This window comes from Okeania sp. KiyG1, assembly GCF_014132355.1.
Classification (GTDB): domain Bacteria; phylum Cyanobacteriota; class Cyanobacteriia; order Cyanobacteriales; family Microcoleaceae; genus Okeania.
The window spans coordinates 1-91395 of record NZ_BLZO01000075.1 but is presented as its reverse complement, the minus strand read 5'-3'; the positions used below and the strand labels follow the sequence as shown (position 1 = coordinate 91395).

The 91395-nt window shown below is 37.7% G+C and carries 52 protein-coding genes and 6 pseudogenes; 28 read left to right on the top strand and 30 right to left on the bottom strand.

Going from position 1 to position 91395, the window contains the following annotated elements:
• The 3 genes and pseudogenes from SAGCYANO_RS16455 to SAGCYANO_RS16445 all read right to left on the bottom strand — a co-directional run.
• On the bottom strand, window positions 1–254 hold a 254-nt coding region (locus SAGCYANO_RS16455; protein ID WP_202221068.1), incomplete at its 3' end, for a hypothetical protein.
• Between the two features lie 141 nt (window positions 255–395).
• The gene (locus SAGCYANO_RS16450; RefSeq protein WP_255502575.1) at window positions 396–5342 is read right to left on the bottom strand and encodes an AAA family ATPase; all 4947 of its coding nucleotides are present in this window, start codon (window positions 5340–5342) and stop codon (window positions 396–398) included.
• Window positions 5343–5590: 248 nt separating this feature from the next.
• Window positions 5591–6557: pseudogene (locus SAGCYANO_RS16445) on the bottom strand (serine/threonine protein kinase); the annotation flags it as partial.
• Window positions 6558–6606: 49 nt separating this feature from the next.
• Here SAGCYANO_RS16445 and SAGCYANO_RS47625 point away from each other — a divergent pair.
• Window positions 6607–6735, top strand: a complete 129-nt coding sequence (locus SAGCYANO_RS47625; RefSeq protein ID WP_255502574.1) for a hypothetical protein — start codon at window positions 6607–6609, stop codon at window positions 6733–6735.
• 1133 nt (window positions 6736–7868) lie between these two features.
• Here the strand turns inward: SAGCYANO_RS47625 and SAGCYANO_RS16440 are convergent.
• The 4 genes and pseudogenes from SAGCYANO_RS16440 to SAGCYANO_RS16425 form a co-directional block, all read right to left on the bottom strand.
• Window positions 7869–11015, bottom strand: a complete 3147-nt coding sequence (locus SAGCYANO_RS16440) for a CHAT domain-containing tetratricopeptide repeat protein (RefSeq protein ID WP_202221066.1) — start codon at window positions 11013–11015, stop codon at window positions 7869–7871.
• Window positions 11016–11135: 120 nt separating this feature from the next.
• Window positions 11136–11909, bottom strand: coding sequence for a DUF928 domain-containing protein (locus SAGCYANO_RS16435; protein ID WP_202221065.1), 774 nt, complete (start codon window positions 11907–11909; stop codon window positions 11136–11138).
• An 86-nt stretch (window positions 11910–11995) separates the two neighbouring features.
• Window positions 11996–14395: a CHASE2 domain-containing protein gene (locus SAGCYANO_RS16430; RefSeq protein ID WP_202221064.1), complete on the bottom strand. Its 2400-nt coding sequence runs from the start codon at window positions 14393–14395 to the stop codon at window positions 11996–11998.
• Between the two features lie 265 nt (window positions 14396–14660).
• Window positions 14661–15686 (bottom strand): annotated as a pseudogene (locus SAGCYANO_RS16425) (AAA-like domain-containing protein).
• Window positions 15687–17364: 1678 nt separating this feature from the next.
• Between SAGCYANO_RS16425 and SAGCYANO_RS16415 the strand changes: the two are divergent.
• From SAGCYANO_RS16415 to SAGCYANO_RS44825, 3 genes and pseudogenes are all read left to right on the top strand, one after another.
• Window positions 17365–18571 (top strand): annotated as a pseudogene (locus SAGCYANO_RS16415) (RNA-guided endonuclease InsQ/TnpB family protein).
• Between the two features lie 86 nt (window positions 18572–18657).
• Window positions 18658–19887: a DUF3854 domain-containing protein gene (locus tag SAGCYANO_RS44830; protein WP_237396231.1), complete on the top strand. Its 1230-nt coding sequence runs from the start codon at window positions 18658–18660 to the stop codon at window positions 19885–19887.
• Entirely contained in the window at window positions 19824–21668 is a 1845-nt protein-coding gene (locus SAGCYANO_RS44825; protein WP_237396230.1) for a plasmid replication protein, CyRepA1 family, read from the top strand. The genes SAGCYANO_RS44830 and SAGCYANO_RS44825 overlap by 64 nt, the downstream gene beginning before the upstream one ends.
• 514 nt (window positions 21669–22182) lie before the next feature.
• Here SAGCYANO_RS44825 and SAGCYANO_RS16405 read toward each other — a convergent pair.
• Window positions 22183–23925 (bottom strand): alpha/beta hydrolase, encoded by a 1743-nt coding sequence (locus SAGCYANO_RS16405; protein ID WP_202221062.1) that lies wholly within the window; start codon window positions 23923–23925, stop codon window positions 22183–22185.
• An 843-nt stretch (window positions 23926–24768) separates the two neighbouring features.
• Here SAGCYANO_RS16405 and SAGCYANO_RS44820 point away from each other — a divergent pair.
• From SAGCYANO_RS44820 to SAGCYANO_RS16385, 5 genes are all read left to right on the top strand, one after another.
• Window positions 24769–25263 carry an SDR family NAD(P)-dependent oxidoreductase gene (locus SAGCYANO_RS44820; protein ID WP_237396229.1) on the top strand — a complete coding sequence of 165 codons (495 nt, stop codon included), beginning with the start codon at window positions 24769–24771 and terminating at the stop codon, window positions 25261–25263.
• Window positions 25264–25292: 29 nt separating this feature from the next.
• Entirely contained in the window at window positions 25293–26366 is a 1074-nt protein-coding gene (locus SAGCYANO_RS16400; RefSeq protein ID WP_237396228.1) for a phytanoyl-CoA dioxygenase family protein, read from the top strand.
• A gap of 624 nt (window positions 26367–26990) precedes the next feature.
• Window positions 26991–27599: an NfeD-like protein gene (locus tag SAGCYANO_RS16395; RefSeq protein WP_202221061.1), complete on the top strand. Its 609-nt coding sequence runs from the start codon at window positions 26991–26993 to the stop codon at window positions 27597–27599.
• A 96-nt stretch (window positions 27600–27695) separates the two neighbouring features.
• Complete coding sequence (locus SAGCYANO_RS16390) at window positions 27696–28043, top strand: NfeD-like protein (RefSeq protein WP_202221060.1); 348 nt, start codon at window positions 27696–27698, stop codon at window positions 28041–28043.
• A gap of 609 nt (window positions 28044–28652) precedes the next feature.
• Window positions 28653–30020 carry a flotillin family protein gene (locus tag SAGCYANO_RS16385; RefSeq protein WP_202221059.1) on the top strand — a complete coding sequence of 456 codons (1368 nt, stop codon included), beginning with the start codon at window positions 28653–28655 and terminating at the stop codon, window positions 30018–30020.
• Window positions 30021–30197: 177 nt separating this feature from the next.
• On the opposite strand, the gene SAGCYANO_RS16380 is transcribed toward SAGCYANO_RS16385, so the two are convergent.
• The gene (locus tag SAGCYANO_RS16380) at window positions 30198–30362 is read right to left on the bottom strand and encodes a hypothetical protein (RefSeq protein WP_202221058.1); all 165 of its coding nucleotides are present in this window, start codon (window positions 30360–30362) and stop codon (window positions 30198–30200) included.
• A gap of 25 nt (window positions 30363–30387) precedes the next feature.
• Between SAGCYANO_RS16380 and SAGCYANO_RS16375 the strand changes: the two genes are divergently transcribed.
• Window positions 30388–31647 (top strand): flotillin family protein, encoded by a 1260-nt coding sequence (locus SAGCYANO_RS16375; RefSeq protein WP_202221057.1) that lies wholly within the window; start codon window positions 30388–30390, stop codon window positions 31645–31647.
• 842 nt (window positions 31648–32489) lie between these two features.
• Here the strand turns inward: SAGCYANO_RS16375 and SAGCYANO_RS16370 are convergent.
• Entirely contained in the window at window positions 32490–33962 is a 1473-nt protein-coding gene (locus SAGCYANO_RS16370) for a leucyl aminopeptidase (RefSeq protein ID WP_202221056.1), read from the bottom strand.
• A gap of 707 nt (window positions 33963–34669) precedes the next feature.
• Between SAGCYANO_RS16370 and SAGCYANO_RS16365 the strand changes: the two genes are divergently transcribed.
• The 4 genes from SAGCYANO_RS16365 (at window position 34670) to rimK (ending at window position 43539) form a co-directional block, all read left to right on the top strand.
• The gene (locus SAGCYANO_RS16365; protein WP_202221055.1) at window positions 34670–38635 is read left to right on the top strand and encodes an EAL domain-containing protein; all 3966 of its coding nucleotides are present in this window, start codon (window positions 34670–34672) and stop codon (window positions 38633–38635) included.
• A gap of 688 nt (window positions 38636–39323) precedes the next feature.
• The gene (locus SAGCYANO_RS16360; protein ID WP_202221054.1) at window positions 39324–41489 is read left to right on the top strand and encodes a transglycosylase SLT domain-containing protein; all 2166 of its coding nucleotides are present in this window, start codon (window positions 39324–39326) and stop codon (window positions 41487–41489) included.
• A gap of 678 nt (window positions 41490–42167) precedes the next feature.
• Window positions 42168–42626, top strand: coding sequence for an ATP-dependent zinc protease (locus SAGCYANO_RS16355; RefSeq protein WP_202221053.1), 459 nt, complete (start codon window positions 42168–42170; stop codon window positions 42624–42626).
• Window positions 42627–42648: 22 nt separating this feature from the next.
• On the top strand, window positions 42649–43539 hold the full coding sequence (gene rimK / locus SAGCYANO_RS16350; protein ID WP_202221052.1) for a 30S ribosomal protein S6--L-glutamate ligase: 891 nt from the start codon (window positions 42649–42651) through the stop codon (window positions 43537–43539).
• Between the two features lie 820 nt (window positions 43540–44359).
• On the opposite strand, the gene SAGCYANO_RS16345 is transcribed toward rimK, so the two are convergent.
• The 4 genes from SAGCYANO_RS16345 to SAGCYANO_RS16330 all read right to left on the bottom strand — a co-directional run bounded on the left by SAGCYANO_RS16345 (window position 44360) and on the right by SAGCYANO_RS16330 (window position 52707).
• Window positions 44360–46174, bottom strand: coding sequence for an EAL domain-containing protein (locus SAGCYANO_RS16345; protein ID WP_202221051.1), 1815 nt, complete (start codon window positions 46172–46174; stop codon window positions 44360–44362).
• A 45-nt stretch (window positions 46175–46219) separates the two neighbouring features.
• On the bottom strand, window positions 46220–49036 hold the full coding sequence (locus SAGCYANO_RS16340; protein ID WP_202221050.1) for a histidine kinase dimerization/phosphoacceptor domain -containing protein: 2817 nt from the start codon (window positions 49034–49036) through the stop codon (window positions 46220–46222).
• A gap of 438 nt (window positions 49037–49474) precedes the next feature.
• Window positions 49475–52141, bottom strand: coding sequence for a GAF domain-containing protein (locus tag SAGCYANO_RS16335; protein WP_202221049.1), 2667 nt, complete (start codon window positions 52139–52141; stop codon window positions 49475–49477).
• Between the two features lie 185 nt (window positions 52142–52326).
• A complete protein-coding gene (locus SAGCYANO_RS16330) occupies window positions 52327–52707 on the bottom strand; it encodes a hypothetical protein (protein ID WP_202221048.1) in 381 nt (126 codons plus the stop codon).
• A gap of 656 nt (window positions 52708–53363) precedes the next feature.
• Between SAGCYANO_RS16330 and SAGCYANO_RS16325 the strand changes: the two are divergent.
• A pseudogene (locus SAGCYANO_RS16325) lies at window positions 53364–54367 on the top strand (succinylglutamate desuccinylase/aspartoacylase family protein).
• 455 nt (window positions 54368–54822) lie between these two features.
• Here the strand turns inward: SAGCYANO_RS16325 and SAGCYANO_RS16315 are convergent.
• The 7 genes from SAGCYANO_RS16315 to SAGCYANO_RS16290 all read right to left on the bottom strand — a co-directional run bounded on the left by SAGCYANO_RS16315 (window position 54823) and on the right by SAGCYANO_RS16290 (window position 65951).
• On the bottom strand, window positions 54823–56001 hold the full coding sequence (locus SAGCYANO_RS16315; protein WP_202221046.1) for a DUF4347 domain-containing protein: 1179 nt from the start codon (window positions 55999–56001) through the stop codon (window positions 54823–54825).
• 74 nt (window positions 56002–56075) lie between these two features.
• Complete coding sequence (locus SAGCYANO_RS16310) at window positions 56076–57221, bottom strand: RNA-guided endonuclease TnpB family protein (RefSeq protein ID WP_202221045.1); 1146 nt, start codon at window positions 57219–57221, stop codon at window positions 56076–56078.
• Entirely contained in the window at window positions 57212–57451 is a 240-nt protein-coding gene (locus tag SAGCYANO_RS16305) for a DUF4347 domain-containing protein (RefSeq protein ID WP_202221044.1), read from the bottom strand. The genes SAGCYANO_RS16310 and SAGCYANO_RS16305 overlap by 10 nt, the downstream gene beginning before the upstream one ends.
• A 247-nt stretch (window positions 57452–57698) precedes the next feature.
• On the bottom strand, window positions 57699–57824 hold the full coding sequence (locus SAGCYANO_RS47620; protein WP_255502572.1) for a hypothetical protein: 126 nt from the start codon (window positions 57822–57824) through the stop codon (window positions 57699–57701).
• 44 nt (window positions 57825–57868) lie between these two features.
• On the bottom strand, window positions 57869–60388 hold the full coding sequence (locus SAGCYANO_RS16300) for a DUF4347 domain-containing protein (protein ID WP_202221043.1): 2520 nt from the start codon (window positions 60386–60388) through the stop codon (window positions 57869–57871).
• Window positions 60389–60476: 88 nt separating this feature from the next.
• Complete coding sequence (locus SAGCYANO_RS16295) at window positions 60477–63149, bottom strand: DUF4347 domain-containing protein (RefSeq protein ID WP_202221042.1); 2673 nt, start codon at window positions 63147–63149, stop codon at window positions 60477–60479.
• Window positions 63150–63239: 90 nt separating this feature from the next.
• Window positions 63240–65951, bottom strand: a complete 2712-nt coding sequence (locus SAGCYANO_RS16290; RefSeq protein WP_237396227.1) for a DUF4347 domain-containing protein — start codon at window positions 65949–65951, stop codon at window positions 63240–63242.
• A 376-nt stretch (window positions 65952–66327) separates the two neighbouring features.
• Between SAGCYANO_RS16290 and SAGCYANO_RS16285 the strand changes: the two genes are divergently transcribed.
• On the top strand, window positions 66328–67890 hold the full coding sequence (locus tag SAGCYANO_RS16285; RefSeq protein WP_375339950.1) for an alpha-D-glucose phosphate-specific phosphoglucomutase: 1563 nt from the start codon (window positions 66328–66330) through the stop codon (window positions 67888–67890).
• A gap of 396 nt (window positions 67891–68286) precedes the next feature.
• On the opposite strand, the gene SAGCYANO_RS16280 is transcribed toward SAGCYANO_RS16285, so the two are convergent.
• From SAGCYANO_RS16280 to SAGCYANO_RS16260, 5 genes are all read right to left on the bottom strand, one after another.
• On the bottom strand, window positions 68287–68457 hold the full coding sequence (locus SAGCYANO_RS16280; RefSeq protein WP_237395965.1) for a zinc ribbon domain-containing protein: 171 nt from the start codon (window positions 68455–68457) through the stop codon (window positions 68287–68289).
• A 58-nt stretch (window positions 68458–68515) separates the two neighbouring features.
• Window positions 68516–68677, bottom strand: a complete 162-nt coding sequence (locus SAGCYANO_RS16275; RefSeq protein ID WP_202219657.1) for a hypothetical protein — start codon at window positions 68675–68677, stop codon at window positions 68516–68518.
• A gap of 173 nt (window positions 68678–68850) precedes the next feature.
• On the bottom strand, window positions 68851–69030 hold the full coding sequence (locus tag SAGCYANO_RS16270; RefSeq protein ID WP_202221041.1) for a transposase: 180 nt from the start codon (window positions 69028–69030) through the stop codon (window positions 68851–68853).
• A 449-nt stretch (window positions 69031–69479) separates the two neighbouring features.
• Window positions 69480–69578, bottom strand: a complete 99-nt coding sequence (locus SAGCYANO_RS16265) for a helix-turn-helix domain-containing protein (RefSeq protein WP_202219659.1) — start codon at window positions 69576–69578, stop codon at window positions 69480–69482.
• 761 nt (window positions 69579–70339) lie between these two features.
• On the bottom strand, window positions 70340–71113 hold the full coding sequence (locus tag SAGCYANO_RS16260) for a hypothetical protein (RefSeq protein ID WP_202221040.1): 774 nt from the start codon (window positions 71111–71113) through the stop codon (window positions 70340–70342).
• 228 nt (window positions 71114–71341) lie between these two features.
• On the opposite strand from SAGCYANO_RS16260, the pseudogene SAGCYANO_RS16255 reads away from it, so the two are divergent.
• Together SAGCYANO_RS16255 and SAGCYANO_RS16250 are read left to right on the top strand one after the other, a co-directional pair.
• Window positions 71342–71548, top strand: a pseudogene (locus SAGCYANO_RS16255) (glycogen/starch/alpha-glucan phosphorylase); the annotation flags it as partial.
• A 16-nt stretch (window positions 71549–71564) separates the two neighbouring features.
• Window positions 71565–71879, top strand: coding sequence for a cyclic nucleotide-binding domain-containing protein (locus SAGCYANO_RS16250; RefSeq protein ID WP_202221039.1), 315 nt, complete (start codon window positions 71565–71567; stop codon window positions 71877–71879).
• On the opposite strand, the gene SAGCYANO_RS16245 is transcribed toward SAGCYANO_RS16250, so the two are convergent.
• Complete coding sequence (locus SAGCYANO_RS16245) at window positions 71850–73052, bottom strand: RNA-guided endonuclease TnpB family protein (protein ID WP_202221038.1); 1203 nt, start codon at window positions 73050–73052, stop codon at window positions 71850–71852. The genes SAGCYANO_RS16250 and SAGCYANO_RS16245 overlap by 30 nt on opposite strands.
• Window positions 73053–74105: 1053 nt before the next feature.
• Here SAGCYANO_RS16245 and SAGCYANO_RS16235 point away from each other — a divergent pair.
• A complete protein-coding gene (locus tag SAGCYANO_RS16235; protein ID WP_202221036.1) occupies window positions 74106–75275 on the top strand; it encodes a transaldolase in 1170 nt (389 codons plus the stop codon).
• 493 nt (window positions 75276–75768) lie between these two features.
• Window positions 75769–76083, top strand: coding sequence for a type II toxin-antitoxin system HigA family antitoxin (locus tag SAGCYANO_RS16230; protein WP_237396226.1), 315 nt, complete (start codon window positions 75769–75771; stop codon window positions 76081–76083).
• A 145-nt stretch (window positions 76084–76228) separates the two neighbouring features.
• On the opposite strand, the gene SAGCYANO_RS16225 is transcribed toward SAGCYANO_RS16230, so the two are convergent.
• Window positions 76229–77674, bottom strand: coding sequence for an NF041680 family putative transposase (locus SAGCYANO_RS16225; RefSeq protein WP_202218496.1), 1446 nt, complete (start codon window positions 77672–77674; stop codon window positions 76229–76231).
• Window positions 77675–77750: 76 nt separating this feature from the next.
• Here SAGCYANO_RS16225 and SAGCYANO_RS16220 point away from each other — a divergent pair, with 76 nt between their 5' ends.
• Together SAGCYANO_RS16220 and SAGCYANO_RS47615 are read left to right on the top strand one after the other, a co-directional pair.
• Window positions 77751–78008 carry a hypothetical protein gene (locus SAGCYANO_RS16220; protein ID WP_202218497.1) on the top strand — a complete coding sequence of 86 codons (258 nt, stop codon included), beginning with the start codon at window positions 77751–77753 and terminating at the stop codon, window positions 78006–78008.
• Between the two features lie 41 nt (window positions 78009–78049).
• A complete protein-coding gene (locus SAGCYANO_RS47615) occupies window positions 78050–78178 on the top strand; it encodes a hypothetical protein (RefSeq protein WP_255502437.1) in 129 nt (42 codons plus the stop codon).
• A gap of 767 nt (window positions 78179–78945) precedes the next feature.
• Here the strand turns inward: SAGCYANO_RS47615 and SAGCYANO_RS16215 are convergent.
• Together SAGCYANO_RS16215 and malQ are read right to left on the bottom strand one after the other, a co-directional pair.
• Window positions 78946–80502, bottom strand: a complete 1557-nt coding sequence (locus tag SAGCYANO_RS16215; RefSeq protein WP_202221034.1) for a trypsin-like serine protease — start codon at window positions 80500–80502, stop codon at window positions 78946–78948.
• Between the two features lie 1454 nt (window positions 80503–81956).
• Window positions 81957–83462: a 4-alpha-glucanotransferase gene (malQ, locus tag SAGCYANO_RS16210; RefSeq protein WP_202221033.1), complete on the bottom strand. Its 1506-nt coding sequence runs from the start codon at window positions 83460–83462 to the stop codon at window positions 81957–81959.
• Between the two features lie 1124 nt (window positions 83463–84586).
• On the opposite strand from malQ, the gene SAGCYANO_RS16205 reads away from it, so the two are divergent.
• The 6 genes and pseudogenes from SAGCYANO_RS16205 to SAGCYANO_RS16180 all read left to right on the top strand — a co-directional run bounded on the left by SAGCYANO_RS16205 (window position 84587) and on the right by SAGCYANO_RS16180 (window position 90924).
• Window positions 84587–85225 (top strand): histidine phosphatase family protein, encoded by a 639-nt coding sequence (locus tag SAGCYANO_RS16205; RefSeq protein ID WP_202221032.1) that lies wholly within the window; start codon window positions 84587–84589, stop codon window positions 85223–85225.
• 1028 nt (window positions 85226–86253) lie between these two features.
• Window positions 86254–87423, top strand: coding sequence for an acetate kinase (locus tag SAGCYANO_RS16200; RefSeq protein ID WP_375339949.1), 1170 nt, complete (start codon window positions 86254–86256; stop codon window positions 87421–87423).
• A 534-nt stretch (window positions 87424–87957) separates the two neighbouring features.
• Window positions 87958–88695 (top strand): HEAT repeat domain-containing protein, encoded by a 738-nt coding sequence (locus SAGCYANO_RS16195; protein WP_202221031.1) that lies wholly within the window; start codon window positions 87958–87960, stop codon window positions 88693–88695.
• Window positions 88696–88851: 156 nt separating this feature from the next.
• Window positions 88852–89975 (top strand): annotated as a pseudogene (locus SAGCYANO_RS50395) (AMP-binding protein); the annotation flags it as partial.
• A complete protein-coding gene (locus SAGCYANO_RS50390; RefSeq protein ID WP_375339951.1) occupies window positions 89958–90467 on the top strand; it encodes a hypothetical protein in 510 nt (169 codons plus the stop codon). The pseudogene SAGCYANO_RS50395 and the gene SAGCYANO_RS50390, both read left to right, overlap by 18 nt.
• Window positions 90468–90558: 91 nt before the next feature.
• Window positions 90559–90924, top strand: coding sequence for a four helix bundle protein (locus tag SAGCYANO_RS16180; protein ID WP_202221069.1), 366 nt, complete (start codon window positions 90559–90561; stop codon window positions 90922–90924).
• Window positions 90925–91395 lie beyond the last annotated feature (471 nt).

Sequence of the window (91395 nt, the reverse complement as noted above, 5' to 3'; positions counted from 1 at the left end):
GAATAAAGGCTGAGGGGTGGTGCCACAGCAAAATTGTATAAGAGCTGGAAATGGCTGCAGCGATCGTGCCCCAAGTTAACCCGTACAGTCTGACGACCAGCATGGTGAAAATACTGCCAAATAACCAGTCTATATGGAGAATTATGGGAATTTTGAAGTAATTCCCCAGATACCCTGCCAACAGCAAGCAGAGCAAAACAATTGTCGTTCTCAACCGATGTTGCGACTGATTTTTGTTTCTTTGTGAGTTCCATGATTCTGCAATATTTCCCGCCATTTTTTCCTTAATTAGTGTTAAAATTTAGTATTAAAATAGATTCAGTTATAGTTATTCTTTCATGTTTTTATATTGTATAATTTAAAATAAAGACTTTTTATAAGTTTAAGGAAATTGTTTACTGAAGAGGAAGGATGATTGTAAATTCTGTTCCTTCTCCAGGAGTTGATGTAACATAAAGATTTCCTCCATGTTTTTGTTCAATAATTTGACTGGCGATCGCCAGTCCTAAACCCGTCCCTTTTCCCACATCTTTAGTTGTAAATAAGTGGTCAAAAATCTTGGCTTTAACTTCTTCATTCATCCCCGGACCATTATCAGCAATAGAAATTTTTACCCTTTGATTTTCCACTGAAGTTGTAATTATAATTTGGTTATTATTCAGCTCAATTTCTGCAAGATTCAGACCTGCATTTGATTCATCTAACGCATCAATAGCATTGGCAAGAATATTCATAAATACCTGATTTAATTGACCAGGAAAACAATCAATTTTTGGTAATTTTCCATAATTTGTAATTACTTCAATAGCAGGACGTTTTTCATTTGCTTTGAGGCGATGCTTGAGAATTAACAGAGTACTATCAATGCCTTCATGAATATTAAAAGGTACTTTATAATCTTTATCTGCACGAGAAAAAGTACGCAGAGAAGTGCTAATATTTTTTAATCTGTCGCAGGCTATAGTCATCGAATCAATTATTTTAGGTAAGTCTTCTAAAATATAATCTAAATCAATTTCTTCTGCATGGTCTATAATTTCATCACTCTTGTTGGTCAGACTTTCTTGATATAGTTGTAAATGTTCAATAATATCTGCAATAGTAGGTTTAGCTTGTTGGAGACTCGCAGAAATAAAACCTAAAGGATTATTCATTTCATGACCGACTCCTGACACTAAATTACCCAGTGCCGACATTTTTTCACTCTGGATAATTTGTAATTGAGCTTGTTTTAATTCCTCTAATGCTGTTTCTAATTCTTGAGATTTTTTAATTACTGCTGCTTTAGCTTTTTGACGTTCTCGTAATGCGGCTTGTTGTTCAGTAATATCTCGTAGAATTGTTAATCCATGCAATTTTCCTTTATACATAAAAGGTACTGCTTTGATTTCAACATCAAAAAAACTACCATCTTTACGTTTAGCAATTGCCTGAGTATAAAATTTCTGGCCTGCTCTTAAAGCTGTTAAATATTCACTGAACAGATAAATATAATCTGGGTGTATAAAATCTGCTGGTTTTGCCTGCAACCATTCCTCTTGATTATAACCATGCATCTGATAAATAGTTGGATTAGCTGCCACTGACTTTCCTGTTTCTAAATCGCAAATTGATAACCCATCATTAACACTTTCAAAAATACTGCGATATTCTTCTTCTTTTTGAGCAATTTCTCTAGTTTTTTCTTGCTGTTGAGCGTAGAGTTGAGCATTTTTTAAAGATATGGCTGTTTGAGCAGAAAGTAAGTTAATTACTTGCAAACGTTCAGATGTAAATACTCCTGGAGTTAAGTCATTTTCTAAGTATAAAATACCTAGTAATTTTCCATAATTAATAATAGGAGTACAAAGCACGCTCTGGGGTTGATATTCGAGCATATATTCTCCTATTAAACCGGGAATATTTGTTTGACAATTATTGATGAGAACTGTTTGTTCAGTGTTCTTAACGTAATGAATAATTTTGATGGGAATATCTGGAGAATTATGTAATAATTGTGGCACAAGAGTTGTTTGTATTTCCTGTTGAGAAACTAAAGTAATTGCTTTGACTTGCCAAGCATTATCTTGAGGCAGCATTAGCACAACTTTTTTGGCACCAGAGTTTTCGAGGATAATACGAGTCAGACTGGCAATGAGTTGCTCTAACTCCAGAGAAGAAGAAATAGCTTGAGCAGCTTTCAATACAGAAGTAAAATCTAGAGCATCCGAAATATTAGTGCTGCTAGTGCTATCGTTATTAGTAGATGATAATATCCTACCCAAAGCAATAGTTTCTCTTGGGTTGAGCTGAAGGCGTTGTTGTTGCAGAATGGGTTGGAGTAATTGGGGGTAACGTTTTTCTAGGTGATCGGTTTTGGCTTTTGCTCCCCACCGAGCATAACAATAATATGCCTCTTGCATGTATGCTTGGGCTACTTTTTCTTTACCCCAGTTAAGATAAAACTTAGCAGCTAGCTCGTTAGCAAGTGCTTCTTCTTGAATGTATTCGTTTTCTTTGGCTCCAGAAATAGCCTTGTCGTATAGCTCTATTGCTTCTAGTGTTTCTCCCTTAACTCGGCAAATTTCTGCTGCCACTAAATCGACCTTATGTTGGTGGTTCATGGGAGCATAGTTTGCCCATTGTTGTTGCAGTTGGATTTGGTTCTGTTCGACTTTCTCAAATAATGCCTCTGCTACTTCCTCCGAGTCAGAACTTAAAATGGCTAGCACCGTCAAAGAATCATAGAAATAAAACATTGGTTCGCCAAAAGTTCCAACGCCACCCATAAAATAACGCCTGACTTCAACACCATAGTTTTGAGCAGATTGAATTTCCTCAAATAGATAACCAAGCATCAGCTTATATAGATAGAAGTAATATAATGCCAGGAGGTCATTAGCTTCAATTAGATAGGGTAGAAGTTCTGCTTCTTGCAATACTTCTCCAGACAAAATACCCGGATGTTCCACCGTTTGTCGCAAATTTAAAATCGACTGCCAAAAGATTCGACAATAATTGGCTGTTGTTAATTGTTTCAATTGTACTAACCCATTGCAATAGGCACTAATTTCTTGTGCCAAGGGGATCAAGGGCTGACCGCACTCAAAGGCATTCATACAGTAAGTATATGCAGTACGTCCTGCGAAATCTATGTTTCCAACTTCTAAGGCATCGGTATAGCCTTCTTGCAATAGCTTTAGAGTCTGTTTAAGGTGATATTGACGATGCAGACTAAAGAGTGTGACTGGCACAAATACCTCTGATTTGACAGCACGATCGTTAAGTTTAGAGGCAACTTTGAGTGCTAATAAACCAAACTTTACTCCCGTATCCACATCCCGCACGAGATTACAAACAATAATGCTATAGCAGGCGTAAGCGAATCCCGAAGCAGGGGGATTTCCATATTGAATGCATAGCTTGACCGATAAAGCTACTACCAAGGGAAATAAGGAAGAACCTATCATGTAAGCAGCGGGTATGATACTGTTCGCAATCTGCACAATGGCAAATTTTTCCTCATCCGTCATCGGAGGTAAGTTAACTAAGTCTTCTATTTCCCGTTCTCCTATCAGTTGTCTTATTTCTGCAATTGCCTGTTGAATATCATTTTCTGTAGCGGGTTCAGGAAAAGTTACTCCTAACTGTTGCAGGAGTTGTTTAGCGATCGCAATTACTTCTGCGAGCTTATTTTGAGAGAAGTTTGAAAAAATTCGGGTGCGGTAGACATTAATCTGTTCTAATAAAGTATGTGCCTCGGCGATCGCTGTTTCTACATACTTTTCCATTGCTTCAAAGTCACCGCATAGCATTGCCAATTCTGCTGCCAAGTCATAGAATGATAGAGTCATTTCATATTGGCGCTGCCAACCATTTTCTCCTAGCAAAGATAATCCAGTATTGGCATATTCTCGACCTGCTTGATAAGCTGTTGCACTTCTGGCTTTGCGACAAGCGATCGAATTCAGTTTTGCCAACTCATCCTTTTCTGTTTGTTGAGTAATTAAAGCTACTCCATGATTTAATTGATTTACTATCTCAAAAATTCGTTCTGCTTTTTGGCTCTCGGATGTTTTCTTTAGTAACTGTTGACCAATTTGATAATGAGTTGTTTTCTTTTCTTCTTCAGGTATCAGAAAATAAGCTGCTTGTTGGACTCGGTCGTGCAGAAATTTATATCTAACTGTCTGGGAATTTGTTTGAGTAAATGTTTGATTTTCTTGTCCTATATAAAATTTATAAATATTACCAGTGGGCAAAATTAAACCTTCTTGTAAAGCTTTCCACAAATAAGTTGCAGTTTCTATTTCTGATTGTTCTGAAACAATTGCTAAAGTTGCTAAATCAAACTGATTGCCAATACAAGCTGCTAACTGTAATATATGTTGAGTTGATTGTGGCAATTTTTGTAACTGCAACGCCATAAATTCTACAACATCATCTGTAACTGCTTGCTGAGTCACTTGAGTAATGTCACATTCCCAACAGCCTAATTGAAAATCAAATTTAATCAGTTCTTCTTGATGCAATGCTTTGAGAAATTGCGTAGCAAAAAATGGATTTCCTTTAGTCTTTTGAAACACTAATTGAGACAGTGGTAGAGCTAATTTTTCTGTACATTTAAGTGTGTCAGCTACTAACTTATTTACTTCTATTTGATTCAGTGCTGCTAAAGTAATTGTGTTGATTGTTGAGCCGATTTTTTCGATTTCATTCAAAGTCAATATTAACGGATGTGCTGGATTAACTTCGTTATCCCGATATGCTCCGATTAAAAACAGATACTTTGTATCGGCTATTAATAACTCAATTAATTTTAACGATGCCTGGTCTGCCCATTGTAAATCATCTAAAAATATTACTAATGGATGTTCGGAACTGGTAAAAACTTTAGTAAATTTTGGGAATAATAAATTAAATCTATTTTGAGCTGCTGTTCCTGATAATTCTGGTACTGCTGGTTGTTCGCCAATAATTTTTTCTAATTCGGGAATAACTTCAATAATTACCTGTCCGTTTTCTCCCACTGCTGATAATATTTTATTTTTCCATTGTTGAATTTGAGCCTCGGTTTCTGTTAATAATTGCCCGATTAAATATCGGAATGCTTGTACGAATGCACTGAAGGGAATATTTCGTTGAAATTGGTCAAATTTGCCTTTAATAAAATAACCCCGTTGCTTCACAATTGGTTTATGAACTTCGTTAACAACCGCTGTTTTACCTATGCCGGAAAAACCAGCTACTAACATCATTTCTGCTCTTCCTTCAGTAGAATTAGCTCCCCCCTTACTAAGAGGGGTATGGGGGGGATCGCCTGTGGAATTATCTCCCCCCTTACTAAGGGGGTATGGGGGGATCGCCTGTGGAATTATCTCCCCCTTACTAAGAGGGGTATGGGGGGGATCGCCTGTAGAATTAGCTCCCCCCTTACTAAGGGGGTATGGGGGGATCGCCTGTAGAATTATCTCCCCTTACTAAGAGGGGTATGGGGGGGATCGCCTGTGGAATTATCTCCCCCCTTACTAAGAGGGGTATGGGGGGGATCGCCTGTGGAATTATCTCCCCCCTTACTAAGAGGGGTATGGGGGGGATCGCCTGGGGAATTACTAACTCTTTCAAATGCTTGAAGCAGGGTCTCTATTTCAGCTTCTCGTCCATAGAGTTTGTCAGGAATAATAAAGCGATCGCTCACATCCCGTCGGCCAATTTCAAAGTTTTTTATCTGACCTGTTTGTTGAAGTTGAGTTAAACAATTTTCTAAATCATATTTCAACCCCAATGTACTTTGATAGCGGTCTTCGGCATTTTTGGCCATTAACTTTTCCACAATTTCTGATAATACAGATGGAATTTCTGAATTAATTTCATTTACTAATGGCGGTGTTTTGGCAATATGACAATGTACTAATTCCATAGGGTCTTTAGATTGAAAAGGTAATTTTCCTGTTAATAATTCATAAAAAGTTACTCCCAAAGAATAAAAGTCTGTACGATAGTCAATACCTCGATTCATTCGGCCTGTTTGTTCTGGGGAAATATAAGCAAGTGTTCCTTCTAATACATGAGGATTGATTAACGTTTGAGTCTCTTTTGGCAGTAAAGATGCAATACTAAAGTCAATTAATTTAATTTCTTTGGTGTGGGGATTAATTAAAATATTACTCGGTTTAATATCTTTATGAATAATCCTTTCGCGATACAGAATTTCTAAGGCATTACACAGAGTAATTCCTACTTCTAAAAACTCCATTAAAGATAGTTTTTTTTCTTTTTACAACCCATTCTTGAAGAGAAATACCGCCAAAATCTTCCATGACCAAAGCATAACCATTTTGATAAATTTCTAGACTATAAGTTTGGATAATTAGAGGCGAGTCGAGATTTTTAGTAATAGTATATTGATTACGAAATTGTACCAGTTCATTAAAATTAGGGTAAGGATTTTTCAGCAGTTTGATTGCTACAGGTAATTGGTCACTCTGGCCATACCCTCGATAAACTAAAGTTTTAGAACCATTGTAAAGTTCTTGGCTGATGTGATATGATCGAAGATTGACTATATTGCTAACCATACTGCTAAATCCTACTGATGTCTAAATTTATTGTTTAAAAATTTTTAAATTGGTTTACTACATCATAGCAAAAGCGATCGCAGCCAATATTTTCCCTAGCAATAGTTTTGTCATCTTGCCTATTCCAAATATTAATGATTTTTGGAATCTGCTGTATAGCAGTCGCCACTATAGTTAGGACATCGGGTAATTATGATGATTTATGACGCGAGCAAGATGCTCGCACTAATTGTCCTAACCGCCTTGACGGTTGCTATATAACTATTCAACCGTACATAACATTAACAGGACTTACGCAAAGGCACTACATAAAGGATATTCCTCAGTTACGAAGTGCGCTAACACACCCTACCAATAGCATTCATGCGTAAGTCCTAATTAATTCCAGGATTTAGGCACATACGCTATTTATAGAGTGCAATAACTATTGTCCAATAGTAGTAAACACTATATATAGCGATATAGCGATATAGCGTAAATTATAAATTCTCAATTCTAAATTCCCTAGTGCTAATTAATTCCAGGATTTAGGCACATACGCTATTTATAGAGTGCAATAACTATTGGACAATAGTAGTGAACACTATATATAGCGATATAGCGATATAGCGTAAATTCTAAATTCTCAATTCTAAATTCCCTAGTGCTAATTAATTCCAGGACTTAGGCACATACGCTATTTATAGAGTGCAATAACTATTGGACAATAGTAGTAAACACTATATATAGCGATATAGCGATATAGCGTAAATTCTAAATTCTCAATTCTAAATTCCCTAGTGCTAATTAATTCCAGGATTTAGGCACATACGCTATTTATAGAGTGCAATAACTATTGTCCAATAGTAGTGAACACTATATATAGCGATATAGCGATATAGCGTAAATTATAAATTCTCAATTCTAAATTCCCTAGTGCTAATTAATTCCAGGACTTAGGCACATACGCTATTGATAGAGTGCAATAACTATTGTCCAATAGTAGTGGACACTATATATAGCGATATAGCGATATAGCGTAAATTCTAAATTCTCAATTCTAAATTCCCTAGTGCTAATTAATTCCAGGACTTAGGCACATACGCTATTGATAGAGTGCAATAACTATTGTCCAATAGTAGTGGACACTATATATAGCGATATAGCGATATAGCGTAAATTCTAAATTCTCAATTCTAAATTCCCTAGTGCTAATTAATTCCAGGACTTAGGCACATACGCTATTGATAGAGTGCAATAACTATTGTCCAATAGTAGTAAACACTATATATAGCGATATAGCGATATAGCGTAAATTATAAATTCTCAATTCTAAATTCCCATCCCCTCCCAATCTCCCGAAGGCATAAATGATGCCCAATAATAAGGATGTTGGGCGATCGCATCTACCAACATCCCTAACTGCACCTGTCGTAACGCCTCCGATCGCCCCTCCTGATTATTCAACACCCGCTCATAATACTTAGTCATCAACTCTTGCGTACCAAAATCATCTACTTTCCATAAACTAATTACCTGACTTTCACTACCAGCAAGACCTAAAGCTCGACGCAACCCATATACTCCTTCTCCTACTTTCACTTCTCCTATTCCTGTCTCACAAGCAGACAATACTACTAATTTAGTACCTGCTAAGTTCAAATTTGCCATTTCCAAGGCAGTCATTATCCCATCTTCTGTAGCACTTTGCCGAATATTTGCACCTGCTAAAGCAATACCCGAACGCAGTAGTGGGTTTTCTACTGGTGCATATAGCAGTCCTTGAATACCCAAATCAGACTCAAGTATAAAATCATCTCTACTCGAATCTAAAGGAGGGGGAGTTTCCACATCTTCGAGAAAGAAAGCATGGGTAGCAATATGCAGTATTTCTGGAGACTTTGCTTGTTTGATGGCGTTTTTCGTAGCTTCTAATCCCATTAATAGCTTTACGTTTAACATTGCTGCAATAGCTTTTCCTTCTGCTTCGGTTTTAGATAAGAAGCCGAACTTCAGGTTGTCTATATCCACAGAGGGTTGGTTGCTGCTGCGGTTATTCTCGGTGGCAAGTGGCTCTGAGATTGGTTTACCTGGTTCATCGTAGATGGGAGCTGCAACTATCATAGGTGGTTGTTTACTGGGGAAGTCTAGGTCAAGACGGATCAGGTCTCGTCCGCTGGTGAGGTAGGTGATGGTATAGTTTTCCACTAGGTATTGGTTGTTTTCATCTACCAGAGCAGCAAAGGGAATGAGGTTGAGTTGGGAGTCTGGGGAGAGGAGGATGTGTTTGGCGTTGCCGAGTTTTTGGCGGATGGGTTCCATGACTAATTTATCTAAGGTGCGGGCGGTTTGTTTAGTTTTGGCAATTGCTTTTTCCATTAGTTCTTGATCTAATCTTAATCTTTGTAGTTTCTTTTTGTCTAATGAGGTAAAGATTTCGCGAAATTCGGTGATGGCTTTGTGGACGGGTTCTGCTGCTCCCAGGTCTACCCATTGGGGTGCGCCTGTGGAATGGAGAATGTAGGCTGCGTAGTGGGGTTTTCCCCATCTTTCCGCTGGTTTAGCTTTAGCATCGTGAGGTTTGTACTGCATTATTTCTACCAATGCTGCATCAGTAGGAATTAATTTTTGTACCGCTTCAATCGTTACTGGTTGAGAAATTTTTCTAAATTCTACACTAGCAAGAGAAAGGTCTGCTTCTAATTTTTCTCGTTTACGTTTGAGGGTATCTAATAGTTGACGGTATTGTTCGAGCGGGGGGCGGTTTTCAGATTTACTGTAATACAGATTTGCTAGTTGAGTGCAAGTGCTAATGAAGTCGTCCAGGAACTTTTCGTTTTCTGGGGTGAGGTTGTCGCGGATGGCTTGGAGGGAGTCAGCGATAAAGTCTAGAATCCGACCTTTGCGCCGGAGGATGGTGGTGAGGGAGAGGTTAGCTGCTTCAAGGTTATTGGGTACGTCTTGGAGGTGTAGGGATATGGTGATGTAAGTTGTAGCTGAGAGCTTTCTCACGGCTGCTTGTTTTTGGCTTTCCGAACCTGTGGCGAGTAAGGAAGTGAGGGTGGTTTCTTGTACTTCCATTCCTTGAGCGAGATATTCGATAGCACTGGTTATGTTCCCTTGAGCAAGATACAATGATGACTCGTTGCTAAAGCTCGTAGCAACGTCTGGATAGTTAGTTCCTAATGCTTTCTCTAATATTGCCCTTGACCTTTGGAATAGGGGTAAAGCCTCTGTGTACTTCCCTTGGTCACGGTACATTACTGACAGGTTGTTGAGGCTGGCAGCAACCCGTGGATGGTCAAGTCCTAATGCCTTTTCATAGATTGCCAGAGACCTTTGAAATAAAGGTAAAGCTTCTGTATAGTTCCCTTGAAGCTGGTACAGTTCTGCTTGGTTGCTGAGGCTGGCGGCAACGTTTGGATGGTTAGGTCCTAATGCTTTTTCATAGATTGCCAGAGACCTTTGGAATAGGGGTAAGGCTTCCGTGTACTTCCCTTGAGCATAGTACAGTGCTACCTGATTGTTGAGGCTGGAAGCAATGTTGGGATGCTCAGGTCCTAATACCTTCTCTAGTATTTCCAGAGACCTTTGAAATAGGGGTAAAGCTTCCGTGTACTTCCCTTGGACTTGGTAGAATAATGCAAAGTTATTGAGGCTTTCGGCAACCAAAGGATGGCCGATTACTAGCGCTTTCTCTCTGATTGCCAGAGACCTTTTGTATAGAGGTAAAGCTTCTGTGTACTTCCCTTGGAGACGGTAAACTTCTGCCTGGTTGTTGAGACTGGTGGCGACGGCTGGAACGTTAGCTCCTAGTGCTTTCTCAAATATTACCAGAGACCTTTTGTATAGAGGTAAAGCTTCTGCGTAGTTCCCTTGGAGACGGTAAACTTCTGCCTGGTTGTTGAGAATGGTAGCGACGGCTGGAACGTTAGCTCCTAGTGCTTTCTCAAATATTGCCAAAGACTTTTGGAATAAGGTTAAAGCTTCTGTGTAGTTCCCTTGAAGTTGGTACAGTTCTGCCTGGTTGCTGAGGCTTTTGGCAACAAAGGGATGGTCGATTCCTAATGTTTTCTCAAATATTTCCCTTGACCTTTGGTATAGAGATAAAGCTTTTTTGTAATTCCCTTGATAATGGTGTTGCATACCTAGTTCATTAATAACATACATGGCAGCAACAGAATTTTCAGAAACACCTACATTTTCTACAATGATCAAGGCACGTTCTAATGGAGGGATAGCTTCATTATACTTCCCCTGTGTCGATGACTGCTTTGCCTGAATAAAAAGTAGAACAAATCGTGCTCCTTCCTGTGTTTCCCCAGACTGAAGAAAAAGTAGAACAAATCGCACTGCTTCCTTTACTTCCCTATACTTTCGAGCTACCACAGCAGGTTTAATTTTTCTCGCTACTAGAGTAACCACCCCCACCAATAGAAAAACACCAACAATAACAACGACAAAATACTGACTTTTCATAATTTTCCTCCTGAAAAATACTTTTATTTTATGTCAAATACGCTTAATTCGGTATAAAAAATGTTTTGTGTTCAATCCTTATCTAGGAGCGAATGGCCATTCGCCCCCTATAACATCTAATTACGCCAATGCTACTGTACTACCGCCAACATCATAACAATCTTGAATCTGCTCTGAAGTCAAATCATAGTCCTCGAAACGGATACGATCTTGCTGTAGCAAACTATTCCATCTAGACGCGATCGCTACATCATCAGGATGACTCCGACGTAAGTTTCCTAACTCCGTAATAGTCTCGTGCCACAAACCATTTTCCGCATAAATATCTATCTTTTCCATCACAGTTGTAGCCGAATTTAACCGACTGGTCAAACTATCGTTAGCTGTCACGCGTTTAACCACTCCATCAACCAACAAATCTTCTGCTCCATCTCCATAGTCAAGAACAAATGCCCAATGATATTCTCTTCCTACCTCTAAAGGCGGTGCAGAAGGTAACTTCACACTAATTATTCCCCGTTCAGACTCAATATTAAACTTAGTCTGATAAATCTTGTGCTTAGTAGCTTCATCCATCAAAGTGAAATTAATAGACTTGCTATCATCAGGAATACACAACCAGAAAGTCGGATTACTCACCAAAGTATATCCGAAGTTAGTTTGAGGAACGAGAGCTAAAAGAGGCTTTTCTATTGGAGGGCAAGAATCGTCGCCTCGATTCCCTGCATCTCCTCTATCCCCTGGTCTACTTTCTTCTGGAATTTTAAATTCGCTATTGTCTGAAGAGCTGTTTTCAGCTTTACTCATTAATTTGTCATCTTGAGTCACCCCTACCAATAACCCCAAGGCATAAACAGTAGAAGTAATTACTTGAATAACTTGTTTATATTTCATAAATTTCCTTCCTGAAAAAAACTTTTTGTAAGTAATAGCATTATAATAAAGTTATGGCGTAAACCTGAATTATTAAGCCCTTATTTTTAATCCCCCCAACCCCCCTTTGGAAAGGGTGGGTCTAACTGATAACTGATAACTAAAGTGGTACTATTCACAATCAATACCAAAATAGATGGCATCAAAGGAACCACAAAACCTTGAGTCAGAACAAACAAACTAACCGAGTACAAAACAATAATATTTCCTCCTACAAATAAGGACAAAGAAAAACCTCGAAAAAAATGCCTACTTGCCACACAACTCAAAACAGACCAAGCCAAAATCCATAACCATTCTACCCACCAACTCCAAAAAGTAATTAAAGGTCTGCCATCCAAAACTGCACTAATAATTTGACTAACCTGATGTGCGTGTAAAATAACTCCAGACATTTGCTTTTGATTAGGAGGCTGAATCTGACTATAAAAAGTATAAAACTTGTCACCAGCAGCAGGGTCTGTAATCCCAATCAGGACAATTTTATCCTTAACTAAATAATCATTAATTTCCCCATTCAAAACATCATAAATAGTAATTGTTTGAGCAACTTTATTATCTACCTTATCTGAATTTCTATAATTAAGTAAAATCTGAAACCCTCCATCATCAAAATTTTGGTAGATACCTTGGTTTCTATAATTAAGTGAAATTTGAAACCCGCCATCATCAAAATTTTGATAAATACCTTCTCCTTTCCTCAGTCTCTTTAAAGTAACATCACCAATTCTAACATTTCCTTCGGGAGTATTTTCAGGTTTAATCCCTTTAATTGCCAAAAAATCTAAAGCCACCCTAGCACTTAATGAATAACCTGTTTGACAAGGGTCTTTCTCTTCCGTACCCATAAACATTAAATGGCGACGGACAATTTTAAATTGACCATTATCAAGAGCTAAATCAGTAAAACCTAAACGTTCTTTTGGCACACCTTCAGGAGGTATCGTACCAGGTTTATTAGGGCGATATTCACTGGTACTACAAACAGCAATTATTTTCTGATTATTTGCCAAAAGAGTTAATAACCTTTGATAATTAGCTTCAGATTCTAAAGGTTTCTCCCGCCATAAATCTAAACCAATAATTGCAGGTTGAAAAGCATCTATTTTAGTTATTACTTCAGCCAAAATTTCATCCTTTAAAACATTACCAATACCAAATTTGTTAATATCTGCTTGTGTAGCTTCAACAATTAAAATATTAGGGTCTGGCTTTTCTGGAAGTCGCGATCGCATTAATAAATCGAACTGATTTAACTCCAATGGTTGGAGCCAACCTAAAGCTCTAATACCAATTACTCCGACCCATACTAAACTAGCAATAGCTAAACTCATACTCAACCTTCTAGGTTTAGGCAAATCCAGATTATTGTCTAAATTTACCAACTGCTCCTCAACCCAATTTTGATTAAAAATTCTCTGATAAATCTTATTAAAAACAACTAATTTATCTTGTTTTTTCAGAACTATACCTGACAACTTTAGAGACATCTGTAGTTGACTATGATTAAACTTAACTTTTCCCCGCTTGAGAATTGTTTGATATAACCTCAGTAATTCAACATCACTAAGTAAATAATTTCGTATATATTTTAAATGAAGAGGATTATCTTTATCCTCCCAAGAAGTCAAAATATTTTCTTGTACTAACTTATCAATATTTGGTCGAGGACTATCTGCATAATCAACAATAATTTGACAAAGTTTCTGAGTTAAAAAAGGTTGACCTCCAGTCCAATCAAAAACCTTTTGTAAAACAATATCCGGCTTTTCTACTACTTCTTCTAATCCCTGAGTTAATCTTTTCTTTGCTTCTGCAAAACTTAATGCAGTTAACTCAATTCCACAGCCAATATTAAAAGGAGTACGTTTTATATCTCGAATTAAATCCCCTGGAGTAATTGCACCAAAAAAACTGAAAATCAGTCGATGATAATCAGAATTTTTCTCAGTCCGGCGATTATAACAATATCGAATAAAACTCAAAAAATCATCTTTAAAATCACATTTTCCTAGGGTATCAATTTCCTCAATAAAAATATATATTTTCTGATTTTGAAAATTCCTAAATAAAATTTCTTCAATAAACAGAACCAAATGTTGGATATTTGTCAAGTTTTTATAACTATCCATCCAGTCTTGAAAATTGATCCTATTAATTAGACTAAACCCGCGAAATAATTCCCTTAAAAATCCTTCATGCCAAGATTTTTCTAGTAAAGAACAATTACCCAACATAATCATATCAATTGTTGCACATTTACAACCTTTGGAGCGTAATTTAGCTATCATTTTTGCCCGTAAACTAGACTTACCCATTTGACGAGCATTAAATACATAACAATATTCTCCTGCTAGGAGTTTTTCATATAATTCTGCATCTTGTTTTCTCTCTACATAAGTTGGATCGTTAGCTAATAAACCCCCACCACCTGATTTATAACTCATAATTTTTTACCTATAAAATGGATAAGTAAGGAATAGTTACACCTAAAAATGTAGAAACTCAACAAAAATTTATTGATGTTGAGTTTCACTATTTCTGCTACTTAACTAGAACTAAGGGACTAGCAAAAAAATAGACTAACATTTAATTGTATAGAGTAGAGATTGCTTCGGCTAACTTGACTCTTTCCTATGGAAGTTGAATCTAATATCGTCGCCTCGCAATGACAGCTACGGGAATTTTTCCCCATAAATAATTGGTACTTTATTAACCTGCAAATCCCAAACGCTCCTGAAAATATTGCCGATATAACTGACAACGAGGTTGAGCATAATCACCTTTCATTGTAATTAACCCCATACCTTCTAACTGACATACCTCTCGATTTTTATCAGGTAAACGTAGTGGAGAATTAGCTTTTAATATTTCCTGAAAAACTGCTTTAATCTTTGCCCTCTTTTCTATAGTTTCCAAATGTCTACTGAAATGGTCTCGATAAATTCCACTGTCAGTAGGAGCCTCTTTTAATAAATTTTCAATTGTCAATTCTTCCTGAGACATTTTATATAAAGCTAATCTAATCAAATAAGGATGTCCTCCCACAATAGACATTAAATCAGTGACTATTTTCGGGTCAAGTTGATGTCTAAGTGTCAATAGAGTTACTTCTTCTTCCGTAAACTCCTTTAATTCTATCTGTTTGCCCACATTAAAAGGAGATTGATAAATATCTAATGTGCCATGATATTCTGTGGAATAAGCAATTACCATCCTGAGATTTTCCCAAATTTCTAAGGTCTTGCTTTCTTCATACCAACTTCTTAACATCCCACAAAAATCTTCAGTTATTTCTGGATATTTATAAAGCTCATCTACTTCATCTAGGAGTAAAACCACCTCTTTTCCTAAAAAAAATAACAACGCCTCAAATTCCTGAGTACAAGATATTTTAGCATTATTATCATCCCATAGTAGTCCCTCTGGAACATCAGTAAACTGACTCTTTATATTCTTATTAAATGCCTTGAGAAAATCATTAATACTTACTAATATTTTCGGGATTCAATCAGAGTTATCAAATCTGAGATATATCGGAATATAATTACTGTGATTTGCTTTGTCTTGTATCCTTTTAATCAAAGAAGTTTTACCCATTTGATTTGGCGCTTTTATTCTGACTAAAGAACTTGGTTTTTCTATTTCTTCGTAACATTCAGACTCAACAGAACAACGTTTAATTCGATGACGTTCTATATAAAAAGGGGAATCTAGTTTTTCCGGTCCATCAGGCATGAAAACTTGGTGACAACCATAATATTTCAGTAACTCTTGATCGACCATATTAGGTTGAAATTTGCCAAATATATTTACTAAATATTCTTTCCAATCCAAACTAGATTCTGAATAGTTAAATTTCTTAGCGATCGCCCTTAACTTTTTGCTTATATTACCTTGGTCGTAATTTGTTAAGTTGGCAATTTTTGTCTGTGTCATATTTTTATCGGATAAGTACCACTTCAGTATTTCTTTTTCCTTTTTTGACAAATTACGATAAATGTAGTCAAATTGTCCTTTGTTCATAGATATATACTTTTTATTCAAGTTTAATTTCCCAGGGAATTTTTCAACAATTAATAATTAATTATTACCTCAGTAGCTGATACATTTTTATATCAACAGGACTTACGCAAATTCACCTTAAAAACGCCATATAGTGCTTCTCTAATTTATGAAATTTTAGATCCCCCCTAACCCCCCTTAGTAAGGGGGGAACTGCTTAAAAAGGGGGCAGGTTTCAAAGTCCCTCTTTTTAAAGGGTATTTAGGAGGATCGTAAATGTACCTCATTTTTATGAGAAATTTTATATGTAGGGGCGAATGGCATTCGCCCTCTTGATATTAGACTTTTTAAGTATAAATTTTCTGATATTGAATATAAAAATACTTCTGAATAATTAGCAAAATATGCAGAAACTTGCATAAAAAATTCTATTTTTGTTCTGAATATGCAAAAAATACATACTGACTATACTGGAGCATTTTTGTAAGGTATTTCAAGATAAAATATGCTATTAAATTTATATTTATAAATATCAAATATACCCTGGTTAAATTGTAGTTGTAAGTAAACAAGGTTGACATAACAACTATTTTAATCCAGATGAAAAAAACTTCCAAAATAACCCTATTATTCAGTATTTGTATCTTAGGTTCTACGTCTTCTTTATATGAAATATTAGGAGGATACCTTTTTGAAAAAATTGCTGATTGTGTAGTGTTTAATGAATGTCCCCAACCAAGAAATATTGAACCTAAACCCGTCATATTATGTCCGGATAATGAGCGATAAAAAAACCTTCTCCTCTTCCTTCTTCTTTCTTCTTTCTTCCCTCCTGACTCCTAAGTAATTAAAATTAGGCGTTGATGAAAAGAGGTATGATACCAATTTAAAAAAGAATATTACGAATAGTAAGAGGAATAACAAAGACAAATGCAGGATATACCCTTTGACAAAAAGGATGATTTATGACTTTTAAATCGTATTTAAACCATTCATTCTGACTCCTGAGGACTGACTCCTGAGGACTGACTCCTGACTCCTAATAAATATCCTAGCTATTTGTAGCAAACATTTATCAATTTGGTATGATATCTTGTCCGGATAAGAGGGCAAACAAAAAAACTTTCTCCCTCTACTACTCTTTCTTCTTCTTTCTTTCCTCCTGACTCTTGAGGACTGACTCCTGACTCCTAAATAATTAAGATTAATATCATACAAAAATCCAACAACTTCAGAAAATTTTATCTCAACGTTGGTTGAAGACCCGCGCTCTCCCGTTGGCGGAGCCTAGCGGCAGCTATTAGGGGAGCGGAGGGATGAATGCGAGCGCATTCCGGAGGAAAAACCAATCAATGTTGCGGTTTCACACAGAGTCTGTTAAAATGTAAACATAAAAATAAGCAAACAGTAAATGGTTGAGAAAGCTTACAAGTTTAGGTTTTATCCTACTCCAGAACAGGAAAACCTGTTGCGGAGAACATTGGGTTGTGTGCGCCTAATCTACAATAAGGCTTTAGCTGCGAGAACTCAAGCTTGGTATGAAAACAAAGAGCGAGTAGGCTACAAGGAAACTTCAGCTATGCTTACTTTATGGAAAAAACAGGAAGATTTAGATTTCCTCACTGAAGTAAGCAGTGTACCATTACAGCAAGGCTTGAGACATCTACAGACAGCTTTTACTAATTTTTTTAGTGGACGGACTAAATATCCCAACTTTAAGAAAAAGCGTCATGGTGGTAGTGCTGAATTTACAAAGTCAGCATTTAAGTGGAAAGATGGTCAAGTTTATCTAGCTAAATGTGCTGAACCGTTACCGATTAGATGGAGTAGACAACTACCACCAGATTGTGTACCAACAACAATAACAGTGAAACTTGATCCCAGTAGTAGATGGTCTGTGTCTTTGAGAGTCAATGATACCAGAGATTTAAAACTTAAACCAGTCGAGAAACAAATAGGTATTGACTTAGGAATTACCAGTTTAGTTACTACCAGTGACGGAGAAAAAATTGCTAACCCAAAGAATATAAACAAATTACACAAAAAATTGAGATTGGCGGGGAAGTCTCTGAAAAGAAAAACTAAGGGTTCTAATAATTATCAAAAGGCTAGGTTGAAAGTCGCTCTAATACACGCAAAAATTAAAGATTCAAGGCTTGACTATACCCATAAGCTGACCACTCAATTAATCAGAGAAAATCAAACTGTTGTAGTTGAGGACTTGGCAGTCAAAAACATGGTCAAGAATCATAAATTAGCTAGAGCAATAAGTGATGCCAACTGGGGAGAGCTAGTCAGACAGTTGGAATACAAGGCTGAATGGTATGGACGGGAATTAATCAAGATTGATAGATACTTTCCCAGTTCTAAGCGTTGTTCTAATTGTGGTCATGTAGTTGAGAAATTACCTCTAAATATTAGAGAGTGGGATTGCCCAGAATGTGCAGCTCACCATGATCGAGATATTAACGCTAGTATAAACATTTTGGCTGCGGGAGGAGCAGTGTCAGTCTGTGGAGCGCGCTTTTAGACCCGAAGAGAGTAAATCTCGGAAGGCGGGTGCTAAGAAACAGAAAGTCTCTAACAGTGATGCTAGGGAATCCCTCGCTGTCTCGTAGAGCAGCGTCGGGAGGATGTCAAATGTATATAGTGTGCTTTTCCCATATAATAAAAATCATTCACTATATATAGAGTGCATTATTAAATGAACCTTAAGGCCGAACCACCAATTAATTATTTCCGAGAATGGACTAATAGCTGTGTCGATGACCAACTAATACACCTTAATGTTATCCCTTTAGAAGGACAGCGGCCTTATGAATTTTTGTTTTATTCTGATGCTATTCCTAGACGAAATGATGGCCGAGTAACTAGCCAAATATTAAAGCGATACCAACACGTTGAAGAAGGTGGATGGTGGTGTTCGGGAATTGATTTACTGACAGGAGAAGAGGACCTTTGGGGTTGTTTTAAACCTAGTCAACCACGTCAAAGTTATGACCAAAAAAAGTTAATTAAATACGAACATCCCCCGAAAACTCCTACCAGTTTATTTGCCCTAAAAATACCCCTACATTTGTGGCATCAAATTGCTAGTCGTTATCAAATAGAAATTCTGCCAGAAGATATTGATAATAATCAACCAGACTTTGGTTTTTGGCAGTGGTTTATCGCCCATCCTCAAATACCTTTATGTATTACTGAAGGTGCAAAAAAAACTGGTGCTTTATTAACAGGTGGTTATGTAGCGATCGCCTTACCAGGAATTTTTGGTGGATATCGAGTTATTAGGGATGAATATGGCAACCGTATTGGTAAATCGAATTTAATTCCTCAGTTAGAAAAGCTAGCAAATAATCATCGAGAAATTTATATTGCATTTGACCAAGATACTAAACCTAAGACTATTAAAAATGTTAATGCTGCTATTAGACAAACTGGATATTTACTTACAAGAAAAGGATGTAATGTTAAAGTTATTTCCTGGAATCCAGAATTGGGTAAGGGAGTTGATGATTTAATTGCAAATCATGGGCAAGGTGTGTTTGATGAAGCTTATAAAAACGCATTACCTTTAGAGCTTTGGAAGGCTAAATCATTTAGCAAACTTACATATCCTGTAAATCTTAGAGTTAATAGTCGTTATCTTTCCGAACAACATATTTTAGGTTCTATCAGCAGTAATAATTTACAAAAATTAGATAATCTTGACCTAGCTTATAGCACTGATTTTCCGGCAAAATTGGTAGGAATTAAATCTGCTAAGGGCACTGGAAAAACTAAGTTATTAGAGAAAATTGTCAGTGAAGCTGTAGCTCGCAATCAAAAGGTTTTAGTTATTGGTCATCGGGTGCAGTTAGTACAAGAGTTATGTCAACGTTTCGGACTAAAATATATTACAGAAGTAGACAAAAATCCGATAATAAATTATTAGGTATTGGTTTATGTATTGATTCCCTACATCCTAATTCTCAGGCTAGTTTTAATCCAGAAAGTTGGTCGGATGGAGTTGTAATTATTGATGAAATAGAACAGGTAATCTGGCATGGTTTAAATTCTAATACTTGTCGGCAAAACCGAGTAGAAATTCTCAGGTCTTTCAAAACATTAATGCAAAATGTTTTAGGAGGTGTCGGTCAGGTATTTATAGCTGATGCTGACTTAAGCGATATTTCAATAGATTATCTACAAGCTTTAGCAGGAGTCAAATTAGAACCTTTTATTATTCAAAATGATTGGCTACCAGGAGAAAAAGAAGCTTGGCAAGTTTTTAATTATCCAGAAACTACTCCCAAAAGATTAATTGCAGATTTACACAAACATATCCGTGAAGGTGGCAAACCAATGGTGTGTTTATCAGCACAAAAAATTACCAGTAAATGGGGAACTCGTGCTTTAGAAGCTTATCTAAAAAAACAGTTTCCTGACTTAAAAATCCTCAGAATAGATTCAGAATCTTTAGCTGAACCTAATCATCCTGCTTATGGTTGTATTAAATCATTAAATCAGGTATTGCCAAAATATGATATTGTCTTAGCTTCTCCTTCTATTGAAACAGGAATTAGTATTGATATTCAAGGTCATTTTACTTCAGTTTGGGCTATTGCTCAAGGAGTACAAGGAGCAACTTCTGTTTGTCAATCTTTAGGTAGAGTTCGTGAGAATATTCCGAGATATTTATGGGTAGCAAATTCTGGTTTTAATCAAGTTGGTAATGGTTCGACTTCTATTACTTCTTTGCTCAATTCCGAACAACGTCTGACTCAACTCAATATTAGACTATTACAACAATCAGATTTTGATGGTTTGGACGATTTAGAAACAGGTTTTCAAGCAGAATCTTTTTTGTGTTGGGCAAAACTAGCCGTTCGTTTCAATGCAGGAATGAATCAATATCGAGAGTCTATTTTAGAAGCTTTACGATTAGAAGGACATCATATTATCGAAGCTTCCCCGGAAGTTTTAGCTAATAATTTAGAAGCCAAAAAATCATCAGAAACACTTACAGAAATTAATGATTTACAGGAAGCGATCGCTACTGTAATTAAGCAAAATTATCAGACAGAATGTGAAGCGATCGCTACTGCCAGAAATATTAGTTTGACCGAGTATCAAAAACTAAAAAAGCGATTATCCAAAACCAGCAAACAACAACGGGAACAACGAAAATTTGAATTAATGTTGCGCTACAGTATCCCCATAACTTCTGAGTTGGTAGAAAAAGATGATGCTGGATGGTATCAACAGTTGCAACTACATTATTTTATGACCGTAGGACGACAATACTTAGTAGCACGAGATGCTGAAATAGCGAAAACAATTTTAGAGTTAGGCAAGGGAAATATTTTCATACCTGATTTTAACGATCGCTTACTGGGTGCAACCATTGGGGTAATGGAATTATTGAAAATACCGCTATTGTTGAAAGATAAGCAACGAGAGTTGAAAAATATAGATGAAGATTTGCAATTGTTGGCCAACACTGCTTTAGCAAACCGAACAGCAATTAAAACTATAGTCGGGATAGGGTTGGCGGTAAATTCTAGTCCTATTACAATAGTGCGACGTTTTTTGGATAAAATTGGTTATAGTTTGGAGTGTTTGCGGACAGAGAGTCATCAGAAAAAGCGATTGCGAATTTATCGTATTGTTAATCCTGACGATGGCAGGTTTGAGGTATTTCAGCAGTGGTTAAGTGCTAGTCATACTAAATAGGGTTTGCGCTTCACTAGTCTTATGGGTAAGGGTAGGAGACAACCCACCCCTAACCCCTCCCAGGAGGGGAAGACAGGAGATAGGAGACAGGAGGAACGGGGAATTATAGAGGAGGTAGGAGGAAGAATAATCGGCGTTGCTGAATTGAAGTCTGAATGTGCGATTGTTTGGTTATGCTCAAGCCCCCGCGCATCCCCCGTTCAACAAAAAGCGCAGCAACATCTGGCTTCCCCCTTTTCAAGGGGGACGGGAGGGGGATCAAGGGGGACTTTTAGAGTTTTATTCCCCCCAATTTTGGGGGGCTAGGGGGGCTTGCATCCTATTAATAAATTTCGGAAAAATTAATTTTATCTTTTCCCCTTCTTCCTTCTTTCTTGTTTCTTAGATAACCAGGACTTACGCAAATTCTTAGATCAAACGCTATCTGCAGAGGGCGAATGCCATTCGCCCCTACTAGATATGGCGCTTGCTGCGTAAGTCCTGATAACTAAACTTTTCTTCCATCTTCCATCTGCTATATTTCCTCTTCTTTTAATGGAGACTCTAAATTTTGAAACCAGGAAGACCTAACAGTAACCACAATAATTCCTATGGGCAAAAATAAAAATAACCCCAGCATCTGTAATGCCAATATTCCCTTACTCATTACCAGCACCAATAAACCGTCGCTCACTCGCTGATACAATACCCCTAAAAAAACCAACAATAATAACCCTAATAAACCAATTTGTTTCTGGGAAATATTACTCACTCCAGTGAAAACAAACGGACGACGTAACCATTTCACACTCCCCACTAAAATTTGTTCCACTATTAGCAAAGTTATCCCAGACGACATCAACTCTAGCAACACTAATAATATAAACAACCAACTAACCTGTAATTCTAAAGTATAAGTAGGAATCAAAATTAATTTAGCTGCGATGGTGTAGTTATAGAAAGCAAAAAACGGCCACTGGAGCAAAAATTGAGGTAAACTCACCAGATAATTTGGTGTAGTTAAAATTTCAGTAACTCCACATAATAATGTCGGCAATAAAAACGCCACTATCAAAAGCAAAACATATAAACAGACAACTCGCAAAACAGAAGTCAACTTGTCAGAACGACGTAAAGCATAATTACTACACAGTTGCAAAACATAACAAAAAATCAGCATATTACTCGCGCTTCTGGTCGGTGCTAGACCTCTTATTGCCATCAACCAAATAACAGTCATTTGTATTGCCAATAACCAGGTAACGCAACGTCGCCATAATAACTGTACTTTTAGCATTGCTGCTTTTTTTATCTGACGAAAATATATCTCTTCTACTAAACTTTCTCCTCTCATTTCTGTATTCTGCATTCTGATTTTTTCATCAGGTCGGAGTAATACACAAACACCAGAAGCAATACCACCTGCAAATGTTAATAACATAGAAATGATTAAACCAGGTGCAGCTAATTTTACCTCCTTAGTAGAATTAACATCTAAACTACGTTGCACCCACTCGATAACTTCCCGCATTAACTGTGGGTCATAGGTGGCGATGATATGGTCAGCAGTCCCAGAAATTATTAACAGTCGAGCAGTACCATTACTGAAACTACCGCAAATATTATTACCATTATTGACACAAACAGGATTTTTGCTACCCGTTGCTTGCTGCAACATAATTCGTAAATCTTCAGGAGGGTTAATTTGCTCATATACACCAGCGCCCAAAAATAGATTTCGAGGAGTGGTGGTAGTAGCGCTGCCACTCATACCTAAAATAATTGTCGAGCGCAATAGTTCTTCTGTTTGTCCCAACTTTAATGCTGTTGCACCACCCATAGAATGACCGAGAATACCAATACGGTCTTGGTCAAAAATTTCTGGGCGGTCGCGAATGTATGCGAGAACTGCTTTAGCATCTGCTTTGGTGTTTTTGTCTAAGTTTTCTATAGACTTTTCTCTATTTTTCAGTGAATAAGACTCGCCATAACCGCCAAAGTCAAAAGCGATCGCTGCTATTCCATGTCTTGCCAACTCTACTGCTAGAGGTGTCATCATTTCTTTGCTATTGTTGACACCATGACACAGTAATATTACGGGATGAGGTTTTGCTGTGGTGGGGGTATAGATACGACTGACTAAATTTCGTTGAGAGTCTATTTCAATATTTATAGATGTTACTTCAATGCCGATAGTAGGATTAAATATAATTGATAATATTAAGCCTGTTCCTAATAATAGTAAACTTAGTAAAAATCCATAACGATGCCTATTCATAAATATTGGCCTCAATTTCAGCTCATAAGAATTATTGTTCCCTATTTTTGTGGTTTTATAAACAATTAGTTGATGATTAAATTCAGCAAATATACTTTTTGTAGGGAAAAAAATAGTAATTCAATAATTGATAATTGATAATTGATAATTACCTCTCCCTAAAAGGAAGAGGATTGACTAAAAGGAAAAAATTTATTCTCTTGGTCGATTGGATATGGCGCAGGTTTCCTCGCCATCCCTCGACCGCTTTTTTCCCCTTGAAAGGGGAGGCTAACAAAGCTGAATTATTTAATTATTTAATTATTTAATTATTTAATTATTAATTATTCGGTAAAAACAATATGGAACATCAAAAATATTTCAAGCTATCAGTTATCTTATACCAATTCCCATGCATTATTGCTATACTTGGGCAGTACTTCAGTTGTCAACTAATCAGCACAAGCAAAAAAGTGATTTTGCTAATTTCAGCTAAGTTAATGTTAATTATTCTTCTGTTTGCTTCTCCCTGTACGGACGCCCTTATGCAACGTCCCTACCCACTCCCCTATTTCCCCTCCTGGGAGGGGTTAGGGGTGGGTCCCCTGTTCAACAAAATGTAGAAAAGTTTTTGATAAATGGTATTACTAGGGGATAATTTATGATTGACAATTTAAGCATCCAAAACTCATATTTTTATTATCAATATTTTGGGTTTAATACCCCGCCGTCTACACGGTGTAATTGTTTGGGGTTTGTAGACGCGGAGCGGCTTGTCGAAGACTATCCCCATCTACTTTTTCCTTCTTCTTCCTTCTTCCTTCTTCCTTCTTCCTTCTTCCTTCTTCAATATTTTTTTAAGTTATGAATCAAGATTTACAAAATCAAGTATGTATTGTTACGGGTGGTAATTCTGGTGTTGGTTTAATGACTGCTGTTGGTTTGGCCAAAGCTGGATGTCATGTATTTATTGCCTGTCGTTCTATTAGTAAAGCCACGAAAGCTGTAGATTATATTCGTCAAATTAGTGGCAATAAAAATGTTGAATTTTTGCCTTTAAATCTAGCTTCTTTAGATTCAGTTAGTCAATTTGTTGATTTGTTTGTTGCCAGACAACTTCCTCTAGATATTTTAATTAACAATGCCGGAATTTTTCATCAAAGAGGAACTACTCAAGAGGGATTTGAACTAATTTGGGGAACGAACTATCTAGGTCATTTTTTACTGACATATCTTTTATTAGAAAAACTCAAGAATTCTGCATTTAGTAGAATTATTATGGTAGCTTCCGATTTAGCATTAAAACCAAAAACTATTCCTTGGAATTTATTAGTAAAAAAACACCCCTCAATTTTTTAGAACTTTATTCTGTCTCTAAATTATGTTTATTGCTGTTGACAACTGAACTTGTCAGACAGTTAGAAAATACAAATGTAACCGTTAATGCCGTTCATCCAGGATTTGTACAATCCAATATTACAATTTGGCATAGTCTGAGTAAATATTTAGGTTTAGGAATTTCCCCAGAAAAAGGTGCAAATAGTGCATTATTTTGTGCCCAGTCTAGTCAATTAAAAGGTATCAGTGGTAAATTTTTTGATTCCCAAACCCAGGAAATTCCTTTGCCAAAAATAGCAACAGATATTCACCTAGCAAAACAACTTTGGGAAAGAAGTTTACTCTGGAGTGGATGCCAAAAGACAACAACTAACGACACAATTAATTATGATAACTATTCTGGAATCTCCGGTCCCTACTCTCTCAAACTAGACAGTCAAGAAATTGCTCAAATTACCAAAACAATTTTTGCAGAAATCTTACCAAAACCTCCAGGGAAATTATTATTTTTACGCCTTTTAAAATTTTTATGGAAATTGAAATTTGGTTCAGCCTTTCTATTATTAGTTCAAATTTGGAAACAAGAATTTCACATGGAAAGACATCTTGATTCCCCTGAAATTTGGAAAATATGTCAGGATGAAAAATTATTGGCAAAATTGCAAGAATACTTAGGAGAAAAATTAGTATTATGGCGTTCCGAACTCTGGGTAAATTATCCCGCAAAACAATTAATCCCCTTGTGGCACACAGACTCTTATCCAAAATTACTTTCTGGTGTAGGTAAAACAATTAATATTTATATTGCTCTGACTGAAGTCAATAAATTTAATGGCTTTGAATTTATACCAAATATTCATAAAAGTAACAATTTATCTATAAAAATGACAGACCCTTTTAGTGGCAATGATTTCCTTGAAGTTACAGAAAAATTGGCAGAAAATTCAGTACCAGTAATTCTCAAACCAGGTCAGTTTGTGATGTTTACAGATGAACTTATTCATCGTTCTGTATGTAATACGAGCGGTAAAATTAGACTATCATTAACTTTACGAGTTACTCAACCTACCGTAGAAGTTTTACCTAATTATAATCCTAATTATCAACAGTCAGTATTATTGTAGAAGAATGAAAAAGGAAGAAAAGAAGACAAAATCAGAAATAATAAATCAATCAAAAGGAAGAAGGAAGAAAGAAAAATGAAGAAGGAAATAATCAAAAAATCAGAAATAATAAATTAAAATAAACAGCAATCTAGATAGGTATTTTATAGAATTAAACCAGCTCCTTCTAAGTAAAAAATTATAATTTTATTTCTGTATAGCAAATCTTGAATTGGTTAGGATATAGAGTGATAATGAATCGAATACAGAGAAATATTTTTCCCACTTTTGTCTATACACGATATAAAAAACGCAGTTTCTCCGGAAGAGGCTAACTGATAACTGAATTTACTCCTATAAAAAATCTAACTATTTGTAGAAAACATTTATCACACTTGGTATTATACAATTGGCAATCTAAATATTCGTCCCCCATAAACTACTAACTTTGGGTATAATATCTCTATATCAAAGTTTTCTGTATCTAACAAAGAAAGTTTTCATAGTAATTAAAAATTCTACTGATGAAATAAAAAGTAGTTATCATGTCAAACACAAATTTTTTTTACAAATAGCCTGAATAGGAAACGAATTTGCCAGAATATAAATAGACCAAGAGGCTTTAAAAATTATGAAGGACAACTTATGGAATCAGCTTATGTTTTCTGTCTAATTATTGGTGGAGCATTTGTGGCACTCTCCGCCTTTGCCGGTCTAGATGGTGTAGATTTTGACCAAGACTTTGACCCAGACTTAGAAATTACAGACCAATCAAGTAGACAAGTTAATACTTCAATATATCAGCGTCGGCGAAGATTATGGCTACCATTATTCAGCCTAAAATTTTGGACTTTTGGCAGTTGTTTCTTTGGGCTAACTGGTATTTTGTTATCCTATATTTCTCCCACTCTTTCACCAACAATAATTGCCATTATTTCTATAATTGTTGGTATTTTATGTGGCACAATAATGGCATGGGTGCTATATAACTTAAAAAATCGTCAAGCTGATAGCTTGGTGCGTAGTGGCGATCTCGCAGGTCTTTCTGGAATTGTGGAGATTCCTTTTGATAAAAATAGTAGAGGAAAAATTAGATTAAATGTGAAAAATTCTGTTTTAGAATTGATGGCTTTTACTGAAGAATCTAGGGAATTTACTAGAGGAGAAAAAGCATTTATCGTGGGAATAGAAAATAATAGAGTATGGGTAGTATCAGAAGATTATCTAGATAAAACATCAGAGGATGAATCTTAATATTTTTCAGCTATCCTCGAACGCTATTTTCCAATTCCCCAATTTCAAGAAATTTTCTGCAAAACTTAAATATAGTTGCGATATGAATAGCTCGGCATGAAAAATCAACTTTTAATGTTAGCCTATATTTCAGTAGTAGTAGGAATATTTGCTGGGATGTTAATAGTACTATTGTTGTCGATTTTTCGACAAAACCAAGAAGTAATAAATAGTCTTGTTAGCCCTCAAGATTTTTTAGGTTTACCCTGCATTGTGGAAATTCCATTCGATACTCATAGTAGAGGTAAAGTTAGTCTAAATATTAAAGGATCTAACATCGGATTAATTGCCCGTACAACAGAAGAATCTAAAGAATTTACTAAGGGAGAAGAAGTATTTATTATCGGCACAGAAAATAATCAAGTGTGGGTAATTTCCAAATCATCTTTTCAACATCAGGAATAATCAGAAATGAAGAAGGCAGCTATGCTGAAGGTATCCCCCCTACCCCCCAGGGTCAATTTATTGTCACCCTTAGAAAAAGGGAGTAGGGGAGTGGGGAGTGGGGGAATGGGGGAGTGGGGGAGTGGGGGATTCATTAATTGATAATGGATAATGGATAATTGATAATTACCTCTGGTTAAAACCGCTACGGAATTGAATATCAGGAGATATTATTTCTTTTCTCTTGGTCGTAGCGCAGTTTCCCGAAGGGTGGGATGGCGATCTTCGGAGCGGCTCTGTCAAGAGCGGGTTTCCTCGCCATATCCAATCGACTAAGAGAAAATCAAGTTCAATATTTCAAGCCTCTGACTTTCCTACCGAATACTGCGTAAACAGGCACAGAGAGGTACTGAAGGGTGCAGTTCCTCCGGAGGAGGCTAACTGATAACTGATAACTGATAACTGATAACTGAAATGACGGTGGGGTATTAAACCCACCACAGAAAAGATAATGAATAACCACAAATATTTTTAGGGAAATAAACGATTTGTAGGCCAGTTAACTCCAACTTTCATACTACTACATGAAAAATACTATATTTCACAAAAATAAATGAGGAAATTTAACTAATGAAAAGTAAAATTTTAGAATCCAATCAAGCCGAATTAACCACTGTAGAAATAGCACAAGTTCCTCCTGTAATACAAAGGGAGCCAATTCAGGATTTTACAGGAAAAATTTCTACAGGTTTACCCATCGCTCTATCTATATTTGGAGTGATAGTATTAATCTGGTTTATCAACACATTCATACAAATTTGTAAACCCAATGAAATTCTAATTTTATCCGGTCGAAAACGGAAGACAAAAGAAGGAGAAACAGTGGGTTATCGTGTAATCTTCGGTGGCCGAGCAATTCCCATCCCAATTCTGGAAACAACTAAAACAATGGACCTACGCACAATGCCAGTACCTGTAGAAGTGCGGAATGCTTACTCCAAAGGCGGTACTCCACTAAATATTCAAGCGATCGCCAATATCAAAGTTTCCAATGACCCCAAAATAGTAGGCAATGCCATAGAAAGATTTCTCGACCGCGACCGCTCAGAAATTACCCGTGTAGCAAGAGAAACCCTAGAAGGAAACCTGCGGGGTGTAGTTGCCACCCTGACCCCAGAACAACTAAACGAAGACCGTCTCCAATTTGCCGAACGTATTGCCGAAGACGTGAGTCGCGACTTAGCAAAATTGGGCCTACAACTCGACATTCTGAAAATTCAAAGCGTTTCCGATGACGTAGACTACCTAAACTCAATTGGTCGCAAACAAATTGCCATGATCCGTCGAGATGCTGAAATAGCTGAGTCTAACGCCAAAGCAGAAGCAGACCAAATAGAAGCTGACTGCCAACGACAGTCAGAAATTGCCAAAACTCAGTCAGAAACATTTATCGTCCAGAAAGAAAACGAACTCCGTAAAATTCAAGCAGAATTGGAACAGCAAGCACGTTCGGAAGAAGAACGAACCAAAGCAGCAGCTAAAGAAGCAAGGGCAAGAGCAGAACAATTATTGCAAACAGTCCGCGCTGAGTTAGAGAGGTTGCGTTTAGAAGCAGATGAAGTATTGCCAGCAGAAGCACAACGACAAGCAAAAGAACTCCGTTCTAAGGGAAATGCTGCTTCTCTATCAGAAAATGCTCAAGCTGAAGCGTTAGTTAACGATATGCTTTCCCAAGTTTGGCAAGAAACTGGTAAAGATGCCGCGGAGTTGTTCTACTTACAACAAATTAGTATGATTTTACGCGAGTCTGCGAAAGTGACAGAGCAAGTTAAATTGGAAAATATCAAAGTTATCGATAGTGGAGATGGCAAGTCGATCGCTAGTTTGGTAAATGCTTATCCTGAAATCTTCCGCCAGTTCCTCAAAAATGTTAATCAAACCCTGGGCGTTGATGTGACAGGTAATTTCAGGAATGGGAGTAGAGCAGTAGGGGAGTAAGGGAGTAGGGGAGTCGGGGAGCAGGGGAGTAGAGGAGTATAGTTATAAACATATACTATATAACCAGATTCTATCACCATTTGTAGGGGCGAATGGCATTCGCCCTCCCCTGGGGAGTAGGGGAGCAGGGGAGCAGGGGAGTATAGTTATAAACATATACTATATAACCAGATTCTATCACCATTTGTAGGGGCGAATGGCATTTGCCCTCCCCATAAGTAGAGCTTTTTTCTCCCTTGTCTTCTTGTCCTCCTCTTCCTTCTTCCCTCTTCCCTCTTTCTTCTCCCTTGTCTTCTTGTCCTCCTCTTCCTTCTTCCTTCTTCCCTCTTCCTTCTTAAACAACTAAAATAACGGAGTCAAAAAAATCATGGAAATAGTATTAGCATTATTGGGAGTTTTCGGTCTTGGTACTGGTGCTGGTGTCTTTGTCATTCGCAACCTTTATTATATTTGTCAACCAAGTGAAGTCCTAATTTTTTCTGGAAGTCGTCACCATGTTGGAGACAGCGATCAAAAAGTTGGATACCGTCTCGTCAAGGGAGGTAGTAGCATTCGCGTCCCCCTGTTAGAACAAGCTTTCCGCATGGACTTGAGTAATATGATTATTGAACTCAAGGTTAATAATGCTTATTCTAAAGGTGGTATTCCTCTCACAGTCGAGAGTGTGGCAAATATCAAAATTGCTGGCGAAGAACCTACTATTCACAACGCGATCGAGCGTCTGCTAGGCAAAACTCGTCAGGAAATTGAAAAATTAGCCCAGGAAACTCTAGAAGGAAATTTGCGTGGTGTGTTAGCTTCTCTGACACCAGAACAAGTCAATGAAGACAAAATTGCTTTTGCTAAAAGCTTGCTGGAAGAAGCAGAAGACGACCTAGAAAAATTAGGTTTAGTTTTGGATACTCTCCAAATTCAGAATATTGCTGATGATGTAGGATATCTTGATTCTATTGGCCGAAAACAACAGGCTGAACTGTTGCGAGATTCTCGTATTGCAGAAGCACAAACCCAGGCAGAATCAATTGTTAAAGAAGCAGAGAACAAAAAGAATACTTCTTTCAAACAGATTGAAACGAAAATTGCTGTAGCTCGTGCAGAAGCTGAAAGACGCATTCAAGATGCTGTGACAAAACGGCAAGCAGTGGTGGCCGAAGCAGAGGCTGATATTGGGTCAGAGGTGGCGCGGACTCAAGCTGAAGTAGCAGTGCAGAATGAGCGTATTAAGCAGGTAGAACAACAGTTACAGGCAGATGTAGTTGCTCCCGCAGAAGCTGAATGTAAGCGAGCGATCGCTAGTGCTAAGGGCGATGCTGCTGCTATTGTCGAACCAGGGAAGGCACAAGCAGAGGGTATTAAGAAGTTGGCAGAATCTTGGAAAGCTGCTGGTGCAAACGCACGAGAAGTTTTTCTGTATCAGAAATTGGAAGAGTTGCTGAAGATTATGGTATCTACTGTGCCAGAAGTTGATGTGGATAATGTTACCGTAATTAATGCTCAAGGTGGGAACAATGCGACAAAAATGGCTGCCTTTCTTGAGGAGTTTAAACAAACTACTGGTATTGATGTAGCTGCTACGGTAAATAATTTAAGCGATCGGGGTATAGGGAGTAGGGGAGTAGGGAAGTAGGGAAGTAGGGGAGTAGGGGAGTGGGGGAGAATTTTTCTACCTTTTTCCTCTATTATTCTATTTCTGAATCTTTTTACTTCTGACTTCTGAGTCCAGTAGTGGACTGTTTCACCTAAAATAGTGCATTAGCTTTTTTCGTCACCCCATCTCCCCATCACCCCATCCCCCCATCATATCAAATCCGGTTGAATACTTATTATATAGTTGAGAGTGGGGGACCCACCCTAGCCCCTCCCTGGAGGGGAAGAGGGGAGTGGGGGAGTAGGGGAGATTAAATAGACATCTTCAATAATAAAAAATCTATGATCGTATTATCGTACAGAAATTATAAATTATTTCCCTGTAGGGACGTTGCATAAGGGCGTCCCTACTATGCATGAAGGAGATGTCTAATATTGAAGTAATTTAAGAAATTATAAACAGATATTATATAATCGGATTCTATGTACAACCCCACCGGATTTGATATCACCCCATTTTCTAATGCAACATTTAAGATGAAACAGTCCACTAGACTGACACAGCTTACAGCCCTTTTCAGATTGATAAACCACATCGTCATAACCAAAAACCTATAAGGGCGCAATTCGGAGCTTTGCGGAGCGCAAATGCCATTTGCTTCGCATAACTATCGTTAACGCCCCTACTGTGCTTTACTGAAATGAAAAGCGCTGTAAATGGTGCATTAGATTATTGGGGCGGGGGCGGGTTTACTCAGTCGTGGGTGACACCATTAACTTAACGCGGAACCCGCCCCTACTCACCATTTTAGGTGTTTCAGTCCACTACTAGATTAAATTTTAAATTCTAAATTCTGAATTCTGAATTCTGAATTCTGACTCCTAACTCAAAACCCAATTCACTAAAGTCCGAACGCCATAACCAGTTGCCCCAGCATTATTGTAACCATTCTCTGCATCTATCCATACAGGTCCAGCCACATCCAAATGTGCCCAAGGTGTATCTTGAACAAACTGCTTCAAAAATAAAGCAGCAGTAATAGCACCACCAGGGCGAGGTCCAGTATTTTTCATATCAGCGTGTATAGCTTTCAACCCCTCAAAATATTTCTCCTCCAAAGGCATCCGCCATAGTTTCTCACCAGCACTTTCTGCTGCTGCCGCCAGTTGCCCGGCTAAATCATCATTAGGACTCCATAAACCAGCAATATCATTACCCAACGCCACAACACAAGCACCTGTGAGAGTAGCTAAATCAACGATCGCATCTACTCCTAATTTCTCGGCAAAAACTAAAGCATCGGCCAAAGTTAAACGCCCCTCTGCATCCGTATTGTTAACCTCAATAGTTTTACCATTAGAAGCAGTGAGGAAGTCTCCAGGGTGCATGGCGTGGCCACTAACCATATTTTCAGTGACGGCGCTAATAAAGTGAACTTCCACATCTGGTTTAAGTTGAGCGATCGCCTTAACAGTACCAAAAGTTGTACCAGCTCCACCCATATCAAATTTCATCATTTCAATGCCACTACCAGAGGGTTTGAGGTTTAAGCCACCTGAGTCAAAAGTTAAGCCTTTTCCTACTATTGCTAACTTTTTACGAGGAGTACCTTCTGGTGTGTAGGTGATATGAATAAATTTTGGCGGGAGGTCAGAAGCTTTAGCAACTCCCAGGAAAGCTCCCATACCTAATTTTTCACAATCTTCTCGTTCCAAAATTTCTATAGTTAGCCCAAACTCTTTAGCCAAACCTTCAGCAGTTTCAGCCATAGTTATTGGGGTGCAGGAATTAGCAGGTGCTGCCACAAGTTCCCTGGCTAGGATCACCCCAGAACAGATTTTCCGGGCACGGGCAATGGCTTCATCAGAGCCAGCTAAACCGATTAACTCTACTTTTTCTACATCTGGCCCTTGGTCTTCCAATTGAGATTTAAAGCGATTATCTTGATGGAGGACTAACTCAACGCCTTCTGTTATGGCTGCACTTGTAGCTTCAGTATTTTCACATATTGGCAAGCTAATGCCTAAAGTTTTGCATCTCTCCTTTTTTGCCAAACGTCCGCAGGTTGCTGCTGCTTGGCGCAGAGTTTCTAATTTTAACTCTTCCGATTTACCCAGGCCCACTATAATAATTTTGCGGATGGATTTTTTGCTACCCACACGAGTTGAGGCACTGGTGTTGACTTTACCCTTAAATTCTGTTTCTTCGATTAGTTCAGATAAAGTGCCAGTCAGCTTTTCATCCAAATAGGCCATATCCCCGGTTAATATACTATCGGCATCTTCAAATAAACCAATGGCTAGGGCATCTCCGGTCCATTCTAAAATAGGTGTATTGATTGCTATAATTTCCATCTTGATTTCCTGATAATTGGTAATTGGTAAATTATCTTAATCGTTTTTAAGTTCAAACTCAGATAATTACTTTTATTTTGATGATTTTTGATTCAGTTAATATACATTAATTTTGGGAATAGATTTAGATGACCAGAAAAAATATCGCTGGAACTAGGAATTGCTGTTCAAATATTAGCTAGTTCCAGCAATATTTAAGCATTTAGCATTCAGCAGTCAGCTATCAGCTTTATAGAATTAAAAGTATGGGTAAAGCCCATCACTTAAACTTAGGGGTCTATCGAACCATATCTACAATTTCCCTCCATAGAGTTGAAAATGTAGTATAAGTCAAACAAATGCTTGCTTCATGCATTAAATAAAAAGCTGAATGCGAGCGCATTTTGTAGGAAATGCTTACTTGAATACTAATTCTTTTGAAAATAGTTATAATACCAAATTTTCAAAAATGTAGTTACATTTTAATTAGCGATTTATTCCTACAATAAAAAAATATAAATTCCATAAATTATAAAAATTAAACCTTTTTTCTTCTTTTTTATTATGTTTTTATTTCCCTATTCCCAGTTCTAGTTTCCCTGTCACCTATGTCGTGACTGTAGCAATATTTTATGGAGTTGGTATAAGTGTAACGAGCCATAAGACATTAAATTATACCAAAATATAAGGATTAGAAGTTTCAAAAAATTTACAAAAATAGTGTAGTTATGATTTGGCAATTAATACAAAACATATTTTCCCCAGAACAATTAATGCCCTATGGACAATGCTATCTTTGGAAATCAGGCTTAATTTTGCTACACGCTACCTCAAACGCATTAACAGCAATAGCTTACTACTCCATATCATTCATGTTAATGTACTTTGTCCGTCAACGAAAGGATATACCCTTTAAACGGATCTTCTGGATGTTTGGGGCTTTTATTGCTTCTTGTGGTACAGTCCATCTCCTGAAAGTTTGGACTTTGTGGCATCCCGCCTATTGGTTATTAGGAGGTCTCAAAGCAATAACAGTAATGATTTCCCTATACACAGCCCTGGAAATGTATTCTCTGATTCCCCAAGCATTAGAATTACCAAGCCCATCCAAATTAACAATAATTAACGAAACTTTAGAATCAGAAATTAAAGAACGCAAAGATATAGAAGAAGCACTACGAAAAAGTGAAAGTCAATATCGTGCCATAGTCCAAGACCAAACAGAATTGATTTGTCGTTTTTATCCAGAGGGAATTTTGAATTTTGTCAACGATGCTTACTGTCGCTATTTTGACACAACACCAGAACAGCTAATTGGGATAAGTTTTTATAAGTTTTTACCATCTTTCGAGGTTGTAAAGCTACAAAAACTATTAGATACTCTGACCCCAGAACAGCCAGCAATTATCAATGAACAAGTAATAGAAATGCCCAACGGAGAGTGGAGGTGGCACGAATGGACAAATCGAGCAATATTTGACGAAGACAATAACTTAGTAGAGTATCAAGCAGTGGGTCGAGATATTACAGCTATCCGAGAAAGCGAAAGACGCTTCCAGGCTGTTTTTAATCAAACATTTCAATTTATGGGACTTTTAAACCCAGACGGTACTATTTTAGAAGCTAATCAGACATTTTTAGATTTTACTGGTCTCAAACATGAAGAAATTGTCGGACATTTTTTTTGGCAAGTTAAATGGTGGTTAGCAGTGGATGATGAAGAACATCCTAGAAACAGAGAAACTAAACATAGACTTGCTAAAAAACAAATGAGAAAAGCGATCGCTAAAGCAGTCATAGGTGAATTTGTACGTTATGAAGTTATGGTAGTTGGTCAATATGAACAAACAATTACCATCGACTTTTCTCTCAAGCCAGTTTTTAACGAACTTGGACAGGTGATCCTATTAATTTCCGAAGGTCACGATATCACGGATAACAAACAGGTAGAAAAACAACTTTCTATTCTCAATGCTGAATTAGAAACACGAGTTACAGAGCAAACCTCCCAATTAAGACTGATTACTCAAGCTTGTAAAAATCGAATTAGACAGCAGCGAGCTGTGGCTCAAATTACTCAAAAAGCCTTATCAGGTAAAAATATTTCTCTACTGATGGATGAGATAGTACAAATAGTTGCTCAAATATTAGATGGAGAATACTGCAAGATTCTCCAACTGTTACCTGATAGCAATTCTTTACTATTACGAGCTGGTGTTGGTTGGCAAGAAGGACTTGTAGGTTTTGCGCTCGTAAGTGCTGGCAGTGAGACTCAAGCAGGTTATACCCTAAAATCATCTAAACCTGTAATTGTTCAAGACCTTCGTTTTGAAACCAGATTCAGAGCGCCAAAACTACTGCATGAACATGGAATTATTTCTGGAGTCAGCGTCATTATTCCTGGGGGTGAAAAACAAAAACCTTATGGGATACTAGCTATACATACTAAAATGAAGTGGTGGTTCACTCAGGATGATGTTTATTTTTTGCAGGCAGTAGCTAATATATTAGGTACAGCGATCGAACGACAAAAAACTCAGAATTCTCTGAGGTCTAGCGAGGAAAATTTCCGTCAAATTGCCGAAAATATCCGAGAGGTTTTTTGGATAACCACCCTTGACAAAAATGAGTCAATCTACGTCAGTCCCACTTATGAATATGTTTGGGGGCGCTCCATTACAAATTTAGACCAATGGCGAGAAACAGTTATAAATAGCATTCATCCATTAGACCGCGATAGTTTTGTTTTGGATGATGAAAAACAACGGCGTGGTGAGTTTACTGACGATGAGTATCGAATTGTACGGCCTGATGGTGAAATGCGCTGGATTTGGAGTCGTGCTTTTCCTGTACGCGATCGAACTGGAGAAATATACCGCACGGCTGGTATTTTTGAAGATATTACAGAACGCAAACAGATGGAGTTGGCTCTGTTTCAAGAAAAAGAACTAGCCGAAATTACATTAAAATCTATCGGTGATGGGGTGATTACTACTGATGACAAAGGTTATGTTGATTATCTGAATCCCATTGCTGAAAAACTTACTGGATGGGAGTTATCAGTAGCTAAAGGTTTGCCACTATCTGAGATTTTCCAAATTTTTGATGAGCAAGACCGCACACCAATGGAAAGTCCGGTAGATATAGTTTTCCGAGACGGGCAAATTGTCGAACTGGGAAATCATACTCTTTTGGTGGCTAGTGATGGTCAAGAATATGCAATAGAAGATTCTGCTGCTCCTATCAAAACAGAAGACGATCAAATCTTAGGAGCAGTGTTAGTATTTCGAGATGTGACAGACAAGCGCAAGTTGAGAAATCAAATATTTTGGCAAGCTCAACATGATTCTCTAACAGGGTTGTTAAACCGCAGAGAATTTGAGAAATATTTAGAAAATTCTTTGGAGGAAGTGAATCAAAACAATCAAGTACATACTCTTGCTTATATAGACTTAGATCGATTTAAAATTGTTAATGATACCTGTGGTCATAAAGCTGGGGATGAATTGTTGCGCCAGGTTACCACTCTATTACAATCTCAATGCCGTCAAGCAGATATTTTAGCTCGGATCGGTGGAGATGAATTTGCTTTGCTATTATTAAAGTGCGACATGGATAATGCTCAAAAAGTAGTGCAAAAGTTAATTGATAGTATTCAGGATTACAGATTTGTATGGGAGGATAAAACTTTTAATATTGGTGTTAGTATGGGTATGATTACTCTGAGTCAGGAAAATCTCAGTCAGGCAGGTGTGATCAATGATGTTAATTGGCTGCTCAGTGCTGCTGATGCTGCTTGTTATGTGGCCAAAAATAGAGGCCGAAATCGTTTTCAGGTTTACGAAACTGATGATTCAGATTTGAAGCAGCAAAAAAATACTGTACATTGGGTAACAAAAATTCATCAAGCTTGCGAACAAAATCTTTTCTGTTTGTATTATCAACCTGTTGCACCATTGGCAAATTCGCATCTGAATAATTTTTATTATGAGATACTTTTACGCTTAAGAGATGAAACAGATAACTTAATTCCGCCAATGGCCTTTCTTCCGGCAGCAGAAAGATATAATCTGATGCCAATGATTGACCGTTGGGTGATTCAAAACTTTTTTAGTTATTTGTCACAGCTCCAAGGTCAGTTGCAACCATCTTTTGAGGATCTTGATAATGAGAGATTGTTTGGGGAGTCAGATATAAGTAAAACAGATACTATTTATGCAATTAATCTTTCTGGTGAAACGGTTAATGACCAGGAATTTGTTACTTTTTTACAAGCAGAATTAGACAGGTTTAATATTTCTCCACAGATGATATGTTTTGAGATTACTGAGACAGTGGCGATCGCTAATCTATCTCAAGCAGCTAAATTAATTAAACAGCTTAAAGATTTGGGTTGTTGTTTTGCTCTAGATGACTTTGGTAGTGGAGTTTCTTCTTTTACTTATCTGAAAAATTTGCCTGTAGATTACTTAAAAATTGATGGTAGTTTTGTCAAGGATATTGTTAGCGACCCCTTAGATTATGCAATAGTTGAGGGAATGAATCGGATTGGCCATGTGATGGGTCTCAAAACGATTGCTGAGTTTGTGAGCAATCGTGATATCTTAGAGAAAATTAAGACTATAGGTGTAGACTATGGTCAAGGTTATGGAATTAGTTATCCACAACCCTTAGATTTGCCAGATGAGTCGTAGGGGAGATGGGGAGATGGGGGGATGGGGAGATGGGGAGATGGGGAGATGGGGGAGATGGGGAGATGGGGAGATGGGGAGATGGGGAGATTTAATATTGAAGTGTGGATAGAATTATAAACATATACTGTATAACCGGATTCTATATTAATATTCCCTGTTCCCTATTCCCTATTCCCTATTCCCTATAAACTTACCTTTTCATACCTTAATTCAGCAATACCAAAATTAGTAATAGATTCAGTCCGGAAATTAGTCAGAAAATGTGTAGCTCACTAAAAGACATAGGCGTGAAAATTCAAAATAAAATCAATTCTTATCCATAAATTACCAATTATTCCCCTCCTGGGAGGGGTTAGGGGTGGGTTCCCTGTTCCTTGTTCCCTGTTCCCTCTTTTGGTGGAGATGTCTAAAGAAAATAATCCCAGATATAGCAGAAGGCAGAAGGAAAAATCTGGCTTTGTCTGAATTTTAAGCTTTTGATATGTCCGCGCCCTTTGCTTCGACTGCTATATGATGACTAATATGGGCTGAGTCAAAATTTTGATGAAAGTCCATTGCTCAACTCTGAAATTAAGATTGAGAGAATTTCTGTTTTTTCCAAAACTGTAATCCAAAATACAAATTAGGAAAAATAGAATTATTGCTAGGAAAAAAAATTATACCATATCCTTTTTATCAAGATAAGTAAATGCTAAAGCAAAATATAACAAAAGTTTCTATACTGGTCGGCGTTTCTATAAGTGCTTTGTTACTAGGAGTGTTTCTACCAGAACTGACAAACCATAACAAAAGTATCTCTCAAAACCCAACCCAAAATCAGCAGCTCAACCCAGAGCTAGATGTAACAAATTTTGTGTCATATCCACCCCAGCAACGAAGGAATAAACTCGAAACTGCTATAAAGAAAGGAAAATCTCTAAATAGCAGTAGAGCACGTTATATTCTGGCCAATGATTTAATGCAACAGGGAGAGGTAGAGTCGGCGATCGCTCAACTTAAGAATTTAGACCAAGAATATACAGTTCTAGCACCCTATGTCATCTTAAAACGGGCACAAGCTTATGAATTAACTGGGGACACTGAAAAAGCACAACAAGCTTGGTCAGAATTATTAGCAACCTATCCAGAAGAACCAGTTGTAGCAGAAGCTTTGTATGTTCTAGGAAAACAAAATCCGGAATATTGGGATGAGGCGATCGCTAAATTTCCAGGTCATCCCACTACAGTGAAAATTGCTCAAGAAAGACTGAAGCAAAATCCTAATCAACCTCAGTTGTTATTGCTCATTGCTAAATATGCTTTTCATGTGCCGGAATATGGAACAGTATTGGAGCAACTCAGAACAAAATATGCCTCCCAGTTAACTCCTGAAGATTGGGAAATGATTGCTTTTGGATATTGGGAAAAGCAGGATTATTTTAAAGGTGGCCTGGCATATCAGAAAGCAACCAAGACCCCCAAAAATTTATATCGTTATGCCAGGGGTTTATGGTTAGGGAGAAAAACCAAGGAGTCCCGCGAAGCCTACAAAGCCTTAATTAATCAGTTTCCCAATGGGGGAGAAGATACAGCTTTGGGTTTGATCCGTCTGTCGAGACTGGTCGATCCAAAAGAAGCCATACCCTATCTTGACAGAGTAATTGCTAATTTTCCTAGCCATGCTGCTGAAGCTATGCTCGACAAGTCTAAGTTACTCGATCGACTGGACTCTGCTAAGTCAGCTTCACAGGTACGTCAACAGTTGTTGAGTAAGTATAAGAATTCTGAGGCGGCTGCTGAATTACGGTGGGAGTTGGCCGAAAAAGCTGCTGAGGGGGGCAATTTACAAGTAGCTTGGAAGTGGGCACAAGAGTTGACTGCGAATAATCCTGATAGTGAGTTAGCACCACAAGCAGGTTTCTGGGTAGGTAAGTGGGCACAACAACTTGGGCAAACAGAGGATGCTAAAAAGGCTTTTGAATTTATGATTTTACGTTATCCCCACTCTTATTATGCTTGGCGATCAGCGGTGATGTTGGATTGGCCTGTGGGTGATTTTACTACCATTCGTTCTCTATCTCCAAAGGTTGTACATACTAAACAGCGAGACCCATTGCCTTTTGGTTCTGACACGTTGCGAGAACTATATCAGATCGGTCAAGACCGGGATGCTTGGAAACAATGGCAGGTAGAATTTGAAGATAGGATGAGTCCAACTGTTGCTCAACAGTATACTGATGGTGTGTTAAGGATTGGTATAGGAGATAATTTAGATGGTATTTGGATGCTTACTAGCTTGAGCAGACGGGAAAAACCAGAGGAGATAGCTGAGTATAAAGCATTGAAGGAAAAGCCTACTTATTGGCAAACTTTGTATCCTTTTCCTTATTTGGAAACTGTTGTGAAATGGTCTAACAAACGAGAGTTAAATACTGTGTTGGTTACTGCTTTAATTCGTCAAGAATCTCGTTTTATGCCGAAGATAAAATCGGTAGTTGGTGCTACGGGGTTAATGCAAGTTATGCCAGAAACGGGAAAGGAGGTAGCTAAGAAAATTAATCTTGCGAATTATGATTTAGAGAATGTGAATGATAATGTAAATTTGGGTACTTATTACTTGGGTTTTACTCATAAAGAGTACAAGGATAATTCGATGTTAGCAGTGGCGAGTTATAATGCTGGACCGAATGCTGTGAGTGGTTGGTTAAAGCGGTTTGGGTTTGATGATGCTGATGCTTTTGTGGAGAAAATTCCTTATCCTGAAACTAGGGGTTATGTGGAGTCTGTCTTTGAAAATTATTGGAATTATTTGCAAATTTATAATCCTGAAGTTGCTCAGTTAATGGAGAGACATTACGCTAAACATCAGAAATAAGGAGTCAGGAGTCATGTCAAATAGGGTGGGGAGATGGGGAGATGGGGAGATGGGGAGATGGGGAGATTCTCTAGTAGTGGCGTGACACACCTAAAATATTGCAATATGTAGATGCGGGTTCCACGTTAAATTAATGGCGTTACAAATGATTAGATGAACCCGCCCCCAACCCAATAATAACGCACTTACAGCAGGTTCGGTGATTAATGTGTTCAATAATGGATAATTGATAATTGATAATTACCTCTCCCTAAAAGGAAGAGGATTAAATAAAAGGAAAATTTTTTCTCTCTTGGTCGATTGGATATGGCGCAGGTGTCCTCGCCATCCCACCCTACGGGAAGCTGCGCTACGACCGCTTGTTTCTCCTTTAAAGGAGATAATTTTTACCTTAATTATATCATGTCCGAACGCAATCGTTTGTGTAAACCCAAGGGTGAATATCTACAGGAAATTTAGATTTTTTTCTTGCGAGGGTAGCTTTCTTCCCTCTTCTTCCCTCTTCCCTCTTCCTTCTTCCTTACCTTTGCTATACAATACCGATGCTACCGGACATGATATTATTCGGTAAAATTGACAAGCCAAAAATATTTAGCTTGTTCCCTATCTTGCTCCCCATTTTTCCTACTCCCTACTCCCTACTCCCTACTCCCTACTCCCTACTCCCTAAAACTAAATATGAAACATCAAGAATTACCAATTATTGGCTGGCGGGAATGGATAGCATTACCCGAAATTGGCATTACTAAAATCAAGGCAAAAATCGATACTGGCGCTCGTACCTCTAGTTTACACGCTTTTGATATTGAGACTTTTGAAATCGATGGTAAACCAAGAGTAAAATTTAAAATTCATCCCAAACAACGAGATACGAATCAAATAGTAATTGCTGAAGCAGAATTAATAGATGAACGTCATGTTCGTAGTTCTAGTGGACAAGCAGAATTACGCCCTGTGATTCTCACAGAAGTAAATTTAATGCAAGAAAAATGGCAAGTTGAGTTAACATTAACTAATCGGGAATTAATGGGATTTAGAATGTTATTAGGGCGACAAGCTGTGCGAGGAATTTTCTTAATTGACCCAAGCAAATCCTATTTAGGTAAAAAGGCAAAAAAAATGTCAAAAATCAGGTAAATAAATTGTAGAAAACAATCAAATGAAAATCGCTATCTTATCAACTGAACCAACTCTTTATTCGACTAGAAAATTGCTAGAAGCAGGGGAAAAAAAAGGTCACGAAGTGCAAGTTATTGATTACTTGCGCTGTTATATGAATATTACTTCTATGAAGCCTCAAGTTATTTACAAAGGTGAACCTTTGGAAGGATTTGATGCTATAATTCCTCGCATTGGTGCTTCTAAAACATTTTATGGGACTGCTGTAGTTAGACAGTTTGAAATGATGGGAGTTTTTACCCCAAATCCTTCTCAAGCCATTTCTCGGTCTCGCGATAAATTACATTGTTTGCAATTATTAGCTAGAGACGGAATTGGATTACCTGTAACTGGGTTTGCTAATTCCACTAAAGATATTGATGGTTTAATTAATACTGTGGGAGGCGCTCCTTTAGTAATTAAACTATTAGAAGGCACTCAAGGAATAGGAGTAGTTTTAACAGAAACTTATCAAGCTGCTAAGTCAGTTATTGAAGCTTTTCGTGGCTTGGATGCTAATATTTTAGTTCAAGAATTTATTCAAGAAGCAGATGGTGCAGACCTGCGATGTTTTGTAGTAGGAGATAAAGTAATAGCATCTATGAAAAGACAGGGAGCTGAGGGTGAGTTTCGCTCTAACTTGCACCGGGGTGGTAAAGCAGAAAAAATTAAATTAACTCCTGAAGAACGTTCAACTGCTGTGCGTTCAGCTAAAGCAATGGGGTTGAGAGTTGCTGGAGTAGATTTGTTACGCTCTAATCATGGCCCTGTGGTGATGGAGGTGAATTCTTCTCCTGGTTTAGAAGGAATAGAAACAGCTACAGGAGTAGATGTTTCTGGCAAGATAATTGAGTTTTTAGAGAAGAATGCAGAAAAAAGGTTCAACAATTAATAATTAATAATTAATAATTAAGGAGAGGCTTTAAACCTTAATTATTCGGTAATAACAAAAATCTTGTAGCCCACATTCCCCACGTCAAGAGCGTAACATTAAAAGTAGTATACAATTTCTATTATTGGTAAATATTTATACTGTATAAATTACTTCTCAAAAGTCAAATTTTCAGTTAAATATTAAGCATAAATACTTATATCATGTTCGGATAATCAGTTATAAAAAAAACTTCTGGCCTTGAACCAATATTCTCTACTGCCTCCAGCCTTCCCCTCCTGGGAGGGGTTAGGGGTGGGTTGCCTTCTGCCTTCCTTCCTCCAAAGTGTAAGTATTCAACCGAACATGATATTACTGAATTATTGACTCCTATTGACCACTATAATTTTCTTCTTATATCAAATCCGTTTAATTCGGCACGTAAAAAATGTTTCATCTTCAACGATTACCAAATATTTCTCCATCCCCCCATCCCCCCATCTCCCCATCCCCCCATCCCCCATCCCCCATCTAATTACACCGATGCTACCGGATTTGATATTACTTTTAACTTTTAACTTTTGACTTTTAACTTTTAACTTTTGACTTATATTTTTATGCTACATTTTGTCGTGTGGAATGTAGGTTGTAGGGGCGTTTTGCTCCACAACATATAAAGCGGAGAAGCTCTCTAGGTTAGCATAAGGTCATTTGCTCTTACTGTAGTCTACCAAAATGAAAACTGCTGTAAAACTCAGACAACAGATTTTTCCTTCTTCCTTCTTCCTTCTTCCCCCTTCCTTCTTCCTTCTTCCCCCTTCCTTCTTCCTTCTTCCTCCTGCTATATAGGCAAAATTTTTCCCTGATGCACTAATTCGTAAAATGCCTGTGCAGAAATAGGAGGACTAAAAAGATAACCCTGAATCATATCACAATGGTGTTTTTGCAAGAATGCTAGTTCTTCTTCTGTTTCCACTCCTTCTGCTACAACAGTAAGCTCTAGTTGACGTGCCATCTGAATCATTGCAATCACAATAGCTCTGTTCTTAGAATGCTTGTGAATATTGGATAAAAATGAACGGTCGAGCTTCAGAGTATCAAAAGGAAATCTGTAGAGATAGCTCAAAGACGAATAACCAGTGCCAAAATCATCGATCGCTAGATTCAGTCCTAGAGTTTTGAAAGCTTCTAGCTGTTGCTGGGCTAAATCGATATCTTCCACTAAAGCACTTTCAGTCAACTCCAATTCTATAAAATTAGCACTGAGTTGGTGATTTAGTAATATTTTGGAAAACTTATGCTGTAACAGAGGTTGTCGAAGTTGATAACTTGAAATGTTAACAGCTACTTTAAAGTCTTTGAGCAGCTCATCTTCTTTCCATACTTGGAGTTGTTTGCAGGCATTTTCTAATACCCATTCCCCAATAGTTTCAATCAAACCAGTAGCTTCTGCTAGAGGAATAAATCTTGCTGGAGATATGAAACCTGACTGTGGGTGCTGCCAACGCAAGAGAGCTTCAGCACCAGAAATTTTACCTGTTTTTAGGTCTACTTTCGGTTGATAATAAAGCTGCAGTTGTTCGCGGTCGATCGCATAATGTAAATCTGTTTCTAGAGCTAACAAGTTAGTATTGTTGGTTTTACCCTGTGAGCTATGGAATTGATGACGGTTTCCTCCTTGATCTTGGGCTTTTTGCATGACTAAATGACAATCTTGTAATAAAGAAAGAAAACTGTTGCTGTCACGAGGATAGAGCGCTCCACCAAGGCTGGCTGTGAGAAAAACTTCTCGCTCTCCAATAATATAAGAATCGGCGACCGTTTTTAATACGCATTTAGCAATTTCGCTAGCTTGACCTAAATACTCAACAGGCTCCAAAATTAGGATAAACTCATTAATATCTGTACGGGCAACAACATTATTTTTTCCTACTACCTCAACAATTCGCTTGGCCACAGCTTGCAACAAATAGTCAGTTTCTTGATGATCCATGTATTGGTAGATTCGATAGAAGCGATCGATACTCAGACAAAATACTGGTATGTAGAGAGATTGGTGTAAATGAGAGCGGTCGTTCACTACTGGGTTTGATAATGTATCTACTATCTCTTCAAACATACTTTGCAAAACTTTCCTAGTGGGTAGGTTGGTCAGTGGATCATACTTGTGCAAACGCTCTAACTTTTGGTAAGCATCTTCAAGTTTACCAGTATATTCTGCTTTGGTAGCAACAACTGACTGGTGTTTTTGCAATGTCATCTCTATAGTAGTTTTTAAGTTTGCGATTTGAAAAGGTTTGATGAGATAACCATAGGGGTGTGTATGTTTTGCTCGTTCGATGGTATCATCGTCATCATAGGCTGTAGTAAAAATTACTGGAGACTGGAATTGTTGGTATATTTTTGCTGCTGCTGTAATTCCGTCAATCTCGCCTTGAAGCATGATATCCATGAGGATCACATCTGGATTTGTTTTCGCAACCTGTTGTATTACTTCTTCTCCAGAGTGAACAACTCCGACAATTTCATAGCCTAGTTTTTGTAAAACCATTTTTAGGTTTTCTGCTACAATTAACTCATCTTCAACAATCAGAATTCTAGTAGTTGCAGTGTGGTTAACTCGATCATTTTTTGCATAAGGGCTAGTGATTTTCATTGTAATATCTCCAAAGATAATATATATTATAATTTTTTTGACATTTTAAAACCTTTGTTTATACTTTAATTCTGAGAAAATCAAACTAATAGATGTGCCCTCAGAAGTATCAACAGTAATAGTTCCATTTAACTGTTTCGCCAAAATACGGACGAGTTTTAAACCCAGAGAATTAGAAGTTTCCCAATTAACTGTCGAAGGTATTCCAATACCATTATCACATACTTCCAAGACGAATTTTTCATTGATATCTTTAAACATCACGATCCGAACTTCTCCTAATCTTAGATCGGGAAAACCGTGTTTAAAAGCATTCATCAGAAGTTCATTAATCAGTAACCCGCAAGGAACAGCTGTTTCTAAATTGAGTAATATTGGTTCGACTTTAATAATAGGATTTACTCTGTTATGGTTGCTTTGACAATAAAAAAAGATATTGTTGACTAACTGCTTGATGTATTCTCCAAAATCTACCTTTCCAAAATGATTACCTTTGTAAAGCTGTTCGTGAATTAGTCCCATAGTTTGAATGCGTTTTTTAGCATCATTAAATAGGTGAAGCGAAATGTCATCAGTAATTGAGTAGGATTGCAAATCTAATAAATTAGAGATAATATTGAGGTTATTTTTAACGCGATGATGAATCTCTTTAAGTAATATTTCTTTTTCTGCTAAAGATTGCTTGATTTGCTCCTCAGCTTGTTTCCGTTCGGTGATATCTCGCACAATCATTAATACTTCCTCTTCTCCATTGCCAACGATGCGGAGTTCTTCGTAACGTACCTCACCATCTCTGAGAATTTGTCGTTCATAAACTTGTAGTTTGCCTGTGAGTATTGCTTGATTGATATAGTAAAGCTCTTGCTCTAATAAATTTATTGGTAAAGGTTCATCATTAGAGGTAAAATCTACCATATCAATATTTTCAGGAGGAATAAAATCTAAACAAGTGCCATCTCGCTGCACGCGCATAATTAAATCTGGAATTGCCTCTAACATTGCCCGGTTACGGGTTTCGCTCTGCTGAAGCGCTTTTTGTGCTAACTGATGAGCGCGCTCTGCTTCAACTCGCTCACTTGCTTCTAGTGCTAGGGCTACAAAATCTGCTAGAGTAGCAATAAAATTTTGTTCCTCTAGAGTCCAGGTACGGGGAGTACCAATATGCTCTAGACGAATGACCCCAATGACTTTTCCTCCAGAATAAATCAAAGCATCTAACATGGAAGTGATGCCAAGTGGTATCAGATATTCCTGAAGCAAATCTTTGACTCTTGGATCGGAATGTACGTTGTCAATCACCAGTACCCGATTATTTTTCCAAGCTTGGAAGTAGCTTGGATAGTCAGCAGCTAGCAATTCTATTTGTTGAGTATGTTCGTCTGTTGTAAGTCTGTAAAAATCAACACATTGAATGAGAGTGTGAGCATCATCTAGCAACCAAATACCTACTTGTTTAACTTCCAATGTTTGCGATACGACTTCATTGATTTTTTGGCAAGCTGCTAAGAAATCTCCTTGAGTTAATACCTTATTTTTAGATAACTCGATCAGAGACTGATTATGAGCAATTAACTGTCTGCGACTCCTTTGCAGTTGTTCAGTGCGTTCATCAACTTGTTTTTCTAAGCTCTGATTCATTACTACCCATGCTTCAAAAGCAGTTGTTAACTGAGCAGCCATTAGATTAAAAGCGATCGCTAGTTCGTCTAGTTCGCGAATATTTGGTAGCCAAGGAGCAAGACTTTTTAATGGCACTTTCTGGTCTAAATTTCCATACGCAACAGATAGAGATGCTTGATGAACGCTGAGAATAGGAGTAGTAAGCCAACGTGCAATCTTGATGGCTAATGGTATTGCTAGTATGAATGCTATGAAAGAAACTAGGATAATGATTTTCAGCCTGGCATAAACACCTGCCATTAAGTATGACTCCGGTGTTGCTACAACTACCACCCAGTCCAGACCTAAATTGTCTCCCCAACTTGAAACATGAACAAAATATTGCTTGCCTAGTAATTTAGTATGAAAATGTTGCTCTGACTCAATTTTCTGTAGGTTTTCAAGCTCTTGCTGCAAATATTGAGCAGTTGCTTGAGTCAGGGGATCGGGACTATTAACTGCTGCTAACCGTTTTGCTTTACCATTGACAACTTCAAAAGAAGGTAATTTTGAGGAACTGGCAACCAACATTCCTGAGCGCTCCATAATCATCACTACTTCAGATTGACTAATTTTTAACTTCTGTAGGAAATTGGAAAGATCGGAAATCCCTTGATCTACTCCCAAAACACCAAGTAATTTTTGGTTGTCGTCATAGATGGGGTAACTCGCAGAAATTGCTAAGGCATTAGTTATTCCATCGCACAGATAAATGTCGCTCCAGATAGCTTTACCTGCTTTAATTGGCTGAGTATACCAGTGTTCTGTTTTGTAATTGTAGGCATAAGTTCTGCGAACATTTCCCAGATTTCCTTCTGAGTCAACAGCATATTCATATACGATTTGAGGATGGGAGCGATTTGTAATATCAATACTTATATAATTCTTGGCTGTTATACCAGCACCCACAAATTCTCCGTCCTCATTAGCAAAGTTAATATAGCTGACATCAAATATCTGGCTTTGCTGGAGGAATAAACGCCCTGTTGTTTCTAGATCGGATAAATCCAACAAACCTAATTTCACAGCATTGTGGTTCATCTGGTTAATCAAAAGAGGTTGACGCAGATAATTTTCTAGTAAATTAGTAACATTATTGATAATTTCTTTATGGAGATTTCTTGCTAGGTTATAGCTAGTTCGATGCCCATTCCAAACTGTTACAAATATCAGTAGTAACATTACTGTTGATATTTGTAACATAAAAAATCACTAAAAACTACACAGAGAAATTTTGCCGGAAAGACTTTGGACATAATTAGAACGTTGTCGCCTCCAAAAACAAACTACCCTGATTATTAAATTATGCACGAGAATTTTTAACATGAATAAAACTTCCTGTTATCTAAAAGCAATCTCTTTAGATTCTATTTGAATTCATTAAGGCTGCTTATATAGCTTGACTCAAAGATTGTCTAATATCATGTCCGGATAAGAGCGATCTGGAAAAAACTTATCACGAGTGCTTAAACAGTAAATCTTTCTATTTTCCCCTCCACGGGAGGGGTTAGGGGTGGGTTCCCTACTCCCCTACTCCCGGTACGGACGCCGCTTATGCAACGTCCCTACCCGCTCCCTTACTATTTTAATAATAAGTATTCAACCGGACATGATATAAGCGGTCAGATCCCGTGGGGCGCGTCAGACGCAAGGGAATGTTGACCAAGAGATCGGAATTTCAATGATAAATTCTGTCCCTTCTTCTGATTCAGTGTTACATATTAGGTTTCCTCCATGATGTTTGACGACAATTTGGTAGCTAATTGACAATCCTAATCCTGTTCCCTTGCCAGGATCTTTGGTAGTAAAAAATGGGTCAAATAACTTAGACTGAATATTTGACGTAATTCCAGAACCATTGTCAACTATCCTAATGGCGACCCAATCTTCTCTTACTATTGTAGTGTTAATACTAATTTTACCCGTATATGTTTCCCCTGCCATTGCCTGCTGTTGATTTCGTTCTTCCACCGCATCAATAGCATTGCTGATAATATTCATAAATACCTGATTGAGTTCGCCAGCATAGCAGTTAATCAGAGGTAGCTGGCCATAGTCTTTGATTACCTCAATTTCTGAAGCACCTGGTTTTGCCCTCAGACGGTTCTCGAGGATAGTGAGGGTACTATCAATACTTTCATGGATATTCACTTCTTTAAATTGTGCTTCGTCTAGGCGAGAGAAAGTCCGCAAAGATTTGACGATTTGAGTAATGCGATCGGTTCCCATCCGCATTGACTTAAATAACTTATCCAAATCTTCTCGGAGAAAGTCTAAATCTAACTCCTCTAGCATTTCAGTAAGATCCTCTGGAGAGTCAGGGAAGTGTTGTTGGTAGAGTTCTATCAACTTTAACAAGTCTTGAGTATATTCGGTAGCATGAATTAAATTACCGTGAATAAAACTGACTGGATTATTAATTTCGTGAGCTACCCCTGCAACCATTTGCCCAAGACTAGACATTTTTTCACTCTGCACTATCTGAGCTTGGGTGAGTCGCAACTTCCGTAAAGTAGTTTCTAATTCATGCGTGCGTTTTTGCAGTTGTAATTCTGCTTCAACTCGCTCCCTTGCTTCTAGTGCTAAGGAAAGTAAATCTGCTAAAGCACTAGCAAAATTTTGTTCTTCTAAACTCCAGTTACGAGCAATACCGATATGCTCCAAGCACATTACTCCAATCATTTTTCCACGAAAATAGATTACCGCATCCAACATGGAAGTGATACCAAAGGGTTTTAAGTATTCTTCCAGTAGTTCTTCTATTCTTGGATCTGAGGACACATCATTACTAACTATCAGATGAGAATTTTCCCAACACTTAAAGTAATTTGGGTAATTAGTAACTTTGAGTTCCCCTCCCTGAGTATGTTCGTCTGTGGTCAAATTGTAAGAATCAACACATTCGATCCTAGTATGATTTTCATCTAGCAGCCAAATACTAACTTGTTTGACTTCCAATGTTTGAGAAACTACTTGGTTGACTATCTGGCAAGCTAGCAGGAAATCTCCTTGAGTTAATATCTTATTTTTAGAAAGCTCCACCAGTATTTTATTATGGGCAATTAACTGGCTGCGACTATGTTGTAATTCAGCAGTGAGTTTTTGGAGTGATAGAGCTGTTTGTCGAGTATCAGTGTAGAGTTTGGCTTGGTTAATGGCAATTGCAAGTTGCTCAACTATTTCCTGTAGCAGTATTACTTCTTCTTGCTGCCAATGGTGTACTTGACTACTATAACTACAACTCAACACTCCCACTACTTCAGAGGAGGTGTCTATTGTTAATCCGATAAAAGACTTACATTTTTGAACAGCTAACAATTTTTTGAGTTCTAAATCTTTTAGGGTACTAACTCGATTTATTTTGATAGTTTTCCCCTCTAAAAAGCGATCGTATAATTTGCCTACACTTTCTCTGGAATAACAATTAATGGCACTGACTAATTCAGGATTTTTAGCTTCTGTCACTATTTCCCAGAATGGCTGTACAGTTGTAGTACTATACAAGGCAAAAGTACAGCGTTCAATGTTGAGTAAAGAATGAATCTCACTCACCGCTGTTTCTAAAATAGTGTTGATATCGAGAGAGTGAAGAATTTGGCTAGCAATACGATTTTTGAGCCATTCGCGCTCTTGAGCTTCCAGGAATTTAAGCTTGGTTTTCTCTAATTCAGCATTTGCCAGTTGATTTTTTCTCCGTACTATTGTCACCACAGCAACACTTACAGCAAGCAAACCATTGAAAAACAGATACAACCAGAGGAAATTTATCCACATTCCATCTGATTTAGCGGACAATACTTCTGGAGAAATATAGGAAACTATTTTCCAACCGTAGCTATCTATGGCGTTTTTGGATAGGGTAATTTTGGGAATGTTTACTTGAGTTAAGTTTTTAGGTATATTCTGAGGATCGAAGGTGGTAAAACTAAATAATCCCTCCTTAGTTTGTATTTGTCCTGAATCTTTGAGAGATATATCTTGCCATGCTTCGGGAAACTGACGCTCAAATGTTTGTTGCCTGCGGTCGGGTAGCATGAAACCCCATTCTTTTTCTGGCTCTTCTGGGTTGATTAACCAAAATCCAGCCCTATTCAGTAGCATTGACTGGCCTAAAGTCCTATAACTTTTTTGGGTTAGTTGTTGATCTAGGTGTTCTCCCATGTAGTTGCTTACTACAATCCCTTGTAGCTGATTTTGACTATTGTATATAGGTGCAGCTAATCGTATAGATGGTTTTAATGGTCGCTCAATTTTTCCTTGTTCTTGGTTTAAGTCAAATACCGAGATGTAAATACTATCTTTTGGCATAGCGACCGCTGTTTTGAAATAATCCCTATCTGCTTTATTTTGCAGTAAGTTTTGGGGAACAAGTTCAACTTTTCCATTTTCATAATTAACTCTCAGTATTTCCTGACCTGTAGTATCAAGTAGTCGAACTTGGTCATAAATTTGCTGATATTTGGCAAATGCTATAAAATGTTCTTCTATATGCTCTAAATGTGAGTGTTGTATTTGAGAATTATCTTTTTATCAGCAAAATATTCTCCTATGTCTGGTAGTTGAGATAAACTTTGCACATCTAAAATTAAGGACACAAATAAGTTTTTTATGAGGGTTTTTTTTACTTGTAAAACTCGCTTTTCTTCTATTTTTATGGCTTGTTTTTTACTGTTCAATTCTATGTAGTAGCTGTTAGCAAGAATACCACCGATGAGAATAGACATCGGAAAAAATGTCAGTGTAAATTGTTTGGCGATCGCACGACGATTTTGCCTTAATGATAGAAATTTTAATACTCGATCTTTATATTGATTAAATTGTATTTTCTGAAAAATAACTAAGTCAAAAATATTTTTACAGCCAAAAAAACGCAAAAATAATATATATCATAGTTATAAAATCCTCTAAGTGAATTTTTATACTATAATTATATAATATCCATAATCATCTGTGTCACCTTCAATCTGTTTCAGTAATTTCAACTAAATTGCATAGCTAGTTCAACTGGGCGATCGCTACATGAAAATTTTGATATTATTTTTATATGTAAGAAAACTATGAATATAGGTAAAGTTTTTACGAAAAATAGAGATGATTTCTATAAATAAAAATTTAGCTTTTATATAAGATATTTTATTGATTAACATACTTATGATATTATAATTAAATAATAAAGTTGAGCAGGTAGAATAAATAAATATAGTAGTTTTCATATTTATGAAGTATTGTAACCAGCCATAAAAATTATATAGCGAGAAAAATAAGGAATAATCATATCATACTAAAAGGCAAATGTCAAATGAAATCATAAAAATTGTTTAATTTCTGTTCCCTATTTCCTGTATTCCTCCCAGAAACTATTTCCTATTTAATTAGACTCACCTACTTATATCTGATTACTCAAAAATTATATTTATAACAGTAAAATAGCACTTTTTTGACCAAAAAATAGCTTGGTTGAAATGGTATTTTCATCTTGAATACTTAAAAAAATTACATTTGATATTCTTAGCCATAAACTCAGTACAAAATGATCGAAATCGGTGGTTTAATTATTCCTCCAGCACAAAGACAACGCATAGAAATACCAGTAGCACGTCTACCTACTCAAACTTTAATTACTTTACCAGTTACAGTTATAAATGGTAGTCATACAGGGCCGATACTTTGGTTAAGTGCCGCTATTCATGGAGATGAAATTAATGGTGTAGAAATTATTCGTCAAGTATTACAAAAATTTCTCCATCTTTATTAAAAGGTACAATAATTGCAGTACCAATTGTTAATATATTTGGCTTCATAGAACAATCACGTTACTTACCAGACCGTCGTGACTTAAATCGTTCTTTTCCAGGTTCAAATAGAGGCTCCCTTGGCAGTCGTTTAGCTCATTTATTCATGGCAGAAATTGTTAGTAAATCTACTCATGGTATTGATTTACACACTGCTTCAGATCATCGCAAAAATTTACCACAAATTCGGGCAAACCTCCATGATAGTAGAACTTATGAATGTGCAAAAGCGTTTGCAGCACCAGTAACAATTCATTCCCAAACCAGAGATGGTTCTCTACGCCAAGCAGCGACAAAACGTGGCATTCCTGTTTTATTGTACGAAGCAGGAGAAGCATTACGCTTTGACGAAAATGCTATTAAAATAGGAGTAGAAGGAATTCTGCAGGTAATGGGAGCATTAAATATGTATCAACAAGAAACGTATATAGATCCACAACCTACTGTACAAATTTATGAGACTAAGTGGGTGAGAGCTTCTTGTAGTGGAATTTTGAGACTATATGTTAAATTAGGTCAGCAAGTAACAAAGAAGCAAGTTTTAGGTATAATTTCAGATGCTTTTGGAGAAAAAAATACTACGGTTAATGCTTCCTGTGCAGGAATAGTCATTGGTAGTTTACAAAATCCTCTGGTTAATCAAGGTGATGCGATCGTGCATATTGCTGTTTTATCTGCGATCAATCCGATAATTACAGAAAGTGGACAAGGAAGCAGAAACAAAGAGCATTCAAACTCATAATATTTAAGCTTTTTTCTCCGGCGTTGGTAAAGCGCGTGTATGATATTAATCGCGCATTACTTAGGAGTCAGGAGTCAGTAGGGGCGTTAACGATAGTTATGCGAAGCAAACGGCCGTTTGCTGGCGCAAAGCTGCCGCTAACGCCCGTACAGGAGTCAGGAGGGAAGAAAGAAGAAGAAAGAGGAATATAAGGAGAAAGTTTTTGGTCGTGTCAAGGTCACGGAGTTCTATAGGGCTCTTATCCCGACGTGATATCATACCTCAAATTACCAACGCCTTTTCTCCCAAGTTTCCCAAGTCTTCCTTGTCCTCCTGTTATATCATGTCCGGTTGAATAGTTACACTTTGGAGGAAGGAAGGCAGAAGGCAGAGGGCAGAAGGCAGAAGGGAAAGAAAGAAAGGTTTCAAGAGATAAGGTTTTTTATAACTAATTATCCGGACATGATATTAAGAGTTTATCCTCTCAGGAAGAAATCATCTTCACTAATAGATGCGGTATTCGTGAGATTAGCAAACTCACCACCACTGCCAAATTCTGCTGCTGTACCATTAGCATTGTAGAACAATTTACCGTTGTTGCTGTTATAAACAATGAATGCTTCTGAAGTTTCAGCCTCAGCATCACTGGTAACTATGGCAAATTCAGTATTGACACTAAAACCTGTTCCTGAGTCACTGGTAATTTCAGTAAACGTGCTTTTGTCTAGGAGAATAATATCTTGTCCCGGAACAAAGTCAGTAATGCTATCTACTCCGATAGTGCTATCGGTGATATTAGCTGTACCGAAAGAGTTTGAGATGCCTCCACCGTTCAAACTTGCTGAATTATCACTAATGGTGCTGTTACTGATACTGACAGTGCCAGATGAATTTAAGATGCCTCCACCAAGGGTATTACCAAAATTACCACTAATAGTGCTATCATTAATGCTAATTGTACCAGAGTTGTAGATTCCTCCACCATCGCTACCAGCTAAAAAACCACCGGTGATTTCTAAGTTCTCCAACTGTAGGGCAGCATCTTCCAAAACATGAAACACTCTGTCATTTATTCCAGTTGCACCACCAGCATCAATAACAGCTTTTTCCTCTCCCTGTGAAATAACTGTTATTTCTCCACCACCAGCAACAATATCTAAATCTCCTGTGGCAGCAGCATCTTCGTCACTCCCTGAGATAGTCAGATTATATGTTGCTCCTGCCGTCAGTTGAATAGTGTCATCTTCTGGGGTACTGTTAGCTTCAATAATTGCTTCGCGCAGAGAAGTCACTCCATCATTATTATCTACTACATCATCAGTAGTATCTACCACAATATTTGCCAATACCCCGGCATAACTCGCCCTAACTTCTGGGGTAAATGCCAATGCGGACTTAAGTTGACCAAATATTACCTCTAAATTCCAGTTACCACCTTTGTTAAAATTTCCAGTCAGTGTTTCCGAGGCAGCAATATTTGCTCCTGTGAGTTGATGCAGTTGTCGGACAAATTCTTTACCTTCCTTACCACTTGCCACCTGACAACCATAAATTAATATCTCCCCATCAGCAGATAAACATTTGCCCCACTGTTGAATACTCTCACTATATTGATTAATATTGTTTAAATTCAGGATACTGTTTCCTAGATACAAAACACCTTTTGCCGTTCTTAAAAACCTATGATTATCTGTAAAAATCTATGATTTTCTATAATAAATAATCTGTTCTATTCCTGCTTCAACCTGGCAACGTCGGCGTTATCCAGTCCACAGGCTGTCACGGTCGAACTGACCGCCATAGCTAAATTTAACGCTGCATTTAAGTCTCGATCACAGCTAAAATTGCAGTGTTCACAGTTGAAAACACGCTCCGATAAAGACAGAGACTCTTTAACAGTTCCACACCTACTGCAAGTTTTAGAACTAGGAAACCATCTATCAACAATGATTAAGGATGAACCATATAACTCACACTTGTACTCTAACTGTCTTCTGAATTCATAAAAACCCATGTCGCCAACAGCTGCCGCTAGCTTGTGATTTGCCATCATCCCTGATACATTAAGGTCCTCTATTACTATCTGGCTGTGGTTTTTAGCCAAATAGGTAGTTAGTTTATGCAATGTATCTTTCCTGATATTAGCTATTCTATTATGCAACGTCGCTATTTTTAGCTGCGCTTTTTTCCAGTTATTGGAAAACTTGGTTTTATGTCTGCTTAGGTATTGCAATCGTGATAATTTAGATTCTAACTTTTTGTAAGGTTTAGCACCATCGAATACTTCCCCTGTTGACAATGTTGCTAAAGTTTTTACTCCTAAATCTACACCAACTACATCTACAGACTTTTCCGTAATTTGAGGTATGGCTTCTACCTTGAAACTAACAAACCATTTATCTGCTGTTTTGCTAATAGTTACAGACGACAGAGTAACATTGCCTGGCAGTATTTCATAGGTTTTAATCCATCCAATTCGAGGTAGTTTGATACGATTAAAACCTACTGTGATTGAACCGTCTAGAGTAAAACTATTATCTCTGGCCTTTTTCTTGAATTTAGGTTGACCAGACACTTTGTTAAAGCAACGTTTCCAAGCTAGAGATAAATATCTTAAAGCATATTGAGGAGCGCACTTAGATACTTCATAATACCAGCAGTTTTTTGGTTTAACCATTGCTACCAAAAGCTTATGTAAGTCAATGGCAGTAGGAAACTTAAGTTTGCTGTCTGGATTATGGTGGTTATGATTCAATATATTTCTGGTTAGCCATAATCCCCAATTCCAAGCGTGACGGGCTACACCTGCGTGTTTAGCCAGTAATGTTTTTTGCTGTTTATTTGGGTGCAGTTCAGTTTGGAATCCTAGTAACATAAAACAGATAATCCCAGATTTTTATAGATTATACCAGATTTTAGCCAACAGTTACAAACCCCATGAGAAATAATATGAACTGTATCCACATCACAACATTCACCCAGACTTTTAGATATTTGGTCTATACCATTTTGATTGGGTTGTAGGATAACTACTTTTGTCTGAGGGTCAACCTGTGAGATGAGGTGATGGTAATTTTCTACCTTGGAGTCGATGAATAATATCATGTTCGATTAAATATTGATAGTAAAAAGTTCGTCCTTTGTAGGTTAGGTTAAGGAAGTGCCAAACCCAACATTAACAGACTATTGTTGGATTTCGCTGGAGTTCTCAAGCCTACCTACGGTATTATAACACTCTTATCCAAACTCGATCTAAGTAGGGTTTGCGCTCATAAATCTAAAAAACTTATACAGTAATGATTTCAGGGTTAAATATTGCTGAGGGGGTGCAAGGTTTTTGGCTCAATTAGCCTCAAAATGCTAATACTGTTCCTTGACGATGCCGAAAATTTGGCCGTAGCAGATAGTCTAAACTGTTGCCTGTTCCTCCCATCTCCGCGTCTGGTGCGTCTGGTGCGTCCCCGTTTCCTACCCCCACCAACCAATTTTTTCAGCCAACCCTAAGTAGCAGTTCGGGTACGATCAAACAAAATCTGTTTCTGTAATTAACGATGCTGAAATATTATTTAACAAGGCTAATTCTTCACCATTATCAGTTACAGTAATTAACGTGCTATTGTCATCTGTTTGACTGATTCCCAGGTCACTAAAACTTAGAAAATCTGGTAATTGAATCAAATCTATACCATCAGTAAAGTCGGTGATAATATCTAAACCTTCCCCAACAGCTAATTGAAAAATATCAGCATCGCCACCACCACTGAGGGTATCTATTCCTTGACCTCCACTTAAGGTATCGCTACCTAGATCCCCTGATATTGAATCGTCACCAAAACCCCCATCTACAAAATCATTATCTCTACCACCAAAAATTGTGTCGTTATCTTCCTGACCAAAAATTGAGTCACTACCTCTATCTCCCCTGAGAAAATCTTCCCCTATGTTGCCAAAAACTAAATCCCCATCTCTACCACCATAAATTGTGTCGTTACCTGCATCCCCGTTGAGAGTATCTAGGTCTCGATTACCAAATAAAACATCGTCATCATCTAAACCATTAATTACATCGTTACCATCTAACCCAAAAATGGTATCTTGTTCTATTGTACCATTGAGAATATCTGCTTCAGCAGTGCCAGTGATTTCCTGTATAATTTGCAATTCCACAGCACCAATATCAACCCCTGCACCAGCTAATCGCGGTTCCCCCCGTTGGTCTGTGGTCTGTGCGTTGGGATTACTGCCCGCATCAATAGCAGGACTATTGGGGAGAGGTAAATGGGTTAAGGTAGGGCCACCATTGTCAGCTAAGTCTCCCAGTAGAGGGTCAGTGATGCCTACTTGGTCGTTGTCGCCATTAAAAACATTAATGACGTTACCTGCACCAATTAGATTATTACCATCACTGGTAAAGCTATCGTTACTTACGACATCAATCTCAGTACTGATTACAGCATCAATCTCAATATCAGTGTTAACATTACCAGAAACAATGCTAGAGGTTACATTAGTAGAGTTAGGATTTGTATCAGTTAGATTATTGTGGAAAATACCACTTCCTCGACCTGCATCAGCTTCATTATTAGTAATTGTACTATTGCTAATACTGGCTGTGCCAAAGACGTTGTCGATACCACCACCCCTAGAAGCTGAATTGCTACTAATAGTGCTATGGTTAATAGTAAGTATACCACGATCTAAGGAGATACCACCACCACCAGAAGCTGAATTGCCACTAATAGTGCTATTGTTGATACTCGCTGTACCACCAAATAAGAAGATACCACCACCACTAGAAGACGCTGAATTGTCGCTAATAGTGCTATTGTTGATAGTAAGTGTACCACTTCCTAGCCAAATACCAGCACCACGACTAGCACCAGTAGCACCACCAGAAACTGAATTGCCACTAATAATGCTATTGTTGATACTGACTGTAGCACTTACACCTAGGCTGGAGAGACCACCACCACTAGAAGCTGAATTGCCACTAATAGTGCTATTGTTGATAGTAAGTGTACCTGAGTTATTGGTGATACCGCCAGCACCACCAACGCCAGTTGAATAATTGCCACTAATAGTGCTATTGTTGATACTGACTGTGCCAAAAATTGAGAAGATACCACTACCATCACTGCCACTAATAGTGCTATTGTTGATAGTAAGTGTACCTGAGTTATTGGTGATACCACTACCACCAGTGATTGCTACATTTTCCAACTGTAGGGCAGCATCTTCCAAAACATCAAACACCCGATCGCCTATTCCAGTTTCACCCCCAGCATCAATAACAGCTTGTTCTCCTCCCTCTGAAATAACTGTTATTTCTCCACCACCAACAACAATATCTAAATCTCCTGTCGCAGCAGCATCTTCCTCACTTCCTGCAATAGTTAAATTATATGTTGCTCCTGCTGTCAGTTGAATAGTATCATCTTCCGGTGTACTATTCGCCTCAATAATTGCTTCCCGCAGAGAAGTAACTCCATCACTATTATCCACTACATCATTAGTAGTATCTACCACAATATTTGCCAACACCCCAGCGTAACTTGCCCTAACTTCTGGTGTAAATGCCAACGCTGACTTGAGTTGACCAAATATTACTTCTAAATTCCAGTTACCACCTCTGCTAACATTTCCAGTAAGTGTTTCCGAGGCAGCAATATTTGCTCCAGTTAGTTGATGCAGTTGTCGGACAAATTCTTTACCTTCCTTACCACTTGCTACCTGACAACCATAAATCAATATTTCCCCATCAGCAGACAAACATTTGCCCCACTTTTGAATACTCTCAACATATAGATGAATATTGTCATTTTTCAGGATACTATTTCCCACACACAAAGCACCTTTTGCCCCATGAGAAATAATATGAATTGTCTCTACCTGATGGTATTTACCTAAGTTTTCAGCTATTTGGTCTATACCATTTCCATTGGGTTCTAGGATAACTACTGTTGTCTGACGATCGACCTCTGGAATTAAATGATGGTAATTTTCTACCTTAGAGTCAATGAATAAAAGTTTGGTTTGATTCATAATCTTAGGAGGGTTGTAGAGTAAAACTACAATATACCATCATTTTGTATTATTTCCTAATTTCTTAATATTATTTTATGTTAAGAGTTTATCCTCTGAGCAAGAAATCATCCTCACTAATAGATGCGGTATTCGTGAGATTAGCAAATTCACCACCACTGCCAAACTCTGCTGCTGTACCATTGGCATTGTAGAACAATTTACCGTTGTTGCTATTGTAAACAATAAATGCTTCTGAAGTTTCGGCATCAGAGTCACTGGTAACTATAGCAAATTCAGCATTGACACTAAAACCTGTTCCTGAGTCACTGGTAATAGCAGTAAACGTGCTTTTGTTTAGGAGAATTTTATCTTGTTCTGGCACAAAGTCAGTAATGTCATCTACTCCAATATCATCTGAGTTAAATTCATCATTTGTATTGAAAATAAAACGGTCAACACCTGCTCCTCCAGTCAGAGTATCGTTACCTGCACCACCGTTGAGAACATCCAGACCATTACTACCTACGAGGCGGTCGCGACCATTACCACCATTGAGATTGTCGTTACCTGCACCACCGTTGAGAATATCCCGACCGCTACCACCTACGAGGCGGTCGCGACCATTACCACCATTGAGATTGTCGTTACCTGCACCACCTTTGAGGACATCCCGACCATTTCCACCTAGGAGGCGGTCGCGGTCGTTGCCACCATTGAGATTGTCGTTACCTGCACCACCGTTGAGGACATCCCGACCATTTCCACCTAGGAGGCGGTCGCGGTCGTTGCCACCATTGAGATTGTCGTTACCTGCACCACCGTTGAGAACATCCCGACCATTTCCACCTAGGAGGCGGTCGCGACCATTACCACCAGTAAGAGTATCATTTCCGTTTTTGCCCAAGAGGGAGTCATTCCCTCGATCGCCTATGATTTTGTCATCACCTCCACGACCATCTATAGTGTCATTACCTGCTAAACCTGTAATGGTGTCATTTTCATTTGTGCCATTGAGGCGATCGCTTTCAGGAGTGCCAATAATTTCTTGTGTAGTCTGCAATTCTACTGCACCAATATCAACCCCTTCACCAGCTAATCGCGGTTCCCCCCGTTGGTCTGTGACAAGTGCATTGGGATTACTGCCTGCATCAATAGCAGGACTATTGGGCAGAGGTAAATGGGTTAAAGTGGGGCCACCATTGTCAGCTAGGTCTCCAAGTAGAGGGTCAGTGATGCCTACTAGGTCGTTCTCACTGTCAAAATCATCAATGGCGTTACCTGTACCAATTAGATTATTACCACCACTGGTAAAGTTATCGTTACTTACGGCATCAATATCAACATCAGTGTTAACATTACCGGAAATAATGCTAGAGGTTACATCTATAGAAGTAGGGGTTACACCAAGTATATCATGGAAAATACCACTTCCTTCTTCAATAGCTTCATTATTAGTAATTGTACTATTGCTAATACTGGTTGCGCCTCTTGAGGCGACACCACCACCAGCAAATGCTGAATTGCCACTAATAGTGCTATTGTTGATATTGATAATGGATGTGCCATATAGGCCTGATGAGTTGTAGATGCCACCACCATTAATACCTGCTGAGTTACCACTAATAGTGCTATTGTTGATATTGATAATGCTGCTTACATCTTGGCCTGATGAGTTGATGATGCCGCCACCACCAGCACTACTCAAATTGCCACTAATATTGCTATTGTTGATACTGACTGTGCCACCATCATAGTTACGAATACCACCCCCAAAAGCAAAAACAACATTGCCACTAATAGTGCTATTGTTTATGCTCGCTCTGCCTGATGAGTTGTTGATACCACCACCATCATTGCCACTAATAGTGCTATTGTTGATAGTAAGTGTACCTGAGTTGAAGATTCCTCCACCAGAACCATTATTTACAAAACCACGAGTGATTTCTACATTCTCCAACTGTAGGACACCATCTGCCAAAACATGAAACACCCGATCGCCTATTCCTGTTTCACCCCCAGCATCAATAACAGCTTGTTCTCCTCCTTGTGAAATAACTGTTATTTCTCCACCACCAGCAAGAATATCTAAATCTCCGGTAGCAGCAGCATCCTCATCACTCCCTGAGATGGTCAAATTATATGTTGCTCCTGCTGTCAGTTGAATAGTATCATCTTCCGGTGTACTATTCGCCTCAATAATTGCTTCCCGTAGAGAAGTAACTCCATCACTATTATCCACTACATCATTAGTAGTATCTACCACAATATTTGCCAACACCCCAGCATAAGTTGCCCTAACTTCTGGTGTAAATGCCAATGCTGACTTGAGTTGACCAAATATTACTTCTAAATTCCAGTTACCACCTCTGCTAACATTTCCAGTAAGTGTTTCTGAGGCTGCAATATTTGCTCCTGTGAGTTGATGCAGTTGTCGGACAAATTCTTTACCTTCCTTACCACTTGCTACCTGACAACCATAAATCAATATTTCTCCATCAGCAGATAAAGATTTGCCCCACTGTTGAATATTCTCAGCATATAGATGAATATTGTCATTTTTCAGGAGACTATTTCCCACACACAAAGCACCTTTTGCCCCATGAGAAATAATATGAATTGTCTCTACATCAGAGCATTCACCCAGACTTTTAGATATTTTGTCTATACCATTTTGATTGGGTTCTAGGACAACTATTCTTGTCTTTAGATCGACCTCTGAAATTAAATGATGGTAATTTTCTACCTTAGAGTCGATGAATAAAAGTTTGGTTTGATTCATAATCTAGGATGGTTGTAGAGTTAAACTACAATAATGTACCATCATTTTGTATTATTTCCTAATTTCTTAATATTATTTTATGTTAAGAGTTTATCCTCTGAGCAAGAAATCATCCTCACTAATAGATGCGGTATTCGTGAGATTAGCAAATTCACCACCACTGCCAAATTCTGCATCTGTACCATTGGCATTATAAAACAATTTGCCGTTGTTACTGTTATAAACAATGAATGCTTCTGAGGTTTCAGCATCAGCATCACTGGTAACTATAGCAAATTCAATATTAATGCTGAAACCTACTCCTGAGTTACTGGTAATTTCAGTAAAAGTGCTTTTGTCTAGGAGAATAATATCTTGTCCTGGAACAAAGTCAGTAATGTCATCTACTCCAATATCATCTGAGTTAAATTCATCAGTTGTATTGAAAATAAAACGGTCAATACTAGCACCACCAGTCAGAGTATCGTCGCCTGCACCACCATTGAAGCGATCGCGACCAATACCACCTACCAAAGAGTCGTTACCATTACCACCAAAGAGGAAGTCATTACCTTGACGACCTTGGAGGGTATCGTTGCCGTTTTTTCCAAAGAGGAAGTCGCTACCTCGACTACCAATAATTTGGTCATCACCACCACGACCATTAATAGTGTCATTACCTGCCAAACCTGTAATGGTATCATTTTCACCTGCACCATTGAGGACTTCGCTTTCAGGAATGCCAATAATTTCTAGTGGAATTTGTAATTCTACAGCACCAACATCAACCCCCTCTCCTACAAACCGTGGTTCGCCTCGTTGGTCTGTGGTAAGTGCATTGGGATTACTGCCTGCATCAATGGCGGGACTATTGGGGAGGGGTAAATGGGTGAAGGTGGGGCCACCGTTGTCTGCTAGGTCTGCAAGTAGAGGGTTGGTGATACCTGTTTGGTCGTTGTTACCGTTGAAGTCATTTATGGCGCTACCTGTACCAATGAGATTGTTGCCACCACTGATAAAGAGGTTGTTACTTTCTACAGACTCAACGTCACTATTGATATTACCGGATACAATGCTAGAGGTAATAGTTGTGGAGGCGTAATAAGATTTGTCGTAGTAATTATCAGGAGTATAAACTGTTCTAAAATCAGCTTTTTGGAGAATGGCACTTCCTGAGTCTGAAGGATTACCATTATTGGTAATGGTACTGTTGCTGATGATGGCTGTACCAGCTAAATTGTATATACCACTTCCATTATTTGCTGAGTTACCGCTAATAGTGCTGTTACTGATACTGATTGTAACACCTGCTGAGTTGTAAAACTTATTATAAATACCACCACCATTATTTGCTGAGTTACCGCTAATAGTGCTGTCGCTGATACTGAGCGTGCTATTTAGCTTGTTATAAATACCACCACCATTATTTGCTGAGTTGCCACTAATAATGCTATCACTGATACTAACTGTGCCAGAGAATAAGTTAGAGATGCCACCACCATTATCTGCTGAATTGCCACTGATAGTGCTATCGTTAATAATTGCTGTGCCATCTAGGTTTTCAATCCCACCACCATCATCATCTGCTGAATTGCCACTGATAGTGCTGTCGCTGATAATTGCTGTGCCATCGTTGCTGATACCTCCACCACTACCTACATTTGGGAAGTTTGCAAAATTACCACTAATAATACTGTTGCTGATACTTGCTGTACTATCTACTGAGTTGAGAATACCACCACCGCTAAAAGCAAAATTACCACTAATAGTGCTGTTGCTAATACTGGCGCTGCCGTATATGTTGACAATGCCACCACCACCATAAGTTGCTGAATTACCGCTAATAGTGCTGTTGCTAATACTAACTGTACCTGAGTAGTTGAAGATGCCACCACCACTAGGAGCGCTAGTTATTGCTCCTCTAGTAACTTCTAAATTATCCAACTTTAGGGCAGCACCTTCCAAAACATGAAACACCCGATCGCCTATTCCACTCTCACCCCCAGCATCAATAACAGCTTGTTCTCCTCCTTGTGAAATAACTGTTATTTCTCCACCTCCAGCAACAATATCTAAATCTCCGGTAGCAGCAGCATCTTCATCACTACCTGAGATAGTCAGATTATATGTTTCTCCTGCCGTTAATTGAATAGTATCATCTTCGGGGGTATTGTTTGCTTCAATAATTGCTTCCCGCAAAGATGTCACACCATCAGCATTATCTACTACATCATCAGTAGTATCCACCACAATATTTGCCAATACTCCTGCATAAGTTGCCCTAACTTCTGAGGTAAATGCCAATGCTGACTTGAGTTGACCAAATATTACCTCTAAATTCCAGTTACCACCTTTGCTTACATTTCCAGTCAGAGTTTCTGATGCTGCAATATTTGCTCCTGTGAGTTGATGCAGTTGTCGGACAAATTCTTTACCTTCCTTACCACTTGCCACCTGACAACCATAAATTAATATTTCTCCATCAGCAGACAAACATTTGCCCCACTGTTGAATACTCTCAGCATATAGATGAATATTTTCTAAATTCAAGATACTGTTTCCCAGGTACAAAGTATTTTTTGCCCCATGAGAAATAATATGAATTGTCTCTACCAGATGGTATTTACCTAAGTTTTCAGCTATTTGGTCTATACCATTTCCATTGGGTTGTAGAATAAATACTTTTGTATCAAGGTCAATCTCTGAAATTAAATTATGGTAATTTTCTACCTTAGAGTCGATGAATAAAAGTTTGGTTTGATTCATAATTGTAGAGAATTTTAAAGGAGTATTAATTAATTCAATCAGTAACAGATTATCCATTGCAATCTACTTTTTCTTTATTAAAAATTTAGATTTTTGTAGCTCAAAAATTCTCTATGTTATTAACCCGATCTTAACCATAAGCACATTTGCTCAACACCAAAAAATTAATTATTCAAACGCGTCATATTTGGTGTAAAAGTTAAAACAGAAACAGTCAAGCTATGAGTTATAAAAATATTAATGGCCATGATGCAATAGGAGTAGATATCAACTTAAGCATTAATTGACGAAAAAACTAGATATTATAAGACTTTGGCAGGAATTCCTCTAATATAGAAAGTTGTAAAATAGGAATAAACTTTATGAACATACAGACAGTTGCAACGCAACCTTTTAGTGACCAAAACCAGGCACTTCAGGACTCCGCAAAAAAGTGCCAACTTTTAAACAACCCCACTATCTAGAAAACTTTATTCAGTCTATCTTTGATAGTCTAGAAAACATTGAAGGTCAAACATTTGTGCTTGGTGGTGATGGTCGTTATTACAACCGTCAAGCGATCCAAATAATTCTGAAAATGGCAGCCGCTAATGGGGTGGGTCGAATGTTAGTGGGTCAAGGTGGGATTCTTTCTACTCCTGCTGCTTCCTGTATTATTCGTAAAAATAAAGCCTTTGGTGGTATAATCCTCTCTGCTAGTCATAACCCAGGTGGACCAGAAGAGGACTTTGGTGTTAAGTACAATATTAGTAATGGTGGTCCTGCTCCAGAAAAAGTCACAAGTGCCATTTATGAGCGCAGTAAAGTTATAGATAGCTACAAAATAATGGAAGCTGCGGATATTAATTTAGACCAATTGAGCAGTCATCAGTTAGGGGAAATGACTGTAGAGGTTATTGACTCTGTGGCAGACTATGCTGAGTTAATGGAATCATTGTTTGATTTTGCTAAAATATCAGAACTACTCAAGTCTGGTAAGTTTCGGATGTGTATGGACTCATTACACGCTGTTACTGGAGGTTATGCGAAAGATATTTTTGAGCAACGGTTAGGTGCTCCCGCAGGTACAGTGCAAAATGGTGTGCCTCTGGAAGATTTTGGTGGAGGACATCCAGACCCGAATTTGGTATATGCTCACGACTTGGTAGAGGTCATGTTCGGAGATAATGCTCCTGACTTTGGTGCTGCTTCTGATGGGGATGGCGATCGCAATATGATTTTAGGCAAAAATTTCTTTGTGACTCCTAGCGATAGTTTGGCAGTATTGGCGGCTAATGCTAAGTTGGTTCCTGGATATAGTTCTGGTTTGGCTGGTATTGCGCGATCGATGCCAACTTCGGAAGCACCAGACCGAGTAGCTGAGAAGATGGGTATTGACTGTTATGAGACTCCTACTGGTTGGAAGTTTTTTGGTAATTTGTTAGATGCGGACAAAGCGACTCTTTGTGGTGAGGAGAGTTTTGGTACAGGGTCTAATCATGTGCGGGAAAAAGACGGACTTTGGGCTGTTTTATTCTGGTTGAATATTTTAGCTGCACGGCAAGAGTCTGTAGAAGATATTGTGAAGGAACACTGGAAAATTTACGGTCGCAATTATTATTCTCGCCATGACTATGAAGGGGTAGAAACAGATAAAGCTAATACTTTGATGGGAAATTTGCGTTCCCTATTAACTTCTCTTCCAGGAAAGCAATATGCTCAATATGAGGTGAAATATGCTGATGATTTTAGCTATACTGACCCGGTAGATGGTAGTGTTAGTGAAAAACAAGGTGTTCGTATTGGTTTCACTGATGGTTCTCGCATTGTGTTCCGACTTTCAGGTACAGGTACTCAAGGTGCAACTCTGCGGTTATATGTAGAAAGTTATGAGCCAGATGCTAGCAAACATGACGAAGATACTCAAGCAGCACTATCTCCTCTGATTATTCTAGCAGACGAAATAGCTCAAATTAAAAATCTTACAGGCAGGGAAAAACCTACTGTAATTACCTAGCTTAAGAAGGTAGAAGAATTACCCCATCCCACAAAGAGCCAAAACTCTATCCTTAAGGACTGGGTTTACAGCGGTTTTCATTTCGGTAGACCACTATAGGGGCTAATGGCCATTAGCTCCTACAGGGTTTTGGTTGTGACGTGAGGCGCTTGATCGGCAAAAGCACTTAATCACAAAATATCTTGAGAAAAGCGATCGCTTACCCAACACAGGCAGCTTAAATAGGGCTTATATTATGTCCGGTTGAATAGTTTAAATAACGAGAGAGGAGTCAGGAGTCAGGAGTCATATCATGTCCGGTAGCATCGGTATTGTATAGAGAGGTTGACATCCTCCCCGGCCTAAAGGCGCGGGGATTCCTACCGAGCCTTAGCTCTTCGGTGGGTTGACGTTTTGCTAGCGCAAAGCTCCGCTAACACAGGCTGCTGCTACTTTTGCAGTAGTCTTACGCTTGCCTCCGCGTCCGTTTAATGTCTCGGACTGCCCGCCCGCGACTAATATATTTATCGCTGCATTCTCGTCTCTATCATGTTTTGCACCACAGTTGAGACACTCCCATTCTCGCACCTTCAGGTCTAGCTTCCCACCTTTAAAGCCACAATTTGAGCAAACTTGGGATGTTGGCTCAAGGGCGACTAATTACTCTGAAATCACGACCATATTTTTCAGCAATTCCATCTAAAAATGTCCGGAATTGTCTCCAACCTAAATCAGATATTGCTCTAGATAACTTACGGTCTCTTGGTGCGCGTTCCGCAAGCGAGCTGGCGTCGTCGCGGGGTCGCACCGCTTTTTAACCATTCCAGAAACGTTGTTATACTTCTAAAATAATTGTTTGGTTTTCACGAATTATTTCAGTAGATAATTTATGTAGAAAATCTGTCAAGCGTATCTTTCAGCTTGGCATGGAACTTAGCAACTCTAATCCTTGCTTTTTCATACCTTTTTGACCCTTTAGTTTTATGAGATAATGACAAACTTTACCTTTCTTAATTTCTTAATTCGTTTCTTCAGTGGCTTAGGAGCATCAACCTGTGTACCGTCACTAAATGTAGCAAAAGTTTTAATACCTAAATCTATGCCTACTGAATTATCAGTTTTAGGTAATACTTCTGGTTGTATTTCTACTACAAAACTCAAGAAATATCTATGTAGGGGCGAACGGCCGTTCGCCCCTACGTCTTTGATTACTGTTACTGATGATGGAACAGTAGGTAATTCTCACAGGCGAAACTATTTTCAGCTTCCCAATTTTGGCTAAATAAACTTTGTGTTGACCAACTTTAAACCCTCATGAGTGTAAACCTAGCAGTCTGCGCGTGATTTCCTGATGCATGAATTTAGGAGGTTTAACAGGCTTACCTTTTCTCTGGCCTTTAGTCGATTTAAAAAAGTTTTGATAAGCCTGATTTAAATCATTTAAAGATTGCTGCAATGGTATAGCAGAAACTTCTGATAGCCATTCTCTGTCTTCAGTCTTTTTCGATTGAGTGATAAACTGTTTTTGTAGCTCGGAGTTAGTAGGTTTATTCTCTCCTAATTGATACTTTTCACAGGCAACAAGCTAGACTATCATTCCAAACCACAGTTCACGAAGTGTTGCGCCAGCAAACACAACCAAATAGCTTGGCTAATCGGTATTTTTGTCCCGGTGTTGGATATATGCGATACTTAAATCTAGCTTTCATAATTCCTATTTAAACTAATAGTATTATAACATATTTATAGAAATAAAATCAACTAAAAAGTCGCCCGCTTATGGGCGAGGCGCATACCCCAATTTTTCGGTAAGGAAGAAGGAAGAAGGAAGAAGTAGGGGCGTTAACGATAGTTATGCGCAAGCTTTCGGCCGTTTGCTGACGCATAGCTGACGCTAACGCCCCTACAGGAGGGAAGAAAAATAGGAAAGAAGAAGAGAAGATTTTTTCATCACTAATTATCCGGACATGATATTACCGATCAAATATAGCGCTGCGCGCAGCTCATCTGGCAATAGGCAATAGGCAGTAGGGGGGATAAAAAGCTGTTTGCGTAGCATCTCCGTTGGAATAATATAAAACTTTTAGCTATTGGACAGTTCCTGAAATTTGTAAATATGCCAGCGCACATTGCTATATAAAAGTATTAGACATCTCCAAGAATAAAAAATCAAATCAATTGTCGCACATAAATTATCAATTCTTATCCCCTACTGCCTACTGCCTACTGCCTACTCCCTCTTTTTCGGAGATGTCTATTGATAAATAAAGGTTTGAGCATTTTGAATCGCGAATTGCAGTGCGCCTGTTTCAGTTGAAAACGCTCAAAAAGCTAGTATTTTGGGTTGACTATGGCAGCAAAATCATTCTTACAATTCTTACTCCTACCTCCTAGCTCATTCCCCGTTCTTCCTGTCTCCTGTCTCCTACCCCTACTAAAAGACTAGTGAAGCGCAAACCCTAAATAGCTATCATTCCTTACCTATTCCATCTGCTCGTTGGCATTCGAGATGGTCTGCAAAACACTCGAAATAGTCAAAGCATCGGTGGATGAAAGCGACTGCTTCCCGATATGTATTCTCGTCAAACTCAATGTTATGCAGTTCCTCATTTCCATCTTGATGAATATTGTGGTTCATTTCAATTTCCTGATGGTAAGTACCAAAGTACTGTAGGGACTGGTTATAGCCACAACGCTGGACTAGATCGACTAGATATTTGAAGAACACCTTTGCAGTTGCTTCTAAGACCAATGGGAATATAATGCGAATTCTGTCATCGCTAATATATAAAAGATCGCCGATAAGTCCATAAGCAAAGTCTCGCACAGGTTGGTGAGTGGCTCCGAATACCCAGGAGATATCCCGTTTGCAATTGAGTTGTTCGATGTCAAACAAATACCATTGCTCGTGTCCTGCATCTTCTGCCATCAAACTTGCTGCAACTTTTTTGAGGACAGAGTCGGAAATTAGGTTATGAGTGAGCCGTAGCATATCTTGGAATATCAAGATGAAGAAGTAAAAGTGGGGAGCAATAGCTTGCAGATCATCAATCTGGGAAGAATTATCAAGGGCTTTAAAAAGTGGTTGATTTTCGAGTTTCTTCTGTCGCTCCTCAATAATATTCTGCACATCTTCTATCGTCCATTGTTTTTTTTGTGTGATAGTTTCTGCAAGTTTAGGGGAAACTGATGAGGAAGATTGGAGTTGTTGGTTCAATTCTTGCTTGGCTGTAATATTGTGCATTGTCTTCATAAAAGGTATCTAGAAATAAATAATTTTGAATTTTTAAAAGTCATTTCAGTTCAAAGACAGAGGATCGGCAATGTTTTAAAGCCTGAAAATGCTAATACGTTGAGGCAAATCTTCTAGAATCTGGGATATACTAATAGTCATGGTTATATTTTTTTGCCTTTTGGCTTTTTGAATCAAACTGGAATTATACAAGATGAACTATACACTATACTAATCATAAAAGAAGCTTCTGGTACGGGAAATATGAAATTTTCTCTCAATGGCGCTTTGACTATTGGTACTTTAGATGGTGCAAATGTGGAAATTCCCCAGGAAGTGGGAGAGGAAAATTTATTCCTGTTTGGGCTAACAATTGAAGAAGTCCAAGAACTGAAGGCTAATGAATATAATCCCTGGGATTACTATAACTCTAATCCTCAGTTAAAATAGGAGATACATAGTTATGTTAGAACCAGCAAAAACTGTAGAATTATTTCACAAACATCTAGATCAAAAAACTTTTGCACCAGGAGATGTAATTTTTGAAGATGGGCAAAAAGCTGATGTAATGTATGGAATTATTGAAGGAGTTGTCGAATTATTTGTTAATGGTCAAGTTGTGGAAACAATTAAAAAAGGTGATGTTTTTGGTGAAGGAGCGCTAGTTCACGAAGAACATACTCGAGCTTCTACTGCTATTGCCAAAACAGAATTTGACATCCTCCCCGGCCTAAAGGCACGGGGATTCCTACCGAGCTATAGCTCCTCGGGGGGTTGACGTTTCACAGGCTGCTGCTACCTTGACGGTAGTCTTACGCTTGCCTCCGCGTCCGTTTAATGTCTCGGACTGCCCGCCCGCGACTAATATATTTATCGCTGCGTTGGTATCGCGATCGTGTTTAGCACCACAGTTAAGGCACTCCCACTCTCTCACTTGAAGGTCTAATTTGCCTCCATGAAAACCACAACAACTGCATTTTTGGCTGGTTGGCTCCCAACGATTAATTACTCTCAAATCCCGACCGTATTTTTCTGCTTTACCTTCTAGAAGTGTTCGGAATGTCCGCCAACCTAAATCTGATATTGCTCTGGATAATTTACGGTTTTTCACCATACCAGATACATTCAAATCCTCTAAAACAATTGTTTGGTTTTCACGAATTATTTCAGTGGATAATTTATGCAGAAAATCTGTCCTAGTGTCTTTGAGTTTTGCATGAAATTTAGCTACTCTCAATCTAGCTTTTTCATATCGTTTAGACTTTAAAGTTTTCTTGGATAATGATTTACTTAACTTTCGATACTTTTTAATCCGCTTTTTCAATGGTTTAGGAGCATCAACCTTTGTACCATCGCTAAATGTAGCAAAGGTTTTGATGCCTAAGTCTATCCCCACAGAATTATCAATCTGAGGCAATATTGTGGCACAAGTTTCTACTACAAAACTTAAGAAATATCTATTAGCTGAGTCTTTAATAATAGTTACTGATGATGGAGGAGCAGGTAACTCTCTAGACCAAACTATCTTGAGTTTTCCAATCTTAGCTAAATATACTTTATGCTGACCAACTTTAAAACCTCCTCTTGTAAATCTAGCAGTTTGCTTTGACTTTCTAGTTTTAAATTTAGGAGGTCTGATCGGCTTACCTTTTCTTTGGCCTCTAGTTGATTTAAAAAAGTTTTGATAAGCTTGGTTTAAATCATTTAAAGATTGCTGCAATGGTATAGCAGAAACTTCTGATAGCCATTCTCTGTCTTCAGCCTTTTTAGCTTGAGTAATGAACTGTTTTTGTAGTTCAGAGCTACCAGGTTTCTTTTCTCCTAACTTGTATTTCTCCTGGCAGAAAGCTAGGCTATCATTCCAAACAACGCGGACACAACCAAATAGCTTTGCTAATCGGTATTTTTGTCCCGCTGTTGGATATATACGATACTTAAATCTAGCTTTCATAATCTGACTTTTTAACTAACACTTAAAATAACATATTTATTGAAAAAAACAACTAAAAAGTCGCCCGCTTATGGGCGAGGCTTTAGACCCATTTTTCGGTAAATTAGCTTATCTTGACCAAGAACGCTTTTTATTTGTAGTTCAAGAAACACCTTTATTTGCCCTGTCTGTAATTCGGAGTTATTCCAATCGTCTTCGCAAAATTAAGGATTCTATCTAGTTATTAAGCTATTTATCATAAACTTGGTAAATACTTAAAATAATTTTAGTTACGAGTTTTTTCAGCTTAACTGTATGCTCCTAACAATAATATATTTGAAAAATTGAGAGTGTATGTTAAGGCACAGAAATCCGGAAGTTAATCTGGTAAGTTATCCATAAAGTCAAGCGCAAAACTAACGTATAATTTCATCCATTCCATAATGAATTAAAAATTTGTTCTGATATAATACTGAGGTGTTCATTAATTGATAATTGATAATGGATAATTGATAATTACCTCTGGTTAAAACCGAGAGGATTGAATATAAGGAAATATTATTTCTTTATTTCCCCTTAAAGGGGAGGCTTTAAACCAGAATTATTTAATTATTAATTATTAATTATTCGGTAATTAACTACAAATACTCCTAATGAGCAAGAAAAAACCACAATTAGACATTGGCGATTACTCAGTCTCCAAACTGGTAACTAAACTGCATGAATACTTGAGAAATTATCAAGCTTATTATGAAGTAATGTAGGGATAAATTATTAGGTAAACTAGGAACTTCAGATAATACTGAAGAAGAAAGAGAACTAACTCAATAAATGAAAATAGTTACTAAAAAAATGTCTTTTTTTGGGTTATCTGAATGACGTTCTTTCGGCTGCAGATAGATGAGTTAATGCTCAAAGTATGGTATCAGAAATGGAATTGGATGAAGATTTGTATGGAAATACAGTAGAAAATTAGTGCAAATAGCTTTGTCCTAATATCTCAAAGTATATTGAATACTAGGAAATTATCGACTAAACCATAAGTAAGCAACTTATTCTGAAAAGGAGAAATAAATGGCTAAGAATTTACTCGAACAATTACGAGAAGTAACCATCGTTGTTGCTGATACAGGCGATATTCAAGCAATCGAAAAATTTCAACCACGGGATGCTACGACTAATCCCTCATTAATTACTGCTGCAGCTCAGATGCCACAGTATCAGGAAATTGTGGATGAAACCTTAAAAAAAGCAAGGGAAGAGTTGGGAACAGATGCTACTCCTTCTGACGTAGCAAATTTAGCATTTAAGAGACTGGCAGTTGCTTTTGGACTCAAGATTTTACAGATTATTCCAGGGCGAGTATCTACAGAAGTTGACGCACGACTATCCTACGATACAGAATCAACTATAGCCCAAGGACGAGATTTAATCGCTCAGTATGAAGCAGCAGGAGTCTCACGCGATCGCATCTTGATTAAAATTGCTTCTACCTGGGAAGGTATCAAAGCCGCCGAAGTATTAGAAAAAGAGGGTATTCACTGCAACTTAACTCTACTATTTGGTCTGCATCAGGCGATCGCCTGTGCTGAAGCAGGAGCAACTCTAATTTCTCCTTTTGTAGGTAGAATATTAGACTGGTACAAAAAAGAAACTGGGCGAGACTCTTATCCTCCTGCGGAAGACCCCGGTGTATTATCTGTGACTCAAGTCTACAATTACTACAAGAAATTTGGTTACAAGACTGAAGTCATGGGAGCTAGCTTCCGCAACATTGGTGAAATCACAGAATTAGCAGGTTGCGACTTGTTGACTATTTCACCTGGTTTATTAAGTGAGCTAGAATCAACTACAGGGGATCTACCAACGAAACTTTCTGTTGAGAAAGCGGCTCAGTCTGATGCAGAAAAAATTGCCTTAGACAAAGAGACATTTGATAAGATGCACGCTGAAAACCGCATGGCATCTCAGAAACTAGATGAAGGTATTAAAGGTTTCTCCAAAGCATTAGAATCATTGGAAAATCTGTTGGCAGAACGCTTGACTCGTCTAGAGGGAGTCACTCATGCAGCAGAAGATATTTTCCATATCTATGACCTAGATGGTGATGGTTTCATCACTCGTGAAGAGTGGGCAGGAACTGATGCTGTATTTGATGCTCTAGATATCAATCAGGATGGTAAAATTTCTCCAGAAGAAATGGCATCTGGGTTAGGAGCTGTGTTCCAATTAGCTAAGGTTTAGTTGTTAAATTAAAGCCTAGTTCTTAGACAAAATTATCCCTACTCTGAACATTAATTTGGAGTGGGGATTAATATTGTAATGGTATAGACAGTGGGAGCATCTTGCTCCCATTCTAACGGGACTTACAGCACTTTTTAGGATAATGAGGTACAGTTTTAAGATTAATCTTTTTTTCCCTACTCCCTACTTCCTCATTTACCTTGATTAGGAGTCAAATTCTCAGTGAAATTTTAAGCATAAATACTTACTGAATCCTTGACTCCTATTGACCACTATAATTTACTTCTTACTTCTTAGTGCGTGGATGAAAAGCGAACAGGCGATTTTAATCGCCTGAAAAAAAAGAGTAAAAAAGGTTGTTATTTTTCTGTTTTTGCAGAATACGATCAGGAGTCTTGGAAAAGTGACCCTTACTTTTAGCTCGCAAAAATATAGCGATTTATTAGTAAAATACCAGCCTAAGCTAATTAAAACAGAGGATGAAAACGAACGAATGCTGGCTGTTATAGAGGAGTTGATGCACATTCAAAATCGCACTCCTGAAGAGGAGGATCTCTATGAGTTATTGATTGTTTTAATTGAAAAATTTGAGAGCGATTTTTATCGTCCTGGTGCAACATCGACACCTGATTCGATGTTACTGTTTTTAATGGAACAGCAGAAAGTACAACCAGAAGATTTGGTAGAGGTTGTTGGTTCGTCGAATGTTGTGCTTGAGTTGGTTAATGGTAAGGGTGAGATTAGCGATGAGTTGCCTGAAACTTTGGGAAATTTTTTTAAGGTTGATTCTAGTTTGTTTGGGCGATAATAGGGGTATGGCTAAATATTGGACTTTGGACAAAAAGAAAACAGTTAGCGTAATATTTACGCTAACTATATTAGAGAAATATTTCTCTGTCTCCAGTGAATTTAATCACTGAAAAATGGCAATAATTAAGAGTTGTCGCCCACTACTAAGAAACTTTTCGTTGTTTTTTGGATTTTTTTTTGCCTTTGATGATAACTTGATGACGAGTTCGTGGTGTTGTTTTATATCCTTTAATCCGTCCGGTAGAATAACCTCGACGTTTAGGAGATGTCGTCATTGTACCCAAAGTCGAAATTATTCGATAAAAATCTCTTTGAACTAAACTGGGAGTGATTTTAACTGATTTATTAGTCTTCAAATAATGTTCCCAAGGACGGGGTAAAACAATGGCTAAATTCCTAGCAGCCCATAAATTAACATAAGCAATTAATGTTAATTTGAACCAATTTTCTTCATGTTCAACATCAGGGGTTGAATAAGCTGTCATTAATAATCTTTGTTTACCAAATCGGAACAGATGTTCTATGTCATAACGTTGCCGATAAGATTCATAGCAATCAATCAAACTTAACTCTTGACGTCGAGAACCAATAACAATTAACCACATCGGTTTCCCAATCTGATTACCTACTTCATCAGTAATATTAATTTGTAGTAAAGTAAAAGGATAACGATTCATTTTATAGTTCTGAGTTCCTTTCATTAACATCTGGTTCCAACCCGAAATTGTTACTGTCAATTGACGACCTTTTCTAGTAGTAAAAATGGATTGACTAACCTCCGTAGGTTCATGCCAAGTATTCTCATCTTTCAGGTCAAATTTATCTCCATACCAACGGGGATGTCCTGAAGTAATTGCTTGGTGTTCTTTCCTGATAAATTGACGGTAAAAGACTCGATTGCTTCTCACTCGTGTCACGGTAATTAAGTTTTTATGCTTGACTTGTTCTCCAATAAAATTTCTTTGGCTGTAGAAACTGTCAGCAACTAAAACTGATAACTTCTCTCCAGAGAAAGAAGCAGTTTTAAAGATTTTTTCCAGTTGTTTATTACCAATGTTAGTAGCCTTTTCTGACGAGGGAACCCTTTCTCCTAATAAGGGAACAGCCCAAGGTACATTACCTGTTGCTATTCTCTCTGGTAAAGCGCATATAACTGAATAATAATGGCCAATACTAATGGGTTTATTTCCTTTAATTGGATTGGGATAATTGATAAAAGTTTTGTCGGCCAATGTAGCTGAAAAAGGACGTGGACAAGGAGTTGTATCAATTCCAAATAAATGAAAATGTCGGGAAACTGGAGTAGGAATTGTTTGAGACGCAGCCTCTAATAAGTAATTAACTTGTTGTGAGTAATTATCATCATTTTTATCAGGTAAAAATTCTTGAATTCCTTTATATAAACTGTTATAATTTCGTCGAAATAAAGGATGTTCAGACAATTCTACTACCGAACTTGCGATGGAGTTTGATGAAAGGGCATCTACTAATTCTATAATAGTTTCAATTCTTGCATTAACTCCATGATAAAGGTTTTGCCTCCAGGATAAGAACTCCTTGATTGATTGACTGTTTTCTTGATTTTCCATGGTTGTGAATAATACACCTCTGAATGTTAGTGTATATTTTACGCCAACATAAATCCTTTCTTAACTATTCAGTCTCATGTCTACACCGAAATCCAAGCAAACCACTCAACCTGCAGCCATTAGAGGGAAACAAATTCAGGGTTTAATCCGTCAGATGAAGCAGAAAATTAAGAAAATTGAACGAGAAGGAGAGGTGATTCCTCGTGAAGTTCATATCATCCGTTATCAAGTCAATAGAAATCAGAAACTTTACTATTATTATAAATTACAATCTGCTTCACCGATTTTTCCTATGGCTACTGATAGTCAGAAAAAACTAAATATAAATATTTAGGCAAAGCGGGTAGTGAAGCTCATATTGATGCAGTTGAAAAAATGAGTCGAAGGAATCTTATTGATGAGTTGGAGAGAGTTGTTCATTCCCTTCAAGAAAGTTATTTAGATATTTGTTTTGGTGGAGAAATTGAACCAGACCCATCCTATGATCTTCGGGATGATAAATAATGTCAAAAACAAAGATAATTCCAGTATGAATTCGGTCTTTAAACCTTAATTTTGGTAGTTAGTGTAACTATTACGCTAACTACTTTTTTTTGTCCAAAGTCCAATAAATAGGGCTTGCTGATTAAATCTCAAAGCATTGATTGATATTGGTTGTAGCATTTTTTGCTCTAAAAAAGTGTCAGCTTTTCAGTGGAAAAAGCTCATGCATGCTAGTATTTTGGGAGGATTATGGCAGACAAATCAAAGGACAATTTTCCCGACTACCTCCTCTATAATTCCCATTTCTCCTGTCTCCTGTCTTCCTCCCCTCCTGGGAGGGGCGAGGGGTGGGTTGGGAGGGGAGGGGCGAGGGGTGGGTTGTCTCCTGTCTCCTACCCTCACCCATAAGACTTTTGAGCGCAAACCCTAAATATAGCTGCCTTCTGCCTTATTAAACAGATTTGATATCAAAACCCTTCTAGGGATGTTCCCTATTCTCTGTTCCGTAATTGAAAAAATTATCCCTACTCAAACTAATCTTAAGAGTAGGGATAAATATTAGTTCCAATACCTGGAAATATAGCACTGGCATCTAGAAGTTAAATAAATTAAGCAGTTTTGAAAGCTGAGAGATTTTCAGAGAAAGTAAAAAGCCAACAACTAATTGACATTACCGAATAATTAAGGTAAAAATCCTCTCACTCGCCGTAGAGAAACAAGAAAAAATTTTCCTTTTATTCAATGCTCTTCCTTTTAGGGAAAGGTAATTATCAATTATCCATTATCCATTATTGAAATTGCTTTCTTTTACGCTTGAGCAAAGAAAATGCTCCAAAAACAGTAGCAAATAATCCTATTGTTGTAGTGGGTTCTGGTGTGGAAACAAGCGCCACATTATCAACTAAAAGTCCAGAAAACCCAGTAAATTCTTCTGCATCCGCAACACCAAACCCAAGAGTATAAGTTCCAGTCTCACGAATCTCATAATAAAAACTTTGATATCCTGTTTCGTTAAAGAAGTAAGTATCAGAAGGAACAAAATCAGAGGAAGTATCAGCTAATAAATCTAAATAGGTATCTGCACCAGAAAGAGAGACAAAAGAAAAGTCATTGAACATTTCTTCACCGAAATCTTCGGCTGCCAATTCATCTGTCAAAAAATTAAAATCAAATGAGACCATATCTCCAGCATTTGCTGTAAAAGTTTGCTTGATAGCAGAACCTTCAAAAGGGAAACGACCTGATAAATTTTCTAAACTTCCTGCTGTTAATCCTAAAAATTCTTCTATTTCATAGTCACTTACAGCAATTAGATCGTTATAAATTAAGGCATCAGATTCACCGTCTGACGTTGGCGTACCAAGATCAGTTGGTGAACCCGCAGCTCCTATGATACTCCAACCACTTAAACCTTCTTCAAAACTACCATTCTGAATATCATCTGTAGCTTCAGGTTCCTCCATCACAAAATCACCTACAAATTGACCGCCAAGTTTTTCTATGGCATCGCGGTATTTTGAGACTCCAGTATAATCAAATATATTACCAAATTCAGAGGTAGGAAATAATCCACCAGTAAGAACCCCAACAATTAATAACTCGTCGTTTTTTTCTACTAGAAGAGGACCACCACTATCGCCAACAGCGCCACTCCCCTCATTTTCTAGAGGAACGGGACTACTACCGAGACTAACCAGAGTGTTAGTAGATGAATTGTCATCATCAAAGTCAAGTTCAATAATATTTGAGTCAAAGAGGACACTAAGGTCTGGATCGAAAACACCATCAACAACATCAATGGTATTTTCAGCACCCCAACGCAACCCATTCTGATCAAATTCAGATTCTATGAGTTCCTCATCAACACCCTCGCTACCTAAACCCCTTAAACCAAAACCAACTAGAGTTGCATTACTTCCAATAAGTTCATCGGGGTCTCCACCAAATAATTTTAAAGGATCAATTGATTCTGGAGCATCTTCAGCAAGTTTAAGAAAAGCAATATCTGTACCATCATATAGATTGAAAGTTTCATCCAAGAATGAAATTTCACTCACTGCAATATCTTCCAAGAAAGCGTTGTTTTCATCCCGAAATCTAACAGTCAAATCTTCAGGAGAAACTTCTCCAGATAGAGGATCAAAACAATGTTGGGCTGTGAGTATATAATTTTCTGCAATCAGCGAACCAGTACACTTACTAACAAAACCATCTTCATCTTCATCGAAAAATAAAATGTCAGTGACAGCAGTCAAAGGAGAACCTATCTCTATAGCAGTTTGCTCTGTTGCTGTATCATTTATTACTATGCTTCGTACTGATGTTTGAATACTCTGACTAGCCACTAAACCTAGTACACAACTAAGCCCTATTTTGCTAATTTTTTTCGCTTTAAAAGATTTGAGTATGGAATGGTTGGATCTTGCTTTTAGTTTGTCATTTTTTGATAGATAAAGATGCATTGCCTAATTCCTCTGAATGATGAATGACATGGGGATGAGACTAATTTTGTCTGACCCCTTGATTTTTCCTTACAGTATAGCAATTTTAATAGAAGCCAGGTAATGAATTTTATATTATTGTTAAAATGTATAAAAAACTGAAGATTATAATTTTAATAAAATTGAGAATATACAGAGGAGAAAAGAATCAAAATTCTTCATAAAAACTTTATATAAGCTTCATAAAAACTTTATATAAGTTTATAGGGCTTTTCAGTTAAGTGAAGCAAATGATTTCTGCTCTATGCCCTCTGAAATATACTTCTCAGGTCTCTTTCCTTTATCTAAATTAAAATTGCTATAACTGGTCTGGGTAATTTTAACACCAAGCTTGACTATATATAGCACCCTCTGTGTATCTACGGAAGACTAGGGTATTTTATATGATGCTGAAATGTGCCTGTTAATATTGGTAATTAATATAAAATCCGGTTAAATGGTTATAGATCGGTTAAGTTAGGAGGAGTTAGGTAGGGGAGCCGTCGGATTAGCGAAGTACAGGAGGAGAGAGAATCACAAAGATTTAGTAGTTATGACAATTAGAGATTTTTTTGATGTCCAATTAAAAGGATTTGATACAATCAAGCAGAAAAAAATCATACTTTTGGCTGAGAAAAATTTTTGAATAGTTAGTCAGTAGTCAGTAATTAGTAGTCAGTAGTCATCGAAACTGAGAATGGGGTCGATGGGCATTTTCATGCCACCAACCCCATTGACATTCTCTGTAAAGGTAGGTTCAATAATTAATAATTAATAATTAATAATTAATAATTAGGACTTGCTGAATAAATCTCAAAGCATTTACAGGTAAAGGTTTTAGACTTTTTAGGTCTAGAAATTGTACCTGGTTTTCAGCTCTTCATGCTTATGCATGGAGCATATTTTGGGCGAGAGTTGGGCAAAAAAATTCTGGTTGTGCAGAGCGTAAAGTGTGGGATAAGTAAGGTTTGCAAAAGTGCGAATCTAATCTAAAAACACTGATATATAAAAGTTGAGCGCATTTTGGTCGCGAAAAAAGTGCAAATATTTAATATTATGTCCGCTTGAATAGTTATAAATAACGAGAGAGGAGTCAGGAGTCAGGAGTCAGGAGTCAGGAGTCAGGAGTCAGGAGTAGGGGCGCCATTCGGAGCTATGCGCAAGCAAACGGCCGTTTGCTGACCCATAGCTGACGAATGACGCCCCTACAGATGGTGTATAATTTGATATTTTGCGTAAGTCCTGATAATCTTTTTTTTCTGTTTTTTACATCTAGTTAGTCAAACAAAAGTAACGTATTATACTGTTTTATCCATAAATTATCGGTTGTAAAGTTGAGTAAGTTTTAGTAAGCGATCGCTCAATTCTGGACTCAAAAGCTCTGAAGCAGTGTAACGCCAACGCCAGTTGCCAGGAGTAACACTAGGGTCATTCATACGAGCCCCGTTATCTAAGGAAAGAATATCTTGGAGAGGGAATATTGCCATGTCAGCAACGGAAGCAGAAGCTAAACGCATTAGCGACCAACTGATTTCATGGATATCACCATCACTAGCATAACCCAAATATTGAGCAACGTGCTGTTTTACTTGCTGAGGAGCTTGTAACCACCAACCGACGGTAGTATCGTTATCGTGAGTACCCGTGTAGACTATGCAGTTATTAATATAACTATGAGGTAAGTAGGGATGATCTGCCTCACTGTCAAAAGCAAACAATAATATTCGCATTCCCGGAAATTCAAAGCGATCGCGCATTGCTTCTACTTCTGGAGTAATAATTCCCAAGTCTTCTGCCAAGATAGGTAGAGTTCCTAGAGCTTCCTGTAATTTGGAAAATAATTTATATCCAGGTGCTTTTACCCATTCGCCATTAATAGCATTATCTTCCCCTGCAGGTACTCGCCAGAAAGCTTCAAAACCACGGAAATGATCGATGCGCACGATATCTACATATTGTAGAGTTGCTCTAAATCTTTCGATCCACCAAGCAAAGTTAGTATTAATTAAGTTTTCCCAATTATAGACAGGATTTCCCCATAACTGCCCAGTTGCACTAAAATAGTCTGGTGGTACTCCTGCTTTCCATGCAGGTTCTAAAGTTTCTGGGTTGAGGTCAAAGTTTTCTGGGTGACTCCAAACCTCTGCACTATGATGACAAACATAAATCGAAACGTCGCCAATAATTTTGATATTTTTTCCGTTACAATATCTGCGGACTTTTGTCCATTGTTCAAAAAACTGAAATTGCAAGAATTTATGATATTGGATACTATCGTGCAATATTTCAGTTGCTATTTTTACTGCACCTGATTCTCGACGGGCTAAACCTGGTTCCCATTGATTCCATGTTTTATCTGGGTTAGCCTCATGCAAAGCCATAAATAAAGCATAGTCATCCAACCAATATGATTGTTGTTGGGAAAAAATTTCGTATTCTGGTGGAATGGCTTGTTTAAAGCGGTTGTAAGCTTGCTGTAAATATTTAGTTTTGTGGGGAATAACTTCTGCAAAGTTGACTCTGGCGTATGCTGGGTCTCCTTCTGAAGGTAGAGGTATAAGTTCATCAGGATTTAATAGTCCTTTCTCTGCTAATATATCTAGACTAATTAACAAAGGATTTCCTGCAAAGGCGCTGAAATTCATGGTATAGGGTGAATGTTCATAACCTGTTGGGCCTAGAGGTAATACTTGCCAGATTTTTTGCCCACTTCTGGCCAGAAAATCAATAAACTCATAAGCTGATTTGCCTAGATCCCCGATGCCGAATCTACTGGGTAAACTGGTAGGGTGTAGTATGATGCCACTTGCACGTTCAAAAGTCATAGTATTTATAATTTATAAGTCAAAAAGTCAAAAGTCAAAAGTCAAAAGTTAGATAAATTAATAGTTTCTACACTATAATTTCTGTGACTTTCTGCTTTGTAAGATATTACTAGATACGAAATTTCAAATTACCATATTTATAAGTCAAAAGTCAAAAGTCAAAAGTTAGATAAATTAATAGTTTCTACACTATAATTTCTGTGACTTTCTGCTTTGTAAGATATTACTAGATACGAAATTTCAAATTACCATATTTATAAGTCAAAAGTCAAAAGTCAAAAGTTAGATAAATTAATAGTTTCTACACTATAATTTCTGTGACTTTCTGCTTTGTAAGATATTACTAGATACGAAATTTCAAATTACCATATTTATAAGTCAAAAGTCAAAAGTCAAAAGTTAGATAAATTAATAGTTTCTACACTATAATTTCTGTGACTTTCTGCTTTGTAAGATATTACTAGATACGAAATTTCAAATTACCATATTTATAAGTCAAAAGTCAAAAGTCAAAAGTTAGATAAATTAATAGTTTCTACACTATAATTTCTGTGACTTTCTGCTTTGTAAGATATTACCGAAAAATTATGGTCTAAAGCCTCCTCTTTTAAGGGGATAAAATAAAGAGAATAATTCAGATTTCAATTCACTTTGCTTTCCTAGGTTATGCTGCGCAAACAGCTAGGGGTACTGATAACTGATACCTGTTAGGGTAGCTCCGACCATAGGAGGCTAACTGATAACTGAAGTGACCAGATACGAAATTTCAAATTACCATCTATGGGGCTAAATTTATAGATTTTATAATTAGTTTAGAATCCTCAAAGGGTTATTAATTATTTCAACTATTCAAGATATGACTTCTAATTTTCACAGAGGTACATTATACTCCCAGATTTTTTGTTGCCTAAAATTTTCAACTTTATACTTCATTCAATTAAGAAATAGAATATTTATATTTAGAGTATTTTAAATTAACTTTTTAAAAATAATAATTATTTTTATCGAAAATTAACCTATTTTTAACCAGGTTTTAACTACTTAATTTATCTAACTTTTGACTGTTAACTTTTAATTAGTAAAAGTGCTAGGATATCAAATAAAAATTATTAGGAATATAGTCCATGAATTTGAAGTTATATTTTATCCGACATGGAGAAACTACATACAGTAAAACTGGCGGTTACTGTGGAATTTTAGACCCAGAATTGACTCCAGAAGGGTTAGAAATGGCAGAACAATTTGCTAAAACTCATAGCTCATTAAATTGGACTGCCGCCTATGTTAGCCCGATGAAAAGAACAATTGCTACTGCAAAACCTTTGTGTGATGCAGTAGGATTAGAAATGCAAATACGGGATGGTTTGAAAGAAATTGCTTACGGAAAATGGGAAGGAGAAACTCCTGAAACAGTTAATCGCGACTATCATGATGAATATGTTCGTTGGTTAACAGATCCTGGTTGGAATTCACCTACTGGTGGAGAAAAAGGTATAGATATTGCTCGTCGCTCTTCTCAGGTAATTCAAGAAATTCAAGATAAATATGAAACTGGTAATGTATTAGTTGTATCTCATAAAGCAACTATTAGAATTATGCTTTGTGATTTATTAGGAATTGATATTGGCAGGTATCGCGATCGCATTGCGATGTTGGTTGGTGGAGTCAGTATTATAGAAATGGGTCATCATGGTCCACTGCTACATTGTTTATCAGACCGTTGTTATCTGGACGAAAAATTACGGTCTTTACAAGGTACTTAAAATAATTAATAATTAATAATTAATAATTAATAATTAGGTGGTTCTTTATATGTAGTGATATCTTGATATAAGCCATCAATTTCTGACCAAAAAATCAGGTCTCAAGCCTCCCTTTTCAAGGGGATAAAATAAAATAAAATTCAATATTTCAATCCCGATGCTTTCCTGCGGAATGCTGCGCAAACAGGCAGAGGTACTGAAGGGCGCAGTTTCTCCGGAGGAGGCTAACTGATAACTGAAATGACATTAATCTCTGAAATATTGCACTTATGTCTACTTGAAAATTAAAAATTTATTTGGTAGGCGAGCGCTTCACCATAATTTTATTAGTACATATACAGGACTATCTCTTTCCAGGAAAAATATAGATAAACTAATTAACTTTTATGAGGGAATATCATTACCGAATTATTAATAATTAATAATTAAATAATTCTGCGTCTTAAAGCCTCCCTTTTAAGGGGAAAAAGCGGTCGTTTGCGGAGCAGTCCGTAGGATGGGATGGCGAGGGGACCTCGCCATATCCAATCGACCAAGACAGCGGTCGTAGCGGAGCTTCCCGTAGGGTGGGATGGCGATATTCGGAGCGGCTCTGTCACTCTTCGGGTCTCCTCGCTATATCCCATCGACCAAGAGAAGAAATAATATTTACTTATATTCAATTCCGTAACGGTTAAAACCAGAGGTAATTATCAATTATCAATTATCAATTATCAATTAATGAATTGTATACTATTACCAAAAAGTATAATTGAACTAGCTATCAGCTATTAGCGCTTCCCTACGGGATGCTACGCAAACAGCTATCAGCCTAAAAATTTGTGCATATAATTAGATATTTGTTTGCGGATCAGTCCGTCAGGAAAAGCTTGGGTTGCTCATCCCTTTTCTGTTCCGGAATGCTCCGCTTTCCGCGCAAAGCTGACCGCTGAACTGCTGCACTGCTGAAAGCTTTTTAAACAATAGAAATAATTATTAACTATGAAAATTTTAGTTTTAAACGCAGGTTCTAGTTCTCAAAAAGTTGCTTGTATGAAATTGCTGGGGAAAACTTACCAGAAAATCCACCAAAACCAATTTGGGAAGCAGCAATTGACTGGACTGCTAATGATAATTATGGTCTGATGGAAATAGCAGCAAATGGAGTGGAAAAGAAGGTAAAACTTAACCCAGGAAAACGCCTAGAAAGCATTGCTAAAATGTTAGAAACTCTTAGTCAAGGAGAAACTAAAGTTATAGAAAAACTTTCCGATATAGATGTAGTTGGTCATCGAGTAGTTCATGGCGGTTCAGATTATTCAGAAGCAACATTAATTACAGATAAAGTCAAGGCAACAATCAAAAATCTTATCCCTTTAGCACCTACTCATAATCCGAATCATTTAGAAGGAATTGAAGCTATTGAAAAAACATTAGGAAATGTGATTCAAATAGCAGTATTTGATACAGCATTTCATAGCAAAATGCCAAAAAGAGCTGCTGTTTATCCCATTCCTTATGAATGGTTTGAAAAAGGAATTAGACGCTATGGATTTCATGGAACAAGTCATAAATATTGTGCTCAAAAAACAGCAAAAATATTAGGAAAACCACTAGAATCTTTGCGGATAATTACTTGTCATTTAGGTAATGGAGCTTCTTTAGCAGCAGTTCGTAATGGAATTAGTATTAATACTACTATGGGATTTACTCCATTAGAAGGATTAATGATGGGAACTCGTAGTGGCTCAATTGACCCAGCAATTCTCATTTATTTGATGCGAGAACATGGTCTTGATGCGGAAAAACTCAATAGAATTCTCAACAAAGAATCAGGGTTAAAAGGAATATCTGGAAAATCTGGAGATATGCGTTATATCACTACAGCTATGCAAGAAGGAGATGAACGTGCCCAATTAGCATTCGATATTTATATTCATCAACTTTGTTGTTGTATTGGAAAAATGCTCCCTTCTCTTGGTGGTATAGACGTTTTAGTATTTACTGCTGGAATAGGAGAACGTTCAGCAATTGTCAGAGAAAAAACTTGTGAAAATTTTGAATTTTTAGGATTAAAAATAGACCAGGAAAAAAATATTAAACCAGGGATGGATACCGAGATTTCTACTTCAGATTCAAAAGTACAAGTATTGGTAGTACATACAGAAGAAGATTGGGCGATCGCTTGTGAATGTTGGCAGAAAATGAATCAAGCTTAGGTCATTTCAGTTATCAGTTAGCCTCCTCCGGAGGAACTGCGTTAACAGTTATCAGTTAGCCTCCTCCGGAGGAACTGCGTTATCAGTACCTCTAACTGTTTGCGCAGCGTTAACGGAGTTGTGCGCCAGCAAAACAACCGCTTTTTATCCTCTTGAAAGAGGAAACTTCAAGAATGCGCGAATGCGCGAATGCGCGAATTACCTCTCCTTTAAAACGGAATTGATTGACTAATCATGAAATTTTTTCTTCTCTTGGTCTCATGGATATGGCGAGGAAACCCGCTCTTATCAGAGCCGCTCCGCGGTCCGCCATCCCACCCTACGGGAAGCTCCGCTACGACCGCTTTTATCCCCTTAAAAGGGGAGGCTTCATACCACAATTTTTCGGTAACTACCCAAATTTTTAGGTGAGACTTGGACTAAAAATTTGATAAATAGTTAATTTATTTTTGATTAATTTGTCATAGTAATAATACAATTTCACAAAAGAAAGTAAAAAATTATAAAGTACATCAATACAGTAAAATTACTGTTATGGACAATGAAGACCTCAATCAACTAAATATTCAGCCAATGGCAGAAAGTCCTTTAGATCATTTAGGAGAAGAACCCCCAAAACCAGATCCAGAGGAAATGTTGCCATTGCTAACTTCTTTAGAACCCTCCCAAAGGATGATTGCAGCGCGAGCTTTCTGTGAACTCCAGGAAAAACGGGCTATTATTCCATTAATTAAATTATTAGAAGATGATTGTCCATTAATACGAGTGAGTGCTGCTTATGCTTTGGGCCGTAATCCTAGCCCAGATGCAGTAGAACCTCTAATTACACAATTGAATAGGGACTTCAATGGCTATGTCCGTAAAGGAGTGGTTTGGGCCTTGGGAAATTGCCGCGATCGCCGTGCTTTGGAGCCTTTAGTTGATGTCCTCAGAACGGATATTTCTGCAGTACGTCTGTGGGCAGCAAGTTCCCTTGGTCAGATGGCCAAAGTAAGTTATGAAGTGGTAGTAGGGTCAATACCACCATTAATTGAAGGTTTGCGACGAGACTCAATGCCAGCAGTTAGAAGTAATTGTGCATGGGCCATTGGTCAATTATGTCGAGAATTACCTTCTAATGTGGTTTATGCAGGTGGCATTGATGCCTTAATTGAAGCGTTAGAAGAGGATCGAGATATGGGAGTGCGGGAAGATGCTAAATCATCTTTGTTACGAGTAGGAGACCCTAGGGGTCTACAAGTTATTGAAGATTTGGCAATGGAGGGGTTATAAATTAGAATTTAGAATTTTTGAGAATTTAGAATTAGATTCTATTTATTCTAAATTCTGATAATTTTGCCATAGCCATATTAGGTTTTAATATATTCAGAATTCAGAATTCTAAATTCAGAATTCTAAATTCTAAATTCTAAATTCTAAATTCTAATAATGTCAAACCATAAAGTTTCTTATCAATGTCTCACTCCCCAAAGTTTCCTAGAACGTAGTGTCGCAGCATTTCATCAGAAAGATGCCATAGTTTACCGTCAGCAACGGTGGACTTATGCTGAATTTGCAACTAGAGTTAATCAACTAGCAAATGCCCTAAAAACTGGGGGTTACAAAAAGGCGATCGCGTAGCTTTCCTTTGCCCGAATATTCCACCAATGTTAGAAGCACATTTTGGCGTTCCCCTAGCAGGAGGAGTTTTAGTCGCTATCAATATTCGATTAGCTGCTAAAGATATTTGCTACATCCTGAATAACTGTGGAGCGCGTCTACTGTTTGTAGATACAGAATTATCTCACCTAGTAGCATCAGTGCGGGATGATTTGGAAACTGTAGAAGAAATTATCAATATAGTAGACAGTCAAATAGAGATAACAGGAGAAAAATTACCAGGAACAGATTATGAAACCTTTTTAACTACAGGCAGTTCAGACCCTCTACCATCCTCACTAACAGACGAAAACGAACCAATTTCGATCAACTATACCAGTGGCACCAGCGGTCAACCAAAGGGAGTAGTATATACCCACCGTGGATCTTATCTCAATGCTTTGGGTGAAGCATTAGAACTAGGAATGAATAATCGCAGCATTTATTTGTGGACGTTACCCATGTTTCACTGCAATGGTTGGTGTTTTACCTGGGGAGTTGTTGCTGTGGGTGGTACTCATATCTGTATGCGGAAATTTTTCCCCAATACTGTAGTTTCGTTAATTATGGATGAGGGAGTCACTCACTTCTGTGGTTCTCCTACAATATTAATTGCTCTTGCTAACGACCGCGCCATCAAAAAATTACAACTTTCTCATACTCTTCGAGTTGCTACTGCTGGAGCGCCACCTTCCCCCACTATTATTCAAACAATGGAAGAGTTGGGAGTTGATATTACTCATGTTTATGGTTTAACAGAAACTTACGGGCCCCATAGTGTTTGTGAATGGCAAGCACCTTGGGATGATTTACCAATGGCAGAAAGGGCAAAATTGAAAGCTCGACAAGGAGTGCCTTATATTCATGCTGCTCAGATGCGGGTTGTAGATAAAGATATGCAGGATGTACCCGCAGATGGAGAAACTATGGGAGAAGTTGTGATGCGTGGCAATAATGTCATGCAGGGATATTTTAATGATCCAGATGCGACTGAGTGGGCGTTTCGCGGTGGTTGGTTTCACAGTGGAGATTTAGCAGTGATGTATCCTGATGGTTATATTGAGTTACGCGATCGCGCTAAGGATATTATTATTAGTAGTGGCACGAATATTTCGACTATTGAGGTGGAGAGGGTTATTTATAAACATCCGGCAGTTTTAGAAGTTGCGGTGATAGCTATTCCAGATGCGAAACGAGGTGAGGTGCCGAAAGCTTTTGTGACTCTCAAGTCTGATTTTAGTGTAACTGTGCAGGAAATTATTGATTTTTGTCGTCAGCATTTAGCGGTTTTTAAGATTCCGAAAGCGGTTGAATTTATAGAGTTGCCAAAAACTGCTACGGGTAAGGTGCAGAAATATTTGTTGCGGGAAAAAGAGTGGGTCGGTTATGAAAAAAGGATTCACTAGAATTTAGAATTTAGAATTTAGAATTTAGAATTTAGAATTTAGAATTTAGAATTTAGAATTTAGAATTTAGAATTTAGAATAAATATAACCTATATATGGATATGGTAAAAAAAATATACAAGATAGAAGTTTAAATTTTAGCATCAGAATAGTAAAGCTTTGCAAGTTTTTGAGAGAAAATGGTGGGACAGGCTATGATTTGAGTAAACAATTAATACGCTCTGGCACAAGCATAGGCGCGAATATTGAGGAAGCACAAAACGCAGAAAGTAAAGCCGATTTTATCCATAAAATGAATATTTCTCTCAAAGAAGCTAGAGAGACCAATTACTGGTTAAAAATATTAATTGCAACAGAAAAAGAACTAGAACAAAGATTACTTCCTTTATTAAATGAATCTAATGAATTAATTTCTATTCTTCATGCAATTATTAAAAATACCAAAGCTCAAAATTAAAAGAATGCATAATTTTGATATTACCCCGACGCGAAATGCCCTGCATTCTCAAAAATACCAAAGCTCAAAATTAATTCTAAATTCTAAATTCGCGCATTCTAAATTCTAAATTCCTCCTTAGTTGATTTGATTTTTTATTACCGGAGATGTCTATGATGAATTCTAAATTCGCGCATTCTAAATTCTAAATTCTAAATTCCTCAATGGATTGATATTCTATGAAGTTTAAGTCATTCGTATCAATAACTTGAGTATTTTCGAGAATAGCTATCGTTTCACCATTGAAAACAATATTTGTTATATTTTCCCCAATATTGGGAATCCAAATCTATGTTCTTCAACACTAAAGCCAACTAAAGCTAAAGTATCCTCATTCTCAAAGTCAGTTATGGTATTAACTCCTTCAAAAGCAGTTAAGACAAAGCGATCGCCACCTTCACCACCACTGATAGTATTATTACCCTGACCACC

Excerpts from the sequence above, each read along its gene's own strand:
- SAGCYANO_RS16245 (WP_202221038.1), bottom strand. The coding sequence starts at position 73,052 with ATGAAAGCTAGATTTAAGTATCGTATATATCCAACAGCGGGACAAAAA.
- SAGCYANO_RS16405 (WP_202221062.1), bottom strand. The coding sequence starts at position 23,925 with ATGAATAGGCATCGTTATGGATTTTTACTAAGTTTACTATTATTAGGA.
- SAGCYANO_RS16205 (WP_202221032.1), top strand. The coding sequence starts at position 84,587 with ATGAATTTGAAGTTATATTTTATCCGACATGGAGAAACTACATACAGT.
- SAGCYANO_RS16230 (WP_237396226.1), top strand. The coding sequence starts at position 75,769 with ATGCTGGCTGTTATAGAGGAGTTGATGCACATTCAAAATCGCACTCCT.
- SAGCYANO_RS16295 (WP_202221042.1), bottom strand. The coding sequence starts at position 63,149 with ATGAATCAAACCAAACTTTTATTCATCGACTCTAAGGTAGAAAATTAC.
- SAGCYANO_RS16195 (WP_202221031.1), top strand. The coding sequence starts at position 87,958 with ATGGACAATGAAGACCTCAATCAACTAAATATTCAGCCAATGGCAGAA.
- SAGCYANO_RS16260 (WP_202221040.1), bottom strand. The coding sequence starts at position 71,113 with ATGCACAATATTACAGCCAAGCAAGAATTGAACCAACAACTCCAATCT.
- SAGCYANO_RS16250 (WP_202221039.1), top strand. The coding sequence starts at position 71,565 with ATGTTAGAACCAGCAAAAACTGTAGAATTATTTCACAAACATCTAGAT.
- SAGCYANO_RS16310 (WP_202221045.1), bottom strand. The coding sequence starts at position 57,221 with ATGTTACTAGGATTCCAAACTGAACTGCACCCAAATAAACAGCAAAAA.
- rimK (WP_202221052.1), top strand. The coding sequence starts at position 42,649 with ATGAAAATCGCTATCTTATCAACTGAACCAACTCTTTATTCGACTAGA.
- SAGCYANO_RS44825 (WP_237396230.1), top strand. The coding sequence starts at position 19,824 with ATGTCAACGTTTCGGACTAAAATATATTACAGAAGTAGACAAAAATCC.
- SAGCYANO_RS50390 (WP_375339951.1), top strand. The coding sequence starts at position 89,958 with ATGCAGGATGTACCCGCAGATGGAGAAACTATGGGAGAAGTTGTGATG.
- SAGCYANO_RS16290 (WP_237396227.1), bottom strand. The coding sequence starts at position 65,951 with ATGGATAATCTGTTACTGATTGAATTAATTAATACTCCTTTAAAATTC.
- SAGCYANO_RS16365 (WP_202221055.1), top strand. The coding sequence starts at position 34,670 with ATGATTTGGCAATTAATACAAAACATATTTTCCCCAGAACAATTAATG.
- SAGCYANO_RS16395 (WP_202221061.1), top strand. The coding sequence starts at position 26,991 with ATGGAATCAGCTTATGTTTTCTGTCTAATTATTGGTGGAGCATTTGTG.
- SAGCYANO_RS16375 (WP_202221057.1), top strand. The coding sequence starts at position 30,388 with ATGGAAATAGTATTAGCATTATTGGGAGTTTTCGGTCTTGGTACTGGT.
- SAGCYANO_RS16355 (WP_202221053.1), top strand. The coding sequence starts at position 42,168 with ATGAAACATCAAGAATTACCAATTATTGGCTGGCGGGAATGGATAGCA.
- SAGCYANO_RS16335 (WP_202221049.1), bottom strand. The coding sequence starts at position 52,141 with ATGCCAAAAGATAGTATTTACATCTCGGTATTTGACTTAAACCAAGAA.
- SAGCYANO_RS16300 (WP_202221043.1), bottom strand. The coding sequence starts at position 60,388 with ATGAATCAAACCAAACTTTTATTCATTGACTCTAAGGTAGAAAATTAC.
- SAGCYANO_RS16305 (WP_202221044.1), bottom strand. The coding sequence starts at position 57,451 with ATGATATTATTCATCGACTCCAAGGTAGAAAATTACCATCACCTCATC.
- SAGCYANO_RS16235 (WP_202221036.1), top strand. The coding sequence starts at position 74,106 with ATGGCTAAGAATTTACTCGAACAATTACGAGAAGTAACCATCGTTGTT.
- SAGCYANO_RS44830 (WP_237396231.1), top strand. The coding sequence starts at position 18,658 with ATGAACCTTAAGGCCGAACCACCAATTAATTATTTCCGAGAATGGACT.
- SAGCYANO_RS16385 (WP_202221059.1), top strand. The coding sequence starts at position 28,653 with ATGAAAAGTAAAATTTTAGAATCCAATCAAGCCGAATTAACCACTGTA.
- SAGCYANO_RS16265 (WP_202219659.1), bottom strand. The coding sequence starts at position 69,578 with ATGAAAGCTAGATTTAAGTATCGCATATATCCAACACCGGGACAAAAA.
- SAGCYANO_RS16440 (WP_202221066.1), bottom strand. The coding sequence starts at position 11,015 with ATGAAAAGTCAGTATTTTGTCGTTGTTATTGTTGGTGTTTTTCTATTG.
- SAGCYANO_RS16220 (WP_202218497.1), top strand. The coding sequence starts at position 77,751 with ATGTCTACACCGAAATCCAAGCAAACCACTCAACCTGCAGCCATTAGA.
- SAGCYANO_RS47615 (WP_255502437.1), top strand. The coding sequence starts at position 78,050 with ATGAGTCGAAGGAATCTTATTGATGAGTTGGAGAGAGTTGTTCATTCC.
- malQ (WP_202221033.1), bottom strand. The coding sequence starts at position 83,462 with ATGACTTTTGAACGTGCAAGTGGCATCATACTACACCCTACCAGTTTA.
- SAGCYANO_RS16225 (WP_202218496.1), bottom strand. The coding sequence starts at position 77,674 with ATGGAAAATCAAGAAAACAGTCAATCAATCAAGGAGTTCTTATCCTGG.
- SAGCYANO_RS16360 (WP_202221054.1), top strand. The coding sequence starts at position 39,324 with ATGCTAAAGCAAAATATAACAAAAGTTTCTATACTGGTCGGCGTTTCT.
- SAGCYANO_RS16345 (WP_202221051.1), bottom strand. The coding sequence starts at position 46,174 with ATGAAAATCACTAGCCCTTATGCAAAAAATGATCGAGTTAACCACACT.
- SAGCYANO_RS16340 (WP_202221050.1), bottom strand. The coding sequence starts at position 49,036 with ATGTTACAAATATCAACAGTAATGTTACTACTGATATTTGTAACAGTT.
- SAGCYANO_RS44820 (WP_237396229.1), top strand. The coding sequence starts at position 24,769 with ATGAATCAAGATTTACAAAATCAAGTATGTATTGTTACGGGTGGTAAT.
- SAGCYANO_RS16430 (WP_202221064.1), bottom strand. The coding sequence starts at position 14,395 with ATGAGTTATAAATCAGGTGGTGGGGGTTTATTAGCTAACGATCCAACT.
- SAGCYANO_RS16435 (WP_202221065.1), bottom strand. The coding sequence starts at position 11,909 with ATGAAATATAAACAAGTTATTCAAGTAATTACTTCTACTGTTTATGCC.
- SAGCYANO_RS16370 (WP_202221056.1), bottom strand. The coding sequence starts at position 33,962 with ATGGAAATTATAGCAATCAATACACCTATTTTAGAATGGACCGGAGAT.
- SAGCYANO_RS16390 (WP_202221060.1), top strand. The coding sequence starts at position 27,696 with ATGAAAAATCAACTTTTAATGTTAGCCTATATTTCAGTAGTAGTAGGA.